The sequence below is a fragment of the Stenotrophomonas geniculata genome, from assembly GCF_034508895.1.
In the GTDB taxonomy this organism is placed as follows: Bacteria; Pseudomonadota; Gammaproteobacteria; order Xanthomonadales; family Xanthomonadaceae; genus Stenotrophomonas; species Stenotrophomonas geniculata.
Genome location: NZ_CP140571.1, coordinates 3,786,758 through 3,901,256, shown reverse-complemented (window position 1 = coordinate 3,901,256; position 114,499 = coordinate 3,786,758). Strand labels below are relative to the sequence as shown.

Annotated in this window: 100 protein-coding genes (2 of these 100 cut by a window edge); 58 read left to right on the top strand and 42 right to left on the bottom strand. The window is 67.1% G+C overall.

Annotated elements, in window-relative coordinates; translation table 11 throughout:
• Positions 1-2,676 carry the 5' portion of an RHS repeat-associated core domain-containing protein gene (locus RI032_RS17990; RefSeq protein ID WP_322548279.1) on the bottom strand. The gene continues 1,947 nt to the left of window position 1, outside the view, so the window shows 2,676 of its 4,623 coding nt (coding positions 1-2,676); it begins with the start codon at positions 2,674-2,676; its stop codon lies off the left edge, out of view.
• Positions 2,677-3,032: 356 nt separating this feature from the next.
• On the opposite strand from RI032_RS17990, the gene RI032_RS17985 reads away from it, so the two are divergent.
• Positions 3,033-3,854, top strand: coding sequence for an alpha/beta fold hydrolase (locus RI032_RS17985; RefSeq protein ID WP_227844704.1), 822 nt, complete (start codon positions 3,033-3,035; stop codon positions 3,852-3,854).
• Positions 3,855-3,889: 35 nt separating this feature from the next.
• On the opposite strand, the gene RI032_RS17980 is transcribed toward RI032_RS17985, so the two are convergent.
• A complete protein-coding gene (locus tag RI032_RS17980) occupies positions 3,890-4,684 on the bottom strand; it encodes an AraC family transcriptional regulator (RefSeq protein ID WP_227844753.1) in 795 nt (264 codons plus the stop codon).
• Positions 4,685-4,763: 79 nt separating this feature from the next.
• Here RI032_RS17980 and RI032_RS17975 point away from each other — a divergent pair, with 79 nt between their 5' ends.
• The 5 genes from RI032_RS17975 to RI032_RS17955 all read left to right on the top strand — a co-directional run bounded on the left by RI032_RS17975 (position 4,764) and on the right by RI032_RS17955 (position 9,739).
• The gene (locus RI032_RS17975; RefSeq protein WP_322547417.1) at positions 4,764-6,725 is read left to right on the top strand and encodes an FUSC family protein; all 1,962 of its coding nucleotides are present in this window, start codon (positions 4,764-4,766) and stop codon (positions 6,723-6,725) included.
• Positions 6,726-6,729: 4 nt separating this feature from the next.
• Positions 6,730-6,939, top strand: a complete 210-nt coding sequence (locus tag RI032_RS17970; protein ID WP_049471367.1) for a DUF1656 domain-containing protein — start codon at positions 6,730-6,732, stop codon at positions 6,937-6,939.
• A gap of 1 nt (position 6,940) precedes the next feature.
• Complete coding sequence (locus RI032_RS17965) at positions 6,941-7,825, top strand: HlyD family secretion protein (protein WP_322547416.1); 885 nt, start codon at positions 6,941-6,943, stop codon at positions 7,823-7,825.
• The gene (locus RI032_RS17960; RefSeq protein ID WP_322547415.1) at positions 7,822-9,258 is read left to right on the top strand and encodes an efflux transporter outer membrane subunit; all 1,437 of its coding nucleotides are present in this window, start codon (positions 7,822-7,824) and stop codon (positions 9,256-9,258) included. The genes RI032_RS17965 and RI032_RS17960 overlap by 4 nt, the downstream gene beginning before the upstream one ends.
• A gap of 133 nt (positions 9,259-9,391) precedes the next feature.
• Positions 9,392-9,739 carry an RcnB family protein gene (locus RI032_RS17955; protein WP_019337825.1) on the top strand — a complete coding sequence of 116 codons (348 nt, stop codon included), beginning with the start codon at positions 9,392-9,394 and terminating at the stop codon, positions 9,737-9,739.
• A gap of 49 nt (positions 9,740-9,788) precedes the next feature.
• On the opposite strand, the gene RI032_RS17950 is transcribed toward RI032_RS17955, so the two are convergent.
• Positions 9,789-10,106: a hypothetical protein gene (locus RI032_RS17950; RefSeq protein ID WP_197656997.1), complete on the bottom strand. Its 318-nt coding sequence runs from the start codon at positions 10,104-10,106 to the stop codon at positions 9,789-9,791.
• 492 nt (positions 10,107-10,598) lie between these two features.
• Here RI032_RS17950 and RI032_RS17945 point away from each other — a divergent pair, with 492 nt between their 5' ends.
• The 7 genes from RI032_RS17945 (at position 10,599) to RI032_RS17915 (ending at position 16,144) form a co-directional block, all read left to right on the top strand.
• Entirely contained in the window at positions 10,599-10,793 is a 195-nt protein-coding gene (locus RI032_RS17945; protein ID WP_057503694.1) for a hypothetical protein, read from the top strand.
• Complete coding sequence (locus RI032_RS17940; protein WP_322547414.1) at positions 10,786-11,232, top strand: YbbD-related protein; 447 nt, start codon at positions 10,786-10,788, stop codon at positions 11,230-11,232. Before RI032_RS17945 ends, RI032_RS17940 begins: the two co-directional genes overlap by 8 nt.
• Positions 11,233-11,267: 35 nt before the next feature.
• The gene (locus RI032_RS17935) at positions 11,268-11,798 is read left to right on the top strand and encodes a Cif family virulence factor (protein WP_322547413.1); all 531 of its coding nucleotides are present in this window, start codon (positions 11,268-11,270) and stop codon (positions 11,796-11,798) included.
• A gap of 111 nt (positions 11,799-11,909) precedes the next feature.
• Positions 11,910-12,584, top strand: coding sequence for a response regulator transcription factor (locus RI032_RS17930; protein ID WP_057503691.1), 675 nt, complete (start codon positions 11,910-11,912; stop codon positions 12,582-12,584).
• The gene (locus tag RI032_RS17925) at positions 12,581-13,813 is read left to right on the top strand and encodes a HAMP domain-containing sensor histidine kinase (protein WP_134958698.1); all 1,233 of its coding nucleotides are present in this window, start codon (positions 12,581-12,583) and stop codon (positions 13,811-13,813) included. The genes RI032_RS17930 and RI032_RS17925 overlap by 4 nt, the downstream gene beginning before the upstream one ends.
• A gap of 59 nt (positions 13,814-13,872) precedes the next feature.
• The gene (locus RI032_RS17920; protein WP_164191750.1) at positions 13,873-14,259 is read left to right on the top strand and encodes a diacylglycerol kinase; all 387 of its coding nucleotides are present in this window, start codon (positions 13,873-13,875) and stop codon (positions 14,257-14,259) included.
• A gap of 73 nt (positions 14,260-14,332) precedes the next feature.
• A complete protein-coding gene (locus RI032_RS17915) occupies positions 14,333-16,144 on the top strand; it encodes a phosphoethanolamine transferase (RefSeq protein ID WP_322547412.1) in 1,812 nt (603 codons plus the stop codon).
• On the opposite strand, the gene RI032_RS17910 is transcribed toward RI032_RS17915, so the two are convergent.
• On the bottom strand, positions 16,048-16,968 hold the full coding sequence (locus RI032_RS17910) for a M14 family metallopeptidase (protein WP_043396360.1): 921 nt from the start codon (positions 16,966-16,968) through the stop codon (positions 16,048-16,050). The two genes, RI032_RS17915 and RI032_RS17910, sit on opposite strands and share 97 nt — an antisense overlap.
• A gap of 146 nt (positions 16,969-17,114) precedes the next feature.
• On the opposite strand from RI032_RS17910, the gene RI032_RS17905 reads away from it, so the two are divergent.
• From RI032_RS17905 to RI032_RS17880, 6 genes are all read left to right on the top strand, one after another.
• Positions 17,115-17,768, top strand: coding sequence for a DUF3348 family protein (locus RI032_RS17905; RefSeq protein ID WP_010485248.1), 654 nt, complete (start codon positions 17,115-17,117; stop codon positions 17,766-17,768).
• Between the two features lie 10 nt (positions 17,769-17,778).
• Complete coding sequence (locus RI032_RS17900; RefSeq protein WP_322547411.1) at positions 17,779-20,043, top strand: DUF802 domain-containing protein; 2,265 nt, start codon at positions 17,779-17,781, stop codon at positions 20,041-20,043.
• On the top strand, positions 20,040-20,678 hold the full coding sequence (locus RI032_RS17895) for an OmpA family protein (RefSeq protein ID WP_005409939.1): 639 nt from the start codon (positions 20,040-20,042) through the stop codon (positions 20,676-20,678). The genes RI032_RS17900 and RI032_RS17895 overlap by 4 nt, the downstream gene beginning before the upstream one ends.
• Positions 20,668-21,045, top strand: a complete 378-nt coding sequence (locus RI032_RS17890; protein WP_019337837.1) for a DUF2894 domain-containing protein — start codon at positions 20,668-20,670, stop codon at positions 21,043-21,045. Before RI032_RS17895 ends, RI032_RS17890 begins: the two co-directional genes overlap by 11 nt.
• 284 nt (positions 21,046-21,329) lie before the next feature.
• Entirely contained in the window at positions 21,330-23,648 is a 2,319-nt protein-coding gene (locus tag RI032_RS17885) for a TonB-dependent receptor (protein WP_322547410.1), read from the top strand.
• Between the two features lie 21 nt (positions 23,649-23,669).
• On the top strand, positions 23,670-25,127 hold the full coding sequence (locus tag RI032_RS17880) for an esterase-like activity of phytase family protein (RefSeq protein ID WP_322547409.1): 1,458 nt from the start codon (positions 23,670-23,672) through the stop codon (positions 25,125-25,127).
• A 138-nt stretch (positions 25,128-25,265) separates the two neighbouring features.
• Here RI032_RS17880 and RI032_RS17875 read toward each other — a convergent pair whose 3' ends face one another.
• The 9 genes from RI032_RS17875 to RI032_RS17835 all read right to left on the bottom strand — a co-directional run bounded on the left by RI032_RS17875 (position 25,266) and on the right by RI032_RS17835 (position 36,353).
• Positions 25,266-26,024, bottom strand: coding sequence for a 2,3-dihydro-2,3-dihydroxybenzoate dehydrogenase (locus RI032_RS17875; RefSeq protein ID WP_043396371.1), 759 nt, complete (start codon positions 26,022-26,024; stop codon positions 25,266-25,268).
• Complete coding sequence (locus RI032_RS17870; RefSeq protein ID WP_322547408.1) at positions 26,015-29,905, bottom strand: enterobactin synthase subunit F; 3,891 nt, start codon at positions 29,903-29,905, stop codon at positions 26,015-26,017. Before RI032_RS17870 ends, RI032_RS17875 begins: the two co-directional genes overlap by 10 nt.
• On the bottom strand, positions 29,902-30,159 hold the full coding sequence (locus tag RI032_RS17865) for a phosphopantetheine-binding protein (protein WP_010485231.1): 258 nt from the start codon (positions 30,157-30,159) through the stop codon (positions 29,902-29,904). The genes RI032_RS17870 and RI032_RS17865 overlap by 4 nt, the downstream gene beginning before the upstream one ends.
• Positions 30,159-30,791 (bottom strand): isochorismatase family protein, encoded by a 633-nt coding sequence (locus RI032_RS17860; RefSeq protein ID WP_019337843.1) that lies wholly within the window; start codon positions 30,789-30,791, stop codon positions 30,159-30,161. The genes RI032_RS17865 and RI032_RS17860 overlap by 1 nt, the downstream gene beginning before the upstream one ends.
• Positions 30,791-32,443, bottom strand: a complete 1,653-nt coding sequence (locus tag RI032_RS17855; RefSeq protein WP_322547407.1) for a (2,3-dihydroxybenzoyl)adenylate synthase — start codon at positions 32,441-32,443, stop codon at positions 30,791-30,793. Before RI032_RS17855 ends, RI032_RS17860 begins: the two co-directional genes overlap by 1 nt.
• The gene (locus RI032_RS17850; protein ID WP_197650729.1) at positions 32,440-33,633 is read right to left on the bottom strand and encodes an isochorismate synthase; all 1,194 of its coding nucleotides are present in this window, start codon (positions 33,631-33,633) and stop codon (positions 32,440-32,442) included. Before RI032_RS17850 ends, RI032_RS17855 begins: the two co-directional genes overlap by 4 nt.
• Entirely contained in the window at positions 33,630-34,826 is a 1,197-nt protein-coding gene (locus tag RI032_RS17845; protein ID WP_043396400.1) for an MFS transporter, read from the bottom strand. Before RI032_RS17845 ends, RI032_RS17850 begins: the two co-directional genes overlap by 4 nt.
• A gap of 154 nt (positions 34,827-34,980) precedes the next feature.
• Entirely contained in the window at positions 34,981-35,292 is a 312-nt protein-coding gene (locus RI032_RS17840; protein ID WP_322548278.1) for a DUF3817 domain-containing protein, read from the bottom strand.
• Positions 35,293-35,417: 125 nt separating this feature from the next.
• The gene (locus RI032_RS17835; protein WP_164191728.1) at positions 35,418-36,353 is read right to left on the bottom strand and encodes a TIGR03571 family LLM class oxidoreductase; all 936 of its coding nucleotides are present in this window, start codon (positions 36,351-36,353) and stop codon (positions 35,418-35,420) included.
• 66 nt (positions 36,354-36,419) lie between these two features.
• On the opposite strand from RI032_RS17835, the gene RI032_RS17830 reads away from it, so the two are divergent.
• From RI032_RS17830 to RI032_RS17810, 5 genes are all read left to right on the top strand, one after another.
• Positions 36,420-36,869, top strand: a complete 450-nt coding sequence (locus tag RI032_RS17830; RefSeq protein ID WP_010485217.1) for a GNAT family N-acetyltransferase — start codon at positions 36,420-36,422, stop codon at positions 36,867-36,869.
• Positions 36,870-36,988: 119 nt separating this feature from the next.
• Complete coding sequence (locus RI032_RS17825; protein WP_164191726.1) at positions 36,989-38,509, top strand: thioredoxin family protein; 1,521 nt, start codon at positions 36,989-36,991, stop codon at positions 38,507-38,509.
• 185 nt (positions 38,510-38,694) lie between these two features.
• Positions 38,695-39,324 carry a superoxide dismutase gene (locus RI032_RS17820; RefSeq protein ID WP_049480884.1) on the top strand — a complete coding sequence of 210 codons (630 nt, stop codon included), beginning with the start codon at positions 38,695-38,697 and terminating at the stop codon, positions 39,322-39,324.
• Positions 39,321-39,899 (top strand): flavin reductase family protein, encoded by a 579-nt coding sequence (locus RI032_RS17815; RefSeq protein ID WP_021204258.1) that lies wholly within the window; start codon positions 39,321-39,323, stop codon positions 39,897-39,899. The genes RI032_RS17820 and RI032_RS17815 overlap by 4 nt, the downstream gene beginning before the upstream one ends.
• A complete protein-coding gene (locus RI032_RS17810; RefSeq protein WP_019659932.1) occupies positions 39,896-40,231 on the top strand; it encodes a tetratricopeptide repeat protein in 336 nt (111 codons plus the stop codon). The genes RI032_RS17815 and RI032_RS17810 overlap by 4 nt, the downstream gene beginning before the upstream one ends.
• A 5-nt stretch (positions 40,232-40,236) precedes the next feature.
• On the opposite strand, the gene RI032_RS17805 is transcribed toward RI032_RS17810, so the two are convergent.
• Entirely contained in the window at positions 40,237-41,385 is a 1,149-nt protein-coding gene (locus tag RI032_RS17805) for a fatty acid desaturase family protein (protein ID WP_010485207.1), read from the bottom strand.
• 11 nt (positions 41,386-41,396) lie between these two features.
• Complete coding sequence (locus tag RI032_RS17800; protein WP_050563255.1) at positions 41,397-42,467, bottom strand: ferredoxin reductase; 1,071 nt, start codon at positions 42,465-42,467, stop codon at positions 41,397-41,399.
• A gap of 92 nt (positions 42,468-42,559) precedes the next feature.
• Here RI032_RS17800 and fabR point away from each other — a divergent pair, with 92 nt between their 5' ends.
• The 3 genes from fabR (at position 42,560) to RI032_RS17785 (ending at position 46,144) form a co-directional block, all read left to right on the top strand.
• Entirely contained in the window at positions 42,560-43,216 is a 657-nt protein-coding gene (gene fabR / locus RI032_RS17795) for an HTH-type transcriptional repressor FabR (protein ID WP_005409961.1), read from the top strand.
• Between the two features lie 230 nt (positions 43,217-43,446).
• On the top strand, positions 43,447-45,606 hold the full coding sequence (locus RI032_RS17790) for a TonB-dependent receptor plug domain-containing protein (protein ID WP_241874024.1): 2,160 nt from the start codon (positions 43,447-43,449) through the stop codon (positions 45,604-45,606).
• The gene (locus RI032_RS17785) at positions 45,596-46,144 is read left to right on the top strand and encodes a thioredoxin-like domain-containing protein (RefSeq protein ID WP_317614425.1); all 549 of its coding nucleotides are present in this window, start codon (positions 45,596-45,598) and stop codon (positions 46,142-46,144) included. The genes RI032_RS17790 and RI032_RS17785 overlap by 11 nt, the downstream gene beginning before the upstream one ends.
• A 114-nt stretch (positions 46,145-46,258) precedes the next feature.
• On the opposite strand, the gene mntR is transcribed toward RI032_RS17785, so the two are convergent.
• Positions 46,259-46,729, bottom strand: a complete 471-nt coding sequence (mntR, locus tag RI032_RS17780; RefSeq protein WP_006372477.1) for a manganese-binding transcriptional regulator MntR — start codon at positions 46,727-46,729, stop codon at positions 46,259-46,261.
• A 117-nt stretch (positions 46,730-46,846) separates the two neighbouring features.
• On the opposite strand from mntR, the gene RI032_RS17775 reads away from it, so the two are divergent.
• Positions 46,847-48,178, top strand: a complete 1,332-nt coding sequence (locus RI032_RS17775) for an Nramp family divalent metal transporter (RefSeq protein WP_010485195.1) — start codon at positions 46,847-46,849, stop codon at positions 48,176-48,178.
• A gap of 118 nt (positions 48,179-48,296) precedes the next feature.
• On the opposite strand, the gene RI032_RS17770 is transcribed toward RI032_RS17775, so the two are convergent.
• From RI032_RS17770 to RI032_RS17755, 4 genes are all read right to left on the bottom strand, one after another.
• Positions 48,297-48,623: a thioredoxin family protein gene (locus RI032_RS17770; protein WP_010485192.1), complete on the bottom strand. Its 327-nt coding sequence runs from the start codon at positions 48,621-48,623 to the stop codon at positions 48,297-48,299.
• Positions 48,595-49,062, bottom strand: coding sequence for a flavodoxin (locus tag RI032_RS17765; RefSeq protein ID WP_082587896.1), 468 nt, complete (start codon positions 49,060-49,062; stop codon positions 48,595-48,597). Before RI032_RS17765 ends, RI032_RS17770 begins: the two co-directional genes overlap by 29 nt.
• Positions 49,063-49,087: 25 nt before the next feature.
• Positions 49,088-50,128 carry a ribonucleotide-diphosphate reductase subunit beta gene (locus tag RI032_RS17760; protein ID WP_322547406.1) on the bottom strand — a complete coding sequence of 347 codons (1,041 nt, stop codon included), beginning with the start codon at positions 50,126-50,128 and terminating at the stop codon, positions 49,088-49,090.
• 110 nt (positions 50,129-50,238) lie between these two features.
• Entirely contained in the window at positions 50,239-52,602 is a 2,364-nt protein-coding gene (locus tag RI032_RS17755; RefSeq protein WP_322547405.1) for a ribonucleoside-diphosphate reductase subunit alpha, read from the bottom strand.
• 431 nt (positions 52,603-53,033) lie between these two features.
• On the opposite strand from RI032_RS17755, the gene RI032_RS17750 reads away from it, so the two are divergent.
• Both RI032_RS17750 and RI032_RS17745 read left to right on the top strand, forming a co-directional pair.
• A complete protein-coding gene (locus tag RI032_RS17750; protein WP_057503803.1) occupies positions 53,034-54,011 on the top strand; it encodes a zinc-binding dehydrogenase in 978 nt (325 codons plus the stop codon).
• A gap of 179 nt (positions 54,012-54,190) precedes the next feature.
• On the top strand, positions 54,191-56,872 hold the full coding sequence (locus RI032_RS17745; protein WP_322547404.1) for a TonB-dependent receptor: 2,682 nt from the start codon (positions 54,191-54,193) through the stop codon (positions 56,870-56,872).
• Between the two features lie 108 nt (positions 56,873-56,980).
• Here the strand turns inward: RI032_RS17745 and betT are convergent, their stop codons facing one another.
• Both betT and RI032_RS17735 read right to left on the bottom strand, forming a co-directional pair.
• A complete protein-coding gene (gene betT, locus RI032_RS17740) occupies positions 56,981-58,960 on the bottom strand; it encodes a choline BCCT transporter BetT (RefSeq protein WP_134958429.1) in 1,980 nt (659 codons plus the stop codon).
• Between the two features lie 193 nt (positions 58,961-59,153).
• The gene (locus RI032_RS17735) at positions 59,154-59,534 is read right to left on the bottom strand and encodes a VOC family protein (RefSeq protein WP_043401464.1); all 381 of its coding nucleotides are present in this window, start codon (positions 59,532-59,534) and stop codon (positions 59,154-59,156) included.
• A 150-nt stretch (positions 59,535-59,684) separates the two neighbouring features.
• Here RI032_RS17735 and RI032_RS17730 point away from each other — a divergent pair, with 150 nt between their 5' ends.
• From RI032_RS17730 to RI032_RS17720, 3 genes are all read left to right on the top strand, one after another.
• Entirely contained in the window at positions 59,685-60,203 is a 519-nt protein-coding gene (locus RI032_RS17730; RefSeq protein ID WP_010485178.1) for a sigma-70 family RNA polymerase sigma factor, read from the top strand.
• Positions 60,200-61,144: a FecR family protein gene (locus RI032_RS17725; RefSeq protein ID WP_322547403.1), complete on the top strand. Its 945-nt coding sequence runs from the start codon at positions 60,200-60,202 to the stop codon at positions 61,142-61,144. Before RI032_RS17730 ends, RI032_RS17725 begins: the two co-directional genes overlap by 4 nt.
• Before the next feature lie 69 nt (positions 61,145-61,213).
• Complete coding sequence (locus RI032_RS17720; protein ID WP_322547402.1) at positions 61,214-64,162, top strand: TonB-dependent receptor; 2,949 nt, start codon at positions 61,214-61,216, stop codon at positions 64,160-64,162.
• Between the two features lie 170 nt (positions 64,163-64,332).
• On the opposite strand, the gene RI032_RS17715 is transcribed toward RI032_RS17720, so the two are convergent.
• Positions 64,333-64,656 (bottom strand): DMT family transporter, encoded by a 324-nt coding sequence (locus RI032_RS17715; protein WP_049437687.1) that lies wholly within the window; start codon positions 64,654-64,656, stop codon positions 64,333-64,335.
• A complete protein-coding gene (locus RI032_RS17710) occupies positions 64,656-65,009 on the bottom strand; it encodes an SMR family transporter (protein WP_019659945.1) in 354 nt (117 codons plus the stop codon). Before RI032_RS17710 ends, RI032_RS17715 begins: the two co-directional genes overlap by 1 nt.
• A gap of 150 nt (positions 65,010-65,159) precedes the next feature.
• Here RI032_RS17710 and RI032_RS17705 point away from each other — a divergent pair, with 150 nt between their 5' ends.
• A complete protein-coding gene (locus tag RI032_RS17705) occupies positions 65,160-66,011 on the top strand; it encodes a LysR family transcriptional regulator (RefSeq protein WP_312250677.1) in 852 nt (283 codons plus the stop codon).
• Positions 66,012-66,084: 73 nt separating this feature from the next.
• On the opposite strand, the gene RI032_RS17700 is transcribed toward RI032_RS17705, so the two are convergent.
• Positions 66,085-67,005, bottom strand: a complete 921-nt coding sequence (locus RI032_RS17700) for a M14 family metallopeptidase (protein ID WP_197579004.1) — start codon at positions 67,003-67,005, stop codon at positions 66,085-66,087.
• A gap of 131 nt (positions 67,006-67,136) precedes the next feature.
• On the opposite strand from RI032_RS17700, the gene RI032_RS17695 reads away from it, so the two are divergent.
• The 3 genes from RI032_RS17695 to RI032_RS17685 all read left to right on the top strand — a co-directional run bounded on the left by RI032_RS17695 (position 67,137) and on the right by RI032_RS17685 (position 71,862).
• Positions 67,137-69,218, top strand: coding sequence for a TonB-dependent receptor family protein (locus tag RI032_RS17695; RefSeq protein WP_322547401.1), 2,082 nt, complete (start codon positions 67,137-67,139; stop codon positions 69,216-69,218).
• Positions 69,219-69,280: 62 nt separating this feature from the next.
• Positions 69,281-71,053 carry a chloride channel protein gene (locus tag RI032_RS17690; protein WP_322547400.1) on the top strand — a complete coding sequence of 591 codons (1,773 nt, stop codon included), beginning with the start codon at positions 69,281-69,283 and terminating at the stop codon, positions 71,051-71,053.
• A gap of 92 nt (positions 71,054-71,145) precedes the next feature.
• On the top strand, positions 71,146-71,862 hold the full coding sequence (locus tag RI032_RS17685) for an MgtC/SapB family protein (RefSeq protein ID WP_024957423.1): 717 nt from the start codon (positions 71,146-71,148) through the stop codon (positions 71,860-71,862).
• A gap of 15 nt (positions 71,863-71,877) precedes the next feature.
• Here the strand turns inward: RI032_RS17685 and RI032_RS17680 are convergent, their stop codons facing one another.
• Positions 71,878-72,285, bottom strand: coding sequence for a MerR family transcriptional regulator (locus RI032_RS17680; RefSeq protein ID WP_019337863.1), 408 nt, complete (start codon positions 72,283-72,285; stop codon positions 71,878-71,880).
• Positions 72,286-72,348: 63 nt separating this feature from the next.
• Between RI032_RS17680 and RI032_RS17675 the strand changes: the two genes are divergently transcribed.
• Positions 72,349-73,176, top strand: a complete 828-nt coding sequence (locus RI032_RS17675; RefSeq protein ID WP_322547399.1) for a class I SAM-dependent methyltransferase — start codon at positions 72,349-72,351, stop codon at positions 73,174-73,176.
• An 85-nt stretch (positions 73,177-73,261) separates the two neighbouring features.
• Here RI032_RS17675 and RI032_RS17670 read toward each other — a convergent pair whose 3' ends face one another.
• The 4 genes from RI032_RS17670 to RI032_RS17655 all read right to left on the bottom strand — a co-directional run bounded on the left by RI032_RS17670 (position 73,262) and on the right by RI032_RS17655 (position 80,983).
• Positions 73,262-73,552: a DUF6959 family protein gene (locus tag RI032_RS17670; protein ID WP_014037513.1), complete on the bottom strand. Its 291-nt coding sequence runs from the start codon at positions 73,550-73,552 to the stop codon at positions 73,262-73,264.
• A gap of 121 nt (positions 73,553-73,673) precedes the next feature.
• On the bottom strand, positions 73,674-74,510 hold the full coding sequence (locus RI032_RS17665) for an OmpA family protein (protein ID WP_010485152.1): 837 nt from the start codon (positions 74,508-74,510) through the stop codon (positions 73,674-73,676).
• A gap of 61 nt (positions 74,511-74,571) precedes the next feature.
• On the bottom strand, positions 74,572-79,767 hold the full coding sequence (locus RI032_RS17660; protein ID WP_322547398.1) for an ESPR-type extended signal peptide-containing protein: 5,196 nt from the start codon (positions 79,765-79,767) through the stop codon (positions 74,572-74,574).
• A gap of 235 nt (positions 79,768-80,002) precedes the next feature.
• The gene (locus tag RI032_RS17655) at positions 80,003-80,983 is read right to left on the bottom strand and encodes an AraC family transcriptional regulator (RefSeq protein WP_010485148.1); all 981 of its coding nucleotides are present in this window, start codon (positions 80,981-80,983) and stop codon (positions 80,003-80,005) included.
• Positions 80,984-81,669: 686 nt separating this feature from the next.
• On the opposite strand from RI032_RS17655, the gene RI032_RS17650 reads away from it, so the two are divergent.
• The 13 genes from RI032_RS17650 (at position 81,670) to RI032_RS17590 (ending at position 94,256) form a co-directional block, all read left to right on the top strand.
• Complete coding sequence (locus RI032_RS17650) at positions 81,670-81,861, top strand: Flp family type IVb pilin (RefSeq protein WP_019337868.1); 192 nt, start codon at positions 81,670-81,672, stop codon at positions 81,859-81,861.
• A gap of 65 nt (positions 81,862-81,926) precedes the next feature.
• Positions 81,927-82,472 carry an A24 family peptidase gene (locus RI032_RS17645; RefSeq protein WP_010485142.1) on the top strand — a complete coding sequence of 182 codons (546 nt, stop codon included), beginning with the start codon at positions 81,927-81,929 and terminating at the stop codon, positions 82,470-82,472.
• Entirely contained in the window at positions 82,469-82,945 is a 477-nt protein-coding gene (locus RI032_RS17640; RefSeq protein WP_010485140.1) for a TadE/TadG family type IV pilus assembly protein, read from the top strand. Before RI032_RS17645 ends, RI032_RS17640 begins: the two co-directional genes overlap by 4 nt.
• A 23-nt stretch (positions 82,946-82,968) precedes the next feature.
• Complete coding sequence (gene cpaB, locus RI032_RS17635; RefSeq protein ID WP_043402488.1) at positions 82,969-84,006, top strand: Flp pilus assembly protein CpaB; 1,038 nt, start codon at positions 82,969-82,971, stop codon at positions 84,004-84,006.
• Between the two features lie 18 nt (positions 84,007-84,024).
• A complete protein-coding gene (locus RI032_RS17630) occupies positions 84,025-85,383 on the top strand; it encodes a type II and III secretion system protein family protein (RefSeq protein ID WP_010485136.1) in 1,359 nt (452 codons plus the stop codon).
• A gap of 27 nt (positions 85,384-85,410) precedes the next feature.
• Positions 85,411-86,667, top strand: a complete 1,257-nt coding sequence (locus RI032_RS17625; protein ID WP_049455076.1) for a CpaE/TadZ family protein — start codon at positions 85,411-85,413, stop codon at positions 86,665-86,667.
• Positions 86,652-88,001 (top strand): TadA family conjugal transfer-associated ATPase, encoded by a 1,350-nt coding sequence (locus tag RI032_RS17620; protein ID WP_010485132.1) that lies wholly within the window; start codon positions 86,652-86,654, stop codon positions 87,999-88,001. Before RI032_RS17625 ends, RI032_RS17620 begins: the two co-directional genes overlap by 16 nt.
• A gap of 2 nt (positions 88,002-88,003) precedes the next feature.
• On the top strand, positions 88,004-88,960 hold the full coding sequence (locus RI032_RS17615) for a type II secretion system F family protein (RefSeq protein WP_049410331.1): 957 nt from the start codon (positions 88,004-88,006) through the stop codon (positions 88,958-88,960).
• Positions 88,961-88,988: 28 nt separating this feature from the next.
• Positions 88,989-89,924, top strand: a complete 936-nt coding sequence (locus RI032_RS17610; protein WP_049410333.1) for a type II secretion system F family protein — start codon at positions 88,989-88,991, stop codon at positions 89,922-89,924.
• Entirely contained in the window at positions 89,924-90,820 is an 897-nt protein-coding gene (locus RI032_RS17605; RefSeq protein WP_010485125.1) for a tetratricopeptide repeat protein, read from the top strand. The genes RI032_RS17610 and RI032_RS17605 overlap by 1 nt, the downstream gene beginning before the upstream one ends.
• On the top strand, positions 90,817-91,275 hold the full coding sequence (locus RI032_RS17600; RefSeq protein ID WP_322547397.1) for a DUF3613 domain-containing protein: 459 nt from the start codon (positions 90,817-90,819) through the stop codon (positions 91,273-91,275). Before RI032_RS17605 ends, RI032_RS17600 begins: the two co-directional genes overlap by 4 nt.
• A gap of 8 nt (positions 91,276-91,283) precedes the next feature.
• Positions 91,284-93,443, top strand: a complete 2,160-nt coding sequence (locus RI032_RS17595) for a TadG family pilus assembly protein (RefSeq protein WP_322547396.1) — start codon at positions 91,284-91,286, stop codon at positions 93,441-93,443.
• 99 nt (positions 93,444-93,542) lie between these two features.
• Positions 93,543-94,256 (top strand): DUF2968 domain-containing protein, encoded by a 714-nt coding sequence (locus tag RI032_RS17590; RefSeq protein ID WP_019337873.1) that lies wholly within the window; start codon positions 93,543-93,545, stop codon positions 94,254-94,256.
• A 69-nt stretch (positions 94,257-94,325) separates the two neighbouring features.
• Here the strand turns inward: RI032_RS17590 and RI032_RS17585 are convergent, their stop codons facing one another.
• Complete coding sequence (locus RI032_RS17585) at positions 94,326-94,712, bottom strand: hypothetical protein (RefSeq protein ID WP_029379992.1); 387 nt, start codon at positions 94,710-94,712, stop codon at positions 94,326-94,328.
• Between the two features lie 186 nt (positions 94,713-94,898).
• Between RI032_RS17585 and RI032_RS17580 the strand changes: the two genes are divergently transcribed.
• Entirely contained in the window at positions 94,899-95,723 is an 825-nt protein-coding gene (locus RI032_RS17580; RefSeq protein WP_322547395.1) for an alpha/beta fold hydrolase, read from the top strand.
• Between the two features lie 122 nt (positions 95,724-95,845).
• Here the strand turns inward: RI032_RS17580 and RI032_RS17575 are convergent, their stop codons facing one another.
• The 7 genes from RI032_RS17575 to RI032_RS17545 all read right to left on the bottom strand — a co-directional run bounded on the left by RI032_RS17575 (position 95,846) and on the right by RI032_RS17545 (position 102,622).
• Positions 95,846-97,492, bottom strand: a complete 1,647-nt coding sequence (locus RI032_RS17575; protein ID WP_134958865.1) for an MFS transporter — start codon at positions 97,490-97,492, stop codon at positions 95,846-95,848.
• Entirely contained in the window at positions 97,486-98,769 is a 1,284-nt protein-coding gene (locus RI032_RS17570) for an alginate export family protein (protein ID WP_322547394.1), read from the bottom strand. The genes RI032_RS17575 and RI032_RS17570 overlap by 7 nt, the downstream gene beginning before the upstream one ends.
• The gene (locus RI032_RS17565) at positions 98,748-100,595 is read right to left on the bottom strand and encodes an amidohydrolase (RefSeq protein ID WP_322548277.1); all 1,848 of its coding nucleotides are present in this window, start codon (positions 100,593-100,595) and stop codon (positions 98,748-98,750) included. The genes RI032_RS17570 and RI032_RS17565 overlap by 22 nt, the downstream gene beginning before the upstream one ends.
• A 119-nt stretch (positions 100,596-100,714) precedes the next feature.
• Positions 100,715-101,140 carry a DoxX family membrane protein gene (locus RI032_RS17560; protein ID WP_019337879.1) on the bottom strand — a complete coding sequence of 142 codons (426 nt, stop codon included), beginning with the start codon at positions 101,138-101,140 and terminating at the stop codon, positions 100,715-100,717.
• A gap of 2 nt (positions 101,141-101,142) precedes the next feature.
• On the bottom strand, positions 101,143-101,799 hold the full coding sequence (locus RI032_RS17555) for a hydrolase (protein WP_322547393.1): 657 nt from the start codon (positions 101,797-101,799) through the stop codon (positions 101,143-101,145).
• The gene (locus tag RI032_RS17550) at positions 101,796-102,239 is read right to left on the bottom strand and encodes a helix-turn-helix transcriptional regulator (protein ID WP_019337880.1); all 444 of its coding nucleotides are present in this window, start codon (positions 102,237-102,239) and stop codon (positions 101,796-101,798) included. The genes RI032_RS17555 and RI032_RS17550 overlap by 4 nt, the downstream gene beginning before the upstream one ends.
• Before the next feature lie 50 nt (positions 102,240-102,289).
• Positions 102,290-102,622, bottom strand: a complete 333-nt coding sequence (locus RI032_RS17545; RefSeq protein ID WP_322547392.1) for a hypothetical protein — start codon at positions 102,620-102,622, stop codon at positions 102,290-102,292.
• 96 nt (positions 102,623-102,718) lie between these two features.
• On the opposite strand from RI032_RS17545, the gene RI032_RS17540 reads away from it, so the two are divergent.
• Positions 102,719-105,748: a sensor histidine kinase gene (locus tag RI032_RS17540; RefSeq protein WP_322547391.1), complete on the top strand. Its 3,030-nt coding sequence runs from the start codon at positions 102,719-102,721 to the stop codon at positions 105,746-105,748.
• Positions 105,741-106,394, top strand: coding sequence for a response regulator transcription factor (locus RI032_RS17535; RefSeq protein ID WP_322547390.1), 654 nt, complete (start codon positions 105,741-105,743; stop codon positions 106,392-106,394). Before RI032_RS17540 ends, RI032_RS17535 begins: the two co-directional genes overlap by 8 nt.
• Before the next feature lie 581 nt (positions 106,395-106,975).
• Here the strand turns inward: RI032_RS17535 and RI032_RS17530 are convergent.
• A complete protein-coding gene (locus RI032_RS17530; RefSeq protein WP_057504433.1) occupies positions 106,976-108,169 on the bottom strand; it encodes an MFS transporter in 1,194 nt (397 codons plus the stop codon).
• Positions 108,170-108,262: 93 nt separating this feature from the next.
• On the opposite strand from RI032_RS17530, the gene RI032_RS17525 reads away from it, so the two are divergent.
• Entirely contained in the window at positions 108,263-109,192 is a 930-nt protein-coding gene (locus RI032_RS17525) for a LysR family transcriptional regulator (protein WP_322547389.1), read from the top strand.
• A 114-nt stretch (positions 109,193-109,306) separates the two neighbouring features.
• On the opposite strand, the gene RI032_RS17520 is transcribed toward RI032_RS17525, so the two are convergent.
• Both RI032_RS17520 and RI032_RS17515 read right to left on the bottom strand, forming a co-directional pair.
• On the bottom strand, positions 109,307-110,764 hold the full coding sequence (locus tag RI032_RS17520; protein ID WP_322547388.1) for an amidohydrolase family protein: 1,458 nt from the start codon (positions 110,762-110,764) through the stop codon (positions 109,307-109,309).
• 51 nt (positions 110,765-110,815) lie between these two features.
• Positions 110,816-111,517, bottom strand: coding sequence for an ankyrin repeat domain-containing protein (locus RI032_RS17515; protein WP_057504431.1), 702 nt, complete (start codon positions 111,515-111,517; stop codon positions 110,816-110,818).
• A gap of 122 nt (positions 111,518-111,639) precedes the next feature.
• On the opposite strand from RI032_RS17515, the gene RI032_RS17510 reads away from it, so the two are divergent.
• Together RI032_RS17510 and RI032_RS17505 are read left to right on the top strand one after the other, a co-directional pair.
• On the top strand, positions 111,640-112,521 hold the full coding sequence (locus RI032_RS17510; protein ID WP_134958859.1) for a LysR substrate-binding domain-containing protein: 882 nt from the start codon (positions 111,640-111,642) through the stop codon (positions 112,519-112,521).
• 131 nt (positions 112,522-112,652) lie between these two features.
• Positions 112,653-113,090 carry a DUF3806 domain-containing protein gene (locus RI032_RS17505; protein WP_019337889.1) on the top strand — a complete coding sequence of 146 codons (438 nt, stop codon included), beginning with the start codon at positions 112,653-112,655 and terminating at the stop codon, positions 113,088-113,090.
• A gap of 49 nt (positions 113,091-113,139) precedes the next feature.
• Here the strand turns inward: RI032_RS17505 and RI032_RS17500 are convergent, their stop codons facing one another.
• Complete coding sequence (locus tag RI032_RS17500; RefSeq protein ID WP_322547387.1) at positions 113,140-114,300, bottom strand: amidohydrolase family protein; 1,161 nt, start codon at positions 114,298-114,300, stop codon at positions 113,140-113,142.
• Positions 114,301-114,483: 183 nt separating this feature from the next.
• Here RI032_RS17500 and RI032_RS17495 point away from each other — a divergent pair, with 183 nt between their 5' ends.
• Positions 114,484-114,499, top strand: partial view of a hypothetical protein gene (locus RI032_RS17495; protein WP_043401982.1) — the start only. It continues 626 nt past the right edge of the window; only the first 16 of its 642 coding nucleotides appear in the window; the start codon lies at positions 114,484-114,486; its stop codon lies off the right edge, out of view.

Below are 114,499 nucleotides of genomic sequence, written 5' to 3'. Positions count from 1 at the left end.
CGCCGCGACGCCGCCGACATCCTGCAGGGTCTGCGCCAGTCGGTTGAGCGGATCATACTGCTGGCTGGTCACGCGCTGCAGGGCGTCGGTCACGGTCTGCGGGTTGCCGTTGGCATCGTAGGCAAAGCCGGTGGCGTGATTGCCCGCGTCCTTCAGTGCGGTCAGCTGGCCGAGCGTGTTGAACGTCCGTGCCAGGGTGCGGCGCAGGGTACCGCCTGCATCGAGCGTGTCTTCCTTGAGGCGATTGCCGGCATTGTCCAGCGTGTAGTGAATCGAGTTGCCCGCGTTGTCCTCGATATCGGTCAAGCGCAGCGCCGCATCGTAGACATAGGAAACGCTGCTGCCGTCGGGCTCGGTGATCTGTTGCACCTGGCCGGTCGGCCAGTAGCTGATCTGGGTAATCCGGTCCTCGGCTGTGGCGGCACCGTGCACGGTGACCGAGGTCGGCCAGCCGCGGGCATGGTAGGTGTAATCGGTGACCACGCCGTTGGCGTCCTTTATCGACAGCGGCCTTCCGAGTGCGTCGTAGGCCAAGGTCTCGACCGTCTGGCCCAGCGCATTGGTCACGCTGCGCAGGTCGCCCTTGCGGAAGCCACATGCACCATTGGTCGCGCACCCTGCGTCATCGGCCGGATAGTAGGCGTAGGTAACAGTATCGACCACATCCGTGCGCGGGCCATCCACGCTTTTCAGCAGCCCTTCCACCGGGCAGCTCCCTGCCGCAGCCACGTCCGCGGCTTCGCAGTACGTGTAGCTGGTGATGCGCGTCTGACCGGATGCGGTGTCGGTCACCGTGTTGGTTGTCGGCTGGCGCCGGCCATTGAAGGACGTTCGGGTTTCACGATTGCCGATGCGGGTGGTCAGTACCGCATTGGTTTCGACGTCGCGCACCGTGGTCACCACACGCTGCTCGGGCAAGCCGACCGCTTCGGTCACGGTATGGATGCTGACGGCACGACCGCTCACCGGATCGGTGCCCTGCGCATAGGTGTGCTTGGTCTGGATACCGCGGCGATCGGTGTAGGTATCCAGGCGCCGGCGGAAGTCGACACTCTGGTCGTAGTAGGTTCGGCTGACGGTCCCCTGCGAATCACTCAGGCCGGTTACCTTGCGCGACGGCGCGGTGTCGCCGCCGGGTGTCAGGGTGTAGTCGGTCTGCCGCCCCAGCGCGTCGGTCACCACCGCACCACCATTGGGGCTGTAGGCGAGTGTCACGCCATCGGCACCGCCGGCATGCTGACTGGAGATCACACGACCGATGGAATCGTAGGTAAAGGTACTGTAGCGGCGACCGTCCTCGGCGGTGATGCCGGTCAGGTGCTGGGGGAAGTCCTGGTTCTCGTAGTGATACGTCCGCACACCACCACCCGCATAGGTCACCGTGGCGACCTGGTTCTGCGGCGTGTAGGTATAGGTGGCGAGCGCAACGCCTTCGACCAGCACCGAACTAATCAGCGCCTCATAGTCGTTGGACTGGTAAACGAACTCCAGTGTGCGGCCACTGCTGTGGGTGACCGCCGCAAGGCGGTCGCTGTCGTCGTAGATGTAGGTCAGCGACGTGCCATCCGGGAAGCGCTTGGCGGCAAGACGCCCGTCCGCGCCGAAGGCAGAGATGGAATCCGCCGAGTACAGTGTCCAGTTGCCGTTCTGGACCAGACGGTCACCACTGTCGTCGTCCGCCTCATAGGCTTGGCCGATCTTCTTGAATGCACGCTGGAAACCGGTGCTTTCAATGATGCCAACGCTGTCAACGCCATCCAGTGCCAGGTGGGCGCCCAGCGAATGGGTCCAGCCATGACCGAAGCCACCGGAGGACGTGGAGATGCCAGAGTGATAGAAGCGCGTCAACGCGATCCAGCCCAGATCGAAATCCTGCGCGATTTCGTATTTCTCGCCGGTTTTGACGTCACACGGATTGCCTACGGTGCCGTCGCAAGGCGCGTTGTTTGCGTCCTCACCTTTTTCTGTCGAGGGACAACTCGGACCCGCGCTGTCCTTGTCGCACTTCTGCGACTTCGAGGTGATGGTTGCAACGAATTCTTCGCTGACGCAGGCGTTGTGCTTGTTGGACCACTGCGTGAACGGGATGGGGCAGTTCAAGCGCCGGGTACGCGCGACCGCCACCGTTCCGGTGTACGGCGTGCAGGGTGACTCAGCCGTATTGTTGCCAGCCATTGAAGTCAGATCGTAGTAGCGTGACTCCATGACACCTTCCAGATCGGGCGAGGCTGCAAACCAATCGCCAGACGGAGTGACCGCCGCCCCTGGGCACACGGGATTGTTGGCTTGTTGGTCCGCAAGAAAATCAGCAACCATCGCCTCTTCGGTCGGGAATATGTCACGCCCAATGTAGGACCAGTCCGGGTCGGAGGGCTGCGACTTTCCCATCCAGTAGGTGATCGACGTGTTGCCGTTCAAGTCCACGACTTTCGACTTGATCTTGTCGACAGACTGCCAACCGAACTGGAACTCCGGCGGGAACGGACTCGGTGCGGGCAGGCTCTTGATCGCCTGCACCGCCTGCTGCTGGGTCTTGTACTGCGTCGAATTGCCGCCGGGCTGCGAAATGCGCCAGGTAATCTTGCTTTCCTGCGCCTGTGCCACTGCAGGGGCGAAGCAGCCGACGGCAACAATCGCCAGCACGGCACACGAAATGGTCTTCAGTCGTTCCAACATCCCTGTTCTCCTTCCTGGATGAACACAGCGCCGGCGGGAACGAGAACGCGGAGGTGTTCCCCGCGTCATGCTTCGGATCGTCCCTGGTCCGGAATGCGGCAGTGCCACATGCCGCCTTTATCGTTGAGGACGCTTGCACATTCAAGTGTGGAGTCGCGTAACCGATCACAGATTCAAGCATCCACAGCCTTTCAGCGGATTGCGCTCTGTTCCCATGACTTTCTGCACAGGGAGTCGGTGTTATACCTCACTACATTACCAGCACGACCTGTCGCGAGGTCGGCAGGCTGCGGCGCTCCGCTGCAGACCTGACCCGTCGGAAGGGCCGGCACGCGTCACGGCCCAGGGGAATGGGAATGAAGAGCAGCCGAGTGACGATGTGGGTGCTGGCCGCGGTGATGGCCGCTGCAGGCACCGTCCACGCCGGGGAAATCCAGGTGGATCGGGGCGCTTACACACTGCAGGCCGAAGAGACGGGGGCAGGCCCGATCACCGTGGTCTTTGAATCCAGTTTCGGGCAGGGCGCGGGCGCCTGGAAAGAGGTGGTTGCAGGTCTGGGGCGCGACTACCACAGCATCACCTACGCCCGTGCAGGACTCGGCAAGTCCGGCAGCGACGGTCACGCCAAGCGCATCGATGCGCATCTGGCCGACCTCACAGCCGTGATCGATACGCTCGCACCCGGTCGCCGCGTGGTGCTGGTGGGTCATTCCTATGGCGGCCTGCTGGCCACGGAGTTTGCACGCCGCCATCCGGAGCGCCTGCAGGGCTTGGTGCTGGTGGACCCGGCCACGATGGGGCAGCGCCATGCGTTCAAGCAGGCCGACAGTGCCCGCGTGCAGGCAGACGATGCCCAACTGCGGGCAATGCTGCCGCCGGCCATGGCCGCCGATTACGCCGTGCTGATCGAACAGCTGGATGCACCCGGTGCACAGACCCCGCGCTCAATGCCGGACGTGCCGGTCGCGCTGCTGACTGCAACCCAGCTCGCTGCCGAACCGCTGTTCTTCGAAGAAACCGCAGCGGGCAAGGCACTCTGGAAGGCGCAGCACGCCCTGCTCTTCTCGGGATTCACGCGCGGCACGCATCGCTACCTGGCGACCGGGCACACCCTGCAGCGCGAGGATCCTGCTGCGGTGGTGGCCGCGATTCAATCAGTCTCCGGCACCTTGAAGTAGCCGTTCCAGGCAACGGCTTCCCCCGTTGTTCCCCGCTACTGCCCGCGCAGCCGCACGGCAAAGTACCGCGCCGGGGAAAGGCCAAGCGCCTTCTTGAACATCGTGATGAAGGCCGTCACCGACTCATAGCCCAGCGTCTCGGAAACGCGTTGTACCGGTGCACCCGCGGCGAGTTCACGAATGGCGATGAGCAGATGCAACTGCTGCCGCCAGCGCCCGAAGGACAGTCCCGTTTCCCGTTCGATGAGGCGGGTCAACGTGCGCTCGCCCAGGGCCAGGCGCACGGCCCACTGGCCGATGGTGCTGCGGTCTGCCGGATCCGCCGACAGCGCCGCAGCCAGCGCACGCACCTTCGGGTGATGGCTGACCGGCAGCGACAGATGCTCGGCCGGCATCCGTACCAGCTCGTCCAGCAACACCCGCGCCAGCCGGTCGGTGTGGCTGCCATGCGGGTAGTCCAGCGGCGCGTCGGCCAGGTGCAGGATCATCTCGCGCAGCATCGGGGAGATCGCCAGCGTCACGCATTGCATGGGCAGATCGACGATGCCGGGCTCGACGAACAGATAGCACAGGCGCGCGTTGGCGGTGGCGCGGTTGCTGTGCGGCATGCCACCCGGAATCCAGACGCCACACTGCGGCGGCACGATCCACAGCGCATTGGCCACTTCGCAGGTCACCGCCCCATGCAGCGCAAGAATGAGCTGACCCTTTCGATGCTCATGCACCGGAATTTCCGCGTCGTGCTCGGCCACCTGCAGGCGGCTGGCAACCGCCGGGCGATCGGTCTCGTCCGGGTCCAGGTCAAAGCCGGGGAGCGAAATGCGAGCCATTCTCACATTGACCGGTTTTAGCGATTGACTGTCATTATAGCGAAATTCGCCAGTGCGGCCGATCACTAGCATGAGCCGCATGCACTCCCCCACCCCGTTCCGCCCCTACATGCGCCAGGCATTTGCCCGGTTGAAAAACCCTGCCCTCAGGACCGATCAGGAAGCGCTGCTGTTCTCGCTCAAATGCCTGCTCGCCGCGTCGCTGGGGCTGTATGTCTCTCTGAGGGTCGGCCTGAATCGCCCGTTCTGGGTGATCGGCACGGTCTATCTGGTGTCACAGCCCTTTTCCGGGGCAACGCTCAGCCGCGGCCTGTTCCGCCTGCTCGGTACCGTGGGCGGGGCCGTCGCCACCGTCGTGCTGGTGCCACGTTTCGCCAATGCCCCCCTGGTGCTGAGCGCCGCACTCGCCACGTGGATGGCGCTGTGCCTGTATCTGGCGATGCTCGACCGCACGCCACGTGCCTATGCGTTCCTGCTGGCCGGCTATACCACCAGCCTGATCGGGTTTCCTGCGGTGATGGTGCCGGGAGACGTGTTCACCATTGCCATCACGCGGGTGCAGGAAATCGCCATCGGCATCCTGGCTGCAACGCTGGTACATGCGCTGGTGCTGCCGCGCCGGGTCTCGATGCGCGTGCACGCGCGGGTTGCTGCCGTGCTGGATGATGCGGAACGATGGACACGGGACATGCGCGCCGGTGCATCGGACACGGTACTGGCGACGGACCGCTCGAAAGTGGCCGCCGACCTGCTCGAGCTGCATGTGCTGTCGATCCACCTGCCCTACGACAGCGCCCACGGCGTGGCGCAGGTGCAGATCCTGCGCGCCCTGCACGACCGGATGCTGGACGTCCTGATGCTGTCCAGCGCGGTGGAAGATTCCATCGACCGGCTGCGTTCACCACAGGCCGGCGCGATGGATGCAACAGGCTGGCGCGATCTGCTGCAGGCCGGCCTCGCCGCGCAACAGGCCGAGCTCGACCTCGCCCACGCCGACTGCCGCGTGCTGCAGGCGCAACTGCACACTGCCCGTCCCGACTGGCGTCGGCATGTGCCTGCCCGCCTTGCGCGACATGTGCAGGGTGCGGTACTTCACCGGGATCATCGGCTTGCCCTGCGCAGCGCGCTGGGCGCGTTCGCCGGCATCCTGCTGAGCTGCGTTCTGTGGATCGTCACCGGCTGGTCGGAGGGCGCCACGGCGGTATCCATCATCGGCACGGCGTGCGTGCTGTTCGGCACGATCGAAGCGCCGGCACCGCATGTCATGCGCTACCTGGTGGGATCCTGCATCGGCGTGGCCGTCGGCCTGCTCTACGGTCTGCTGATCTTCCCCGCGTTGTCCGATATCACCGGCCTGATTGCCGCGCTCGCGCCGGTGCTGCTGCTGTGCGGATCGTTCCTGGCCCGGCCGCCCTTCATCATGGCCGCCCTGGGCGTGGTACTGACCTTCCCGATCATCGCAGGCCTGGGCGCGACCAATTCGGTCAACATCGTCGGCGCACTCAACAACAGCGTTGCGCTGTTCGTGGGTACGACGGTGGCACTGTGCAGCATGCAGCTGTTCCAAACCGCCGACGCGGGCCGCAACCGCGCACGGTTGGAGCATTCGATCCGTCGGGATATCGCACGACACACCGCCGGACGAGGTGATGTGACCCGCGCCTGGCTCAGCCGCATGCAGGATCGCATCGGGCTGCTCGCTCCAAGGTTGCAGGGCCGTTCCAGCGCAGTACACGAGCTGCGGGTATTGTTTGCGGACGTTCGTGCGGCACATGCATCCAGCCAACTCCGCACACTGGACAAGTACCTGGACAACCCGCACGTTCGGGCGCTACACGCGGCGCTGGTCGAACGCGTCGCCGCACATTTCAGGGTTCGCGCCCACGCGCCACGCAGTGTCGATGCCCATCTTCTGAAGTTGTTGGACTGCATGCGCGAGGCCGCAACAGCCATCGCCGAGGCCGATCGAGGGAATCTGCTGCACCTGCTCAGCGGGTTGCGCCGCGACCTGCTGGCCTCACCGCTCACCCATCGGCACTGACCGCATGCTCTCTGATCTTTCCATTGATGGCGTGCTCATTCCCGGCCTGCTCGCCGTGGCCGCTGCCGCCTTGGCGCTGTCGATGCTGACTTCACGCCTGCTCGCCAGCCTCGGTCTGTACCGGCTGTTCGCCGCGCGGCCGCTGGTGGGCCTGTCCCTGTTCGTGATCCTGGCGGAGCTGATGATCCGGCTCTCGCCCCTGCTCGAGAAATGAAATGAAACACCTGCTTGCTGTCATCGGGCGCTGGAGCGCAACGCTGGGCGTGTGTGCGCTTGCCGCCATTGCCGCGTTCTCCCTCTGGAATCGTTACGAAATGCTCCCGTGGACGCGGGATGGGCGGGTGCGCGCCGATGTGGTGCGCGTTGCGTCGGACATGGGGGGGCTGGTCACCCAGGTGCTGGTGCACGACAACCAGCGGGTCAGTGCCGGCCAGCTGCTGCTGGTGCTCGATCAGCCACGCTTCGCCGCCACGCTGGAGAAGGCAGACGCGGCGGTCAGGAGCGCGCATGCCACGCTGGCGCTGGCCCGCCGCGAATCGGCGCGGGACAACGCACTTGGCAACCTGGTCGCTTCGGAAACCCGCGAACGCAATGCCGCCAAGGTCGATACCGAACTGGCCACGCTGGCGCAGGCACGGGCCGAACAGCGCGTTGCCCAGCTCAACGTGCAACGCACCGAGGTGCGCGCAACCACCGATGGCATCATCACCAACCTCGACCTGCATGCGGGCGACTACCTGCAACCCGGTGCGCAGGCACTGGCGCTGATCGACACCGGCAGCCTTCGTATCGAGGGCTACTTCGAGGAAACCAAACTGGCCTGCATCACCGAGGGCGATGCCGCCGTGGCCCGGCTGATGGGCGACAACCACGACATCCGCGGACACGTGGATACCATCGCCGCCGGCATTGCCGACGATCAGCGCTCAAGCACACACAACCTGCTGCCCGCCGTGGCGCCAACTTATACCTGGGTGAGGCTGGCGCAGCGCATCCCGGTACGCATCCGCATCGATGATGCGCCGTCGGATACCCGCCTGATCGTGGGTCGCACTGCGAGTGTGACCATCACACCCTCGGCACCGGGAGCCTGCAAGTGAGCGTGCGAACACTACGCGGTGGGCTGCTTGCCCTGCTGCTGCCCATGACGGCCTGCGTATCCGGCCCCGACTATCACCTGCCTGCGAATGCGGTCGCGGCCTCCCCCCAGGTGGCGCGGGCGTTCGTCTCGGGCCAGGAGGCATCGTTCAGCCAGGACGCGCCACCAGATCGATGGTGGCACCTGTACGGCGACCCCCGGCTTGACGCCTACGTACGCGAAGCACTGGCGGCCAATACCGACCTGCGCGCCGCCGATGCCAACCTTCGGCGCGCCAGCGCAACCGTGCTGGAGTACCGCGCGCGCGGTGCCGTGCAAGCCGACGTGGATGCATCGGGCACGCTCACCCATACAGGTGGCTACGCCCAAGCGTCGGCCGCGCCGCAGTCGTATGCGCTGGGCCTTCACCTCTCCTATCCACTGGATCTTGCAGGCGGCATCCGCCGCGGCATCGAAGCCGCCAACGCGGACGCCGAAGCCGTCGCTGCGGCACGCGACCAGGTCCGCGTGGTCGTCGCTGCTGCCGTCACCCGTGCCTATCTCCAGGTGTGCACCCGCAATCACACGCTCGCCGCAACCCGGCAGGTGGTGGCGATCCAGCACGCCACGCTGGAGGCAACCCGCCGCCTCGCCGCAGGCGGCCGAGGAACGGACTTCGATGTCAGCCGTGCCGGTGCCGCCGTCAACCGCAGCGCGGCGGGGATACCGCACCTGCTGGCCGAACGTCAGGCCGCACTGTTCGAACTGGCCGCATTGATGGGCAGGGTGCCGGCAGACTATCCGAGGGAGGCGGAAGCGTGCCCGCGCCCCCCGGAGCTGGAGCAGGCGCTGCCGGTCGGTGAGGGCTGGCAGCTGCTCCAGCGGCGCCCTGACATACGTGCCGCCGAGCGGAGCCTTGCCGCGGCCACGGCGATGATCGGCGTAGAGACCGCGGAACTTTATCCGCGGGTCACCCTGGGCGCATCCCTGGGCACAGCAGGCACGCGAGGGCAGCTGCTTTCGGCCGACGGTTTCGGGGCGAGCGTCGGGCCGCTGCTCTCATGGCACTGGCCCAACCGCCGCGTGGCCAAGGCCCGCATCGCGGCGGCCGGCGCCAATGTGGATACCGCTCTTGCTTCCTTTGACGGCATCGTGCTGCAGGCACTGCGCCAGACCGAGACCGCGCTTTCTGCCTGCACGCAGGAGCTTGAACGCGAGCGCAGCCTGGCGCAGGCGCGCGGGGACGCGGCGCGCGCAGCCGGACAGGCACAGCAGCTCTACCGCTTCGGCAGGATCGATTTTCTCGACGTGCTTTCGGCCCAGGCCGCGCTGGCAGATGCGGAGTCCGCACTGGCGGCCTCCCGCGCGGAGCGGGTCGACCGTCAGATGGATGTGTTCCTGTCACTGGGTGGCGGTTGGGCTGCAGGGGCCGTCGCCATTGGTGCGGCCCGCTGACGTCGTCTTCGCAGCAGCAGCCGCTACCCGATCTGTTCATGAAAGCCCTGTCCACATCCGTATTCATTCACACGGCCTGCCCTATATTCGCGCTCACAGCGCCGCATATCGCGGCCATGACGGAGGCATCCCGATGACATCCATACGTCTTCTTGCCATTGCCGTGGGCTCGGCCGCAGCACTCGCCGTAGCGCCCGCCTTCGCCGATCCGCCGCACCACGCCCGCGGCAACGGCCCGCCACCGCATGCGGGCGGCCCGCATAACCGTGATGCGCCGCCGCCAGGCTGGCAGAAGAAGGCCTGGCGACGTGGCGAGCGCCTGCCGTGGGCCGAAGTGGACCGCCGCTACTGGGTAGACGATTACGCGCGCTATGACCTGCGCGAGCCGGGCCGCGACCGGCGTTGGGTGCGCCAGTCCGACAACGAGTACCTGTTGGTGGAGATCGCCACCGGGCTGATCATCGACGCCCTGCATCGCTGAAGCGACCTGCAGCGTCCCACATGGAGCGATTTACCCCGGTGCAGACACCCTACGACCGGGGCCGCTCCGGTCGGGGGTGTTTGCGCCCACCGCGCCCCACATGCCTCCGCTGCCGCCCGGCATGCATGCCCTCCCGCAGTGCGATATGCCCGACCATCAGCGCCGCGGCAACGAGCCCCATCGCAACCAGTATTTCGAATCCCCGATCACCAAAGAGCAGGCGGATGGAGATCTCCAGTGAGCACAGCCTGCCGCAGCTCAGGCCGTGCTCGTTGAAGCCATAAATGAGCACCATTACGCCCATCAGCCCGCACAACGCCATCAGGGCCAAGCTTGCGGTGAAGATGAAAGGTCGATGGATACGCATGCGCTCGTCGCGGTCTTCTACGGTGATGTCCAGCGCGACGTTGCGAGCACGCGATCGGAGGCATCCAGCTCTACCGACCAGGCTTGGGTATCCAGGCCCAGCCGGTTCTCATACCACCGTCGCTGCGCACGGCGACCATCGCATCCACTGCTGGCATGCGGGTAAAGGGAGCACCGGCATGCTCCACCACGTCAGGTTGCCCCGGCACCCGCAGTACCTCGGCCCTGCTCGCCCCGACCGGGACCGAGGCAAGCGCGTGGGAATGCCACGCTGAGGTCGCCGAGCAACTGGCAACGTACGCCACGAACAGGCCGGCAAGCCCCTCCATCAGTGCCCTCATTGACAGACCCCCTCCTGCGCCTCGCGCCCGCGCATCATCCGCGCAGACCTTCTTCAACGTCAAACCTCGACAAGCGGGCCTGTTGCAGCGCCCGGCATCCGTGCTAGCGTGCGCCGACCGATGATTCAGGATGAACACAGGGACGCCCGTCGATGGCAGGCAAGCGCCGGAAGGACAGGATCGCGCAGGAGATCGGCCTGTTCATGCAGCAGTACGCGCGCAAGGCGCAGCGCCATACCGGACCCAACGACCGGCCGTACGATCGGAAACTGGAAGCGCGGCTCAAGCGCTTGCCACCGGAAGAACTGGGTAGGCTGCTTTCCGGAGAAGAGGACGACGATGACTAGCCCCGCCGGAATGGCCAGGCGCGCCATCGTCGTGACATTCTGTAGCGCGCTCGGCGCCTGCGGACTGGTGATGGACAGTTCGTTCGACACTCTGTGCGAGGCGCTTGACGCCGACATGGTGAACAAGGGATGGATTCCCGATTGGGTACCCCACGAGGCGACCGACCTGCGCGAGGTACACGACCTCGACTCGAACACCAGCGCGCTGGTCTTCACCAAGCCCCCTGCGATACCACTGCAGCTGCCTGCGGATTGCCAGGCAACCACATTCAACGACAGCGATCCAGTTGCGTTCAATCGACACTGGTGGCCTGGCGACGCGACGCTCAGCGCGTCGTACCGCGTCTTTCGCTGCGCACCTGAATCCGGAAAATCGGTCTTCGTCGCCATCAACAGGACCGAAGACCGCGTGCTCTTCTGGCGAACCTACGCACGGTGATGCGCCCGCACCGCCGCCCCTCTTCTCAGGAACCCATGATGCCCAACGCGCGTGCACGCTTCGCCGCCCTCGCCCTCTCTCTCGCGGCGTGCCTGCCGGCCTACGCCGCGCAGAACGCCCCCGCCGACATCGAAGCGATCGAACAGGTTGTCGAATCCTTCCGGACCTCGCTGATCAACAAGGACAAGCCGACCTACATGGACCTGTTCTTTTCGGACAAGCCGGAAGACATCGGCTGGCAGTATGCTTCCGAGGACGTGCGCCTGCAGGACATCCGCAAGGCCAAGCCCGATGCGATCAAGGCGCGGCAGATTCCCGCCAACAACTTCATCGCGCTGATCGATGGAGCGGTGGCCTCGCCGAAGCCGAAGGAGGAGAAGTTCTCCAACACGAAGATCGAGACAGACGGCGACGTGGCCTCGGTGTCGTTCGACTACAGCTTCCACGACGATGGGGTGAAGACCAACTGGGGCAAGGAAATGTGGCAGCTGATCCGCACCGAACAGGGCTGGAAGATCTTTTCGGTGATCTATTCGATCCGCGACTCACGCAGCCCGGCCGATTGAACGTCGCTTGAGGACGCTGAGCGCCGATTGCCAATTGCGATCCATTCAGCCAGGGCATTGGCATCCGGCAAGAGATCGGGCAGAGTTCGGCCACGCGCAAGGACGCACGCCATGACCCGCCTGCTGATCATCGAAGACAACCCCGAGCTGGTTGCCAATCTGTATGCCTTCTTTGAACCGCTGGGCTACGTCCTGGACGACGCCCGCGACGGCGCCAGCGGACTGCGCCGGGCCACGCAGCACGACTACGACGCCATCCTGCTGGACCTGATGCTGCCCCGGCTGGACGGCATGACGCTGTGCCAGAAGCTGCGCCAGGAGTTCCAGAACCCGGTACCGATCCTGATGCTGACCGCGCGCGATCCGGTCGAAGACCGCGTGCAGGGCCTGGCCCTGGGCGCGGATGACTACCTGGTCAAACCGTTTTCGCTGACGGAACTGGATGCGCGGATCAAGGCCCTGATACGACGCGCCCAGGGCCGCCAGGTCCAGAGCGTGCTGGCGTGGAAGGATCTGCAGGTGGACACGCGCTCGCCGCAGGCCTGGCGGCAAGGCCGCTGCATTGCGCTGACACCCACGTCGCACAAGCTGCTGATGTGCCTGGTGCGCGCGGCGCCCGCCGTGGTGCGCAAGCAGGAGATGGAATACCTGGTCTGGGGCGACGAGCCACCGGACAGCGGCGCGCTGCGAACACACATCCATGAGCTGCGCCTGCAGGTGGACCGCAGCTTCGACGCCGCGCTGATCACCACGGTGCACAGCGTCGGCTGGCGCATGCAGGCGTGAGCCCTGCCTCCCTCTACCGCCGCCTGAGCTTGCGTGCCCGCATCACGATCTCGTTCGTGCTGTTGATGGCCGGTGCCATGGGTTTCATCGTTCTGGCCGAACAGGTCGACTACGACCAGGTCCGGGCTGCTGTCGTCGCGCGGACCCAGCACGGTGAAGTGGAAAGGCTGCAGGCCGCGCTGGCTCGTGGCCAACGCCCCGCCCTGCCACCGGGGACCCAGCTGTTCGATGCCCATGACGCGCCTGTCGTGCTGCGCCAGTACGGCCCGGGCCATCACGGCGAAGAGGCGCCCAACGAGTGGCACCTGAGCGTCTTCAACAACGGCGACCAGCGCTACTACCTGCTGCAGGATGCGGCGCACTATGGCTATCTGGAACACCTGATCAACGCCTTTGCGGCACTGGTCATTTCGATCTGCGTGCTCGGCGCCTTCCTGATCGGCCGCAAGGTAGCGACGCACGTCATCGCACCCATCACGCGATTGGCGGACGCGGTGCAGGACGGCCAGAAGCCTTTTCCCTACCAGGACGCGCGCGATGAGATCGGTGTACTCGCCCGCGCCTTCGCCCGGCACAGTGACGAGCTCGAACGGTTCCTGCATCGCGAACAGTGCTTCAGCGGCGATGCCAGCCACGAGCTGCGCACGCCGCTGGCCATCATCGGCGGCGCTGCGGAGACGCTCGCCTGCCAGCTTCCGGCCGACAGCCACCTGGTTCCCAGCGCGGAGCGCATCCTGCGCACCACCCAGGAGATGCAGCGCCAGCTGACCTGCCTGCTGCTGCTCTCACGCGCCCCCAGTACCGTGCCGCGCAACAAGGTGACCCTGCGCCCGCTGATCGAATCCTGCATGGAGCGCTGCCAGCCGTGGATTTCCGGCAAGCCGGTGATCGTTGCGTTTGATGCCCGGCATGACGCCGTGCTGGACACCAACGCAGATCTGGCGCACAGCGTGATCTGGAACCTGCTGCGCAACGCCTGCCAGTACACCGAAAGGGGCGAAGTGAGGATCACCCTCCACGACACCGCACTCACCTTCGCCGACACCGGACCCGGCCTGCCCTCCAGTATCGACCCACAGCAGTTCCAGCGCTTCGTGCCCGGCAGCCCGCACAGTGGCGAGGGACTGGGGCTGTCCATCGTGCAGCGCATCGTCGAGCACCTGGGTTGGAGGATGACGGTGCGTTCCTCGCAGCAGGGCTGCCGGTTCAGACTGGAGTGGCCCATCTGACGGTTTCCTGACGCGCGCCTGCACATGCTGGGGATTGCTCACTTCACGGCGGAAACGGCATGCAGCACCCCAAGGACAGCGGCAAGTACCCGCACGGCAAGAGCGGCCTGAGCCGCATCTTCCACACCCTCATCCATTCGCGCGATGGTTTCATCGCCACCTTCCGCGGCGAGGCGGCCTTTCGCCAACTGCTGCTTCTGCACGCGCTGTTGATCATTGCAGCGTTCGTGCTGGACATCAGCAAGCTCGAACGGGCGCTGGTGCTGGCGGTCTGCTTCATCAGCCTGCTGGTGGAACTGCTCAACTCGGCGATCGAAGCAGTGGTCGATCGCATCTCACTGGAACGGCATCCACTGTCCAAGAACGCCAAGGACATGGGCAGCGCCGCGCAGACCACCGCACTGTTGATGGTGGGCGCGGTGTGGGGCGTGATCCTGCTGGGCTAGTCCGCCCAACCTGACAACTTCCTGATAAAGCGGTTTCGATACTGCGCGCACTCCCGCTCCACGGAACCTGCTCGTGCGTCAACGCCGCCGTTTTCCACGGCCCCATCCGATCGTTCTGGTCTGGGCCACCGCACTGTTCTTCACCACGATTGGAAACATCGCCCTCTGGAAGACGCTGTGGGGGCTGATCGACCTCAACAGCCTGCGCAGCGTGCTGTTCCTGGCCAGCTTGCCGGTGGTGCTTTTCTGCCTGTTCAACCTGCTGCTGACGCCACTGCTGGCACTGCCGTTCCTGCGCAGGCCGCTGCTGGTGCTGCTCGTTGTCGTCAGCGCCGCCTGCAGCTACTTCATGCTGCACTACAACGTGCTGATCGATCGCAGCATGGTGCAGAACGTGTTCGAGACCAACCAGGCTGAACTGAACGCCTATCTGTCGCTGCCACTGCTGTTGACCCTGCTGGCGCTGGGCGGGCTGCCCGCGACCGGGCTGGTCCTGATGCGCACCGCCAGCGGGGCGGGCTCGATACGTTCGTTCCTGGTGTGGCCAGTCAACGTCCTGGTATCCATGATGGTGCTGCTGGCGATCGGCTTTGCGTTCTACAAGGACTATTCGTCATTGCTTCGCAACAACCGCTACATCCGCGACCAAGTGCTGCCGTTGAACGTGGTGCGGCATACCCACGGTTACCTGAAGAGCCTCTACAGCACCCGCCAGCAACCGCTGCGCGCGATTGGCATGGACGCACGGCGCGCGCCGGGCCCGCGCCCGAAGCTGGTGATCCTGGTCGTCGGCGAGACCGCGCGATCACAGAACTTCCAGCTCAACGGCTACCCACGCGCGACCAATCCCCGGCTCTCGCGCAAGGAAGGCGTCATCAGCTTCAATGATGTCTCCTCATGCGGGACCGCCACGGCCATCTCGGTGCCGTGCATGTTCTCGCAGATGACCCGAGGCCAGTACGACGACGTGCGCGCCGCAACCGAGGAGAACGTGCTCGACATCCTGCAGCGCACCGGCATCAGCGTGCTCTGGCGCAACAACAACAACGGCGGCTGCAAGGGCGTGTGCGAACGCGTATCGACCGAGCACATGCCTGCGCTGAAGGTGGCCGGCCAGTGCGTCAACGCCGACGGCACCTGCTACGACGACGTGCTGCTGCACCAGTTGGGCGCACGCATCGATGCCATCAACGGCGACGCCCTGATCGTGCTGCATCAGCTCGGCAGTCATGGGCCGACCTACTTTGAACGGTATCCCGCAGCGTCGCGGGCTTTCAGCCCGACCTGCGACAGCAACCAGATCCAGCATTGCAGCAATGAGGCGCTGGTCAACACCTACGACAACACTCTGGTCCACACCGACCACCTGCTGGGCAAGGCCATCGACCTGCTGCAGGGCTATGCGGACCAGCGTGATGTCGCACTGATCTATGTGTCCGACCATGGCGAGTCGCTGGGCGAACGCGGGATGTACCTGCACGGCACGCCCTACTTCATCGCCCCGCGCGAGCAGACCCAGGTGCCGATGGTGATGTGGTTCTCACCGGAATTCAGCCGCAACGCAGGCCTGGACCTGGCCTGCCTGCACCAGAATGCCCTGCACCGGGCGCACAGCCACGACAACCTCTTCCACTCGCTGCTGGGCCTGTTCGCGGTCAACAGCGGGGTGTACCAGCACGATCTGGATGTGTTCGCAGGTTGCCGCGCGTCGGCTTCGCCGGCTGTGGCCACCTCACCGGCCAAAGAAAGGCGCCGGCTGATGCCGGTCGCTGCCCGGAACGTGGCGCGCTACTGCGCCGCCAGGGCGAAATCCAGGCCCGCACACACCGCCGCCACCTGGGCGTCGTTGCATTCCTGCGGGTTGGTGCGCGGGCTGTCCGGGTAGACCTCGGTGGTGGTGGCAAAGCGCGCGTCGGTGAAGCCGGCGCAGGCGCCGATCGAACGCGATTCACCCCAGACCACGCCCGGCGACTGCAGCGGCAGGCCGACCAGGTTGCCTTCGGCATCGGCCGGGGCGATATGGGTGACCGGGGCCACGGCGGTGATCAATGCCTTCTGGAACTCGGCCTGCGGATCTTCGCTGTTGCCGATCACGTAGAAGCCATCCGGAATGGTGTCGCGCTCGAACGGCTTGCCGTCGCGGGCACAACGCGCCGGATCGAACTCCTGCAGGTCGCTGTCGGTGGTCTCGTGCAGGTCCAGGTGCACCAGCAGGTTCGGCTTGCGCTCGGCCACCCAGGCCATCAGGGCGGCGGCTTCCACGATCTGGCCGCCGTCACGGAAGCTGCGGTTGGGGTCGATGGCGTCCGGGTTCCAGCGCTGGATGCGCTCGTAGCCCCACGGGCTGACGCACGGCGCCACGATCAGGTTCAGCCGGCCCAGGTAACGCTCCGCCTGCTGCTCCAGGAACTGCAGGGCACCGTGCACGCCGCTGGTCTCGTAGCCATGCACGCCACCGGTGATCAGCGCGGTCGGCAGCGCCGGGTTCCAGTCGTGGTTGACCACGGCGAACAGCGGGTAATGGTCCGGCGCATAGTCCAGCTGGCCGTACTGGATCACATCGAAGCTGTCGTCCAGGCGCTCGAGCGCGGCCACCACGTCGTCGTGGTAGCTGCGCCGGCGCTGCTGGCGGGCCCGCCACTGTGCGCGTTCCGCGTCGCCCCAGGGCTGTCCGGGGGTGCCGATCGGGTAGAACTGCGCAACGGTCATTGGGGAACTCCAGGGGTCGGACGGGATGGGTGCAGCCGGACATTCTAAGCCTTGTCGCGCCTGCGGGCGCCCCCGCCCCGCCCCGCCTTCATCCAGCCGGGGTCATCTGGTTGTAAAATCAATGGTTTTTGGCCCCTCACCCCTTGATGGCGAACGCAGCGCAGCCGGTCCTGGGTGGACCGGAGTTCCTCCGCCTGCTCGCCCGTCTCAGCGACGGCGCGATGCCGGCCACCAGTCCCGCCCTGACCGATCGCCTCGGCCAGTGGGTGGACTGGAGCCGTGCCGTGGCCCTGTCCGGGGCGCTCGGCGGACGCCTGCCCGAGCCCGGTGAAGCCGCCGAAGCGGTCGAGGATGTACTGGCCGACTGCGCCCAGGCGCACGCCAGCCTGCTCGCCTCGATCAGTGAGGATGCCGAGGCCGAGCGCCTGCTGGACCTGGCCGAAGCTGCCGCCGCACCCAACTTCGCCTCGCTGCGCCAGCGCTACCGGGTACTGCAGCAGGCCATCCAGACCGCCACGGGCCGCCTGCGCGGCCGCCTGCGCGACCAGCTGGTACAGGTTTCGCCCGAGCTGGCGCGGCTGGCCGAGGTCGATGCGGTGATGGAACAGACCCTCACCCCGCGCGAGCACAGCCTGCTGGCCACTGCGCCGGCCGTGCTCGGCGCCCGATTTGAACGCGTGCACGGCCAACCCGGCTGGCGCACGGCCTTCCGCCATGACATGCGCACGCTGCTGCTCGCCGAGCTGCAGCTGCGCTTCCACCCGATCGAAGGGCTGCAAGACGCCCTGCGCTCCCACTGACCGGAACACCATGTCCAGAACTGCTTTCCATGTCGTTGTCTTCCTTGTCGGCCTGCTGGCCGTGTGCTGGATCGGCATTGGCTACGTTTCGGTGCATCCGCTGGGTGCAGCGGTGGCGGCGATCATCGCGGCCTGCTACATCTCCGGTGGCGTGGAGCTGTACCGCTACCGCCAGGCCAGCAACGGCCTGCGCGCCGCACTGAACGACCTGTCCAGCGCGAAGGAAAGCCTCGCCCCCTGGCTGGAGCGCGTGCCGGTAGGCCTGCGCAACGCCGTGCGCCTGCGCGTGGAGGGCGAGCGCACCGCCCTGCCCGCACCGGTGCTGACCCCTTACCTGGTCGGCCTGCTGGTGCTGCTGGGCATGCTCGGTACCCTGCTGGGCATGATGGACACGCTGCGTGGCACCGGACTGGCCCTGCAGAGCGCGACCGACATGGCCGCCATCCGCGGCTCGCTGGCCTCGCCGGTGCAGGGCCTGGCGGTGGCATTCGGTACCTCGATCGCCGGTGTGGCCAGCTCGGCCATGCTCGGCCTGCTGGCGGCGCTGCTGCGTCGGGATCGGCTGCAGGCCGTGCAGCAGCTGGACCGGGCCATTGCAGGCGACCTGCATCCCTACTCGCAGGCCTGGCAGCGCGCCGAGTCGCTGCGCCTGCTGCAGGCACAGTCCGCCGCGCTGCCGGCACTGGTCGACCGCCTACAGGCGATGACACAGACCTTTGAACAGCACAGCACGGCCGCCAACGAGCGCCTGCTGGCCGGCCAGGCCGAATTCCTGACCCAGAGCCAGGCGCTGCAGGAGCGTCTGGCGGTCTCGCTGCAGCAGTCGCTGCGTGAAGGCGCCGAAGCCAGTGCCGCCGCCATCGGGGGCGCGCTGCAGCCGATGGCCGAGACCACGTTGGCCGGTCTGGCCCACCATGGCGAGGCACTGCACGCCCGCGTCGAGCGGGCCGTGCAGCAGCAGCTGGCAGGCCTGAGCGACGGTTTCGAGCGCAGCCGCGTTGCGACCGAAGCCAACTGGGCCAAGGTGGTGAGTGAACAGAGCCAGGCACAGCAGGCCCTGGTGAACGATCTCCGCCAGCACCTGCAGGCCTTCAGCGATGGCCAGGGCACGCAGGCCGAAGCACTCGTCGCCCGCATCGGCGAGCGCCTGCAGGCCGATGCCAGCGGCAACGCCGACGCCTGGCGTGCCGCCGTCGAGCAGCAGCAGGCACTGAACAGCGCGCTGGTCGAGCGCCAGCAGCAGGCGCTGCTGGCGGCCGGCCAGCAGCTGGACGAGCATGCGCAGGCATTGCTGCGGGCACTGGAGCAGCGTCACGACGCCAGCCAGTCGTTGCTGCAGGACCACGAACAGCAGCGCTCGCAGCAGTGGCAGGCCGCCCAGGCTGGCGCCGCAGCTGCGCACGCCGAACTGCAGGCCTGCCTGGACACTCGCGAACAGCAGCGCCAGGCGCGCTGGGACGCGGTCAGCGCCGAACTGCAGCAAGCCCACGCCGCGCTGCATGCGCAGCTGCAGGCCGGCGACGAACGGCGCCTGCAACGCTGGAGCGATGCCTTGCAGCACGTTTCCGCCGAGCTGGCCGAGCGCCTGCAGGCCAATGGCGAGCGCCTGGCTGCGCAGCAGCAGCAGGTCTGCGACACGCTGGCGGCGACCGCACAGCAGATCGGCGAGAACGGTCGTGCACAGGCCAGCGCAACGCTGGCCGAAGTCTCCACCCTGCTGCAGACCGCGGCAGCCGCGCCGAAGGCCGCTGCCGACGTCATCAACGAACTGCGCAGCACGCTCTCTGAAAGCCTGGTGCGTGACAACGCAATGCTGGAAGAACGCGGTCGCCTGCTGGCCACCGTGCAGACCCTGCTCGATGCGATCAACCATGCCTCGCACGAACAGCGCACCGCCGTGGACGCGCTGGTTGGCGGATCGGCCGAGCTGCTGGAGCGCGTCGGCAACCGCTTCACCGACCATATCGCCGCCGAGACCGGGAAGCTGGACGGCATCGCCGCAGCGCTCAACGGCAGCGCCGGTGAAGTGGGCCAGTTGGCCAGCACCTTTGGTGAAGCGGTCGCGCAGTTCGGCAGTGCCTCCACCGAGCTTTCCGGCCGCCTGGAACAGATTGGCGGCGCACTGGATGCCTCGCTGGCCCGCAGTGATGAGCAGCTGGCCTACTACGTGGCACAGGCGCGCGAGGTGGTCGACCTCAGCCTGCTGTCGCAGAAGCAGGTGATGGAAGAACTGCAGCAGCTGGCCACGCGCCGCGGCAAGGCCGGCAGCGCATGAGCGACGAGCTGGAGGTCGATGGCGGCTCACACGCCCCGATCTGGGCCGCCTTCGGCGACCTGATGTCGGTGCTGCTGGGTGCGTTCGTGCTGATCCTGGTGGGTGTGGTCGCGGTGCAGCTGGAGCTGTCGCAGCGGTTGGACCAGGAAGTGAAGCAGCGCCAGGCCGAAGCCAAGCGCCTGCAGACGCTCGAACAGGCACTGGCTGGCCCGCTGGCTGCCGGTCGCGTGACGCTGGTTGATGGCCGCATCGGCATCAGCGGCAGCGTGTTGTTCGCGCTCAACTCCGACCAGCTGCAGCCGGAAGGCCAGGAGCTGCTGCGCAGCCTGGCGGCACCGCTGGCCGCCTATCTGGGCAGTCGCGAAGAAATCCTCATGGTCAGCGGCTTCACCGATGATGCGCCGGTGCGCGAAGGCAACCGCCGCTTCGCCGACAACTGGGAGCTGTCCGCGCAACGTTCGCTGACCGTGACCCGTACCCTGATTGCCGATGGCGTACCGGCTGACGCCGTGTTCGCCGCCGCGTTCGGCAGCGAGCAGCCGGTCAGTTCCAATGCCAATGAGGAAGGACGCGCACGCAATCGTCGCGTGGAGATCGCGCCGATTCCCAAGCCCAAGGCCCCGGATGCCAAGTAAGCCGCCCGCACTGGAGGGACTGCGCGCACTGGTGCGCGACCTCGACGCGGGGTCGCGCTCGCTGCCGCATTACCCGCGGGTGCCGATGCTGCAGCAGGTACAGCGCGAGTGGTCGGAACTGCGCAGCGAACTGCAGGTGCGCCGCTCGCTGCGCGCCGAGGCTCCGGCTGACGGCGGCCCGCTGAACTCGGCGGTGCTGGTGCAGCGCATGCTGGACACGATGCAGGCCACCAGCCCAGGTTACCTGCGCCATTTCATCGACTACGTGGACACCCTGTCCTGGCTGCAGGCGCTGCAGGACGGTGCCGTGAGCAGTGGTGACACCGCAAAGCCGAAGCGCACGCGCAAGCCGCGCAACGCGGGTTGATCGCACAGTGACGCCGACCTCGTTCGGCGCCCCCGTAGACGCCAACCTTGGTTGGCGTTCCACCAACGACGTCGCGCATGCCAACCAAGGTTGGCATCTACCAGTGCATGCGTCGGCATGCCACGCGTGTAGCGGTGTCACCAGACAGTCATCTGTCTAGCGCACCATTTTCACGTTGACCCACGGCGCCCGCAGCGCCTGCAGTCGCATCGCTTGTCTCCCCTTTTCAATTCCATGAGCTCCGCGCCAGCGCGGTGGCTCGTGCCTGCCTGAGTGTCTGCAACATGACGAAGACTTTGTTGGCCGCCGCGCTGTCGATCGCGCTTGCTCCCGCGGCCTGGGCGCAGGATGCTGCCCCGACCTCCCATGGCACGCCCGCCACCGACCTCGATGCGGTTTCGGTGATCGGCAGCGGTGAAGCGCGCCAGGTGCAGCGCATCACCCGCGAGAACCTCGACATCCTGCCGCCGGGTACCAGCCTGCAGAAGACCCTGAACCTGCTGCCGGGCGTCAACGCGCAGTCGGCCGATGCGCTCGGCACCAACGAGCAGTCGATGACCCTCAGCCTGCGTGGCTTCAACTCCACCCGCCTCGGCTACACGCTGGATGGCGTGCCGCTGGGCGATGGCGCGTACAACAACTACAACGGCCTGACCATCAACCGTGCGCTGATCAGCGAGAACATGGCCGGCGCCGAACTGGCCGTGGGTATCGGCAGCCTCGGCACGCCATCCACCAGCAACCTCGGCGGCACCATCTCGTACACCTCCGACCGCCCGGCGCAGGAACTCGGCGGCCGCGTGGTGCAGACCTTCGGCAGCGATGCCAACCGCCGCACCTTCGTGCGCGTGGACAGCGGCGAGTACAACGGCTTCTCCGGCTACGTTTCCGGCATGAACGCGGTCTCCGATCTGTGGAACGACCAGACCGCCTACAACAAATCCACCACCAAGCAGTTCAACGCCAAGGGCGTGTGGAACTTCGACCGCGGCCAGATCACCGGTTTCGTCGATACGTCACGTACCACCCAGGCCGACTACTTCTACCTGTCCAAGGACGAGATGTCGCGCGGGCTGGGCTGGGACTGGGGCGGCTATGCGCCGGACTGGAACAAGGCCGTGGCCAAGGCCTACTGCAATACCGCCAGCTTCAACGCGAAGAAGTGCGACAGCAGCGGCCCGGACAAGGATGCCGACGGTGCGTTCACCGCCGGGCAGATCCTGCGCGATGACAACCTGTACTACCTGGCCGGCGATTTCTTCCTGGCCGATGGCTTCAGCCTGCGGGCCCTGGCCTACCACCACGACGACCGCGGCGAAGGCCACAACTGGAACAGCGGCGCGTGGTCGAACAAGGGCACCGCGCAGGAAATCCCGATCATCTTCCGCAACACGATCTATACCATCGACCGCGATGGCGGCACGCTGTCGTTCGATTGGGAACTGGGCGCGCACCGCATCGAGGGCGGCGTCTGGTACGAGCGCAACACCAGCAGCGCCGAGCGCTACCAGACCGCCGTGGACGGCCCGCGCGACCTGAGTGGCATGAACACCCTGCCCTCCGACGTCGGTGTGTTCGCCCAGCGCACGCGCTGGAAGACCCACCAGTTCTTCCTGAAGGACACCTGGCGCCTGCTCGATGATCGCCTGACACTGGAGTTCGGCGCCAAGAGCCCGCATGCCACCTCCGATGCGCAGGCCCTGCCGGGCGACGCGAAGGCACCGATCTCGCCGGCCTCCAACAACCAGTTCGCCACCGGCTCACTGAAGGCCAGCAAGAACTTCCTGCCCAGCATCGGCGCCAACTTCCGCCTGGCCGAGCATCACGAAGTGTTCGCCAGCTACGCCGAGAACATCGCCATGTTCCAGGGCGGCTTCAAGCTGGGCCCGCAGGCAGTCAGCCAGGCCACCTGGAACGCGCAGGGCAACCTGAAGCCGGAAGAATCCCGCTCGCTGGAGGCCGGCTACCGCTTCGTCACCGATACCCTGCAGGCCTCGGTCGCGGCCTACAGCGTGCGCTTCGACAACCGCCTGCTGCAGTACAACCCCTGCGACTCGCGGCAGCCGGTCGGCCCGACCTGCGGCAACCGCTTCTACAACGTGGGCGGCGTCGACAGCCGTGGTGCCGAGCTGACCGTGCTGTGGAGCCCGAACGAGCACTTCAGCTGGTACACCTCGGCCTCGCTGAACCGCTCGACCTATGCGTCGAATTACGTGCAGGCCGGCGTCGAGCAGCAGATCAAGGGCAAGATCCAGACCGATACACCCAAGCAGCTGCTGGCCACCGAGATCACCTGGCGCGACAACGGCTGGTTTGCCAGCCTGCGCGGCAAGTACACCGGCGAACGCTTCTACACTTACACCAACGACCAGAGCTTCGGCGGCTTTACCGTGTTCGATCTGGCCGGTGGCTATGACTTCGGTCAGCTCGGCTTCGCCAAGGGCATGCGCGTGTCGTTCAACGTGACCAACCTGACCAACAAGCGCTATGCCAGCAACCTGGATTCGAGCGTGTTCGCCCCGAGCGACCCGGCCGGCAAACTGTACGTGTTCCATGCCTCGGCACCACGCCAGGTGTTCGGTACGATCGACCTTCGCTTCTGATTGACCGCCCGGAGTCCACCGATGCTCACGACCGCCCTGCTGCTGGCCACTCTCTCTGCCAGCGGATACTCCGCTCCGCATGAGGCGACGGGCACAGCGCCGCGCACCCTGCAGCTGGGCGGTCGCAGCTATGTGGACAAAGGCCTGGTCGCCGCCGGGCGGCTGTCGGCGGGAACGGTGGCCTTCCTGGGCGACACGCTGGGATCGTTCTCGTCGCTGGCGGTGCAGCCCGGCACCTGGAAGCGCACTGCCAACGGCTACGAAGGCGTGTTGTGGACCCTGCCCGACCGCGGCCGCAACGATCCCGGGGCTGGCCTGTTCTACGACTACACCGGCCGCGTCGAGCGCATGCGGCTGCGCATCGACATTTCCCCGGGCAAGTCCGAGCTTGGCACGCTGACGATGGCGCCCGACAAGGGTGTGGTACTGAAGGATTTCAACGGGCAGCCGTTCACCGGTGCCGACCCGGGCGACCACACGGTCACCCAGCGCCAGGTGGTGCTGCCTTCGCCGGCCAGCGGCGCTGGTGCGGGCAAGGTCTCGCTGGATGCTGAGTCACTGCAGTTCACCGCAGATGGCCACTTCTATATCGGCGACGAGTACACCGCCAACGTCTACTACTTCGATGCGCAGGGCCAGGTGCAGGGTGTGATCGTGGCACCACCCGCGATCCGTCCGCAGCGCGACGGCAAGCCGGCGTTCGGTTCGCTGGCGCCACCGCAGACCGGCCGACGCAACAACCAGGGCGTGGAAGGCATGGGCCTGTCACCCGACGGCAGCCGCCTGTTCGTCGCCCTGCAGAGCGCGACGCTGCAGGACAGCGCGCAGGGCAACGCGGCGGGCCGCATCAACACCCGCGTGCTGGTCTACGACGTGACGGCCTCGCCAACGCCACAGCAGCCGATCGGCCATTACGTGATGGCTTTGCCTGCCTACGCGCACGACGGCAAGGGCAAGCTGGACCGAACCGCGGCGCAGAGCGAGCTGCGCGCGCTGGATGGCCATCGCTTTCTGCTGCTGGCCCGCGACGGAAACGGGCTGGGCAAGGACGGCGACGACCCGATCGTCTACAAGTCGGTACTGCTGGTCGATGTGGCCGATGCCATCAACCTGGCCGAAAGTGCCTATGAAACCGGCACGGCCTCGGTTCTGGCCGACCCGACCGACACCGCGCTGAAGCCGGAGATCATGCCAGCACGCAGCGACGAACTGCTGAACCTGCTGGACCGCCCGCAGTTGGCCCGTGCCGGGCTGGACCTGGACACAAAGCGCGGCCCACATGCCGGACTGCTGTCAGAGAAGTGGGAAGCCATGGACGTGCTGCCGGCGCTCGACCCGCAGCACCCGAACGACGTACTGCTGCTGATCGGCAACGACAACGACTTCATCGCCCGCCACTGCCGCATGCAGGGCCAGGCCTGCGACAGCCCGTACGACAACGACAACCGCGTGCTGATGTACCGCCTGACCCTGCCTTGAATCGTCGCCGGTCTTGGCCCACCGCTACCGGATCAACCCGCTGTTTGTTGTAGGGCCGAGCCCATGCTCGGCTGCTTTTCCTTCAGGCATCCGTATCTCTGAAGGAACAGCCGAGCATGGGCTCGGCTCTACAAAAGCTCACCCACGCAGGGTGGCGCCGCCGTCCACATACAGGTCGCTCATCGCCACATGCCCGGCCTGTTCGGAGAGCAGGAACATCACCGAGTGCGCGATGTCCTCCGGGGTGGCCAGCTTGCGCAGCGGAATGCCGGCCTTGTAGGTTTCAAGGGTGCCAGCGATCACCCGCTCGGCACCATGCTCGTCCAGCCACATGCCGGTCTGCATCGGGGTCAGTGTTGAACCCGGGGCAACGATGTTGCAGCGGATGCCCAGCGGCGCCAGTTCCAGCCCGAGGCAGCGGGTAAACATCGTGGCGGCGGCCTTGGAGGCCGCATAGGCCGCCATGCCGTGCCTTGGTACACCGGCCGCATTCGAGCTGACGGTAACCATCGCGCCCTGCCGACGCGGTGACATCACCCGCGCCAACGCCCTTCCGACATGGAACACGCCATCGGCATTGACTGCAAACACCCGGCGCCAGTCGTCGTCGGTGGTCCCGGTGACGCCGCCCACATGCAGTACGCCGGCCACGCTGGCGGCCAGCATGATCGGCCCGATGCTGGACTCGACCTGATCCACCAAGGCGTCCACGGCGGCGCTGTCGGTTACATCGAGTGCGAGCGACTTCACCCGGGTATCGGCCACGCGCGGCGTCTCGCGATCGGTCGCCACCACCGTGCAGCCGGCCTCGGCCAACAGCCGTACCAACGCCTCGCCAATGCCGCCGGATGCACCCGTAACCAACGCCACGCGGCCATCGAAACCGGTCAACTGCATGTTGCGATCTCCTGTTGCTCATCCCAGTGGCGCAGCCGCGCCGACAACCACGGCGCCAGCTGCGCCACCGCATCGCGGCCGGTCAGTTCGGCGTGCAGGAACGGCAGTTCCAGCGCCTGCACCCTGCGCGCGTGGGTCCGCCACAACGTCGATTGCAGCTGTGGCCGCGCCTGATGATCCCGACCAGCACGGACGTGCACCAGCGTGCCGTCGAACGGTTGGTGAATATGTTCGCGGATCAGTCGATTGGTGCCGGTCACCGCGCGCACCACGCCATCGAGCACCACATCCGGCAGGCTGCCGAGTGCACTGCCGCCACGGCGCAGGAACCCCAGAATGCGTTCACGGCTGTCGAGTTCCGGATGCGCATCCGGATCGTGGCCGGCAATCGCCAGCAATGCCCGCAATGCAGCGATGGGATCGGGTTCCGGTTCGGCCCGCCAGCACTCGCTGGGATACGCGTCCAGCAGCACCAGCTCGCCGACGTCGCGGCCGATTTCATGCAGGCGCACCGCCATCGCCTGGGCGAGGATGCCACCTACCGACCACCCCACCAGATGCACTGGCCCCTTCGGCTGTAGTGCGACCACGCGCTGCACGTAGTCGTTGGCCATCGCCTCGATGCTGCTCGGCAGCGGCTGCCGGGCGTCCAGTGCCGGCGACTGCAGGCCGTACACCGGGCGTGCCGGCTGCAGTGCCCGGGCCAGGGTGCGGTAGTTCCAGGCGATCCCCCCGGCCGGATGCAGCACGAACAGCGGCGTGGGCCCGGCGGCGTCGGTTGCGGCCAATGCGATCACCGGCCCCAGTGCGTGATCGGCCAGCGCGGGAGGCTCGGCAATACGAACCGCCAGCGCGGCCACGGTGGGCTGCGCAAACAATGCACCCAGACCCAGATCGCAGCGCCAGCGCTGCTCGATCGCCAGCAGCAGGTGCACCGCCGACAGCGAATCACCGCCGAGACTGAAGAAATCTGCATCCACTGCCACCGGCGCCTCACGCCCAAGCGCCTGGGCGAACAACAACGCCAGCTCCTGTTCCAACGGCGTGCGCGGCGCCAAGCCGGCAACTTCAAGTTGCGGTGGCTTCGGCAACGCGTTGCGGTCGAGCTTGCCGTTGGCGGTCACCGGCCAGTGGTCCACGCCGACAAACGCCGAGGGCACCATATAGTCCGGCACGCGCGTGGCCAGGTGGCTGCGCAGCGTTACGGCATCGGCAAGCGCGGTCGGCAGATACGCCACCAGACGCACTTCGCCGGGAGCATCCTGGCGCAGCAGCACTTCCACCCGCTCCATGCCAGGCAGCTCGCGCAGTGCCGCCTCGATCTCGCCCAGCTCGATGCGCAGGCCGCGCAGTTTCACCTGGTGGTCGCTGCGGCCGAGATACTCGACCGCACCATCGCGGCGCCAGCGTGCTACGTCGCCGGTGCGGTAGATACGCTCGCCCGTCAGGAAGGGATCGGCAAGGAAGCGCTCGGTGGTCAGATCATCGCGACCGAGATAGCCACGCGCCAGCTGGACGCCACCCAGGTACAGGTCACCGGGCACGCCCACCGGCACCGGCTGCATCCGGGCGTCCAGCACGTACAGGCGGGTGTTCCAGACCGGGAACCCGATCGGCACCGGCCGCGAACGATCCTGCGCCGACGCCGGCCAGTAGCTGACGTCCACGGCAGCTTCGGTCGGGCCATACAGGTTGTGCAGCTCGGCGTGCACACGCGCGTGGAAGCGGTCGCGGGACGAAGCATCCAGCGCCTCGCCACTGGTGAACACCCGTCGCAGCTGCAGCCCTTCGGAGGCCGGTGCAGCGAGGAAGGCATCCAACATCGATGGCACGAAATGCGCCGTGGTGATGCCATGCTCGCGGATCAGCCGCGCCAGTTCAGTGGGATCGCGATGCGCGTCCGGCCCGGCGACCACCAGCGTGGCCCCGCACAGCAGCGGCAGGAAGAACTCCCAGACCGAGACGTCGAAGGTGGCCGGGGTCTTCTGCAGCACGCGGTCATCGGCGCGGATGTCGTAGTGCTCGCGCATCCACAGCAGGCGGTTGACGATGGCACGGTGTTCGATGACCACGCCCTTGGGCTCGCCGGTCGAGCCGGAGGTATAGATCACGTAGGCCGCATCGTCAGGTGCCGGATCGGCCCACGGTGCGGCAAAACTCAGCGCAGTCCACTGCTCCGGCGCGAGCACCGGTACGCCGGCCACGCGCGCCGATACGTCCGCCGCAGCCAGTACGCACACCGGCTGTGCCGAGGCGAGAATACGCGCCAGGCGCTCGTCCGGATGAGCAAGGTCCAACGGCAGGTAGGCGGCTCCGGCACGCAGCACCGCCAGCAGCGCGATCACCAGCTCCAGCGAGCGCGGCAATGCCACCGCCACCACGGTGCCCGGGCCGACATCCATTGTCCGCAGCTGTGCCGCCAGCGCGAAGCTGCGCGCTTCCAGCGTTGCGTAGTCCAGCGTAGTGTCGCCGAACACCAGTGCCGGCACGTGCGGGTCCCGATCCATGCCCTGCTGCAGCAGCTCGACCAGGGTCGTCTCCGGCAGCGCGTGCGCGGTGGCATTGAAACCGTGCAGCACCTGCTGCGCCTCCTCGGGCGTCGCCAGAGGTACGGCTGCGATATCGTCAGCCTGCAGTGCCGCCGACACGAAATGCAGCAACCGCGCCGCGTGCGCCTCGACATCCTCGCGACTGTACAGCGCGGGACTGGCCTCGATCTCCAGATCCAGCAGACGCTGGCCATCGCCGCGGAAGCCCAGCGTCAGGTCATCCACCGGCCCGGTGCACAGCACCTCCAGCGTCGCCTGCACGCCCGTCAGCGCCAGCGGCTTGTAGAACGGCTGCACATTTACCATGGGACCGTGCAGGCGCTGCTGCGCGCCCACCAGGCCCAGATCCCGGCGCAGTTGCTCGCCTCGGTAACGGCCGTGCTTGCGCCCTTGGCTGAGCTGCCGGCCCAGGCTGCGGGTAAAGGTTTCGACGCTGCCCTCGCCGGCGGCCACGCGCAGCGGCAACACATTCATCACCATCGCCGGTACCCGTGCCGACGCGTTGCCAAGCCGGCCCATGTAGGGCACGCCCAGCACCACTTCATCGGCCGCGCTCATCCGCCGCAGGTACTCGGCCGACAACGCGGCCAGCACGTCTGGCCAGGGCTGCAACCAACGTACCGATGCCTGCAGCAACTGCTCACGGAATGCCGCATCGAGCGGCTGCACCCAGCGCAGCGCGTCGTCACTGGCCGCGAGCGTACCGGCCAGGCCGACGCCCGCCGGTGCCCCCTGCATGTGCTCGCGCCACCACTGCCCGGCCTGCGTGCGGCGCGGGTCGGCACGATAGGCGGCATCATCGGCCAGCACGCCAGTCAGCCCCGGCAGTGGCTCACCGGTACGACCGGCATACAACGCACACACGCGATCAGTGAACAGCGCCATGCCGTAACCATCGGTGGCCAGATGATGCACACGCAGGTACCAGACCCAGCGCTGCCCGCCCAGCTCAAGCAGCACCTGCTGACTGATCCGGTCGCGGGTGGGATCGACCGGGCTCAGCCGGTCGGCGTGCATCAGGTTGCGGGCCGCAGCGGCGGGATCCGTCTCGGTGGACACATCACGCACCGAAAGCAACGGCACGTGTGCGGGGTCATGCCACTGCAGCGGCTGGCCATCGGCCCCTTCGGCAAAGCGCAGCGCGAAGGCCTCTGCCTCAATTGCAGCTTGGTCTGCCGCTGCGACGAACGTAGCCACATCCAATGGCCCATCGATCCACACCGCGTGCGCGGTATTGAATGACGGGTTGTCCGGTGCCAGCCGCTGTGCGAACCACAGTCCCGCCTGGGCCTCGGTCAATGCCACCGGCGTGGCCAGCGCGACGGCGTTCATGCGCTCTGCGCGGCCTGCAGCGTCTGCACCACGTTCCACCACTGGCGCAGCGTGGTGTGTTCGGCCAGCTGCGAGAACTCCAGCGGCAGGCCGGTGTTGCCCCAGGCCAGGACCAGGCCGAGCATGCGCATCGAATCCAGGTCCAGGTCGATCAGGTTGTCGTCGTCACCGATCTCGGCAGGTGTGCACTCCAGCACGCGCGCCACATCGGCACGCATCCGCTCCAGATCCAGCACCTCACCGGTGGCAGCCATCACAGCACCTCCAGCAGCTGGTCGGTGGTCATCGGCACCCCGCTGGTGCGTGCGATCCAGTGCAGCGCCTGATCATGATCGGCACGCGAGAAGTCCGCCACCGCGTCAGCGGCGATGAAGGCCTCGATGTCACGCTGGAAGGCCTCGACCACGGTCGCGGTGCAGCCGATATGGGCGTACACGCCGGTCACCAGCAGCTGGTCGCGCCCACGTACCCGCATCAGCGTCTCCAGGTTGCTGCGCTGGAAGGCGCTGTAGCGGTGCTTCACCAGCACGTGCTCGCCTGGCTGCGGTGCCAGCGCCTCGATGATCGGTTCGTGGTCGGCGCTGCGGCGCATGCCCGGCCCCCACAGATCGGCCTGCAGGCCACGGTCACGGCGGTCCTGGTCGCCATGCTGGGCGGTGTAGAACACCGGAATGCCGTGCGCGCGGCAATGCGCCAGCAGCCGTGCGATGTTGTCCACGGCCGGCCGTAGCGGTGCATTACCGGCGTCGAAGGCGGCCAGGAAGTAACGCTGCATGTCGTGCACCAACAGCGCGACACGAGCGCGCTGCGGGCGCCACGGGCCACGCGCCTGCGGCAGTTCGGCGGCAGTCGGCAAGGGATAATCGGTGATACGGGGCAGCGCCATCAGCGCGTTCCTCCTGTCTGTTGCAGATGACGCGCACGCAATTGCGCGCGCAGTTCGCGGCGGCTGATCTTGCCGACCGCAGTGGTATCGAAACTGTCGACGAACACGACCTGGTCGGGCACCTTGAACGCCGCCAGGCCGCGCCCGCGCATCCAGGCCTTCAGTGCCGGGGCCTTGAACGGCTCGCCCTGCGCGATCACGAACGCACAGCTGCGCTCGCCCAGATACTCATCGGGAATGGAGACCACGGCGGCGTCGAACACACCCGGGTGCGCCAGCAGGTGGTCCTCGATCTCCTCAGCGGAGATCTTCTCGCCAGCGCGGTTGATGTGGTCACCCGCACGGCCCTGTACCACCAGATAGCCACCGGGCAGCTGCTGCACACGGTCGCCGGTGCGATAGAAGCCGTCGTCGGTGAACGAGCGCGCATTGGCCACCGCATCGTTGTGGTAGCCACGGATGGTGTACGGGCCACGGGTGAGTAGATGCCCCACCTCGCCCTCGGCCACCGGCTGGTCATGGTCATCGACCACGCGCACTTCATCATCCGGACTGATCGGTCGCCCCTGGCAGGCCACGATCAGTTCTTCCGGATCATCCAGGCGGGTGTAGTTCACCAGCCCTTCGGCCATGCCGAATACCTGCTGCAAGGTACAGCCGAGGCCGTCGATCACCCGCCGCGCGGCTTCCGGCACCAGCTTGGCGCCGCCCACCTGCAGTACCTGCAGGCTGGACAGGTCATGCCTGCTGGTGGCGGCGGCCTGCGCCCACAGCAACGCCAGCGGCGGCACCAGGCCACAGCAGGTCACCCGCTCCCGTGCGATCAGCGGGAAGGCCGCATCCGGTCCGGGGCCGGGGCTGAGCACCACGCGGGCACCGGCGTACAGCGCGCCGAAGAAGCCGGGCGAGCTCATCGGGAAGTTGTGCGCAGCCGGCAGCGCGACCAGGTAGACGCTGTCGCGGTCTATGCCGCAGAGGTCATTGCTGGCGCGGAACGAGTAGATGTAGTCGTCGTGGGTACGCGGAATCAGCTTGGACAGCCCGGTGCTGCCTCCGGAAATCTGCAGGAACGCCACCGATTGCGGGTCCGGATCGACCGGCAGCTGGCTGCGATCGCCCTGCAGCGCCTCCAGCGCGACGAACTCCGCCGCTTCGCCGTCGATCACCACATGGCGAACCGCCGGGACCTCGGCCTGCAGCGCCCGCGCCAGCCCGCGGTGATCGAAGCCGTCGTGCAGTGCCGTGGTGATGTAGGCACTGGCTTCGGCCTTGCTGGCGAAGTGCACCAGCTCGGTGATGCGGTGCGCCGGCAACGCGTACACCGGCACCAGCCCGGCACGGAACAGGCCACAGACCGTGGTGATGAAGCCTGCCGTGTTGCCCAGCTGCACCAGCACCCGCCCCCCTGGCTGCAGGCCCAGCGCCAACAGGCCGGCGCCGATCCGCCCGGCCTCGTGCCACAGCTGTGCATAGCTCAGGCGGACGTCGCCGGCGACCACCGCGATGTCATCGGCATAGCGTTCTGCACGGTCGCGCAGGAACGCCGGGAAGGTCTCGCCACGCCAGTGACCGGCCTCGCGATAGCGCGCCACCAGCGCGTCGGGCCACACCTGCTGCAGTGGCAGGCGGGAGGATTCAACGGAAGCATTCATGCGGCAGGCTCGATGGCGGGCGCGGATTCATGGACACCCAGCGCGTTCAACAGGGCAGCAAACTTCGCTGCGGTTTCAGCCACCTCGGCCTCGGGGTGCGACTCGGCGACGATGCCGGCACCGGCATACAGGCGCAGTTGCGTGCCCTGCAGGCGCGCGCAGCGGATCGCCACGTACCAGTCGCCGTCACCCTGCGCGTCCAACCAACCCACGGCGCCGGCATAGAAGCCACGCGGTACAGGTTCCAGCTCGCGGATGCGCTGCAGCGCCGCCAACCGCGGCGTACCGCAGACCGCCGGCGTGGGATGCAGCTGTGCCAACAGCTCGGCCGCCGATGTCTGCGGATCCTTCAGGGTGGCGTGGATGCGGGTGCCGAGGTGCCACATGCTGGCGGTGGCATGCAGCACCGGGCGCGGCTGTGCATCGATGTGGCTGCAGTACGGTGCCAGGCCCTCGACGATGGCTTCGACCACGTGGCGGTGCTCGTCGTGGTCCTTGGTCGAGGCCAGCAGCGCCTGCGCCGCACGCTCGTCCTCGGCGGCATCGGCACTGCGCCGCGCGGAACCCGCCAACGGATGCGACAACAGTTCGGCGCCGCGCTTGCGCAGCAGCAGCTCCGGCGTCGCACCGACCAGCCAGGCCGGTGCCTGGCCCAGCTCCACCGGAAGCGGCACCGCGTAGGTCGCCACCGACGGATCCGCGCCCAGACGTGCCAGCAGCACGTCCGGAGAAAGCACCTGGCGGGTGCGTGCCAGCAGGCTGCGCGCCAGCACCACCTTATGCAGGTTCTGCTCGGGCGCACGCAAGGCCTGCACTGCCGCAGCGACTGCAGCGGCATAGTCCTGCGGCACAGGTTCGGCCCGCAGGGCGCCGTCAAGCGGCGGTGCGGCCTGCGGCTGCAGTGCCAGCGCCGGCAGCAGGCGCTCGGGCTGGTACAGCGCATCGTCGGCACGCGGCTCGAACGGCACCGCGCCAACCAGCAGGCCCGGGCCGCCACGCTGCTGGGCAAAGAACTCCGAAACGCGTTCTGCCAACGTCGCCAGTGCACCGGCTGGCAACGTGGCGCGGCAACCGCGGGCGTGCACGTGCTGGCCGGCATGCCGCAGCAGGAACAGCGACGCGTCGTCGGTGCTCTCCTGTGGTGCTGGCGCAGCCTCCGGCCACGCGCCCTGCATCAGGGAATCGTTCATGGGGTCTCCTTCATCCGATGCGCTGCGGCCAGCGCGCACAGCAACAGCAGCAGCGCGCCCACCAGCAGGTAAGGCAGGCTTGGCCCGCCGCGATACAACAGCGTGCCGAGCATCGGCCCGGCCACCATGCCCAGCCCTTGCGCGGCCGCCACGGTGCCTGCGGCGGCGCCCTGCTCGTGCGCCTCTACCGCATCGGCGGCCAGCGCCTGGAACGAGGGGAATACGAAGCCCATGCCGAACGCAGCCAGCGCATACGCCGCAGGCAATTGCCAGGCCTGCTGCACGCCCGCCACCGAAGTGAAGCCGATGCCGGAAATGAGAGCGCCGAGGACGATCCAGCGACGTGGATGCACCTCCAGCTTCATCACCAGCGCCTGCGCCAGGATCAGGCCGACGCCAACGGCGGTGAGTGCAATGCCGGCCATGCGCGCGCCGGTCGCCGCATCCAGACCCAGGCGATCAATTGCGAAGAAGCCGACCGTGACCTGCGCGATAGTCACCGAGACCATGGCGATGAACGCTGCCAGCTGCGGCAGGCACAGGCGCGCGTCGAGGCGGCTCATCGGCGTGCGGCGCTGTGCGGACGCGCCCACCACGGGCGGTGTAGCCGGCAGCCGCCAAGCCAGCAATGCCAGTGCCAGCAACGGCAGCAGCGCGGCCACGTACAGCGCCAGCGACAGGTTCGTATAGGCCAGCCAGCCCGCGGCGGCCGGGCCGAGCACCATGCCCAGCGCGTTGGCACTGCCCAGGCGGGCGAGGAATTTTGCACGCTGTCCGGTGGGTGCCTTGTCGGCGATCAGCGCGGCTGCGGTAGGAGGCACAGCCGCGTAGAACAGGCCGATCAGGCCACGCGCACCGACCAGCACCAGCACTGACACCAGCACCGGCGGCACTGCCTGCAGGGCGACATCGATGAACACCGCCAGCGCGATATAGACGACGGTGTAGGCGCTCATCGCCAGCATCAGCACGCGTTTGCGGCCGATGCGGTCGCTGAGCTGGCCCCAGGGGCGCGCGGCCAGCATCCACAGCACGCCTGCGGCGGTGACCGACAGGCCGGCATGCCACTCGGACAGGCCGAGCATGCGGACCACCGGGCCGATCACAGCGACGAAGGACATCATCGCCATGGTGCCGATCAGGGCAGCCAACACCAGCGCCGGCAAGCCGGGAACGACGGGACGTGCGTGCATGAAACACCAGCCGTAACAGGAAAGGATTGGCCGGGCGCGTCTGCACGCCCCGCCCGGCACCCGCCCCACTCAGGACCGGATGCCACCCTTAAATGATAACGGCTCGTATTTGCATTTGATACCCATTCTCTTGAATGGGCATGCAACAGTGGGTTCAGCGCATTGCACGCAGGCACAGCAGGCCACGGCGCTTGAACCACCACTCCAGCGGCAGCGTCACCAACGGCGGGATGGCCGCCAGCAGGGCCAGGGCACTGGCCCACCACGGCCAGCGCAGGCGCACCGCCGCAAACAGCGTGACCGCCACGTACACCAGGAAGGCCACGCCGTGCAGGGGCCCGAACAGCTTCACCAGCGCCACGTTGGTCATGGGGCCGTACTTCATCCACATGCCGATGAGCAGGCCGGCCCAGGTCACGGCCTCGATGAAAGCGACCGCGGCGAACAGGCGTCCGGTCGAGTGCATGGGGGAACGTTGGGTCACGCGGGGCTCCGGCATCGGGATATCAAATGCGAATGATACGCAGATGCGAACGCCATGTAGAGTCGAGCCGTGCTCGACTGCTGGAGCGTGTCCACCAAGGTGGACACCTACCGGAGCGTGTATGGCAGAACGTGCTCCCCGATCTCACGCAGCACCGCGTCCATCGGCCTCCCGTTGTCGACCAGGTTGAACATCACGTGCCCCACGCCCTGCGCATGCACGCGCAGCAGGTAGTCACGCAAGCCGTCGCGGCCGACCTTCAGGCCCAGTGGCAGCGGCTCGGGCGGTGCCTGCGGATCGGCCTGCAGATCCAGCAGCATCGACTGCACGAACGGCTTGCCTGGCCCAGCGCCTTGCGCCTGCGCCTGTTGCCACAGGCCGATGCGCCCTTCCTGCGCGGCCTCTTCGCGGTGATAGGTGGCCCAGCCTTCGGCTTCGCGTGCGATCCACTGCAGGCTCTGCCGCGCAGTGCCCACCACCAGCATCGGAATGCGCGTGGCCGGGGCCGGCAGCACGTCGAAGCCACCGGTAGCTTGCACTACCGCGACCCTTTCTTCGGATTCCGGTGACAACGCCGCGCGCAACAAGGTCCAGCGTTCGCGGAACGTCGCCGCCCTGCCCTGCAGATCCTCGCCGAATGCGGCGAACTCTTCCGGCCGATCGCCAGACCCGAGGCCCAGCACGAAGCGGCCGTCGCTGATCCGGTCCAGGCTCAAGGCCGACTTCGCCACCTGCAGCGGATGGCGCAATGGCAGCACGATGGCCGCGCTGCCGACCACGATGCGCTCGGTCGCCGCAGCCAGCATGCCCAGCCACAGGAACGGGTCGTCCAACGCGCTCGTTGTCGCGTCCGGACCCTGCGGCACCATCAGCGGCACGTCGCGCGTCCACAACGCGGCAAAGCCCAGGTCATCGGCCAGTCGCGCGATACGTCGCGCCTCACGTGGATCGGCCAACCCATGCGACGCCACGGGCGTCATCAGGCCCAGGCTCAGACCCTGCTGCGGAAACAAGGCAGCGTACGCGGGATTGAAATCACTCATGCCGCCAGCTTAGCGTGAAGGCTTGCGGCAACAATGACGCGCCGCCCACCACCGGAAGCACACTGCATGCCGACGATCCGCCCCGCCCACGTCGATGACCTGCCCGCGATCAGCACGGTGTGCCTGGCTGCCTTCACTGCGGCGGTCGCACCTTCGCTCAGCGCGGCCGGCATCGCCACCTTCGGCAGCGTCGCCGCGGCCGAAGCGTTCGGCGCGCGCCTGCACGGCGACAACCACATCCTGGTGGCCGAGCAGGACGGCCGCGTCGTCGGCGTGATCGAACTGAAGGAAGGCCGGCACCTGGCGATGCTGTTCGTCGATCCCGGCTACCAGGGCCAGGGCATCGGCCATGCTTTGTTCGACGCGGTGCTCCCGCAGGTGCGCGAGCCGGTCCTGACCGTGCGCGCCTCACTCAATGCAGTGCCAACCTACCTGCGCTATGGCTTCGTGCTGGACGGCGACGTCGGCGAGTTCAATGGGCTGGTGTATCAGCAGATGGTGCGGGCAGCGGCCTGAAGGCATCCGCCGGCCAATGCCCGGCGGGCGTCATGCCCTGCGGCACGCCCGTCATAAGCAAACTGAATCAGCAGGCTCCCCGGCCGTTCCTACAATGGCCTGTCACCCTGGCCTTCGAGATGCTGCCGATGCGCGTCGCGCTTTCTATGTTGCTGCTGGCTTCGGCGCTGAGCGCCTGCACCCCGGCCCCGGTTTCCATCGCCAACTCCGCCGAGGTGCCCGCGCCGGCCAAGGCAATCGCCTGGCGCCAGGGCGATGTCGATGATGCCTTCGCCGAGGCCGCCGACAGCGGCAAGCCGGTGCTGCTGTACTGGGGCGCCGTCTGGTGCCCACCGTGCAACCAGCTCAAGGCGGGCCTGTTCAAGGACCCGGCCTTCATCGCGCTGACCAGCAAATTCGTTCCCGTCTACCTGGATGGCGACGAGGAAGGTGCGCAAGCCTGGGGTGAGCGCTTCGGCGTACGCGGCTATCCGACCCTGATCGTGCTGGACCCAAAGCGCAACGAAATCACCCGCGTGGCCGGCGGCAATGATGCCACCGAACTGACCCGGGCACTGACCGTCGCCGCAGGCCGCCGCAGTGCTGTTGCCGCCACCTTGGCCACCGCGTTGGCAACGCCGGACCGACTGGCCGCAGAAGACTGGCAGGTGCTGGGCGACTACGGCTGGGAAGTGGACGCCAACCGCCTGGCCGGCGAGCGCAGCAGCGAGGATGTGCTGCGCCAGTTGTCCAAGGCCGCACCCGACGCTGCCCTGCAGCGCCGCTTCGCCCTGCTGGCCTTGGCAACGGCCGAAAAGCCCGATGCCTCGCCCACCGAAGTACGCGAGCTGCTGCAGGCCGTGCTGGCGCAGCCCGCCGAAGTCCGCCGCAACCGTGAGTTGCTGGGCTATGCGGGCGTACAGCTGGTCAAGCAGGCCAGTGCCGGGCCGGCCACCAGCAACACGCTGGGACAGCAGCTGCTGGTGGCATTGGAGCGGGCAGACGCCGAGCGCGGCGACCGCGCCGACGACGCATTGTCGCGTGCGTTGACCGAAGTGTCGCTGGCCCGCCAGCAGCAGCCGAAGGGCGCATTGCCCGCGGCCCTGGTTGATCGGGTCAAGCAGCGCGTGGCTGCTGCCGACGCTGCCGCCACCGATGCGCATGCGCGCCAGGCCACGATCAGCAGCGCGGTCTACGCACTACGCCAGGTCGACGACGACGCAGGCGCCGAGTCGCTGTTGCTGGCGGAACTGAAGCGCAGCGAACAGCCGTACTACTACATGCCCGAGCTGGCCGAACTGGCCGAGCAGCGCGGCGACACCGCCGGTGCGCTGGAGTGGTTGAAGCGTGCCTACGACGGCGCGCAGGGCCCGGCCACCCGCGTGCAGTGGGGCGTGCTGTACGTGGAGGGCCTGCTGAAGCTGGCGCCGGACGACGCACCACGCATCGAGCAGGCCACCGCCTCGCTGATCGCCGAACTGGAAGCGCAGCCTTCCGGTTACCACCAGCGTACCCGCCAGCGTTTCGAACGCCTGGCAGGGCAGTTGAAGACGTGGAGCGGCAAGCACCAGGGCGCGGAGACGCTGGCGCGGCTGCAGCAGAGGATGCAGCAGGCGTGCGGCGATCAGGTAGATGGCGCGTGCAAGGATTGGTTGAGTTGAGTTGATGAAAACGCTGGCGGCGGGTTCGCCTGCCGGCGCTTTTGTTGATATCGGTTGTGGCGGGGGAATCAAAGCGGCGAACGCGCGCGCATCCCAATCCCGCCCCTTGACCTCAACCAATGTTGAGGTGCGATAACAGTCTCCCCACGGCCAGCCCTCTGGCCTTCCCCACGGAGATTGCTTCGATGTCGTACTCGCTTCCCCCGCTTCCCTACGCCTACGATGCCCTTGAGCCGCATTTCGATGCGCGCACGATGGAGATCCACCACAGCAAGCACCACCAGGCCTACGTCAACAACCTCAACGCCGCCATCGAGCAGGCCGGCATCGCCGAGCAGCCGGTCGAGGCGCTGATCGCCAACCTCGATGCCGTGCCCGAAGCGCAGCGCGGCGCCATCCGCAACAACGGCGGTGGCCACGCCAACCACAGCCTGTTCTGGACCGTGCTCAGCACCAACGGTGGTGCACCCGATGACGAACTGGCCGCCGCCATCGACCGTGACCTCGGCGGTTTCGATGCTTTCAAGGAGGCCTTCACCAAGGCGGCGCAGACCCGCTTCGGCAGCGGCTGGGCCTGGCTGACCAGCGATCGCGATGGTCGCCTGCAGGTGGAAAGCAGCGCCAACCAGGACAGCCCGCTGATGGGTGCGGCCGTGGGCCTGTCCGGCAACACCCCGATCCTCGCACTGGATGTCTGGGAACACGCCTACTACCTGCACTACCAGAACCGTCGCCCGGACTACATCGGTGCGTTCTTCAACATCATCAACTGGGCCGAGGTCGGCCGGCGCTACCGCCAGGCCAGGGCCTCATGAGCGGCGAAACGCTGCCGTACGCCGGGCCGTGGGCGGGGGTTTTCCCCGCCCCGGCCCCGGTGCCGTCGGTCGAGATGCCGCCGCGGGCCCTGCGGCGGCTGCTCGGCCACTTTCCTACCGGCGTGGCCATCGTCTGCACGCGCGATGCGCAGGGCAAACCCATCGGCCTGACCATCAATTCGTTCGTGCCGGTGTCATTGCAGCCGCCACTGGTGCTGTGGAACCTGGCGTTGCATGCGCAGAGCCTATCCACCTTCCAGCGCGCCACCCGCTTTGCGATCAGCGTGCTGGCGGCCGACCAGGAAGCGCTGGCCCGGCGCTTTGCCGATCCGCAGGTCCGCAACCGCTTCGACGGCCTGGCATTGCTGGATGATGACGAGGATGCTCCACCACGCATCGCCGGTGCGGTCGCCCACCTCACCTGTACCCGCCACGCACAGTGGCCGGTGGGTGATCATCTGCTGCTGGCTGGCCGCATCATCGAAGTGCACGAGAACGGCGGCGCGCCGCTGCTGTTCCATCGTGGCCGCTTCCAGCCCGGCCCCACCGAACTGCTGGTGGAGGTGCGCGGATGAACATCGAAGCCCTGGAATGCATGCTTGCCAACGGCAAGGACGGCGCGCTGCTGCGCTTCGGCCTGGGCAAGGGTTGGCTGGATGCGGGCAACCCGGTGCGCGCGGCCACCCATCTGGGCCGGTGCGTGGTGCTTGATCCGCAGTATTCCGCGGCGTGGAAGCTGCTGGGCAAAGCCTGGCTGGCCAGTGGCCAGCCGCAGGCGGCGCGCGAAGCATGGCAGCGCGGCTTGAGCGTGGCCGGCAGCAAGGGCGACCAGCAGGCACGCAAGGAAATGCAGGTGTTCCTGCGTCGCCTGGACCGCGAACAGGCGGCCCTGGCGAAGGCGGGCTGAGTTGATCAGCCCGCGTTGGCCGATGCCGGTGCGGACATGATGTCCGGCATCGGCAGGCGGCGCGGCTTGCTGGGGAACGCGTGACGCAGGATGCGCCAGACCACCTGGCCGAACTGGCGCGGCAGCGAGCCGTTGTTGTAGTGCTGGCCGTAACGGCGGCAGATGTCCTTCACTTCCTTGGCAATGGCCGCATAGCGGTTGGCCGGCAGGTCCGGGTAGAAGTGGTGCTCGATCTGGTGGCTGAGGTTGCCCGACAGCACATTGATCAGGAAGCCGCCGCTGATGTTGGACGAACCGCGCAGCTGGCGCAGGTACCAGTGACCGCGCGATTCATTGCGCAGGCATTCCTTCGGGAAGGTTTCCGACTCGGCGGTGAAGTGGCCGCAGAAGATGATCACGTAGGTCCAGATGTTGCGCAGGCCGTTGGCCACCATGTTGCCCAGCATCACGGTGAGGAAGAACGGGCCGGCCAGCAGCGGGAAGAACACGTAGTCCTTCAGCACCTGGCGGGCCATTTTCCGCGCCACCGGGCGGGTCTGCATCCACATCGCACGGCCACTGATGCGGCCCTTCAGCCAACGGCCCAGGCGCAGGTCCTGCGCGGCCACGCCCCATTGGAACAGCAGCGCGAAGATCGGCGCGATGATCGGCTGCAGCAGGTAGAACGGCTTCCAGCGCTGTTCCGGGAAGATGCGCAGCAGGCCGTAGCCGATGTCATCGTCCATGCCACGCACGTTGGTATAGGTGTGGTGGCGGAAATTGTGGGTCTTGCGCCAGTTGTCGGCGGTGGCAACGATATCCCACTCGTAGGTGTTGCCATTGAGCTTGGGGTCGCCGGTCCAGTCGAACTGGCCGTGCATGACGTTGTGGCCCAGCTCCATGTTCTCCAGGATCTTCGACAACGCCAGCAGCAGCGTGCCAGTGATCGCGGCCGGCCACAGCAGCGGCATCCAGAACAGCGGCGAGAATGCTGCCAGGAACAGCAGGCCACGGCCACCCACGCCGAACCATCGCACGGCGGCAGCCACACGGCGGATGTAGCGGGTATCGGAGGCGCCGAGGCTGCCGATCACACGGTCGCGGATCGCATCGAGTTCCTCACCGAAGGCATGCATCTCGGCGGTGCTCAGGGCACGGTCGGTAGCGCGGGTCATGGCAGGCGTCCTCAGAGATCCAGAGTCAGGTCGGTGGTCGGTGCGCTCACGCAGATCCGCACCGGCTGTGCCGATTCGGACTGCAGGTCGCCGGTGCGAAGGTGGCGGGTGGCGCCACTGACGCGATCACAGGTGCAGGTGTTGCAGATGCCCATGCGGCAACCGTGCTTGGGCTTGATGCCATGCGCTTCCAGGCTTTCCAGCAGCGAGCGGCCTCGCGGCACGCTCAGCTGGCGGCCACTGCGCGCAAGCGTCAGCGACACCTCGCCTTCGCTGCTGGCATCGCGCAGCGGCGCCGGCGGGGTGAAGGCTTCGGCCTGGAAGCCAGCCACCTGGTGCGCCAGGCGTTCACGCGCAGCGGCAACGAAGCCATCCGGACCGCAGGCCAACACATGGCGCTGCGCCAGCGGCGTGTCATCGCCGGCCACCTGCAGATCATGGGTATCGATGCGCGCGGCCGGCGCCTCACCCTCGCGGGTGGTCAGCAGATGCACGCGCAGGTTCGGATGTGCCGCGGCCAGCGCCTGCAGTTCATCACGGAACTGCAGATGGGCGGCGGTGCGCTCCCAATAGAACAGGTCCACCGGTGCTGCCAGCGGGCGCTGGCAGGCGTCGCGCAACAGGCTGCGCATCGGCGTGATGCCACTGCCGGCAGCCAGCAGCAGCACCGGCGCCGCGGCCGGCATATGGAACTCGCCGAAGGCGGCATCGAGGCGGAACAGTTCGCCCGGCTGTGCATGGTTGACCAGATGCTGGCTGACCCGGCCGCCATCGATCGCCTTGACGGTGATCGCCAGCTCGCGCCGACCCAGTGCGGTAGGGCTGTAGCTGCGCTGCCACAGGCGCCCCTCAATCTCGACGCCCAGGGTGACGTGCTGGCCGGCGCGCATGCCGGCCCAGTGCCGGTTGGTGCGCAGGACCAGGGTCGCCGCGCCCTCGCCGGCCGGCTCGCGCCGGACCAGTCGGGCCACCGGCTCGCGCAGGGTCCACAGGGGATTGAGCTGGCCCGCCCAGAAATCGAACAGCGACGGCGAGACCCAGCGGTACGGAGAGAACAGGGACGGACGGACGACAGCGCTCATGGGCGCACTATACGGGCGCACATACACCTGTGTATACATGTGTATATTGAACCGGATTGGGTATGATTCAGCCTCGCCCCACCGGAACCCCCATGGCCGCCGCCACCGCCTTGTCGACGCCTGAAGATGCCAACAGCCCGGCCCGCCGTACGGTGAGCCGCGAGGATCTGCTGGCCGCCGCCCTGAAGCTGATCGGGCCGCACCGCAGCCTGTCCACGCTCAGCCTGCGCGAAGTGGCACGTGAGGCCGGCATTGCGCCGAACAGCTTCTACCGGCAGTTCCGCGACATGGACGAACTGGCCGTGGCGCTGATCGACGCGGCCGGCCGCTCGCTGCGCACCATCATCGGCGAGGCCCGCCAGCGCGCCACGTCTACCGCCACCAGCGTGGTGCGCGTTTCCGTGGAGACCTTCATGGAACAGCTGCGCGCCGACGACAAGCTGCTGCACGTGCTGCTGCGCGAAGGCGCGGTCGGCTCGGACGACTTCAAGCATGCGGTCGAACGCGAACTGCACTATTTCGAAGAAGAGCTGCAGCACGACCTGGTGCGCCTGGCTGCACTGGACGGCGCCGTGCTGCATGCCCCCGAACTGGTGGCCAAGGCCATCACCCGGCTGGTGTTCGCGATGGGTGCCACCGCCATGGACCTGCCGCCGGAGAAGGATCCGGAACTGGTCGAACAGATCTCCACGATGATCCGCATGATCATCGTTGGCGCCCGGACCCCCGCCGCATTCCGCCGCGGCTGACGATCCGACCGCGCCTACACGGCAACTCCATCCTATGGACATGACCACCGGCAGGGGTGTGGTCGCATTATGTAATGTTATAACACTCGCATGATCTGACTCGACTGGTGCCCCGCGCGCAATGGCCTCGGCTTCGTTATATAGCACTTGCTATATTAATAAGCCGCTGCTTTCATATGCGTCAGCCAGGTCGCCCTCGCCGCCTTTCTTCTCCCAAGGACGACGCCCTCATGCCCGTTGCCACGCCCCTCTTCCATCGGCTGCCCCTGGCCGCCGCCATTGCCCTGACCCTGCCGCTGCCTGCACTGGCCGCCACCTCGAAGCCGACCGAGCTGGACCGCGTGCAGGTCAAGGTCAGCACCGCCACCCGCAGCGAACGCCTGCTATCCGATGTCCCGATCCGCACCGAAGTGCTGCGCAAGGAAGACATCGCGCTGCGCGCGGCCACCGACTTCTCGCGCGCCGCCGAGCTGATCAACGGCCTGCGCGTGGAAAGCAACTGCCAGAACTGCAACACCAGCGAAGTGCAGCTGCTGGGCCTGCCCGGTGCCTACAACCAGCTGTTGTTCGATGGCATCCCGCTGTTGTCCACGCTGGGCAGCGTGTACGGCTTGGAACAGATCCCGGCCGGGTTCGTCGACCGCATCGAAGTGGTCAAGGGCGGCGGCTCGGCGCTGTACGGCCCGGGTGCGGTGGCCGGTGTGATCAACCTGATTCCGCCGCTGCCGGCGCGCAGCGGTGGCCATGTGCAGGCCGGCGTGGATGTCCTGAAGGGCACACCGCAGAAGAATGCCGACGTGCGCCTGGACCTGGTGGCGAAAGATGCCGACGCCGGGCTTTCAGTGATTGCCCAGCGCAACTGGAACAGCGGCATCGACTACAACGGTGACGGCTACACCGAGATCACCCGCAAGAACCTCAAGGTCGGCGGGCTGCAGGCCTGGTACGCGCCCACGCCGGGCACGCGGCTGCGCCTGGACCTGCAGGTGACCGATGAAACCCGGCGTGGCGGCAATCGACTGGATCAGCCCGAATACCTGGCCAACATCGCCGAATCGCTGGATACGAAATACCGGCGCGGCAGCGTGTCGTGGGATCAGGAAATCAATGCCGACGCCGATTTCCGCCTGGCCTACGCATTCGCCGACATCGACCGCGACAGTTTCTACGGCGGTCTTGGCGACGTGGTTACCGATCCGTCTGCCCCCGGCCATGACCCGTCGCAGCTGGATCCCAACGTGGCCGGCAGCGCGGCCTCGCGTTCGTGGCGCCAATACGGCCGCACCCACAACCCGCTGCACTACATCGACAGCCAGTTGAACTGGCGGCTGGGCGCGCACGCGCTGGCCTTCGGCGTGCAGTACAAGCACGAGGCGCTGCGCGACGACAACCGCACCGGTGACGGGCAGCGCCTGGCGGTGCTGGAAGATGCAACCTTCCACAACCTGGGCGCCTTCATCCAGGACGAATGGAGCCTGCGTGACAACGTCGACCTGGTACTGGGCGCACGCGTGGACAAGAGCTCGGAGCTGGACAGCGCGGTGTTCTCGCCGCGCATCGCCCTGGCCTGGCAGGCCACCCCGAACCTGAAGTGGCGCGCCGGCGTCGCCACCGGCTTCCGTGCACCGGAGATCTTCGTCGAGGACGTGCACGTCGATACGCTGGGTGGCGAGCAGGTGCGCGTGCGCAACACCGATGGCCTGAAGGAAGAGCGCGCGTTGACCACCCTGTTCGGCTTCGACTGGCGCTCGGACCCGGCCAATCCAGTGTGGAGCTGGGATGCTACCGCCTCCTATGCACGCATCCGCGACACCTTCGCGCTGGGCGAGATCCAGCGCGGCGATGACGGACAACTGAGCCAGCTGCGCTACAACGCCTCCGGCTCCAACGTGCTGGGGGCGGAAACCAACCTCGGCTGGCAGCCGTCGCCGCAGTGGCGCCTGACCGCCGGTGCCTCGTGGTACCGCTCGCGCTTCCGCGAACCGCAGCGCATCTTCGACGACACCGGCGACGGTGGCGACACCATCATCGAAAGCCGCGACTACCTGAAGACCCCGCGCTGGACCGGCCTGGCGCAGCTCAGCTGGATGCCCGCCGAGCCGTGGGAAACCTTCGTCGCGCTGCGCCATACCGGGCCGATGTCGGTGCTGAACAACCGGTTGGGCGAGCTGCACCGTACGCGTTCCTTCCTGGTCACCGATCTTGGTGCTCGCTGGCACCGCCATCTGGGCGCGCAGGCGCAGCAGGAAGTGTCGGTGGCCGCGGGCGTCAAGAACGTGTTCGATCAGCGCCAGAAAGATCTGGAAGTGGGCGCGCTGCGCGACAGCGACTATGTCTACGGGCCGCGCTTCGCGCGTTCGTGGTACGTCAACCTGCGCTATGCGTTCTGAAGCTCTGCGAGCGTTGTTGCTGGCCTGTGCCGTGCTGCTGGCCGCACCGGCGATGGCTGCGGACCTGCACGCGCAGGTCTCGGCCTCGCTGATGCGGCCGGAACAGCGCTCGCTGCGACCGATGCAATGGACACAGGCGCCGAAACTGGTGGCGCTGTACTTCGGTGCCGACTGGTGTGCACCGTGCCATGCCTTCGTACCCACGCTGCGCAGCGTGCGTGATGCCCTGCGCCAAGCCGGCGCCGATACCGAAGTGGTGTACGTCAGCCAGGATGAGAGCGAGAGCGCGCTGCGCCGCTACATGCACGCGCAGGACATGCCGTGGCCGGTGCTTGACCCGCGCCGCGCTGCGCGCATGCCGGCCCTGCAGGCATTGGCCGGGCTGGCACCGCCGAATCTGGTACTGATCGATGCCGACGGCACGGTGCTGGCCAATGGCTGGCAAGGCCGGCGTTACCAAGGCCTGCAGCCGGTGTTGAAGGAATGGACGAAACGGGCGTGCGCGCAGGAACAGGCCCGCTGCCCGCCTGTCCTGTAGCGTCGAGCCATGCTCGACGCATTCCATCACCGTGCAAACGGCAGCCGAGCATGGCTCGGCTCTACAAAAACCGGGATCGCGCGAACGGCCGCCGGGCATGGCCCGGCGCTACCGTTACGGCGCCTCGCCCTCGGCCTTGCGCACGAACGCCTCGAACAGCGCCAGCGTCTGCTCGCTCACATGGTGCTCGATACCCTCCGCATCACGCCGTGCCGTATCAGGGTCCACGCCCAGCGCCAGCAGGAAACGCTCCACGGTCTGGTGCCGCTGGCGGCTGGCATGGGCCAGCGCCTCGCCTTCCGGGGTCAGGAACACGCCGCGGTACGGCCGCTGCACCACCCAGCCATCGCGGGCCAGGCGCCGCAGCATCTTCGCCACGGTGGGCTGGGCCACGCCCAGGCGGGTGGCGATGTCGACCTGGCGGGCCTCGCCGCCGTCGGCCAGCAGGTCCGAGATCAGCTCGACATAGTCCTCCACCAGCTCCATCCGGTGCGCTTCGCGCACTTGCCGGAAGCTCTCGACCTGGCGCTCAGCCTCGATCAAGGGGGTGCTTTTCAGCGATGTCGAATCGTCGGTCTTGCCCACGCCTGCGCCTGTCCTTCCGGTCTACTCCGGGTTTGAAACTGAATTCTGGACCAGTAACGCGATAAAGACGATTGTTTCACATTGCTAATGACTATAGCAGGAGCTATATTCGGACCCATGAACACCCTGGCGCCCCACGACCCTTCGGCCTCCACCCCGGCCAGCCTGGGCGCGCTCAACGCCTCGGTCGCCGTTCCCGACAAGGGCCATTGGTGGTTCCGCCTGCTGGCCTTCCTCGGCCCGGGCTACATGATCTCGGTCGGCTACATGGACCCAGGCAACTGGGCCACCGACCTCGCCGGCGGTTCGCGCTTCGGCTACCTGCTGCTGTCGGTCATCCTCATCTCCAACCTGATGGCGGTGATCCTGCAGGCGCTGTCGGCACGGCTGGGCATCGCCACCGGCATGGACCTGGCGCAAGCCTGCCGCGCGCGGTACCCGAAGCCGGTGAACCTGGCGCTGTGGGCGCTGTGCGAGGCAGCGATCATCGCCTGCGACCTGGCCGAGGTGATCGGCACCGCGATCGCATTGAAGCTGCTGTTCGACCTGCCGCTGCTGTGGGGCGCGGTGATCACCGCGCTGGATACGCTGCTGGTCCTGCTGCTGATGAACCGCGGCTTCCGTGCGCTGGAAGCCTTCGTGATCGCGCTGCTGATGGTGATCTTCGGCTGCTTCATGGTGCAGATCGCGCTGGCCGCACCGCCGGTGATGGACGTGCTGGGCGGATTCATTCCGCGCGCGCAGGTAGTGACTGATCCGCACGCGCTGTACATCGCCATCGGCATCATCGGCGCCACGGTGATGCCGCATAACCTGTACCTGCATTCTTCCATCGTGCAGACCCGCGCCTATCCGCGCACCGACGAGGGCCGTCGCAGCGCGCTGCGCTGGGCGGTGACCGACAGCACCCTCGCGCTGACGCTGGCACTGTTCATCAACGCCAGCATCCTGATCCTGGCGGCGGCAGTGTTCCATGCCAATGGCCGTTTCGATGTGGAAGACATCGAGCAGGCGCACCAGCTGCTGGCGCCGATGCTGGGCGTGGGCGCGGCGGCGACACTGTTTGCGATTGCCCTGCTGGCCTCGGGCCTGAATTCGACAGTGACCGCCACGCTGGCCGGCCAGATCGTGATGGAAGGCTTCCTGCACCTGCGCCTGCCGCCGTGGCTGCGTCGGCTGATCACGCGCGCACTGGCGATCATTCCGGTGGTGGTGGTGATCATGCTGTTCGGCGACCAGGGCGCGGTGAAGCTGCTGGTGCTGAGCCAGGTGGTGCTGTCGATGCAGCTGCCGTTCGCGATCATTCCCCTGGTGCGGATCGTGACCGACAAAGTGACGATGGGCGCGCTGGTGGCGCCACGCTGGCTGGGCGCGATTGCCTGGGTGATCGCGCTGGTGATCGTGGTGTTGAACGTGAAGCTGCTGGTGGATACCTTCAGCGGAGCCTGACGCCGAACCACGGACCCTGCCCCGGTAGATCCACGCCACGCGTGGATGCCCTTGTAGAGTCGGGCCATGCTCGACTCATCGCTCACCGCGCGAACGGCAGCCGAGCATGGGCTCGGCTCTACAAATGCAACGCGATCGCGGCCTCGATCTGCTGCGGTGACTGGAACCCTGCCAGGCGCGTGCGCTCATCACCGTCACGAAACAGGGACAACGTCGGGGTCTGCCGCAGTCCCAGCTCCCTGAAGAACGCTTCACCCAGCACCTCCAGCTGCACGCGCAGCAGGGTCGTGCCCTGCCCCGCCACGCTGTTGGCCACCCGGTGCAACGACACCTCCAGCATCCGGCAGCCCGGGCACTGGTCCTTGTGGAAATCCACCAGCACCCGCGGATGTTCGGCCAGAAGCTGCTGGAACTGCTCAGGCGTGGTGGCGTCGATGATCTGCATCGGTGTTGCTCCAGTAATGGGCCAGGACCGCATCGGTCCAGGCATCGATGGTCCCGGCATGGCGTTGGCCATGCGGCATCTGTTCGATCTCCAGCGGCGGGTAGTCGCTGCGGAAATAGCGGATCAGCCGGTGCACGGCGCCGCAGTAGTACTCCTGCCCCCACTGCGTTTCACCGGTGCCGAACACCGCCAGCTGCCGTGGCCGCTCGCCGCGCTCGGCGATGCCGGCCACCCATGCCTTCATCTCCGCCGGCGTGCGGCCGGCGTTGTCGGTCCAGCAGCCCAGCAGCACCAGGTCGGCCTCATCGGTCGCCAGCGGCGGTGCCTGGCGCAGGTCGTCGGCCTCCTGCCAGTGCACCGCATGACCGGCAGCGCGGCAGCGTTCGGCAATCTGCCGGCCGAGTTCGCGGGTGTTGCCGCTCAAGGAGGCGACCACCATCAGGATGCGCAGCGCGGCGACAGGCTCAGAGATCGTCGAAGCCGTTGTCGACGTTGGTCTTCTTGTAACTTGCATTGCGCATCTCGAAGAAGTCGGTCTTGGTCTCGGTGAAGTTGTCGGCGTAGGCCTTGATCCACGGCATCACGTTGTCAGTGGTGTCGCTGTACAGGCGCTCGATGCCGAGCATGCCGGCCATCTTGTTGGCGCGGTACTTCACGTAGCGCACCATCTCGTCCACGTCGATGCCATCGATGCCATCCAGCACCTCCGACGACCACTGCGTCTCAAGCTCGATGGCATGTTCGAATGACTGGTGCACATAGGCGGTCAACTCATTGGTCTGCAGCTCGGGGTTTTCACCGATGATGGCGCGGATCAGCTCGCTGATGAACTTGGTATGGGCCAGCTCGTCGCGATTGATGAAGCTGATGATCTTGCCGGTGCCGTTCATGCGGTTCTGCCGCACCATGTTGTAGAAGTAGGCGAAACCGGAATAGAAGTTGATGCCTTCCAGGATCGAGGACTGGATCAGCGACTTGAGCAGGGTCTCGGCGGTCTTCTCGCGCATGAAGTCGTCATACGCGCTCATGATCGGGGCATTGCGCTTGATGATGGTCGGGTGGGTGCGGGCGATCTCGAAGATGCGGTTCTGGTTCGGCAGGTCGGTGATCGAGGCCAGTACGTAGCTGTAGCTCTCGTTATGGATCACTTCCTGCTGGCCGACGATCGCCGCATTGGCATGCGCGGCCGGGTCGGTGATGTACTCGGCGACGTTGTAGATGAAACGGGTCTGCGGTGAGTCGAGCGTGGCCAGCAGGCCGATGATCGAATCGTAGGCGTTCTTTTCGCGTGCGTTGAGCTCGCCGTACTGGCGGGCATCGAGCTTCATGTCGACCTCGTCGGGAATCCAGAAGTTGGTCGACAGCTCCTTGTAGGCCCGATAGAAGGACGGATACGGGATATCGTTCCAGTTGAGGATGCCGCTGGTACGGCCGTTGATGATGCCGGTGCTGCGGTTGGGATGGCGCGGTTCGAGGATCTTGATGCGGTCGAGGGGGGTTGCCATGGTCGTTTACCTTCGTATTACGTGCGTTGCGGATGCAGCGCCGAGCCCATGCTCGGCTGCTCTTCGCGTCTGAGCCGAGCGTGGGCTCGGCGCTACAGGGGGCGCAGCGATCAGCTGGAGCACCATTCGCATTCGCTGATGTCGATGTCGTTGGAGCGCACGTAGTAGGTGGTCTTCAGGCCTTCGCGCCAGGCGCTCAGGTGCAGCTCCAGCAGGGTGCTCGCGCGGATCGTGCTCGGCACATACAGGTTGAAGCTGATCGACTGGTCGACATGGCGCTGGCGGCGCGCGTTCTGGCGCACGCTGGCGAACTGGTCGACCTTGTACGCCCCCTTCTCGTAGTACGGCCAGGTTTCCAGCGACAGGCCCGGCGCCGCCACCGGCCGCCGGAAGTCCTTCTTTTCCTCGTAGTAGAACGCGCTGTAGATCGGGTCGATCGATGCGGTGGAACCTGCAATCTGCGCGGTACTCATGTTCGGCGCCACGGCCAGCAGCCAGCCGTTACGCAGGCCGTGCGTGGCGACCTCGTGGGCCAGGCTGTCCCATGCGGCGCCGCTGTAGTCGCGGTCAAGGAAGTAACGCCCGTTGTGCCAGTCGCTGCCAGCGAACATCGGGTAGCTGCCCTTCTCCTTCGCCAGCTGCGCGCTGGCCTGGATGGTCAGGAAGTTGATGCGTTCGTAGAGACGGTCGGCCAATTCTTCGGCATCCGGTGATTCCCACTGGATCGCCTGCTGCGCCAGCAGGTGGTGCCAACCGAACGTGCCCAGGCCGATGGCGCGGTACTTGCGGTTGGTGATGGTGGCCTGCGGCACCGGCAGCGCGTTGAGGTCAATCACGTTGTCGAGCATGCGCACCTGGATCGGGATCAGGCGCTCCAGCACGTCGGTGGCCAGCAGGTCATCCGGCGCACTGATTGCCCGGCCGAGATTGATCGAGGACAGGTTGCAGACCACGAAGTCACCGGCGCGGCGCGTGGTGACGATCTGGTCGCCGCTGACGATCTCCTGGATCATCCGCGTCGGGCTCATGTTCTGCAGGATCTCGGTGCACAGGTTGCTGGAATAGATCATGCCCGCGTGCTTGTTCGGGTTCCGGCGGTTGACCTCGTCGCGGTAGAACAGGAACGGATTTCCGGTCTCCAACTGGCTGAGCATGATCCGCTTGAACAGATCGATCGCCTTCACCGTGCGGCGGCTGATGCGCTCGTCGGCCACCAGTTCGGCATAGCGGTCGCGGAAGCTGCCCGCACCGCGCGTCTCATCGTAGAAGTCCTGCAGGTACCAGCCCTTGGCCTGCTTCACCTCGTGCGGGTCGAACAGGTACCAGTCGGCGCGGCGCTCGACCGCTTCCATGAACAGGTCGGGCACGCACACCGAAGTGAACACATCGTGCGCGCGCAGGCGCTGGTCGCCGTTGTTGAGGCGCAGGTCCATGAACGCTTCGATGTCGCGGTGCCAGATGTCCAGGTACACCGCCACCGCGCCCTTGCGCTGGCCAAGCTGGTCAACCGACACCGCGGTGTTGTTGAGCTGCTTGATCCACGGCACCACGCCGCCGGAGGAATTGGCCACGCCCCGGATCGGCGCGCCGCTGCTGCGCACATAGCCCAGGTAGGCGCCGACGCCGCCACCGTGCTTGGACACGCGGGCGATATCGGTGTTGGAGTCATAGATGCCCTGCAGGCTGTCGTCCACCGTGTCGATGAAGCAGCTGGACAGCTGCCCACCCACCTTGCCGGCATTGGCCAGGGTCGGTGTGGCGACGGTCATGTACAGGTTGGACAGCGCCCAGTACGCCTCGCCGACCAGCTGCATGCGCCGCTCGCGCGGCTTTTCTTCCTGCATGAGGTACAGCGCGATGGTCAGCCAGCGCTCCTGCGGCAGTTCGTAGACCTCGCGGCTGCGGTCGCTGGCCAGATAGCGCGTGGCCAGCAGGTACAGGCCGTTGTAGGCGAACAGGCGGTCGCGCTCCGGGTCGATCATCTCGCCGGCCTGCTGCAGCTCTTCCTTCGAATAGCAGCGCAGGATGTCGTTGCTGTAGATGCCGCGGTCAGCCAGGCTTTCCTGCAGGCCAACGTAGGAGCCGTACTTCAGGCCGACATCGTAGAAGCGGTTGCGGCTGGCACGCTTGTACAGGCGGCGCAGGTAGATGCGCGCGGCAAACTGTTCCCACTCGGGTGCAACCAGGTCCACCCGCGATTCGGCCTCACGGATCAGCAGATCGACCAGGTCGTCGGCGCTGATGCTCGGTTTGCGCTCGACCATCGCCTGCACCACGCGGCGATAGTCGCTCACGTCCAGCTGCGGGAACTCGGCATGCACGGCGTCGATGCTGCGCTGCAGGCGCTCGGCCTCGAACGGCAGGCGGCGGTTGCCGGCCTCCTTGGTGATCCAGGTCGGCACGCGCTCGCCACCGGCGCGCAAGGCGTCGCCAGCGCCGGCCAGATCGGCCACGCGGAAGGTACTGTCGGTCATGGTGGTGAAACTCCAGGCTCGCACGCGCTTTGGCGGTCGATGCCATGGCGGCCCTGAACGCGATACCGGCGCACGGGGCGAACGGGTGGATTGCCAGGGCACGGGAACGTAGGTCGTCGGCATCTGCCTGCGCCTGCGGCCGGTATCCGGGCCGTGGGGGCGACCTGCGTCCGCACGATGGCGGCCGCGTCGACACGGCAAGCCTTCAGGGGCGGGCCGCGGGACGTTTGCTGCATGTCCGGCGGCGGCGGCTGACCGGGAGTGACGGCCACAACATAGTGGGGATATCCCTAACCGTCAACACAAGATGCGGTAATCAGCACATGTCGCGACGATCAGTCGCAGGATGCCGTGTTGCAGCTGCGGCGCCTTGTCGACAGCCCCTGCGGCCCCAGTTCGGTACAACATCCACTTTCCCCGGAACACCACCCATGCGCGCTGCCCAGTACCCCTCCTTCGGCAACCCGGCCGACGTCCTTGCCATTGCCGATGCGCCGCTGCCCGAGCCCGGCCCCGGCGAGGTGCGCATCCGCACCGTGCTGGCCTCGATCCACAACCACGATCTGCTGACCGTGCGCGGCCTCTACGGCTACAAGCCGACCCTGCCGGCGATCGGTGGCAGTGAAGCGCTGGGCGTGGTCGATGCACTCGGCGATGGTGTCGACGGCCTGCAGATCGGCCAGCGCGTCGCCGCGGCCTCGGTACACGGTACCTGGGCCGAGGCCTTCATCGCGCCGGCACGCATGGTGATTCCGATGCCGGAGGCGATCCCCGACGAAATGGCCGCGCAGCTGATCGCCATGCCGCTGAGCGCGCTGATGCTGCTGGAGTTCCTGCACGTCGAGGCGGGCCAGTGGATCGTGCAGAACACCGCCAACGGCGCGGTGGGCAAGTCGCTGGCGATGCTGGCGCGGGCGCGTGGCGTGCATGTAGCCAACCTGGTGCGCAATGCGGATGCCGTCGCACAGTTGCAGGCGCTGGGTATCGATCATGTGTTCGACACCTCGGTGGACGGCTGGAAGGATCGCGTTCGTGAAGCGACCGGCGAAGCACAGGCGGCGGCCGCCGTGGATTCCATCGGCGGCGACGCCAGTGGCGATCTGGTCGACCTGCTCGGCCACCACGGCACGCTGGTGTCGTTCGGCGTGATGAGCGGCGAACCGATGCGCATCCCGGCCGGCGGCCTGATCTACAAGGAAGCGACGGTGAAGGGCTTCTGGGGCAGCAAGGTCAGCCAGGCGATGGCGGTGGAGGACAAGCGCCGGCTGGTTGGCGAACTACTGAAGCGTGCGGCTGGCGGCGAGCTGACGCTGCCGGTGGAGCAGATCTTCGCACTGGACGATATCGCCCAGGCAGCGAAGGCCGGTGTGGGTTCGGGTCGTAACGGCAAAGTGCTGCTGCGGCCGTGATCGTCTGACATTGCGTTCTGTAGAGCCGAGCCATGCTCGGCTGCTTTCCGGCCAGTGTGTGGAGCCGAGCGTAGGCTCGGCTCTACAGGGGCGTGCGGACCAACGGTCCGCACCCACCGAGCCGGTTCGTTAAGAACCTGTGATGTATAACTGAATGCGCTTTCGTCATTGGAAGGTGCATGTACCTGCATGCGGTACTGACGGCTCCTCCCCCGTTCGGCGTTGTCGCTTCCATGTACCGCACCACCCTGAACCTGCTTGCTGGCGCCATTGCGCTGGGCCTCACCGCCGGCGCTGCCGGCGCCGCTGAATCCGCCGACACCGGCAAGGACAGCACCACCCTCGGCACCGTGCTGGTGACCGGTTCCAACATCAAGCGCAGCGATACCGCCGGGCCCAACCCGGTGCAGATCGTCAGCCGCGAACAGATCGAGCAGACCGGCCGCTCCACCCTCACCGACGTGCTGCGCAACCTGTCGGCCAATGCCGGCAACAGCTTCGACGAGCAGTACACCGGCAGCTTCGCCGCCGGCTCGGCCTCGATCGGCCTGCGTGGCCTGTCGCCGAAGAACACACTGGTGCTGGTCAACGGCTACCGCGTGTCCAACTTCGGCTTCGCGCTCAATACCCAGGACACCTTCGTCGACCTCAACGCGCTGCCGATCAGCGCGGTGGAACGCATCGAAGTGCTGAAGGACGGCGCCTCGGCGGTGTATGGCTCCGACGCCATCGCCGGTGTCATCAACATCATCCTGCGCAAGAACTTCCAGGGCGTGGAAGTGGGCGGCGGCTTCGGTACCGCCACCCAGGGCGGCCTGGACGAACGCAAGGCCAACCTGCTGGCCGGCTTCGGCGACCTGGAGCAGCAGGGCTGGAACGTGCTGTTCGGGCTGGACCTGCTCAAGCGTGATCGCCTCGACGCCGACCAGCGCGCCTATACCCGCAGCGGCGATTTCCGCGACAAGCCCGGCGGACGCCTGGCCGGCTGGTCCACCGCCGGTGGCAATTGGCTGTCCAACCCGCGCGCGCCGCAACCGTTCGCCAACTGCCCGGATGGCAGTCAGCTGCGTCCCTACAGCGATTTCGGCAGCACCCTGCCCGGCCAGGCCTGCGCCTTCAACGCGCAGCCGTTCAAGACCCTGCAGCCCGGCGCCGAGCGCCTGCAGGCGTCGTTGAGCGCGACCTACCGCTTCAATGACAGTGTCGAAGCGTTCGCCGACGTGCTGTACAGCCACAACAAAGCCGACCAGATCTTCAGTGCGCCGCTGACCGTTGGCCCTGGCCTGCGTGCCTACAACCCGGCTACCGGCACGCTCATCGACGTGCCGGCGGTGCTGCCGGTCGGCCATCCCAACAACCCGGGCAGCACGCCACTGCCGTTCGAGTACACCTTCTTCGACCTCGGCCCGCGCCTGAAGGACAACACGCAGGTGTTCTACCGTGCCCTGGCGGGCGTGCGCGGCAGCGGCGAACGCTGGGACTGGGAAGTGGCAGCGCTGACCTCGCAGAGTGCACAGCGCGAGTACGTCGACAACTTCGTCAATCGCTATGCGTTCGAGCAGATCCTGCGCGAGGGCAGCTACAACTTCCTCAACCCGTCCAGCACGCCGGGCGCGCTGGATGCACTGCGCCTGCAGACCAAGCGTCCGGGCTGGTACAAGCTGCACGCGTTGAACGTGAAGGCCTCGACCTCGCTGTGGGAGATGCCCGCCGGTACGGTCGGCTTTGCCTGGGGTGCGGAGTTCCGCAAGGAATCGCTGGACGCGCGCACCAGTGCGCAGGTGCTGTCGGGCACCGAACTGCGCCCGGCCATCAACGTGGTCAATGGCGAGCGCCAGGTCAGCGCCGCCTATGCCGAACTGAGCGTGCCGCTGCACCGCACGTTGGAGCTGCAGGTGGCCGGTCGCGGCGATCACTACGATGACTTCGGCAAAGCGTTCTCGCCGAAGGTGGCGCTGCGCTGGCAGCCGCTGGACAGCCTGCTGCTGCGCGGCTCGTTCTCGCGCGGCTTCCGGGCACCCTCGCTGCCGGAGATCGCGCCGGGCCAGACCGTCAGCTACGGCTCGGTGATCGATCCGCTGGATCCGCTGCAACCGGGCGGCAGCCGTGGCGTGACCAACATCCGCACCGGCAACCCGGATCTGAAGGCGGAGCGCTCGCGCAACTTCAACGTGGGTGCAGTGTGGTCGCCGGATGGTGATACCAGCATCGGCCTGGACTGGTACCGCATCGAGCAGGACAACCTGGTCAAGCCAGACAGCGCGCAGTTCATCGTCGACAACCCGACGCTGTTCCCCGGTCGCGTGCAACGTGATGCGCAGGGACGCATCCAGTTCATCACCAACCAGTACGCCAACCAGGGCGAACTGACCACCTCGGGCCTGGACCTGGACGCCAACCGCACCTTCCGCACCGTGGGCTGGGGCACCTTCACCGTGGCCGGCAGCTGGACCCACCTGCTCAGCTTCAAGCAGCCGCTGGTGGCTGGGCAGGCACCGTATGACGGCGCCGGCAACAACCGCCACGGCGCGCTGCCGCGTACCCGCGGCACCACCTCGTTGAACTGGGCGGTGGGCGACTGGAGCAGTACGCTGAGCCTGCAGTACGTGAGTGGCTACGACCAGCGTGTGGCGACGGCAACCAGCAACCCGGGCCTGCGCGACCGCATCAAGCCGTATCACCAGCTGGACCTGTACGTAGCGTACGAAGGTATTCCCAACACCACGCTGTCGCTGTCGGTGCTGAACCTGACCGACAAGGACCCGCCGTTCGACCCCGCCGGTGGCTCCAACGGTTTCGACATCAGCCAGTACAACCTGCGCGGACAGTTCGTCTCGCTGGGCGCTCGTTACAGGTTCTGATTGCCACTGTAGAGCCGAGCCATGCTCGGCTGCTCTTCCGACACCGAGGAGCCGAGCGCGGGCTCGGCTCTACAGGGGGGTGCGGACCAACGGTCCGCACCCACCGCATCACCGGCTCAGGTGCAGGAACTGCAGGTGCCGTTCGTACTGGCTGATGATGTCGTTGATGATCTGCTTGCGGCTGTAGCCCACCAGGTCGTAGTCCTGGCTGCCTTCGAACAGGTGCACCTCGGCGCGGTAGTAGCGCTGGTTGCGCAGCTGCTGTGCGGCGAACGACGGGGTCAGGTAACCGCTCAGGATCACCCGGTACAGGAAGTCCTGCTGCTCGCCATGGTTGACCGTCAACTCCATGTCGCCCGCCTCGAAGCGCGTGGCCACGTCCCAGCCCTGCCCGCGCAGCTGCTCGGCCACCGCTTCCATCGCCGGCTTCACCGTGTCATCCATGAAGCGGTAGACCTGGTCGCGCACCGGGAAATGCATCGCCTGGCTCAGGCGCTGGCGCCAGCCCTGGTGGTGGCGATCGTCGCCGATCAGCGGCGATGGCCGGTACTGCAGCGCGCGCTTGCGGTGCGATTCGTCACTGAAGGCGCGGGTCAGCCCCCACATCATCAACAACAGGATCGCCGAGAACGGCAACGACGCCAGCACCACCGCCGATTTCAGTGCGTCGATACTGCCGGCCAGCAACAGGCCCGCGGTCAGCACCGCGATCACCGTGCCCCAGAACACCCGCAGCCAACGCGGACCATCATCCTCGGGTGCGCCGCCATGCGAGGACAGCGTGGACAACACCACCGCCCCCGAGTCGGCCGAGGTCACGAAGAAGATGAAGCTGACCAGCACTGTCACCGTGATCACCGCGCGGCTCCAGGGGTAGCCGTCCAGCAGCGCATACAGCACGGTCGGTGGATCATCCACCGCCAGCTGCGCCAACTGTTGCTGGCCGTGGTGCAGCACCTGGTCCAGCGCGCTGTTGCCGAAGATCGACAGCCAGGCCAGGGTGAAGCCCAGCGGAATCAGCAACACGCCGAACACGAATTCGCGGATGGTGCGGCCGCGCGAGATGCGCGCGATGAACAGCCCGACAAAGGGCGCCCAGCCGATCCACCAGGCCCAGTAGAACACCGTCCAGCCGCCCAGCCATTCCGGTCGGCCGCCGTAGGCATACACATCGAAACTCTTGCCGACCACGCTGCCGAGGTAGTCGCCCAGGTTCTGCATCAAGGTGCTGAACAGGTACTGCGTCGGCCCGGCAAACAGCATGAACAGCACCAGCGCGATCGCCAGCAGCATGTTGATGTTGGCCATCCAGCGCACGCCTTTCTCCACGCCGGAGACGGCCACGGCCACCGCCGCGCCCATCATCGCCACCACCAGGATGATCTGCACCAGGTTGGAATGCGGGATGTTGAACAGGTGCGCCAGCCCGGCATTGAGGTGCAGCACGCCGAAGCCCATGTCGGCGCCGATGCCGAACACGGTGGCGACGATGCCCAGCGCGTCCACGGTGTAACCGATCGGGCCGTTGATGCGCTTGCCGATCAGCGGGTACAGCGCTGAGCGCAGTGCCAGCGGCAGGTTGTGGCGGTAGGCGAAGTAGGCCATCGCCATCGCCGCCAGCGCGAACACACCCCAGCCATGCAGTCCCCAATGCAGGAACAGCAGCTGCATGGCCTGGCGCGCGCCGGCCTCGCCCGCCGCCGGATCGCCCTGCGGCGGCTGCAGGTAGTGGGTCAGCGGCTCGGAAACGCAGAAGAAGAACAGGGTGATGCTGATGCCTGCAGCGAACAGCATGCCGGCCCAGGAGAGGTAACTGAACTCCGGTTCGTCATGGTCGGCACCGAGCTTGATGCCACCGTACTTGGACAGCGCCACGCCGACCACGAACACCAGGTACAGGGTCATGGCCAGCAGGTAGTACCAGCCGACGTTGAGTGCGGCCCAGTCCTGCGCCTTCAGCAGCAGGCGGCCTGCGCCCAGCGGGAACAGGCTGACGAACAGCGCGAACGCCACGACAACGATCGCCGCGAAGGCGAACACAGGCCGAAGGGTGCGCACCGGGGATTGTTGCGGCTCCAGTACATCCATGGGGCGGCGTTCTCCGGTAGATCAAAGGGTTAGCCGACCGATTGTGGCTGAACCGCAGTGGACAGAGCATGAAGTTGTGGCCAGCGGTCACAGGCCCGATCCACCATTACGTGTTATCACGCGCGCGCCGGCAGACGCCTGCGAGCACAGCCGCGCGCACTGCCTGCGACGCGGCCACGCGCGTACTGTCCAATTACGACATCACATGCACCGCGCACAGCTTGTTGCCATCCGGGTCGCGCAGGTAGGCCAGGAACAGCTGGCGCCCGGCCATGCTGCGGATGCCGGCCGGGTCTTCGATGGCGGTGCCGCCATGGGCCACGCCGACGTCCTGCCAGCCACGCACGGCCTCAGCACTGTCGAGGGTGAAGCCGATGGTGCCGCCGTTGGCGTGGCATGCCGGCTGACCGTCGATCGGCGCGGTGACGATGAACATACGGCCATCCTTGAAATACACCAGACGGCCCTTGTCATCGAAGACGCCCGGACGTGCGCCCAACGCACCGAACAGTGCATCGTAGAAGCGATGCGCGGCGTCCATGTCGTTCGTTCCAACGGTGATGTGGCTGAACATGCGGGCACTCCCTGTGGAAAACCGCAGTGTCGGCGAGCACGTCGGGCATCGCAAATCCGGCGACCTCCCCCGCTGCGCCCCGCGCAACGTTTGTCGCGCGCCGCTCGATCACCCTATAATGGGAATCATTCTCATTAATGATCAATGCCGATGGCCGTGCCCGCCGCCTCCAGCACTGCGCTGGCGGGGTTCTACCGCGAACACCATGGCTGGCTGCTCGGCTGGTTGCGCCGCCGCACGCACAACGCCGACTGCGCCGCCGACCTGACCCAGGACACCTTCCTGCGCCTGCTCAGCCGTCGTGTCGATCCATCAGAACTGCGCTTGCCGCGCGCCTATCTCAGCACCATCGCGCACGCCCTGCTGGTCAACCACTGGCAGCGCGCGGACCTGGAACGCGCCTACCTGACCGCGCTGGCCGCCCAACCGGAGCCGGTGCATCCCTCGGCAGAGGAGCGCACCCAGGCATTGCAGTTGCTGCATGCCATCGCCGACATGCTGTCCGGCCTCGCCGAGCGGCCACGGCGCGCGTTCCTGCTGGCGCGGCTGTCCGGCCTGGGCTATGCAGAGATCGGCGTGCAGCTGGGCGTGTCCGAGCGCATGGTCAAGAAGTACATGGCGCAGGCGATGCTGCATTGCCTGCGCCTGTCCGGCGACGCGGCGGCATGAGCGCGGCATTGGCCGGCCCGGCGCTGGAACAGGCTGCCGAATGGTTCGCGCTGCGCCAACAGGGCTGGAGCGACGGCGACCAGCAACGCTGGCACGCCTGGCTGCAGGCCGATGCTGGTCACGCCGACGCCTGGCGACGGGTCGAGGCGGTCTGGCAATCGTTCGCCCCGCTGTCGGCTCCGGCAGCCGCAACGGCATTTGATGCTGCGCGCCTTCGCCGGCGGCGGGCGCTGCGCGGCATCGGTGGCGCCCTCGGCATCGGCGCGGTCTCCCTGCTCGGCCTGCATGGGCTTCAGGCGCAGCGCCGCCTGCAGACGCAGCGCACCGCTGCCGGGCGTACCGGTCATTGGACGTTGGCCGATGGCAGCCAGTTGTGGCTCAACGCCGGCAGCGAAGTGACCGTCGACATCGGCAACGGCCACCGCGCCCTGCATCTGCTGCGCGGCGAACTGCTGCTGCAGACCGGCCACCACCCTGCATTCGTCGGCCTGCCCCTGACCGTGCATGTGCCCGGGGCGCGCCTGCAGCCGATCGGCACCCGCTTCGCGGTCGGCCGCGAAGCGCAGGACGGCCGGTTGGACGTGTTCGAGGGTGTGGTGCGGTGCCTGCCGATGTTCGGTGCGGCGCTGGATGTTCCTGCGGGAAGTGCGCTGCAGATCGGACCGATGGGGGGACTCACAACGGTCGCTGCCGATCCTCTGCGCGGCGACTGGCAGGACGGACGCCTGCAGGTGCAGGACACGCCGTTGATCCGGGTGATCGACGAACTGGCCCGTCACCATCAGGGCTATCTGGGCTGTGATCCGGCACTGTCCGCATTGAATGTCACCGCGGCATTGCCGCGCCTGGACAGCCTGCAGGCCCTGAAACTGCTGGCGCGCGCCCTGCCGATCCACATCGAGCAGCGTTGGCCGTGGTGGACCGTTGTGCGTCCGCGTTGAAATCGCGGTTCCCTTTCTGCGCGCTCGGCGGGCCCTACAAGGGAACCCCTTGCGGATGTTGCCGCCCCCATGAAACGACCCTGCCCTTCCCCTCGCCCGCTTGCCATCGCGCTGTGCCTGGCCCTGCTCACGCCGTGCCTGTTGCCGGCGGCCGCCCACGCACAGGATGCAGCCGCTGCCGTTCGCTGGCAGATCCCGGCCGGACCGCTCGACCAGGCCTTGACCACGTTCGGCCAGCAGTCCGGCCTGTCCATCGCCGCCGATGCGCGCCTGACCCGCGGCCGCCACAGCAGCGGCGTGCAGGCCTCGCTCAACACCGAGGCCGCGCTGGCGCAGCTGCTGGCCGGCACCGGCCTGTCGTTCCAGCGTGATGCCAGCGGCGTGGTGCTGCAGGCCGCCCCCGCCACCGATGCTGGTGTGCGCCAGATCGGCACCCTGCGCGTAGCCGGCCAGGCCAGCGAAGGTGCCTCGCCGTGGGGCTTGGCCGATGCCGATGCCGTATACCGCGACAGCGGCTCGCGCGTGCATCTGGACCACCAGCAGCTGGAACGCTTCCGCGGCCAGTCGATCGGCGATGTGCTGGCCGGCGCAGTCGGCGTGCACACCGGAGACGTACGCAATGGTGGTGCGCTGGACGTGAACATCCGCGGCCTGCAGGGCCAGAACCGGGTGCCGGTGATCATCGACGGCGGCCAGCAGGCCATCGACGTGTACCGCGGCTATGCCGGTGTGCAGCAGCGCAGCTACCTCGACCCGGACCTGATCAGCGCGATCAGCATCGAGAAGGGGCCGAGCCTGGCCGCCAACGCCGCCAGCGCGATCGGCGGCGTGGTCTACATGGAGACGCTGAACGTCGATGACATCCTCGACGAGGGCGAGGCCTGGGGACTGCGCGTGCGCGGTGGCGTGGCCGACAACAGCATCGACCGCACCCGTACCTTCAAGCAGATCGCGCGCGGCAGCGACAACCGCAACAGCCTGCGTGACCCGCGCGACTGGAACGGCAGCGTGGCCTTCGCCCAGCGCGGCGAGGACTGGCAGCTGGTGGCCGCTTACGCGCGTCGCCGCCAGGGCAACTACTTCGCCGGCAGCAACGGCGCGCACCGCTACGACGACCAGCACCTGTCCAGCGGCGGTACCGGCATGTCCAGCCAGGCGGTCTCGGACATGTACCACTCGGGTGATGAAGTGCTGAACACGCACACCGACAACGAATCGGCGCTGCTGAAATTCACCTGGACGCCCAACCCCGACCAGCGGCTTGAGCTGAGCCACCGCTACTTCAACTCCAGCTTCGGCGAGATCATGCCCTCGGCGATCGGCCGTGTCGGTGAGTCCAACGAATGGGTGACCTACGTGGACAAGGCCAACACCATGTTCCAGTTCGAGCCCGGGAAAATGCGGCTCAACGCCACCTCGCTGCGCCACCGCTACCGGCCCGAGGCAAACCCGTGGCTGGACCTGAGCAGCACGCTGTGGTTCACCACCGCCACCAGCCGCATGTTCAACAGCAACATCGCCAACACGCCGCTGTTCAAGGACGTGCCCAACGACCAGATGCCGGACACGCTGGGGGAAACCTATGGCCCGGGCCTGCAGTCGGACGTGAAGACCCGGCGCTGGGGCGTGGACAGCAGCAACACCACCCGCTTCAGCAACAGCCTGGGCGACTGGACGCTGCGCTACGGCGCTGCGTTCCAGCATGAGGACACCGCACCGAACTCGCCGGTGCTGCCTGTGGACTACAACAACAACCGCTACCTGCGCTCCGGCACGCGGCGCGAAGCCAGCGTTGTCGCCTCGCTGCAATGGCAGCCGTGGGACTGGCTGTCGCTGACCGCAGGCGGCCGCTTCATCGACTACCGCACCCGCGACCGCAACCGCGTGGCCTTCGTCAGCGAATCGCGCGACCTGCGCTATACCTTCGCGCGCCTGAGCAAGGGGGGCCAGCTGCTGCCGGGCTGGTACAAGGAGTGGTACCCGGATGCACAGGGCAACTACACGTATGACTCGCTGCGCGCTACGCCCTACGGCGGCAGCACGCTGGGCCAGAGCTACGACTTCGATGGCTTCATTCCCGACCCGCGCGGCGCCAACGGTTTCTACACCAAGCAGATTCCCACCGCATGGGGCTACAAGCCGGCGATCCGCCGTTCCGACCACGGCTTCGCGCCGTACGCAGAGGCCCGCTTCAACCTCGATCAGGACATGTTCTTCTACGTGAAGTACGCGCAGGGCTGGAAGATGCCCAGTCTGTTCGAATCGACGCTGGGCAACAGCACCTCGGCACCGGTGGCCGACCTGAAGCCGGAGAAGAACCGTTCCTGGGACATCGGCTTCAGCCTGCTCAAGCAGGACCTGTGGCGCGATGGCGACCGCCTGGCGTTCAAGGTGGCCTGGTTCAAGAACGATATCGACAACGCGATCACCCGTCGCTTCGACTCCAGCAACTGGGCGTTCTATGTCGACAACGTGGACAACTACACGGTATCCGGCTACGAGCTGCAGTCCGGCTATGACGCCGGCATCGCCTACCTGGACCTGTCGGCCAGCTACTACCAGCGCGCGCGCACCTGCGACGCGGCCACCGCCAAGCGCCTGCGTGAAGACCCCTATGCGAAGTGGAGCAAGCTGGACACCACGCCGGATTGCGTGGATGGCGGCTTCGGTACCTCGTTTGTCAACGCACAGAATCCGCCGAAGTACTCGATCCACAGCACGCTGGGCTTCCGCCTGTTCGGCAAGCGGCTGGATACCGGCATCCGCCGCACCTACAACAGCGGCCCCACCCATGAACTGGACAAGCCCTGGAATACCACCGGCTCGACCGGGTTGCAGAACATCTACCTGCCCACCGCGATCTACGACTTCTATGCGCGCTGGCAGTTCACCCCGAAGGCCGAAGTGGAACTGGTGGTCAGCAACCTGCGCAACACCTACTACATGGACACGCTGGCGATGAGCCTGATGCCCGGCCCGGGCCGTACCACGCGATTGAACTTCACCGCACGCTTCTGACCGCTGCAGAAACCGCAACGCCCCGGGGAGATCATCCCCGGGGCGTCTGCATGCGGCGGCTCTCGCTCTGACAGGTACCAACCCGGGTTGGCACAGCAACTCAGCACGGGTAGGTGCCAACCAGCAACTCAGCACGCGTAGGTGCCAACCTTGGTTGGCACAACAACGCGTTACTTCGCGGTGCTGAGCAGCAGCACCGCAACAGTGACCAGCGCGATGCCGATCCAGCCGATCGGGCGCAGGCGGTTGCCGAACAGCAGGCGGCCGCAAGTGGCGGTACCGATCACGCCGATTGCACCCCACATCGCATAGGCGGTGGCCAGGTCCATGTAGCGCACCGCCTGGCCCAGCAGGGCGAAGGCGATCCAGACCATGACGACCGCGCCGACGCCCCAGCGCCAGCGGCGGAAGCCCTCCGACTTGGCGACCATCATGTTGGCGGCAACGTCGATCAGCGCAGAACAGATCACGAAAAACAGGGCCAGGGTATTCATCAGTGCGCCTCCCCGAGGGTGACACAGACGATGCCGACCACCGCCAGCACGAGGCCGGCCAGCTGCTGCAGCGACAGGCTCTCGCCAAACACGGTGAGGCCGACCACGGTCAGCAGGGTCAGGCCCAGGCCTTCCCACACCGCATAGGCGACACCGACCGCGATGCGGCGGACCGACAGGGCCAGGAAGTAATAGGACAACGCCAACGCGCCGGCCATGATCAGGTAGCCGGTCCAGCCGCCGTCGCGGGCGGCATGGGCCATGAACGAGGTGCCGACCACTTCGGCAACGATCGCCACGGTCAGGCAGGCCCAGGCGACCAGCGCGCCACGGGCGGGAACAGTACGGGACATGTGAAACTCCTTGCGGGACGCGGACAGCACCCCGCCCTCAGTAGATCCACGCCATGCGTGGATGCCCCGCAGACAGGGGCGACGGCGGACAGTATCATCGCCTTTTACGGTCGATTCAAAATTGATACCATCGACAGGAGCGATGGATCAATGCCCTATTCCCCTGAATCCCTGCAGGCGTTCGTCGAAGCGGCCGCGCTCGGATCGTTCTCGGCGGCGGCGCGTCGCCTGGGCAAGACCCAATCGACGGTCAGCACCGCCATCGCCCACCTGGAGGCGGACCTGGGCGTCAGCCTGTTCGACCGCAGTGGACGCTACCCGCAGCTGACCGAAGCCGGGCGCCAGGTGCTCGGCCATGCCCAGGAAATCCTCGCCGCCGATACCCGCCTGCAGCAGTTGAGCGTGCGGCTGGCCGCCCCGGTCGAAGCGCGGCTGACCGTGGTGTTCTCCGACGTGTATCAGCTCGATCCGGAGCAGCGCGTGTTGCAGCGCTTTGCCGAAGCGTTCCCCGAGATCGAACTGGAATGGCTGGATGCCGAAGGCGAAGACGTGCTGGAACTGGTCGGCAGTGGTCGCGCCGCGCTGGGCCTGCTGCCGCGCCAGGAAAGCTACCCGGATGGTCTGGTGGCACGGCCGTTGGCCCATCACAGCGAGCTGTCGGTGTATGTGGCGCGCGACCATGCGCTGGCCGACTCCGGCCGCCATGCGGCTTCCCAGTTGGCACGGCACCGGCAGGTGCGGTTGAGCGCGGAGGTCGACCATGCGCGGGCGGTTACCGGGCTGGCGTGGACCGCCACCGACTACCTGATGGTGATGGAGATGGCCGAGGACGGCATCGGCTGGGCCGAGCTGCCACGCGCGCTGGTACAGCGCTACGACCGCGGGCAGCTGGTGGAACTGACTCTGCCCGGCTGGCCACGACGCATCCACAGCGACCTGCTGTGGCGCCGCGACACGCCGCCGGGGCCAGCGGCGCTGTGGTGGGCCGACGCGTTGGGGTAAACCGAAAAAGGGGACGGAGGGGATCAAGTCGTTTGTGCCGCAAACGACTTGATCCCCTCCGTCCCCTTTTCCATCAACGATGGGCGAGCACGTAATCCAGCGACGCGCACACCGCTGCCACCTGGGCGTCGTTGCACTGCTGCGGGGTCGCCCGCGGGCTGTCCGGGTAGACCTCGGTGGTGGTGGTGTAGGTCGCACCGGTGATGCCGGCACACAGGCCCAGCTTCACCAGCGGGTACTCGATCACGCCGTGAGCGACCACCGGCGAACCGATGATCTCGCCCTTGTCGTCGGCCGGCGCGATGTGGGTGACCTTCTCCACCTCGGCAATCACCGCCTGCTGGAAGGCCGGTTGTGGGTTCTCGCTGTCGTCCACCAGATAGAAGCCATCCGGAATCAGGCCCGGCTCGAACGGCTTGCCGTCACGCGCGGCCAACGCCGGGCGGAACTCACTCTCGTCGCTGTCGGTAGTCTCGTGCAGGTCGATGTGCAGCACGAACTGGTCCTTGATCGGTGCGATCAGCTCGATCAGCGCGGTCGACTCGCGGGCCGGGCCATCGGCGCGGAAATTGCGGTTCGGGTCGATCGCATCGAAGTTCCAGCGGTTGATGCGCTCGAAGCCCCACGGATTCACGCACGGTGCCACCAGCAGATTGGCCTTGCCGGCGTAGTCGGCGGCGTGCCTTTCGAGGAATTCCAGCGCGCCCATCACGCCGCTGGTCTCATAACCGTGCACGCCACCGGTAACCAGGGCAGCCGGCAGCGCCGGGTTCCAGTCGCGGCTGCGCAGGGCGAACAGAGTGTAGGTCTCGCCAGCGTAGTCGAGCTGGCCATAGGCCACCTTGTCGAAGCGCGAAGCCAGCGCCTCGATGCGGGGCAGCACCTCCTCGTCATAGCGACGCAGGCGCTGCTGGCGGCCACGCCACACCTCCCGTTCCGCCGCTCCCCACGGCTGGCCAGGGGTTCCGACGGGGTAGAAAGCGGCTTGGGACATGGCAGATCTCAGCGAGTCAGGAAGCAATCGCCCACTCTACCACCGGGGGAATAGCGTGAACCGGCGGCGCATTCCATTGGCGAATGGAATCAGCAATAATTCTCATTTACCGCCTTCCACAGCTCGCACCGATGCCCATCCCTGCCCTGCAACCGGCCCGCCTGCCGCTGGCCGCCGCCCTTGCCCTGTGCCTGCTCCCGGCCACCCGTGCCTTCGCCCAGGACGGCGCCACCACGCTGGACAGCATCCAGGTCTCCGGCAGCTGGCTGGGTACCGGCCTGCATGACAGCGTCAAGCGCTTTGCCGGCGCGCGCACCGTGGTCGACCGCCAGCGCATCGAGGCCAGCGGCGCGGCCAGCCTCGGCGATGCCATGCGCCGTATTCCGGGTGTGCAGGTCACCGACAACTCCGGCACCGCTGGCAGTTCGGTGTCGCTGAACATCGGCGTGCGCGGCCTCACCGGGCGCTACTCGCCGCGCTCGACCGTCCTGTTGGACGGCGTGCCGCTGGCGGTGGCGCCGTATGGCCAGCCACAGCTGTCGTTCGCGCCGACCAGCCTGTCCAACATCGAGTCGATCGACGTGGTGCGCGGCGGCGGCGCGGTGCGCTACGGGCCGCAGAACGTCGGTGGCATCATCAACTTCAGCACCCGCGGCATTCCCACCGAGGCCGGCCTGCACGGCGAAGCCGGCGTGCGCTACACCGCCTACGACCATGGCGGCGGCGACAGCGCCCAGTACAACGCCTTCCTCGGCGGCACCGGCGACAACGGCTTGGGCGCCGCCCTGCTGTACTCCGGCCAGGATGGTCGCGGCTGGCGCCAGGGCAGCGATGACCGCTTCAACGACCTCGCGCTGAAGTTCGCCTACGCCATCGACGAACAGCAGGAGCTGCGTGCCAAGCTGTCCTACTACGACGTACGCTCGCTGACGCCGGGCGGCCTGACCCGTGCGCAGTACGAGGCCGATCCGTTCCAGAACACCCGGCCGACCGATTTCTGGAAGGGCCACCGCACCGGCATCGACCTGGGCTACACCAACACGCTGTCGGCCAACAGCGAGTTCGAGGTGCTGGCCTATTACAACGAGAGCACCCGTGCCAGCTCGCTGATCAACGCCGCCAACACCCAGCTGACCGTGCAGCCGCGCGACTACCGCGTGCTCGGCATCGAGCCGCGCTATACCCAGCGCCTGCACTGGGGCAGCGCGGTGCATGACATCACCGCCGGCTACCGCTTCCTGCGCGAGCGCGGCAACGACCGCAGCTACACCATCGCTCGCCGCACCGGCGCGGCCAGTGCCACCACCCGCTTCGACAACGCCACCGACGCGCACGCCTTCTACATCGACGACCGCATTGCGATCGGCCAGTGGCGGATCACGCCCGGCGTGCGCATGGAATGGATCGACATGGACCGCCGCCAGGCCGGAGGCACGGCGACCTTCAGCAGCCGCAACGACAAGGCCCTGCCCTCGATCAACATCGCCTACCTGCTGACGCCGCAGCTGACCGTGTTCGGCAACTACACCACCTCGTTCGGACCGGTACAGAACATCCAGCTCAATTCGCAGACCGCCAGCAATCCGCTGAACCCGGAAGTGGCCAGGACCACCGAGCTGGGCGCACGCTGGCAGGATGGGGCACTGCGCGCGGAAGTGACCGTGTTCAAGATGCGCTTCGACAACCAGATCCTGCAGGTGCCGGGCATCACCCCGCCCACCTTCCAGAACATTGGTGCCACCGACCACAAGGGTGTGGAGAGCGCACTGGAGTACCACTTCGCCGAGGACGGCGCGCTGGCCGGGCTGGAGCTGTACGCCAACTACACCTGGACCAAGGCGATCCAGCAGTCCGGCGACAACCGTGGCCTGGACGTGCCGTTCTACTCGCGCGACACCGACAGCATCGGCGCCCGCTACGCGCTGGCCGGCTGGACCTTCAACGTCTCCAGCACCCACCAGAGCGGCCAGTTCTCCGACGCCGCCAACACCTGGGCCGAGAGCGCTGACGCGCGCGTGGGACGCGTGCCGGGCGTACGCCTGTGGAATGCCCAGGTGGCCTGGCAGGTGCCGGGGCTGGGTGACAGCGAGATCGCACTGGGCGTGAACAACCTGGCCGACAAGCGCTGGTACACCCGCAACGTCGATGGCAACGCAGGCCGCATGGTGGCCGCGCCGCGCACCTTCTACGTGCAGGGCCGCTACCGCTTCTGAAGCGGTAACCACCCGATGCAGTGACGGTGGCGATCACGGTGGGGGCGTATCATGCCGCCACCATGTCACTGCCTGTTTCGCCATCGCGCCTGCATCTGGCCTTCCAGGGCCTGCGCCTGCGGCTGCGTGGCAGCGACCTGTGGTTCATCGCGCTGGCGCTGCTGGTTGGCCTGATCGCCGGCTACCTGACCCTGCTGCAGTCCGGCATCGCGCGCTGGCTGCAGGGCACGTTGTATGGGCTGGACGACGGTATACGGCTGAGCTCCCTGCCCTCGCTGACCTGGACCGCGCTACTGGTGCTGCCACTGGGCGGGCTGCTGGTCGGCCTGGTCAGCCTGGCGGCGACGCGACTGAAACGGCCACTGCTCGATGCGGTGGAAGCCAATGCGCTGCACGGCGGCCGCATGTCGATGCGCGACAACCTGATCGTGCTGACCCAGACCCTGCTGTCCAACGGCTGCGGCGCGTCGGTCGGCCTTGAGGCTTCGTATACGCAGATGGGCGCGGGCAGCGGCTCGCAACTGGGCAGGGTGATGCGCCTGCGTCGCAACGACGTGCGCATCCTGGTCGGTGCCGGTGCCGCCGGTGCCATCGCCGCTGCGTTTGGTGCGCCGCTGGCCGGTGCGTTCTACGCCTTCGAGATCGTCATCGGCGCCTACACCCCCGCTGCGCTGGCACCGGTGGCCGTCGCAGCGCTGGCCGGCGCGTTCGTGGCCGACCAGGCCGGCATCGAAGCCTATCTACTGCCAGCGGCCTCGACCATCGACGTGCGCGCCGCCGACTACGCGATCTACGGCCTGCTCGGCTGCTGCTGCGCGATGGTCGGCATCGCCATCATGCGGCTGATCGCCTCGATCGAAGGCACGGTCAAGCGCAGCCCCCTGCCCGCGTGGGGACGGCCGGTGGTGGGTGGACTGCTGCTGATTCCACTGGCACTGGCCAGCCCGCAGGTACTGTCGTCCGGCCACGGCGCCCTGCATCTGGACCTGACCACGCACCTGCCGCTGATCTGGATCGGCGGCCTGTTGACCCTGAAGTGCCTGGCCTCGGGCATCTCGCTCGGCTTCGGCTTCCGTGGCGGCCTGTTCTTCGCCTCGCTGTTCATGGGCACCCTGGTCGGCGCGCTGTTCGCTGGACTGCTGGGCATGGCCACCGGCGTTCCGGTGATCGACGCCACCTCGGCCGCGCTGGCCGGCATGGCCGCACTGGCCGTCGCCGTCGTTGGCGCGCCGATGACCATGGCCATGCTGGTGCTGGAAGGCACGCACGATTTCCTGCTGACCAGCGTGGTGATGAGCGCGGTACTGGTGTCCAGCACGCTGGTGCGGCAGTGGTTCGGCTACTCGTTCTCGACCTGGCGCATGCACCTGCGCGGCGAGACCATCAAGAGCGCCCGCGACGTGGGCTGGGTGCAGAACCTCAACGCCGGCCGGCTGATGCGCAAGGGCGTGGCGACCGCCCCGGCCGATCTCGATGCCGCCGCGTTCCGCCAGCGCTTCCCGCTGGGCTCGGGCACCCGGGTGATCCTGATCGACAGCGAGGGCCACTATGCCGGCATCGTGCAGATTCCACGGGTCTACGGCGATGGCGTGAAGCCGGAAACCCTGATCGGCGAACTGGCCGAGAACCGTGACGTCTCGCTGGCACCGTCCTCCGACGTGGTCAGCGTGATGCAGCGCTTCGACCAGACCCAGGCCGACGAGCTGGCGGTGGTGGCTGCCGACGGCCAGGTATTGGGCGTCGTCTCCGAAGCCTTCGTGCGCAAGCGCTACGCCGAAGAACTGGACAAGCGCCAGCGCGAGCTGATGGGCGAGCGCGTCGACGATACCGACTGATCCCGAAAAAGGGGATTAAGTCCTTTGTGGCCCATCCGGGTATCCACGCATGGCATGGATCTACCGTCACACGACCGGGGTAGACTCCGGCCATGCGCTTTATTGAGACCTTCCAGGCCGGTCCCTTCGCCGACACCGTGGTCAGCCTGCTGGCCGCTTTCGTACTGGGCACGCTGATCGGCGCCGAACGCCAGTACCGGCAGCGCACCGCCGGCCTGCGCACCAACGTGCTGGTGGCCGTCGGCGCCGCTGCCTTCGTCGACCTGGGCATGCGCATCGCCGGCAGCGCCGAGGCGGTGCGGGTGATCTCCTACGTGGTCTCCGGCGTCGGCTTCCTCGGCGCCGGCGTGATCATGAAGGAAGGCATGAACGTGCGCGGCCTGAACACCGCCGCCACCCTGTGGTGCTCTGCGGCGGTGGGCAGCTGCACCGGCGCGGACATGTTGGCCGAAGGCGTGCTGCTGACCGTGCTGATCATCGCCGGAAATACCCTGCTGCGGCCGCTGGTGAATGCGATCAACCGCATTCCGATCAATGAGACCGCCACCGAGGCGACCTACGAAGTGCGCCTGAGCGTGGATGCCGAAGCCGTGCCGCGCGTGCGCGAGCGGTTGGTCGATGCGCTGGAAGCAGCGCAGTATCCGGTCGGTGATGTGCAGGTGGTCGAGCATGCCGATGCACCCACCGATGTGATCGCGGTGCTGGTCAGTACCGCCGTGAGTGCCGATGAGCTGGACGTGGTGCTGGCGCGGATGGAGCACGTGCCGGGCGTCCTGCATGCCACCTGGGAAGTCAGTACCCGCGATTGAGCCGGTTCCGGCAACTCACCCACCCGCCATGCGCTGCTGTGCCCGCAGCAGCTTGCGGAATGAACCGCACTGCCGCGCATCCTGCGCTTCCGGGCAGGCCGCCGCGCGCTGCAGGTGCCGGCGCACCCGCTGCAGCTGGGTGATCTGCCTCTGCAGCACATCAGCCTGCGCCAGCAGCGCCTCACGATCCAGGGAGATACATCCACGCTGCGGCGGCAGCGATGCCCCGATCTGCTGCAGTGACATCCCGGCCGCCTGGCCGAGACCGATCAGCGCCAGCCGTTCCAGCACCTGCTCGTCATACTGCCGGCGCAGGCCGCGACGCCCAAGTGCCTGCAGCAGCCCCAGCTGTTCGTAGTAGCGCAGGGTCGAGGCCGGCACGCCACTGCGCTTGACCACCTCGCCGATATCCAGTTCACGCATGGGCTTGACCTCAAGTCGTCTTCAAGCAGCAACCTATGGGCCACTTCCCGACAAGGCAAGACCATGGCCAGCCCATCCCCCGTTGATCAGAACACCCTCTGGAACGGCCCCGGCGGCCAGATCTGGGTCGCCCAGCAGGCCATCCTCGATGGCCTGTTCCAGCCGATGGCCGACCTGCTGGTCGCCGAGTTGCCAGAAACCGTCACGCAACTGCTCGACATCGGATGCGGCACGGGCGCAAGCCTGCTTGCCGCCGGTGCGGCACGCCCGGCCGCCCGCTGCACCGGCCTGGACATCTCGGCACCGATGCTGGCAATGGCCCGTCAGCGCGCAGAGGCGGCAGGACTGGACGCAGACTTCATCGTCGCCGACGCGCAGCAGCATCCGCTTTCCTCCACGCACTTCGACTGGATCCAGTCGCGGCTGGGCGTGATGTTCTTCGAAGATACCGGTGCGGCCTTCGCCAACCTGCACCGCGCCACGCGGCCCGGTGCCGGCCTGCGTTTCATTGCCTGGCGCAGCGCTGACGAGAATCCATTCATGACCACGGCCGAGCGCGCGGTCGGCGATGCGCTTGAGCTTCCGCCGCGCGTACCCGGTGCCCCGGGACAGTTCGCCTTCGCAGATGGCCAACGCGTGCAGCGCCTGTTGCAGGCTGCCGGCTGGAAGGATGTGGAGGTGGTTGCGGTGGACCTTCCGTGTTCGATCGCACGCGATGAGCTGCCGACCTACGTCGGCCAGCTGGGCCCGGTGGGCCAGGCGCTGCGGACGCTGCCCGAAGCGGAGGCCGCCGGGCTGCGCGACCAGGCGCTGGCAGCATTCACACCATTCATCGACGGCGATCGGGTCCGCGTGGATGCTGCCTGCTGGTTGATCCGCGCACGCGCATGACACAGAAAAGGGGACGGAGGGGATTAAGTCGTCCATGTCCCTGCCGTGCCGGGAACGACTTAATCCCCTCCGTCCCCTTTTTCTTCTACAGTGCCTCGCCGGCGTCGGCCAGGCGCGATTCGATCAGCGCATACCACTGCTGCAACACGTCGATGAGCATGTCCAGTTCGGCGTCGGTGCGCTGTGCGCGACCACTGCGCAGGCAGGCCTGGGCTTCCTGCAGCTGGGCAAGGAAGCCGGCCACGGTGTCTGCCTGCAGGATCAAGCCCGGCAGGCGCCGCCCGGGAATGCGCACCACCGCATGGTTGCCGAGCTGGCCGTACACACTCAATGTGGCTTCCGTCTTCATGGAAAGAGGCAGGAATTGGGCGTTCATCGCGTGCACCATGGAAAACCTGAGCCGCCGGCAGGCATGGTCAACGGGGGAGACGTAACCACGTCCTGCCGACGGTCAGGGGGGACTCGGGATACCGGGGCATGACCCCGGTGTTGGACTCTCAGCGCGGCTGGGCCATTCCAGCAATCTGCACACGCCGGTTCGGCGCCAGGCAGGCGATCAGCTCGCGACGGTTGCGCTGCTCGCACTGCACGATCGGCTCGGCTGCGCCCCGCCCTTCGGCGCTGATGCTGGCCGCAGGCACCCCGCCCTGCACCAGCGCGCTGCGCACGGCCTCGGCACGTCGCTGCGACAGGGTCTGGTTGTAGCTGGCACTGCCGATACGGTCGGTGTACCCGGTCACCCGGATCGACTGCACCTGACTGGCCTCGCGCACCTGCGCCAGCACGCCCTGTACGGCCTGCTGGCCTTCGGCACTGAGCACCGCGCTGTCGAACCCGAACAGCGCATCCGCCGACAACCGCAGCGGCTGCTCCGGCAACGGTGCCGGTGCTGGCGGCGCTGGCGGCCGCGGCGGTTCCAGCACCGCCGCGCACGATTCCGGCTTCCAGTAGCCCCCTTGGGCGATGCCCTTGCTGTCGAAGCGCACCTGGAACTGGCAGGTGAAATACTCCGCGCCCTGCGCAGTGCGGAAGTTGAACAGGTAGTTCCACTCGCGCACGCCCCACATGCCTTCGTTGAAGTGCGGCGTGCCCAGCAAGGTATACAGCTGGCGCTTGCTCATGCCCGGCGCGAAGCGGCGCAGGTCGGCGACGTCGGGATAGATGCCTTCCTTCAACGAGGCCTTCGAAGCCTCCGGGAACTGCACGGCGGTGGTTTCGGCAGGACCCTCGGCGGCCGGCGCATGGCTGCGACAGGCGGCCAGCAGGCCCATTCCCAGGACCAGGCCCAGCACTGCGGCCATCTGGCCGGTGCGGGCGATGCGATGCTGTTTCATGTCATTCCCCCTATGGACGTTTCCGCGATGCCGGGCCGCGCGTGCGGCCCGGCGGCGGGGATCACCACTGGATGCCGGCACCGACGGCCACACCGGCCTCGCCACGGCTGTTGGTGGAGCCGCTGAACTTGTAGATCCAGCGCCCTCCCTCGGAGACACCGGAGATACCGACCGCCACGCCCGACTCGCCGTTGTAGCTGCCGGCAGCGACCGAGGCCATGCTGCGGCCCGCTTCGCTGGGCTGCGGCAGGGCTGCGGTGGCCATCGCCGAAGCGATACCGGCCGAGGCGCGGTTGTCGGTCTTGCGCAGGTCGCGCTCGAAGCCCCCCATGCGCTCGTCGGTGTAGGCCTTCGACCAGTCCAGGGTCTGCGCCATGCCCGACTTCAGCTGGTCCACGTTGACTGCGTCGGTACCGGCGGTGCCGGCGGCGACGTTGCGCACCGTGGTCGGGCCGCTGTTGGTGCTGCCCAGCGTGACACTGTTGTAGTTGGTCGCACCGTTCACCGTGGTGTCGTAGCGGATCGTGCCCTGCTGCGAGGCCTGCAGCTGGCGCACGTTGACCGCATCGGTGGCCTGCGAACCGTCAGCCACGTTGACGACCTGGCGTTCGGCGCCGCTGGCACCGACCGAGACCGTGTTGGCCCGGTTCGCCACCGAACCCGCCCCCAGCGCCACCGAGTTGTCGGCCTGCGCCTGCGAACCATTGCCCAGCGCGGTCGAGTTGGCACCGGCGGCGGTGGAGCCTGCACCACCGGCGGCCGAGTTGGCACCGCTGGCGGACGGATCGGCCAGGTTGTTGGTGTTGTTGGCGCGGAAGCTGCCGGCCACGTTGGTGATGTTCTGGATCTTCTGGTCGGTGTACTTCTTCGACTCATCGATGGCGTAGTTCACACCATTCTTCAGCTGGCCGACATTGGTTGCGTCGTAGGTGTCGGAGCCATCGGCAACGTGGGTGATCTTGCGCTCGCTGCCGGTGCTGCCGACCGAGACCTCACCGGCCGAGTTGCTGGCGCCGGTCTGGCCGTAGGCACCGGTGTAGCCGCTCTGCGCACCAACGCTGGCCACCGAACCGGCACCCAGGGCGACGCTGTTGCCTGCACTGGCGCTGGCACCGTTGCCGACCGCCACGCTGTTGGCACCGGCCGCACTGGCCTGCGGGCCGACAGCCACCGCTTCCGCGCCGGCAGCCGTTGCAGCCGCTGCGGTCGAGTTCACCGCCAGGTAGGCGCTGCCACCGCCGCCGTTGGTGATGCGCTGGTTGAGGACCTTCAGCGAGCCGTCCACCGCAGTGAAGGCGGCGGTGACGTTGTTGTAGTCGCCGCTGGTAAACGTGCCGTCGGTGGCGATGCTGGAGATGCTGAACTTCGGCGCGGTCCACACATTGGTGGTGCCGTTGTACGCGGTGGTGCCACCGAAGTAGTTGGCGATGGTGCTGTTGGTGTTGAACAGCTGGTCGCCGGTGATTGCATCGCTGCTGCCGGCCAGGATGCTGCCGGCGGCGACGTTGGTGATCTTCACCGCGCCGGTGCCGGTGCCCGTCAGCGTCACGCTGTTGAGCACGTTGCCGCTGCCGTCGACGTCGTACTTCACGGCCAGCTTGTCGATCTCGCCGGTCTGGTCGGCGACGTTGGCCAGCGAGTTGCTGACGGCATCGAAGGCGGTACCGACGTCGTTGTAGCTGCCCTTGGTGACGGTGCCGTTGGCGGCGACGTTGTTGATCGCGTAGGTCGGTGCGGTCAGCACACCGCTGGCATTGACCGCTGCACCACCTCCGAGGTGGGTGGCCACGGCCTGGTTGGCGGCAAACAGCTGGGCACCGTTGATGGCCTCGCTGCTGGTGGCACTGACCTGGCCCGGGCCGAGGTTGCGCAGCGTGGTGGCGGTGCCAGCCTGGCCCAGCGTGGCGCTGGCATAGTTGACGCTGCCGTCGCCGTTGAGGTCATAGCGCAGGGCGCCCTGCTCCGAGGCCTGCAGCTGGCCCAGGTTGACTGCATCGGTCGCTGCGGTACCGGCCGCCATGTTGGTGACCTGACGCTCGGCACCGGCGGCACCGATGGACACGCTGTTGGCACGATCGGCCAGGCTGCCGGCACCGACCGCGATGCTGTTGGCGGCGGTTGCGCGGGCGTTGGTGCCGACTGCGATCGAGTCGGCACCGCTGGCCAGGGCCTCGGTACCGGTCGAGTTCACCCGCAGGTACTTGGTGCCACCGTTACGGATGTCGGTGATCTGCGTGTTGAGGTTGACCAGCGAGCCATCGACCGCGGCGAAGGCATCGGTAGCGTTCTCATACAGGCCCTTGGCGATGGCGCCGCCGGTGGAGATGGTGCTGATCTCGAACAGGGGCGCAGTGAACGCGCCACTGGCAGGATCGAAGGCTGCGCGGCCGCCGAAGAAGCTGGCGATGGCAGCATTGGTCGCCGCCAGCTGGCCACCATTGACCGCTTCCAGGCTGCCGGCCGTGACCGCACCGCCAGCCAGGTTACCGATGGTGGTGGTGCCGGTGCCCGCGCCGAGCGTGACACGGCGATAGTTCGGGTTGCCGGCACCGTCCAGGTCATAGGTCACCGCAGCGGCCGCCACATCATCGATCAGGCTGATGGCCCCCTTCAGCTGGGCCACGTTGACCGCATCGGTATTGACACTACCCGCCGCGACGTTGGTGATCTGGCGCTCACCGCCACCGGCGGTACCCACCGACACTTCGCCGGCAGAGACCTGCGGCGCAGTGAGGCCATAGGCGCTGTAGCTGGCCTGGGCACCGCGCAGCGCGGCCGAGCGGTAGCCCAGTGCGACCGAATTGGCCTGGTTCGAGGTGGCCTCGGCACCGAGCAGGGTCTGCCCGTTGGCAGTACCCACCGCGCTGTCACCGACGATCACCGAGTGGCCCATGCGCGCGGCGTAGTCCGCGGTCGGCACGCCGGTCGGGTTGCTCGGGTCATTGGTGCCTGCACCCGGGAAGGCCACGTTGGCATCGACCTTCGGCAGTTCGTGCCGCGCATTCGCACCGATCACCACTTCCTTCGAGCCGTTGGCGAAGGCGCCGTCGCCCATCAGCACCTGGTAGTCCTGCGCGGCGTTGACGGCCCAGCAGGAGATGTCGGCCAGGGCGATGTCCAGGCACTTGGCGGCCCAGGCCGGTGAATCCTTCGGCAGCAACAGGCCCAGCAGGCCACCCGGATTGCCGTTGTTGATGTTGTAGATGTAGCTGTCGGAGGTGACGCCACCGATCAGGGTCAGGTGCGAGCTGCCGCCGGTGACGGCGCCGCCGAGGCCATTGAGGGTGCTGCCGACCGGCGACAGGTTGACCACCGGCAGTCCCAGCACATTGACCGTCGAGTAGGTCTGCATCACGTTGGCGTTGCTGAGCTTGAGGTTGCCGTTGCTCAGGTAGCCGTTGCCGCCGAACAGGCTGGTGGTGGTCGGGCCGATCAGCTGCCCGACATTACCGACCAGGCCGCCGGTGCCGATGATCAGGCCAGCGTTCGGGTCGGCCGGAGCCGGCGCCTTCGGGCTGGTCGGCGGGATCGCCGAGGGCTTGGTCAGGCCGAGGCCGCCGAGCGTGCCACCGACCAGGCCGCCTACGGCACTGCCGAGATTGCCGATGGTGCCGTTGAGGTTGCCATTGAGCAGGTTACCGACGGCGCCGCCGACATTGCCGAGTGTATCGCCCAGCAGGCCACCCAGGCCGCCGGTGCTGCCACCTGTTGCGCCGTTGAGTACACCGCTGACGGTGCTGCCTACTGCACCCACCGTATTGTTGAGCGTGCCGCCCACGGCACCGCCAACCGAACCGACCGTGCCGTTGAGTGCACCACCCACGGTGCCGCCGACTGCGCCAACCGTGCCAACCGCACCGTTGAGCGCGCCGCCGACGGTGCTGCCGACCGAAGCGACCGTCCCGTTGAGTGCACTACCCACGGTGCCGCCAACTGCACCGACCGTGCCAACCGCACCGTTGAGCGCACCACCGACGGTGCTGCCGACCGAACCGACCGTCCCGTTGAGTGCACCACCCACGGTGCCGCCAACTGCACCGACCGTGCCAACCGCACCGTTGAGCGCACCACCCACCGCACTACCGACAGTTCCAACGGTGCCGTTGAGCGCACCGCCTACGGCTCCGCCAACCGTGCCAACGGCACCATTGAGCGTGCTGCCCAATGCGCCGCCTACCGTTCCAACCGTGCCGTGCAAGGCGCCGCCGACCGCATCAACCGTGTTGCCTACGGTGCCATCAAGCACGCCGCCCACGGCGCCACCTGCTGCGCCGACAACGCCGCCCACCAGGCCACCGACGCCCAGCGCGCTGTTCTGCGCTGCCACGGTGGCTTGGCCGGCCAGCTTCAGATTGCGGTCGGCCACGACCTCCTGGCCATCCGGCGCCTGCACGCGCACTTTGCCGGCAACACCGGTATCGAAGGCCGCGGTGATCGCACGATCATGAGTCTCGCCCGGCAGCTCCTCCTTGGCCGGCAGCGTGACCGCCGCCGTCGCCTTGACCTGCCCCTGGCCGTCGATCTGGTGGCCCGCCAGCTTCAGCTGCGAATCCACCTTGCCGTCAACGGACGCCTTGAGGCCGGACAGCGAGCCAGCCGGTGCGCCAGCAACAGCGGCGGCCGCCTTGGCACCGGTATCGATCGAGGCCACCTGGGTACCGGCGATGCCAACGCCGGCCTTCGCCTGGGCATCCGCAGCCACACCGAGCGGCGCATGCGCGGACGGCGCAACGTTGGCCGCCAGCGATGCATCAATCTTCGCCACATGGGACGCTGCATGACCCAGCCCGACATTGGCGCGGACATCGGCAGCCAGCGCAGGAACCGCGACCTGCTTCGGCGCGGCGTTCGCCGCCAGCTTCACCTGCACGGTGGCCGGCAGCACGTCGCGTACGATCGGCAGCGAGTTCGTACTCAGCTGCAGGCCGACACGCGCGTCAGCGCTGATCGCCGGACTGCTCTGCGCCTGGCGCGATGCGGCGGCCAGCGCCACTTCCGCGTCGACCTTGACCGGCATCGGCTGCGCGTACTTCGCGGCCAGTGCCTGCAGGTCACGTAGAGACTGATTGGATTCGGACGCGCCTGCATGCCCGCTGGCCAGCGCACACAGCAGGGCCAGGGCCAGTGCGGTCGGTATCAGCAGTGCACTGCGCGGATCGCGGGCGGCGCTGCCGCCGCTGTCGCCGGTGGCCAGTTCCGAGGCCACAACCAGAGCATTGAGCTGGCGGTTCCATACACGCCGGTAGATGCGGTTCATGAGCATTTCCCCCGTAGGCGAACAACTGGAATGTCAGTGGACTTGCCGTTAGGCAGGTGACTGACATTTCAGCGTTTGCAACGGCGGCTGCGCACTTCATTCCGGCACGGCAATCGCGCATTCCGGCAAATCCACGGTCGGAATCGGCAGCCGGTTATGCAGAAGCGGCAACCATATCGGCAAGCGGATATGCAATTCCGGCAGGAACTGCCGGGAAACCCTTACGGGGCTTGAATCAAGCTGGCTGGCCGATCTGCGCGGGAGCGCGCATCAGCGTGTCACGCGGCAGTTCACCGAAGACCTTGCGGTAGTTGTCGGCGAAGCGCGACAGGTCCCACAGGCCACAGCTGAGGGCGATGGCCTTGACCGAACGGCGGCTGGAATCAGCCATCGACAGGCTGCGGCAGGCCGCGCACAGGCGCAGCATCGACAGGTAACGATTGGGCGACGTGCCGAACAGGTCCTCGAACGCGTAGCGCAGCCCACGCTCGCTGACACCGGCAGCATCGCAGATCTCGTTCATGTAGATATTGCGGCGCAGGTTGAGGCGCATGAAGTTTTCCGCCCGCTGTGCGATCAGATAATGTGTGCGCCGCGCACGGCTGCAACCCGGGCGATCGGCGGAACCCGCGCCCAGCAGTGCCTGCACGTGTTCGTGCAGCAGCCGCTCGGTTTCTTCAGGCTGCAGCCCCGTGCCCTGGCCCAGCTGCAGGTGCAGCTGCTGGTAGTGCTGTGCCAGCGGGGCGGCCTCGCTGGCGAGATTGAACAGCGAAAGTGCCTGTCCGGCCGGCGGTGTACTGCGCAGGCTCAGTTCGGTCAGCTTGCGCTGCACCCGTGCCACCGGCACCAGCATCAGGGTCATGTGCGTGCCCGGGCTCAGGGTGAACTCGCTGATACCCTCCGGCATCACGGTCAACGCCATTCCAGGTACGAGCGGTACACCGTGGCACCAGCTCAGTGTTTCATCGGTCGCGTGCAGATACCCCAGCATCGCCCAGTCCGGCGGCAGCATGAATCGTCCACGGCAATGGAATCCACAGCTGATGCTGCAGAACAACGCCTCCTCGTGCACGCGTGAAGCGAAGGCCGCCCGCGGCCCATTGCCATCGAGCAGTAGCAGTTCGACATCACATACACGAAGCACGCCGCTCAGCGTCGCCAGGTCGATCGACCGCAGGCCGCTGTCGTCGCTGTCTCCTACCCCACCATCGACCATGACAGTGTCGTCCCCCGATTATCCGTCGTGCGATACGGCCCCCACTGCCTGACAGGGCGCGCACCTCTCATGGAATCTCTTCCATCACCGGGATGCGCGCCAGCAAAGTGCGCACCCCAAAAGAAACGCGAGTACTTGAATACGAGTATGCCCGATAATTCAACGGGGTAAACATCTGCACCGCATTGAATAAGATGGATACAGACGTGAAAACAAGGTCGTGGTGTTTGGCACAGTTTTCGCATGCAACTGAAAAACCCGCCTCACATTATCTGCACGTCGATGAATCGTTTTGCGAACGAACGGATTTCCGTCACAGAACCCGCGTGAAAAATTAAGGGCCGAAGGGATTCTGCCGAATTTGCATATAGGTTCCGGTTGCAGCCGGCCGCCATTCAGGCAAAGTCGATAACACGGTGATCCGGTCTTTGATAATGACCGCACCCAGGGGGACAGCATGACCATGCACGTATCGCTCGACACTTCGACCAACGGCTCCGCGCCGTGCGGTCGCGGTTGCGCGAACGGCGTCCCGCCTGGAATCGATCACCCTGCTTGAGCATGGCGGGTCCATCCCGCCGTGCCTCCTCCGCCAGGACGTGCGGAGGTCCACGGACGATCCCGGCGGAGCCGGGCCACCGCCCAACAGGTGTCCTGTAGCAGACAGGTAGAGGGAGACAAACGTCATGAACGCATCGATCCGCAAGTTCCTGAAGGAAGAAGATGGCGTTACCGCACTCGAGTACGGCCTGCTGGCGGCTGTGATTGCGGGTGTCCTGATCGCACTGGGCAGCACGCAGATCAAGGATTTCTTCGAAACGCTCTTTGAGAATCTCACCAAGCTTGCCGACAAGGCGTCAGGCAACACACCGGCCTGAGCCACTCCCAGGCTGATCAGGGACAGCAGCTGCTGACCGTCCACTGACGGACAAAGGAGGGTGCGATGACACTGCTGGGATTGCTGGCCATCGGTGTGTGCCTGCGGATCGCGATCAGCGATCTGTACGCCCGTCGGGTGCCCAACGCCTGGCTGCTGTCCGCATGCGCGATCACCGTTGTCGTGCTCATCGCCGGACAGTTCAACGCGCCGCGCCTGCCGTGGGCTTCCCACATTGCCGGCGCGGCGCTCGGCCTGGTCGCATTGCTGCCTTTCCATGCAGTGCGCTGGATGGGCGCCGGCGATGTCAAATTCTTTTCGGTACTGGGATTGATGCTGGGCTGGCAGGCACTGCTGCCGATCTGGATCGCGGCCAGCCTGGCGGCGGGCGCACATGCCGCACTGGTGCTGGTATCACGCCGGTTGGGTCCAGTACTGCCCATCGGCCTTCAAGCCCATATGCATCGGGCAAGTTCGCAATGGCATTCGCACCCGGCGCTACGCGGAATGCAGAGCGCCCGCCAGGGACGCCAAGGCATTCCCTATGCCGCCTACCTGGCGGTATCCGCCATCGCCTGGATCCTCATCAGCACGTACGGAGGTGTGGCATGAACATCCAGAACCCACGCCGGCAACGCGGCGTGGCCAGCATCGAGTTCGCACTGATGCTGATGCTGGGCCTGCTGCCACTGCTGTTGTTCACGTTCTCCGGCGTGATGATCATGGCGGCCCAGCAGACCCTGGCAACCGCCTCGGCCGAGGGTGCGCGCGCATCACTGCGCTATGGCAGCGCCAACGAACGCCGTACTGCAGCCTGTGTTGCGGCGCGCAGTTCGATGCAGTGGCTGCTGAACTTCTCGGGTCAGCCGGTCGACTGCAGCAATGGCGGAAGCAACGCCATTCTGGTTTCGGCGCAGGCCCCCTGCGCCGGACTGGCCAGCGCCCAGTGCATGACCGTGACAGTCAGCTACGACTACGCAAGCCACCCCTTCCTGCCCGGCACCGCCACGCTCTACAAGTGGGTGATGCGGGCTCCCATCCGCAGCGTCGCGGTCGCTCAGCTCGACCTCGGCAGCGGCAACTGACGTTCGGTACAGGAGACGGTTCCATGCTCAAGTTGACCCGCATTGCTGCCGTCGCCCTGATCGGGCTGGCCGTGCTGCTGGCGGTGATCGCCTTGATGATCGGGCGCAAGCAGGCCGCGCCGGCCACGGTTGCCCCGGTCGCGCGGAGCGATGCCCAGGCGATCACCGTGGTGGAGGCGGTGGCACGCCTGCCGGCCGGCGAACCGATCTCTGCCAACGGATTGCGTCTGGCACAGCGCAGCGCCCCGGTTGCCGGTGCCGCCACCAGCATTTCCGCCGTGGTGGGAAAGGTACCGGTGCAGGACATCGCCGAAGGCACGGCGATCAGCAGCAATGCACTCGCGCAGGGATTCTCGCTGCAGCTGCGCCCCGGGGAACGCGCACTCGCGGTCCCGGTGGACGAGCTGGTGGGTGCCGGCAACCGCATCCTTCCGGGTGATTTCGTCGACGTGTTCCTCAACCTGCGCACTGCCCAATCCAGCGCCAGCGGCCCGGCCGATGCAGCACAGACGCGCCTGCTGTTGTCACGCCTGCGCGTGCTCAGCTATGGCCAGCAGGACATCGCCCCGGCCAACCATGACGCTGTTGCCAGCACTGAAGCCGATGCCCGCAACGATCCGCGCGCCGCTGACATCACCGGAAGCAGCAGCACCCAGAGCACGGGCAGCGAGACTGCCCAGCCCGCACGCAGCGCGGTACTGGCGGTACCGGTGGCCGACGCCAACCGGCTGCTGCTGGGTGCACAGCAGGGCAAGCTGTTCCTGGCCCTGCGCAACCCTGCCGATTCCGGCCAGCCCGATCTGGCGCTGTTCCCGCAGGCACGCGGGGTGATCGATCCGCTGCGGGGGCTTGATGCGGAGCAGCAGCTTGCGCTGCAACGGCCAGAGAATCACGCCTTCGCCGGCATCGACGGCGATGCGTTGGCCGGGCGCAGCAACACACCGGCGCGCAGCGCCCAGGATGCCCCGGCACGCGCACCCGCACCGCGGCGCAGTGCCCCGCGCGCATCGGGTATCGAAATCATCCGAGGCGACAGCTCCGCCCCCCGTGGTTCCCTTTGACCTGCATCGAGCGCATCCATGACCGAACGTCGCCGCAGTCCACGCCCTTCCCCCCGCCAGCGCTGGCTGGCCCTGCTGCTGGTGCTGCTGGCACCGGCGACGAGCGTGGCCGCCGACGACCTGGTGCTGCAGGCGCGTGAGCAGCGTCCCTGGACCCTGCCGGGCGATCTGGAGCGGGTCGCCATTGCCGATCCGGGCGTGGCCGATATCGTGATGCTGCGCGGCCAGCGCCAGGCATTGCTGGTCGGCAAGGCGCCTGGCACTACCACGCTCCTGCTCTGGCACCGAAAGCAGGCCGAACCACAGCGCCTGCAGGTGCGGGTACAAAGCGCGGTGCAGGGTGCGGCCGACACCGGCGCGAACGGGCTGGTATTCACCCAGCAGGACAATCAGGGCCTGCTGCAGGGAAGCACCGACAGCGTGCTCTCGCACATGCAGGAACAGAAGACCGCCGCCATGGCGCTGGGCAAGGAGGGGCTGCTTGCCGATGCGTCGACGGTCAGCAGCGGCGGCGTGGTCCAGGTCGAGGTCAAGGTGGTCGAGTTCAACAAGACCGCACTGAAGCAGATCGGCATCAGCTTCCAGAACCGCAATGGCAACTTCGCCTACGGCTTCGCCCGCCCGGGCGGCCAGTTGCCGGGCAACACCGGCATCCTGCCCGGCATGAAGGAAGGCAACTCCGGCAACGAAGCCGAATCGCCCATTTCTTCGGCCTTCCGCCTGGTGTTCGGCTCGACCAAGGGCCTGTGGAATGCCGACGTCGACCTGCTGCAGAGCAATGGCATGGCGCGCGTGCTGGCCGAGCCGACACTGGTCGCGCTGTCCGGGCAGAGCGCCAGTTTCCTGGCCGGCGGCGAGCTGCCGATCCTGGAACCGCAGGGGCTGGGCACCACGACGATCACCTACAAGCCCTTCGGCATCGGCCTGACCGTGACACCGACGGTACTGGCGCCGAACCGCATCGCCCTGAAAGTCGCACCGGAAGCCAGCGACCTGGACTACAGCAACGCCATCGCGCTCAACGGCGTGCAGATTCCCTCGATCACCACCCGCCGTGCCGACACCACGGTCGAGCTGGGCGATGGCGAGAGCTTCGTGATCGGTGGCCTGGTCAGTTCCAACGTGGTGTCCAGCGTCGGCAAGATCCCGCTGCTGGGTGACCTGCCGATCATCGGCTCGTTCTTCCGCAACTTCGACTACAAGCGCCAGGACAAGGAACTGGTGATCATCGTCACGCCACGCCTGGTGAAGCCGCTGGCACGCAACACCGACCTGCCACTGCCCGGCGACCGCGAAGCCAAGCCGCACATGCCCGAATGGGGCGCCTGGCTGCTGGGTCCGATCAGCCAGGACCCGGTGCCCGGCTTCTCACGCTGATTCCATGATGCCTGCGATACCACGCCCATGCCCTATGCCACTGCCCAGCCGCTGCATCCGCAAGGACCGCCGATGAACCTGGTCCTGTATGGAATGGATCGCGAACTGCTGCCCCGGCTGGCGGCCAAACTGCCGCCGACCACTACCCTGCACTGGCAGGACAGCAGTACGCCGACCTCCGCCCAGGATCTGCAACGTGGGCCGCAGAGCCTTGTGCTGCTCGATTTCCGCCCCGAACATGCGGCCGCCTCCAGCGTGCTGGCGCAGCAACTGCAACAGACAGAGCCGGATCTGGCATTGGTTGCCGTCGGTGCCACCAGCGCCGGCCAGGTGGAAGGCGTCGTCATCGCATTGCGGGCGGGCCTGCGTGATGTGCTGGATCTGGACAGCGACAACGTCGGCATCGAGGCCGCGCTGCGCCGCGCCCTGTCGCCACGACCGGCTGCCGCCGCGCAGCACGCGCACAAGGCGCGCCTGATCGTGCTGCTGGGCGTGCGCGCCGGGGTCGGCACCAGTACGCTGGCCGCACATCTCTCGGTGCTGGCACAGCAGACCCGTGCGCTGGCACAGGGCGAGGCACTGCATCAGGACGGCCTGCTGATGGAGCTGGCCCAGCCTTCGGGTGACCTCGCGCTGTACCTCAACCTGGACAGCCGCTTCCATTACGAAGACGCGCTGCGCAACGCCAGCCGCATCGATGCCACCCTCGCCCGCACGGCCATGGCCCGTCACGATTCCGGGCTGGTGCTGCTGGACCGCGCCAGCGGCAGCGATGCGGTACCGCCGTCCGATCCGGGTGCGTTGCTGCAGCGCCTGCGCACCGTGTTCGCCAGCGTGCTGTGTGATGCCGGTGGCTGCCCGCTGCGTCAGCTGCCGCCGCTGCTGCTGGACCAGGCCGACGAGATCTGGCTGGTCACCGATGCCTCCATCGCCACACTGGTGTCGCTCGACCAGGCACTGAAGCATCTTGCCGGGCAGCGCGAACGCGAGAAGCGCCTGCAGCTGGTGATCAACCGCCACGATGACAGCAGCGGCATGAGCCCGGAGCAGATCGCGCGCCGCTTCGAGGTGCCCCTGCTGGCGACGCTTCCCGAACGACCGCGCGTGCGCCTGGCTGCCAGCCAGGGCCACCTGCTGCTGCAGGATGCACCGCGCGACCCCTACCTGCGTGCCCTCGCTCCGCTGGTTTCGCGCCTGGATCCGGCTGCTTGCCCGGTCCAGGCGCAGGGCCTGCGGGAAAGACTCTCCCTTGCCCTGGGTGGATCGCAATGGAAGACAAGGTAACCCCGTTCCCGCATGCCGTTGCCCGGCCGGTGCTGCCCGAAAGCTCGCCGGGCCACCAGCCGTTCGCGCAGACCGAGCAGTACCAGAAGGTGCTCTCGGCCGCGCATGAGCACCTGCTCAACAGCATCGAGGACGAGCGCATCGACATCGATTCCTGGGCCCCCGACACCATCGCCCGTTGGGTGCAGGTGCAGACGGTGGGCTTCATCCAGGAGTGGCGCATCCCGATCAACGAAGAGGAAATGCAGGTGGTGGCCAACGGCCTGGTCAAGGAGCTGACCGGCTTTGGCCCGCTGGACGACCTGCTGCACGACGCGTCCATCGAAGACATCCTGATCAACGGTTTCAAGGATGTGCACGTGTCCCAGGGCGGCCAGCTCAAGCGGGCCACCCAGCGCTTCACCGACGATACGCATCTGCTGCGCATCCTGCGCCGCATCCTCGCCCCGCTTGGGCGCCGGCTGGATGACTCCAATCCGATGGTCGATGCGCGCCTGCCCAACGGCGGCCGTCTCAACGCGATCATCTCGCCACTGGCGGTGGATGGACCGATGGTGTCCATCCGCAAGTTCCGCAAGGACCCGTTCACCCCCGATGAACTGCTGGCCAAGGGCACCTTCGATGCGCCGATGCAGGCCTTGCTGAAGGCGATGGTGCTGGGCCGCTGCAACATCCTGGTATCCGGCGGCACCAGCTCCGGCAAGACCTCGCTGCTGAACGCCCTGGCCAGCTACGTCCCCGCGAACGAGCGAGTGATCACCGTCGAGGACACCGCCGAGCTCTCGCTCAACCACCCGCATGTGGTCCGCCTGGAAAGCCGTATCGGTGGCGCCGAAGGCCACGGTGCGGTCAGCATCCGCGATCTGGTCCGCAACAGCCTGCGCATGCGCCCCGATCGCATCGTGGTGGGCGAGGTGCGCGGCGCCGAGGTCCTGGAAATGCTGCAGGCAATGAACACGGGCCACGACGGCTCGATGGCCACCATCCACGCCAACTCACCGCGCGACTGCCTGTACCGGATCGAGATGCTGGCCGGCTTTGCCGGCTTCCAGGGCAGCGAGGACAGCCTGCGCCGGCAGATCGCCAGTGCCATCGACTTCATCGTGCAGATCTCGCGCCTGGGCAGCGGGCGCCGCGTGCTGGTATCGATCACCGAGATCACCGGTGTCAGCGACAACCTGATCACCACCCAGGAAATGTTCCGCCACGAGCTGCAGATCGACGGCAACGGCAAAGAGATCGATCGCTGGGTCGGGCTGGGCTTCCATCCGCACTCACACAAGCTGGAGCCGTTCCGCCAACAACTGCGTGAATCGCTCTACGGAGACTTCTGAGCATGGGAACCGGCGCGCTGCTGGGCATGTTGAGCATCATCGCGGTGCTGCTGGCGCTGGCAGCCTGGCTGTGGGGCACGGCCAGCAGCCGTGAACAACGCCAGGTTTCAATGCGGCACGCCGAGCAGCAGCTTTCGCGCGGAAGCGCCACGGGCGGAGCACCCGCCGGGCCGTCCGTCACCGCTGCCAACGATCCGGCGCGGCCCGCCAGTACCGGGCGCCGCGTGCTGCCGCTGGATGGCCTGCTGCAGCGCGCAGGGCTGCAGACCGGCTGGAAAATTCCCATCATGCTGCTGGTACCGGGGCTGGTACTGTCGGTGGTGGCGATGCTGCGGCTGGGCACCGCATGGATGTTTCCGCTGACCCTGCTGCTGTACCTGCTTGGCTGCTGGCTGTGGGTGATGCGGCGGACCACGAAGCTGCGTGCGCAACTGCTGCATCAGCTGCCGGACTTCCTCGACAACCTGGTGCGGCTGACGGCACTGGGCAACAGCCTGCAGGCCGCGTTCCAGGTTGCTTCGATGCAGACCAGCGCGCCGTTGCGCGGGCTGCTGGACACTACGGTGCGCTTTGCGCGCAGTGGCATGGAGCTGGACCGTGCACTCGCACAGGCCTCGCATCCCTATCGCATGGATGTGTTGAAGGTGTTGTCGGTGGTGATCGGTGTCAGCGTGCGCATCGGCGGGCGCTCCGACCAGATCCTGCAGCGCATGGGCGATTTCATGCGCGATCTGGAACAGGCCCAGCAGGAGCTTGCGGCAACGACCTCGGAGACGCGCATGTCAGCCTGGGTGCTGGGCCTGCTGCCACCGGCCTGCGCGGTGCTGATGGCGATCGCCAGCCCGGACTTCTTCCAGCCGGTGCTGCACGATCCGCTTGGCCACAAGATCCTGCTGCTTGCACTGGGCATGGAGCTTGTCGGTGGCTTCCTGCTGTATCGCCTGGCCAAATCGCTATGAACCACCCCCGCCCCGCCGGAGACGACCGATGAGCGCCAGCGCCTGGTTCGCCCTCTCCCTGCTCGTACTGGCTGCAGGTATCGCCCTGCTGGGTATCGGCGGCTGGGTACGCAGCCATCGTGAGCAGCGTACAACGGCCACGTTGAAGACCGCCCTGCAGCCGCGCGAGGCGTCCCGTGACCCCGAACCTGCACGGCACGATTCGCTGGGCTGGCTCGAACGCTTCGGCCGTGCCCTCAGCGGCGGCCGCCTGGAAGCGGCATTGCTGGCCAATGAAGACCGGCTGCTGTTGGATCTGGCCGGGTGGAACACCCGCCGCGGTACGGCCATCTACCTCGGCCTGCGCCTGCTGCTGGCCGTGCTGGTGCTGGTACTGGTGCTGACATTCAGCAGCGTCACCGGGCTGGCCAGGATCATGGTGATCATCGGCGCATTGGCCGCTGGCCTGCTGCTGCCCAAGTTCATTCTCTCCTCCTGGGTGAAGCGGCGCCGGCGCGCGGTCGACAACGAGCTGCCGCTGCTGATCGACCTGCTACGCCTGCTGCAGGGCGTGGGCTTCAGCATGGACCAGAGCCTGCAGACGCTCGGCGACAAGCTGCGCGATGCATTGCCGGTCCTCGGCGGCGAGCTGCAGGAGGCCAACGTCGCCTATACCCATGGCCGCACGCGCGCACAGTCGCTGCGCCGGCTGAGCGAGGTCTATGCAGACGATGACCTGACCAGCCTGATGCAGCTGATCCTGCAGGTGCACGCCCATGGCGGCGCGGTGCAGGAGCCACTGCGGCAGTTCAGCATCCGCCTGCGCGAACAGCGTCGCAACACGCTGAAGGAAAAGGTCGGCAAGCTCTCGGTGAAGATGACCGTGGTGATGATGCTGACCCTGCTGCCAGCGCTGATGCTGGTCCTTGCCGGCCCGGCGCTGGTCGCGCTGGCCACTACCATGTCCAAGATGGGGTCTCCCTGATGCCTGCCCTGCGCACTTCCTGCCTGATTGTTGCCCTGGCCGCCGTTGCCGGCGCCAGCGGCTGTGCATCGACCACACCGAAGTACCTGCGCGCGCCCAGCCTGGCCGCGCCCGAACCGGCGCCGCAGGACAGCCGCAATGCCTACCTGGAGCTGATCGAACGCATGCAGCAGCAAGGCGCATGGTATGCCTCGCTCGCCCACGTCGACGCCTTCCGTCAGCGCTACGGCGATCCGCCGGCATTGCGTCTGCTGCAGGCCGACGCGCTGCGCGAGACCGGCCAGGCCGATGCTGCGATCGCCCTGTACCGCGATCTTTCCAGTGGTCCCCAGGCCGCCGCGGCCGCACATGGCCTGGGCCTGATTGCCGCGCGCCGCGACGACGACGCCGGCAGTGAGCAGGCACTGGCGCGGGCGACCGAACTGCAGCCATTGAATACAAGCTATCTCGGCGACCTCGGCTATGCGCGGCTGCGCGCCGGGCAGTTCGAGCGCGCGCGCGAACCCCTGGCCAAGGCGCTGGAGCTGTCGCCGGGCAATGCCAAGGCCACTGCCAACCTCGCGCTGTGGGCGGTGCTGCGTGGCGATACCACCACCGCCGAACGCCTCGCCCAGCAGGCCAACCTCAACGACGAGACCCGGCTCAGCATCCAGCAGCAGGCGGCGCAGATCCGTGCCCGCCTGCAGCAACGCCAGGCCGCATCGGCCGCTGCCGCAGCCGTGCCGGCCACTGCGCGTGCTCTCGCCAGAGATGCCGTCGGCAACCCGCCCGCCGCCACGCGACTGGCGGCGGAACCACGCCGCGACAGCCGCGACGAACGCGATCCGCAGCGCCTGCCGCCCTCGATGCTGGAACGCTTCAGCACCTCCGACCACCCGAACGGGAACACACCATGACCGCGACGCCCCTGACCCGACGCCTGCTGCCCGTTCTGATCTGCCTGTTACCGGCCACTGCCGTGCAGGCGCAGCAACAGCCGCTGACCGGTCAGATGCTTGGCGGCAGCATGCCGGCTGTGCCGACGTCGCAGCCGCTGCAGTCCGAGTCACTGGCCACCGTGGACCTGATGGCCCCGCCAGCACCGGTGCCGCAGGCGGCGCCCGCAGCAGTGGCCATCACCGATGGCAATGCTGCAGCCGCGCGACCCGGCCGCAGCCAGATCGGCGATACCACGCGCAACCTGTTCCGCCTGCAGGCATCGGGGCAACAGGCCGGGCAGCACCTGCCGATCCTCGGCGACCAGGCGACGCTGAGCTACGCCCGCTACATGAAGAGCTTCGAACACGAGATCCCGGACTTCTTTGAAACCGATGTCGCCAAGTCCAAGGGATCATCCTCATCCGGACGCTGAGGTAGGCCATGAAACGCCCACGCCAGTTCAGTTTCAGCCGCCCACGGGGCGGCATGTCGATCACCATGATGCTGGTCATGCTGGCGTTGCTGGCGATGCTGGGCCTGATCGAGATCGGTTACCTGTTCTGGGCCAAGCGCGATGCGCAGAAAGTCGCTGATCTGGCCGCACTGGCTGGAGCGCAACGGCTGGAGCTGTGCACCTCGGACAACAGCGACAACAGTGCTGCGCGGCAGAGCGCACTCACCCAGAACAGGTTCGCTGGGAGCCTGGAAATCCGTTGCGGAAACTGGAACGTGACCCGGGCCACCGAGGGGCACTTCAGCCCGGCCGTCGATGCTGCGAATCAACGCAACGCCGTTCGTGTCATCACCCGCCGCGCGGTGCTTCCCTTCTTCGGGCAGAACAGCAGCCTGCCGACCGTGACCGCCCAGGCCGTGGCGCGCCGTGCAGAGCCCACGGCGGTTTTCAGTGTCGGCTCGCAACTGCTCCGCATCAACGGCAACACACCACTGGGAAATGTCCTGAAACTGGTGGGTGCCGACCTCGACAAGACCACCCTGCTCGGCTACGACGGCCTTGCACAGGCGCATATCACCCCGAACGGACTGCTGCGGGCACTGGGCATTCCGATCGACGTCAACATGGGCGTGGCCGAGTTCAACAATCTGCTGGCGGGCCGCAAGGTCAAGCTGGGCAAGATCCTTCAGGCGACCGTTGACCTGCTCACCCAGCAGGGCGTTGCCCACGTGGACCTGAGTGCGCTGGAGAATGCCCTGGTCGTGCAGGGCATCGACCTCAAGCAGCTGGAGGTGAAACTCGGCTCCGATGACAGCGGCGGCGGCTTGTTCGCACGCGTGGTCGCGCCGGATGGAACGATTTCCAGCGCGCTGCAGGCCGATGTCAATGTGCTGGACCTCATAGGGACCAGCATCAGCATAGCCAATGGCGGCCGCGCGGTCTCGGTCAATGACCTCAACCTGTTGGGCCTGGTCAATGCGAAAGCCGCCGTGGTGGAGCCGCCGTCGATCGCCATCGGAGGCATTGGCTCGCGCGCCTACAACGCGCAGATCCGCGTCTTCCTCGACATCGACACCAACAACATCCCCGTTGCAGGCGGCGTACTTTCACTGCTGGGCATCCGCCTGAAGCTGCCGGTCCATGCAGACGTGACCAATGCAATGGCGACCCTGACCAGCCTGCAATGTGGCAGCACGCCTCCCACGGCGACGATCAAGGTCGAGTCCTCCGTGCTGCGCGCCTGCGTCGGCAAGGTGGCCGACAGCGAGCGGTTTTCCAAGCAGAATGTCTGTGGCGACACCCTGCAGAAGGAACAGATGCTGACACTGCTCGGCGCCCCGTTGATAAATGACAGCATCAAGGTCAATACGCTGACCGACACGCAAAGCCTCACCCTCCCCGCCGGCGCGACCGGTTCAACCCAGGTCAACTCCCTGGAGGTGGGCACCGCCGTGTCCGAGCTGGTCAGCGAACTGCTGCGCGTACTGTCCGGGGTGCTCGATCCGCGCGACGATGGCATGAGCCAGGGCTCGACCGCAGCGCAGTTGGCCGATCGCTACCTGAAAGCAGCCAACGTTGGTCGCAAGCGATACGATGTCGACGCAACCATCAAGCTGCTGGAATTCGGAGACAGTACGCAGGGATTGAAACCACTGGGAAACTGGGACATCACCAAGGGGGTACCGACCAGCTGTGTGCTGGTGACCTGCATGGTCGACGGCAAGGTCTGGCAAGGATTCCGCAACGCAGTGACCGGGGTTGGCTCGGGGCTCCTCGATGGCGTCCTGGGAGCGCTTGTGGGTGGGCTGCTGGTCAAGCAGTGCAACAGCCTGATCGGCGCCCTGGATGACACCACCTACAACAATTGCATGAAGTACAACCTGACTTCCTACCTGCAGACCGCCGATGCCGGCTTCCTGGACCAGTTCGCCGGCGACGGCGTCACCGCCCCCGGCAATGGCCCGGTCAGTTGTTCGGGCCTGCTGTGCTTCCTGCTGAAGCCCGCCCTGGACGTCCTGAAGCCGCTGCTCAACAGTGTCGGCTCGCTGCTGCGCTCGCTGCTGGCCCAGGTACTGGGCCTGGAACTGGGCCGTACGGATGTGCATGTCCAGTCCATCCAGTGCACGCCCGCACAACTGGTCTACTGACCCGTGACGGGCGCCCTTGGCGGCGCCCGCGCACATGCTAGACTCCCGGCGGGGAACCACCTTCATCTCAACCCACACTCATCCGTGGATGGTCTAGACATGCGAGAAACTTCAGGGGGCGCGGTCTTCGCCCGGCACGCGCGCGGCGCGGCACTGCTGGCCGTGGCCATGATGCTGGTGGCACCGGCGGCGATGGCTGCCCGTAGCGACCGCGAAGCAGCCGCAGAGCCGGCCGCACGTACCGCACCGGTGGTGCGCAATACCGTTGACGAGCTCAAGCAGCTGATGGATGCCCGCCAGCTGACCGAGCTGCGCACCACCTACAACGGCAATTACGGCGCCAGCCTGCTGTTCAATGCCAACACCCTGACCTACTACGTCGCCCTGTTCCAGGAGAAGAATTTCTGGCGGGTGATCAAGACCGATGCCGTCGACAACGCCGAGCGTGTCTACCGCACCTTCGCGCAGCAGTCCGAGCAGCTGGCCCAGGTCTACATCGACACCACCCGCCTGGAGGCCGGCAAGCGCTATACCGAGCGCCTGGTGGCCTACAACGAGGAACGCCTGCGCACCCTGCAGCAGGAAATGGAACAGCAGCAGGCACAGTCGGCCCAGGTCAGCGCCGCCCTTCAGCAGGCCCAGCAGCAGGCGGTCAGCCTGAGCAGCGACGTGCAGAGCACCAACAGCCAGTTGGATTCCCTGCAGCGCCGCATCCAGATCCTGCAGGCCGAACAGGGCAACCCGGAGCTGAGCCTGCCCAAGCCGGACAGCGTGCCCTCGCCGGCACCGGCGGCTGCCAGCGACGGTCGCTGAGGTCCAGCACCTCGCATCCTGTCCAACGGCGCCTGCGGGCGCCGTTGTCGTTTCCGGCACCATTTCGTTTCAGCGGCACGCCTCATGCACGGCATCGTCCAGTTGCCGGCGCTGCACGAAGTCCATGCGCTTGCCATTGGCCAGCACCTTTGCGCGTTGCTGCCGCGCGCGCTCACAGGCGGCAGGATCCGCGCTGATCGATATCAGTGCAGCCCGCGCACGCGCCTGCCGTACCACACGCGGACGGCTTGAGGCTGGGCTCGCCGCCTTGGCCATGGTTGCACCCGTTGAGGCCGGCTCCGCCGGCACCTCCCAGCGCCATTCCGCATGCCCCTGGCACGGCGTCTGCTGGTAGACCGGATGCGGCCCGTCCACGCATTTGTAGACGTTGGTCTGAGCGTGCGCGCCCGCGGCCAGCAGCAGGCACAACAGCGGACTCCAACACGCATTCAACATCGCAGGCTCCTCAGCAGGGCTACCGCCATCCTCAATGCCGGAACGGCTTCGTGCCAGAGCGATATGCGTCACATCCGGTGTAATCCAGCACAGCCGTGCAAGTCGCCGGCCTGGCGCTGCGCTGTACTGCCGGAGGCACCGGCACAACTGCCAGTGCCTTCCCTCCCTTCCGCCAAGGAAACCGCAATGAGCAACTTCGTCACCGTCGCCGACGGCGCCCGCATCTTCTACAAGGATTGGGGTACCGGCCAGCCGATCGTGTTCGCCCACGGCTGGCCGCTGTCGTCCGATGCCTGGGACCCGCAGATGCTGTTCATGGGCCAGAACGGCTTCCGCGTGATCGCTCACGACCGTCGCAGCCACGGCCGCTCCAGCCAGACCTGGGACGGCAACGACATGGACACCTACGCCGATGACCTGGCCGCAGTGATCGAAGCACTGGACCTGAAGGATGCGATCCTGGTCGGCCATTCCACCGGTGGCGGCGAAGTGGCCCACTACATCGGCCGCCACGGCAGCAAGCGCGTGGCCAAGGTGGTGCTGGTCGGCGCGGTGCCGCCGCTGATGCTGAAGACCGAAGCCAACCCGGCCGGCACCCCGTTGGACGTCTTCGACGGCATCCGCAAAGGCACCGGCGGTGACCGCTCGCAGTTCTTCAAGGACCTGACCACGCCGTTCTTCGGCGCCAACCGCGACGGCAACACCGTTACCCAGGGCATGCGTGATGCGTTCTGGCTGCAGGGCATGCTCGGTGGCGTCAAGGGTCAGTACGACTGCGTGCACGAGTTCTCGGAAGTGGACTACACCGAGGACCTGAAAAAGATCGATGTGCCGGCGCTGGTCGTGCACGGTGATGACGACCAGATCGTGCCGTTCGATGCCTCGGCCAAGCTGTCCTCGCAGATCATCAAGGACGCCGAGTTGAAGGTGTACCCCGGTGCACCGCACGGCCTGACCGTTACCCACGCCGACCAGTTCAACGCCGACCTGCTGACGTTCGCACGCAAATGATGTCCCGCGGTGGCGCCCCAGGGCGCCGCCGCTCCTTCGGTAGTGCCGGCCGCTGGCCGGCAACCCGATCATCCATCGTGATCACGCGCAGCCGGCCAGCGGCCGGCTCTACCACCTGCGGGTCAGATGTCGGTGTGGTGATGCGGCACGGCGGCAGGCAGCGGGTCATGCCCACCCACGAAGTGGCGTACCACCGGTGCGCGCTCACCGCGATGCAGTTCCCGCAGCACTTCCTGGATCGCCTTGTCGTCGGCGGTGATGCGCTCGTGCTGGCGCAGGTGCTCCAGCCACGACGGGGTCACGAAATACTCCAGGTGGATGCCCGGGCTGGCCACATCCTCGACCACGCCCCAGACCACGGCCCCATCGCGGCGGCGGATCGTGCCCAGCGCGCGCATCTGCGCCTGGAACGCGGCACGATCAGCATCGTCGATACGGTACTCGATGGTGACCAGCACCGGGCCGCGATCGTTCGACACCGGCACCGACAGCTCTGGTGCCGGCCAGTGCCCGGCCGGACGCAGGTTCAGGTCTTCGGTACCGGCGATGCGCACACGCCACACCAGCAATCCGCCGATCACCGCACCTGCGGCAGCCACCAGCAACGCCAGCTCCGGCGAGGTACGCTGAGCCAGCGCACCCCAGCTCAGGCCACCGGCCGCCATGCCGGCGGAGAACACCATGATGTACAGCGCCAGTGCACGCGCGCGTACCCACGCTGGTACCGCGGTCTGGGCGGCAATCTGCAGTGACGACAGCACGGTGATCCAGGCAAAACCGTTGATCAGCATCACCAATGGCAGCACGTACCAGCTGCGGGTCAGCGCCAGCCCGACCAGGCTCAGCGCAAGTGAGAGCGTGGCCAGCAGCACCAGCAGGTCGCGATCCATCTGCGCGCGCAGCTTCGGCAGCAGCAAGGCACCGCCCACTGCACCGATACCGATGCAGCCCAGCAGCATGCCGTACTGCCCGGCCCCACCGTGCATCTGCCCACGCACCACCACCGGCAGCAACGCGTTCATCGCCGCGGCAAAGAAAAAGAAGCCGACCGACTTGATCAGCACGGCCTGCAGGCGTCCGGCACGGCTGGCATAACGCAGGCCCGCCTTCAGTCCTGCACCAAAACCTTCCGGCGGAAGGCTCGACTGTTTCGGGTCGCGTTTCCAGCCCCACACCACGAACAGCATCGCGGCGAAGGTGATGGCGTTGAAGCCGAACGCCCAGACCGCACCCAGCTGCGCCACGATCACACCGCCGATAGCCGGGCCGATCGAGCGGGCGATGTTGATGCCGATCGAGTTCAGCGCCACTGCCGAAGCCAACATCGGCTGCGGCACCAGTTCGGACACGATCGCGGCCTGCGCCGGCATCGCCATCGCTGCACCGCACCCCATGCAGAAGGTCAGCAGCACCAGCAGCTGCGGGGTCAGCATGTCCATCGCAGTCAGCGCCGCCATCGCTGCCGCGACCAGCAGCATCCAGCCCTGGGTCGCCAGCAGGTACCTGCGGCGATCGACGATGTCGGCAAGCGTTCCGGCGGCCAGCGCCAGCAGCACGATCGGCACGGTGGTGGCCGACTGCACCAGGGCAACCATCAACGGCGAGCCGGTACGCTCGGCCATCACCCAGGCGGCGGCCACGTCGTTGACCCAGGTGCCGATGTTGCTGGCCAGGATCGCCAGCCAGATCGAGCGGAACATCCTGATCTTCAGCGGGGACCAGGCACCTGCGGCCTGTGCGGGGGGTTGCGACGCGGTTGCGTTCACCATTGCCATGCTCCAACGATCGAGGCGAACAGCGTGTCCTGGCCACCGGCCTGCTTCAGCGCAGGACCCGCATCGATCCAGGCCAGCTGCAGCTGCCATTGCCAGTGTTCGCTGGCCTGCCAGCGGGTTTCGGATTTGTATTGGGTGCCTATCCGGCGTGCACCTCCGGCCGTGCCGGGCAAGGCCACCAGGGGTGCCGGCGTGGTGTACACCGCATCGGCACGACGATGCTTCCAGGCCATCTGTACGCCCAGCTCCGTCGTCACCGCGTCGTGCAGGCGGAGGGTCAGGGTCGGCTGGACGTCCATCAGGTTGGCCGGGGCCAGAAGGCTGGCCTCGCTGAAGTAGGCCGATTTCGGGAACAGTGCATTGAAGGTTCCCAGGCGGCCGTCATGCAGATTGCCATCGCCACTGGCGATGTCCGCCTTCAGTCCCAACCGCGGTTGCAGCGGCAGGTCCGTCCAGCGCCAGCCGGTGTCGGTGGCCAGCGTCCAGGCGCGGATGTCGAGCGTAGCTGCCGATGTGCGCAGTTCACCGCCCTGCGCCACCAGTTCACTGTTCCAGTCCAGTGAACCGGACTGGCCGAACCAGCGCGCACCCACGGTCTGCCGCCGTTCGATGCCGAAACCCGCCGAGAAGCGTGCTCCTTCCCGGCGGTAGTCCAGCAGGTACAGATCCCACTGTCCTGCGCCCTGCCCGCGTGCCGTGGTGGCATAGGCACCCCACAGGTGGGCACCGTGTTCGCCATGATCATCGAAGGCTCCCGGCCGGTTCTGCACCGGCCGCAGCGCCATCAGGTCAAGCGTACCGAGGCGGCCCTTCCAACCCAGGCGCGCACCGTCGAAGGCCAGGCGGATATTCGGCCCATCGCGCACCGACAGCAGCCGCGAGCTGCCATAGCCGGCTTCCTGCCGGCCCAGTTGCAGGTGGAAGCTGCCACGCTGCCAGCGCCAGTACGCCTGCTGCACGTCCAGCGCGCTGCGGTCGGTGCGGCCAGGGCCGCCTGCCTTGCCATTCTCGGCATGCACGCCCAGCTGCAGCTTCGCCTGCCAGCTGTCCTCCGCATAGGTGGCCGAGGCCAGCGCGCGCAGCAGGCCGTAGCCATCTTCACTGCCACCGATGCCGAACCGGGTCGGGTCGTAGTACAGGCCACGCAGGCGCAGCGAGGCGTCCCACCGCAATTGGCCGCCGCCGGCGCCAGTGCAATGGCCACCCTCGCAGGCCAGCGCCAGCGATGGCACGGCCAGCAGCGCCAGGCTCAGAACGCGAAGCACGAACATCCCATCGCGCCCCAGAACACGGTCAGGTCATCGGTGGGCGCCGCATGCTGCGCGGCATGCCCGTGCACGCCGTGGGTACTGCAGGCCGCGCCGTGATGGTGGCGATGGGCAGTGGACAATCCGGTGGCGGCGCCCCCGACATGGTAGCCACCGAAACGGTTGACCGGCGACCAGTCCGGCATCGCCGGCGGCAGCTGCGGCGCAAGCCCCGCATAGTCGCCGTCGGCATGCACGATGCGCCCACCGACCACGGTCAGCACGCTGGTGATGTCGGCGATCTGCGCATCGTCGACGCGGAAGAAGTCGGCCGAGAGCAGGATGAAGTCGGCCAGCTGGCCGGCTTTCAGCGTGCCCTTCACGGCCTCGTCGCCGGAGAACCAGGCGCTACCCTGGGTCCACAGGCGCAGCGCCTGTTCGCGCTCCAGCAGATTCTCGTCGCCATACAGGGCCAGGCCACCGACGGTACGCCCGGTCACCAGCCACGACAGCGCCACCCATGGGTTGTAGCTGGCCACGCGGGTGGCGTCGGTACCGGCACCGACCGGCACGCCTTCGGCCAGCATGCGCCTGACCGGCGGCGTATGCCGCGCGGCCTGCACGCCATAGCGCTCGACGAAGGCTTCGCCCTGGTAGGCCATGCGGTGCTGCACGGCGATGCCGCCCCCCAGCGCGCGGATGCGTTCGATGTTGCGCGGGGTGATGGTCTCGGCGTGGTCGATGAACCAGTGCAGGCCATCGAACGGCACCTCACGGTTGACCTGTTCGTAGACATCGAGAATGCGGCTGATGCTCTCGTCGTAGGTGGCGTGGATGCGGAACGGCCAACGCTTCTCGACCAGCAGCTTCACCACGTCGTGCAGTTCCGGCTCCAGTTCTGCTGGCAGCTCCGGTCGCGGTTCGTTGAACAGCTCGAAGTCGGCCGCGGAGAACACCAGCATCTCGCCGGCACCGTTGTGGCGCAGCAGGTCATCGCCCTGGCGCGGCTGCAGGATCTCGCTCCAGCCACGGAAGTCATCCACTTCCCTGCCCTTGTTCTGGGTGAACAGGTTGTAGGCGATGCGCACTGTCAGCTGGTCATCGCGGTGCAGCTGCTCGATGACCTGGTAGTCCTCGGGATAGTTCTGGAAGCCGCCGCCGGCGTCGATCACCGAGGTGATGCCGAGCCGGTTCAGTTCGCGCATGAAGTGGCGCGTCGAGTTCGCCTGGTATTCGATCGGCAGGCGCGGGCCCTTGGCCAGCGTGGCGTACAGGATCAACGCATTGGGTTTGGCCAGCAGCAGCCCGGTCGGGTTGCCCAGCGAATCACGTACGATCTGCCCGCCCGGCGGATCCGGCGTGTCCTTGCTGTAGCCGCACGCGCGCAGCGCGGCACGGTTGAGCAACGCGCGGTCGTACAGGTGCAGCAGGAACACCGGCGTATCCGGCGCGATGTCATTGATCTCCTGCAGCGTCGGCAGGCGCTTCTCGTTGAACTGCGCGGCAGTGAAGCCACCGACCACGCGTACCCACTGCGGTGCGGGCGTGCGGTCGACCTGGGCCTTCAGCATGTCCAGGGCGTCGCCCAGCGAGCGCAGGCCGTCCCAGCGCAGTTCCAGGTTGTAGTTCAGGCCACCGCGGATCAGGTGGGTGTGGCTGTCGTTGAGGCCGGGCAGCAGGCGCCGGCCCTGTGCGTCGATCAGGGTCGCTTCATTGCCCCAGCCGCGCATGATCTCCTCATCGCTGCCGACGGCGACGATGCGTCCTTGCTGCACAGCCAGCGCCTGCGCATGCGGCTGCTGCGGGTCGAGGGTGGTGATGCGGGCATTGCGGATGACCAGCGTGCTCATGCGACGCTCCTTGGAAGTGGAATCGAGTGCGGCAGCGGCGCGGCCGGCCAGGCCGAGCGCTACAGCAGCGCCGCTGGCCAACACCACGTTGCGGCGGCCGTGATCGAGGGGATCGTGACTCATGCGAGGTCTCCCGGAAGGCGATGGACGTCCAGTGCCCAGGTGCCCGGCCCGGCCAGCGCGATGGCCAGCAGTACCGTGGTCCACATCACCGGGTACTCACTGCCGCCGCGCATCCAGAACCAGCCCCTGGGCAGGGCCAACAGGACGGTGAAACCGATGAAGGCGGCCGCCGCAAGCGCAGCGATACGGGTCTGCCATCCCAGCAGCACGGCCAGCCCGGACAGCACCTGCAACAGGGCCAGCAACAGTGGCAAAGGTGCCACCGCTGGCAGCCCGAAGCCGCGCAGCTCGGTGGCGAAACCAGAGAGCCCCGGACCGCCGAACCAGCCGAACAGCTTGCCCAGCGCGTGCGGCAGCAGGAAGCCTCCAGCCGCCACGCGCAGCATCAGCAGGGCCAGGTCGAGGCCATGGCCAGCCAGCATGCTCAGTGCCCGCCTTCCTGCGCGCCGAACATGCGCTTGGCGTACTGGATGCCGATGCCATAGCCACCCGCGTGATCGCGCGCGATGCAGGTGGTCAGGTCGTAGGTTTCCCCGCGTGCCCAGTCGCGCTGCAGTTCGAGCAGGTACTGCACGCTGGTCATCGGCACCGCGCCGGCCTGCACCATGCGGGTGATCGCACGCTCGTGCGCTTCTTCGCTGACATCACCACAGGCATCGGTGATCACATATACCTCGAAGCCCTGCGCCAGTGCCGACAGCGCCGGGCCGACGATGCAGACGCTGGTCCACAGGCCGGCCATCACCAGCCGGCGCTTGCCGATACGGTTGATCTCGTCGATCACCGGCTGGTCTTCCCAGGTATTCATCGAGGTGCGGTCGAACACCGTCTGGCCCGGGAAGATCTGCGGCAGTTCGGGGAACATCGGGCCGGAGAACGAGGCTTCCGCCACCGTGGTCAGCAGCACCGGCACGTGGAAGCCCTTGGCACCCTTGCTGATCAGCGACACGTTGTTGCGCAGCGCGGAGATGTCGATGGTGTGCGTGGCAAACGCCATCTGCGACTGGAAGTCGATCAGCACCAGGGCGTGGTCGGTCGGCGACAGCAGCGCCGGGGCGGGAGTGGCGGTGGCAAGGCTCATGGATGGACTCCGTTGGAAACACGATCAAGGGGAAGCAACAGGGCGGCATCGCCGGCGACGTACTGGCCTGGGCTGCAGCCGGTCTCCGCGCGGAAGCTGCGGACGAAATGGCTCTGGTCGAAGAAGCCCAGCTGCTGGGCCAGGCAGGCCATCGGCAACTGCGCACCCGGCAGCAGCTGGCGCGCACGCTCGATGCGGCGGCGACGCACATAGCGCAGCGGGCTGGCACCGGTACCGGTACGGAACAGGCGCACCAGATGGAAGCGGCTGACGCAGGCGGCCGCCGCCAGTTCGGTCACCCGCAGCGGCTGCGACAGGTGTTCATCGACATAGCGCAATGCACGCTGCAATGCTGCGACCTGCTGTGGTGCCAGCGACGCAGCGGGGAATTCCTGTGGAGTAACGGTGGCCATCGAGGTCGCCGCGAGGGGGTGGCCCATGGTGCGGGGCGCCTGCACGATGCCCTACCCCCGTCGGTCGAGGCCAGCACCTACCCGAATGGGGGAGGCCGGCGGCCGATCACGCGGCGACCGAACAGCCGTGCGTCCAGCGAATAGGCGCCCGGCCCCAGCACCAGCAGGGCCAGAGGCAGCAGCGCCAGTGGCCAAGGCCCGGGCAGCGTGGACAGACCCACGGCCGCCATCACTGCCGCCAGTGGTGTCAGCACACCAAGTGCGAGCATCGCTACGGCCAGCAGGTACAAGGCCGACCACCAGCCGCCTGGCATATCGGGCCCGCAAAGAGCGGCCGCAATGCACAGCCGCAGCCACAGCAGGCCGAGGCCCGGGCCACGGTCGGGAAACATCACGAACAGGCGCTGCATGACCGGGCTCCACGGGGCATGCCGGCGTGATATCGGAACGGACCGCGTGCCGCCTACCCCGTTCGGGTCACCCTGGCCTGCCCCGCACCTGCCAGAATGCGCACCATGCGTGGCCGCCCCTTCCCGTTCCTGCGTCGCTTACCGGCGCTGCTGACGTGCCTGCTGTTGATGACCGCCCTGCCCGCGCTCGCCGTGCAGCGCCCCGCCCTGAGCAGCGGACTGCCCGGCTACGAGCACACCGCATGGCGGGTCGGCCAGGGTGCGCCTGGCGATATATGGGACATTGCGCAGGACCGTGATGGACTGCTGTGGCTGGCGACCGGTTCTGGCCTGTACCGCTTCGACGGCCGCCGTTTTGAACGCCAGGCGCCACCACCGGGCAGCAGCTTCCCGTCCACCAACATGGTCACCCTGGCAGTCGGGCGCGACGACGCAACGTGGATCGGCTACTTCCAGGCCGGCATCAGCCAACTCGCACGCGGCCAACTGCACAACTACGGTCGGCAACAGGGCGTACCGGTCGGCGTGGTGCCGCACTTCAGCCAGGACCGCGAGGGCCGCCTCTGGGCAGCGATCAATGGTGGGCTGCGCTGGTTCGATGGCCGGCGCTGGCAACCCCCGCCGGCCTCCGCCGGGCTGCCGGAACACCGCGTGCAATGGGTGTTGCATGACAGCCGTGGCACGTTCTGGGTACTGGCGGATCTGAAGATATGGATGCGCGGACCCCACCAGGCGGCCTTCATTGATACCGGCATCGCCGTCTCGCAGATGGCAACACTGGTGGAGAACCCGCAGGGTGAGGTGTGGCTGGCCGACCGCGTCCGTGGCGCCTCGCCACTGGCAAACGCACATGGTCTGCTGACCGGGCCCGAACGTGAGGCGAGGCGCCTGCCCGACCTGGTCGCTGCCCGCATGCAGTTCACCACCGACGGCGCGCTGTGGGCGACGATGAGCCCGCATGGAGGCGTCGCCCGGGTCACGTTCGACGGCACCCGAGCCGTGCGCATGGAGCGCTTCGATTCACCGCATGGCCTGACGGCCACCTCGGCGGTGCCGATCATCGCCGACCGCGAGGGCAACCTCTGGGTAGGTACCAATCTTGGCCTCAACCGCTTCCGCGCGCGCAGCGTGCACACCCTGGCGGTCGGCCCCAGTGATCCCTACCGCTCGCTGGTGCGCACCACTGACGGACGGGTCTACGGCTACGGTGAAGACCTCAAGCCCTACGACCTGCGGCGGTCCCTGCTGGAAGGCAGCGCCGCACAGCTGCAGGCCGCAGCGCGGCAGGCACCTGCGCCGATCTGGCAGTTCGATTGGGTCAATCTGGCGCGCACTGTCGAAGGCCGTACCACGCTGATTCCGCTGCCCGCGCCGTTCACCGGGCAGCCGCTGCACGCCCTGCTGTTTCCCGACGAGACGCAGGCCTGGGTATGCACGGGCGAACGCGGTGTGCTGCATTACCGGGACGAGCAATGGCAGCGGGCGAGTCGCCTGCCCGAGCAGGCCTGCTCCTCCCTGGCGCTGGACGCCCATGGCCAGCTGCTGCTCGGCTACGCCGATGGTCGCGTGCGCCGGATGGGCACCACGACCATCGATGCCTTCGGCGCAGCGCAGGGCCTTTCGGTAGGGCCGGTGACCGCCCTGCTGCAGCATCAGGACCTGCTGCTGGTAGCCGGCGAAGCCGGACTCGCCGCACGCATCGGCGAGGGGCCCTTCGTTGCAGTGCGCACCGACATGGCCGGCGTCCTCGAAGGCATCACCGGCATGGTCGCCGATGCGGGCGGGCATCTGTGGCTCAATGGCAGCCGTGGCCTGGTGCGTCTTGAGAGCAGCCTGTTGCGCCGAGCAATGCAGGCAGGGCAGCAGGTGACGCCCCGCCTGTTCGATGCGGTGGATGGCATGCCCGGCATTGCCCTGCAGAGCGGGCCGATCGCCACCGCCACCCTGGCCGACGACGGTCTTCTGTGGCTGGCGACCAACCAGGGCCTGGCCTGGCTGGACACCAAGCGTTCGCACGTCAACACACTGGCACCCAGCGTTCGCATCGGCGACGTGCTGTATGGCAGCGAACAGCAACCACTGCGGGACGGCCTGCGCCTGCCGGCCGGCACCAGCCAGCTGCAGATCGACTACGTGGCGCTTTCACTGGCCCGCCCGGAGCGCAACCGCTATCGCTATCGACTCTCCGGCGTCGATGACGGCTGGCAGGACGCAGGCAGCAGCACCCGCGCCTATTACACCAACCTGGCGCCGGGAAGCTATCGCTTCGACGTGGAAGCCGCCAATGAGGACGGCATCTGGAGCACGGTCCCGGCCAGCCGCAGCTTCCGCATCGCGCCCACCTTCATCCAGACCGTGTGGTTCAAGCTGCTGTGCGTGGCCGCCGTGCTGGCGCTGCTCGTACTGGCCGTGCGCATCCGAAGTGGCCAGCTCGCCGCGCTGTTCCGCGCGCGCCTGCAGGAACGCAACGGCGAGCGCGAGCGCATCGCGCGCGACCTGCACGACACCTTGCTGCAGGGCAGCCAGGGCCTGATCCTGCGCCTGCATGCAATCAGCCAGTCCACGCAGACGCCAGAAGCAGTGCGCGGCCAGCTGGAGTCGGCGATGCAGCTGGCCGAGCGCAATCTGGCCGAGGGCCGCGAACGCGTCAACGCATTGCGCGACGGCCCTTTCGCCGGCCGCGACCTGGCTTCGGCATTGGCCGATGTGCATGCCGAGTACGCGGGGCATGGCACCAATCCTCTGCGCCTGACCGTTGAGGGCGCGACGCCATCACTACAGGCCGATGCCGCGGAGGAAGTGTTCCTGATTGGTCGCGAGGCCATCCGCAACGCGTTGCGCCACGCCAACGCCAGCGCCATCGAAGTGGAGCTGTCGTACGGCACGCGTTGCTTCCTGCTGCACGTGCGCGACGATGGCGTCGGCATCGCCGACGAGAACGCCGGCCATGGTCATTGGGGCCTGCAGGGCATGCGCGAACGTGCACAGCGCCTCGGTGCGGAACTGCAGCTGTGGACCCGCGCCGGGCTGGGGACCGAAGTCGCGCTGGCGGTTCCCGCCCGGCGCCTGTATCACCGCCGCCCATCGCGTTGGCGATGGCCCTGGAGTAAAGCAAACCATGACTGAGTCCCCTGCCCCGATCGGCGTGCTGGTGGTCGACGACCACCCGTTGCTGCGTGACGGCCTGGCGGCGCTGCTGGGCGCCCATTCCGACCTGCGCCTGCTGGGCGAAGCCGCCGATGGCGAGGAAGCCATCGCACGCTACCAGCAGCTGCAGCCCGACGTGGTGCTGATGGACCTGCAGATGCCACGCCTGGATGGCGTCGAAGCGATCGTACGGATCCGCGCGATGGACCCGCGTGCGCGCATCATCGTGCTGACCACCTACCGCGGCGATGTACGCGCGGTGCGGGCCCTGCAGGCGGGTGCCAGCGCTTATCTGCTGAAGGACATGCTGCGCCACGAACTGGTCGACACCATCCGCACGGTGGCCGGTGGCCGCCGTGCGCCGATTCCTCCAGCGGTGGCCGCCAGCATCGCCGCGCATGTGATCGAAGACCGCCTGTCACCGCGCGAGACCGAGGTACTGCGGCACGTGGCCGGTGGCCTGTCGAACAAGCGCGTCGGCGAGCGCATGCAGATTTCCGAGCAGACGGTGAAGGCCCACATGAAGAGCCTGATGGACAAGCTGGGCGTGGGTGATCGCACGCATGCGGTAACCCAGGCGCTGCGCCGCGGCATCATCAGCCTGGACGACAGCGGTCACGATTAGGGGGTTGTTCGGCAGGGCTTGCAGCCCTGCACCCGCGGCAGTGCCGGCCGGTGGCCGGCAACCTCAACAGCAAAAGCGGGCTTTCCGTGGGATGGCGGAGCGGTGCCGGAGTGCGGGGACGCGGCAAGTACGTCCCTGTAAGCTTGGCAGCCGCATCCGTGCGGCTGACACCCCGCACTCCGACACCGCCCCACCTCTGACAGATTCCGATGGCGGTTGGTAGGTGTCGACCTTGGTCGACACTTCTGTCAGATATCGAAATCAATCTGACCCCAAGAGCCGTTCCAACACACCGCAGGAAACTGTCGAAGGCGGGGTGGGTCCGGTTGCGGGGGCGTGAGCGCCATGGGCCCGAGGCATGCCTCGGGCGGGTTGGGCAGGACGCCCAACCCCGGTCTTGCCGTGTGCGCAGGACAGCGCACACGAGCAAGGCGCGACCGAGCCTCCATGGACGGATTCACGGCGTCCCCCGCAACCGGACCCACCCCGCCTACCTACAGGAACCCCGCCGTTGCTGTTGCCGTTGCTGTTGCCGTTGCCTCCAGCAGGTGCAGGGCTGCAAGCCCTGCCGAACACCACCCCTACTTCAAACGCAGCAGCAAGCTGCCGCCCGCACATACCACCGCCAACCAGGCCACGCCGTGCCACCCCCACTGCGCCAGCGCCAGGCTGCCCAGCGCACCACCGGCAGCCATGCCGATGAACATGCCGGTGAACAGCAACGCATTGAGCCGGCTACGTGCCGGCGGCACCAGGCCATAGACCAGCGTCTGGTGCGCCACCAGCGCCGACTGGAAGCCGAAGTCGAACAGCAGCGCACTCACCACCAGCAGCGGCAGCAGCGCGGCGGCCGGCAGCCAGGACTCAGCCAGCAGCAGGCCGAAGCCCAGCAACGCCACCGCGATCGCCAGCCGCGCCACTGCATGGCAACCCAAGCGATCGGCGAATCGACCCGCAAATGGTGCGGCCAGTGCACCGGCCGCACCCGCAATACCGAACGCACCCGCCGCCGCACTGCCCAGGCCCAGACGAGCATGCAGCATCAGCGCCAGGGTCGACCAGAATGCACTGAAACCCACCGCCAGAAGCGACTGGCTGGCCACCGCACGGCGCAGCTGCGGCTGCTCGCGCCACAACGCCAGCAATGAGCCCAGCAACGCCGGATAGCGCAGCGTGCTGGTCGGTGCAAAACGCGGCAGCGCACGCGCCATCACCGCGCCCATCGCCGCCACCGATACCGCAGCCAGTACGAACTGCGTGCGCCAACCCCACGCTTCAGCCACCACGCCACTGACCACGCGCGACAACAGGATGCCCAGCAACAAGCCGGTCATCACCCGGCCGACGATCTGCCCGCGCTGCGCATCCGGTGCCAGCACCGCAGCGGCCGGCACGATGTCCTGCGCCAGCGTGGCCATCAGCCCGACCAGCAGGCTGGCCATCAGCAGGCCCGGCAGGTGCCCGGCCATCGCTGCAGCACCCAATGCCAGTGCCAGCAATGCAGATTTCAACAGGATCAGCTTGCGGCGGTCGAACCGGTCACCCAGCGGCGCCAGCAGCAGGATGCCCATTGCATAGCCAAGCTGGGTCAGGGTCGGTACCAGGCCAGCGGCGCGCTCACCCGCGCCGAGGTCCTGGGCGATCAGGCCCAGCATCGGCTGGCTGTAATAGAGCGAGGCGACCGAGAAGCCGGCGCCGGCCGCCATTGCCAGCACCAGCGGGGTGGAGGGTGCAGTCGCGGGTGCGGCGGCGACGGACAGCGAAGGGGTAGACATGGGGGAGTCCGGTGGAAGAAGTGGACGTATCCTGCCCGCATTCGCCCAACGTCTGTAGTAGGCTGAAATACATATCATTCATACGCCCTACGCATGACCGAGCTCACCGCTGGCGCCGATCGCCTGGATCTGCTGCGCACCTTCCTGCGCATCGTCGATGCCGGCAGCCTGTCTGCCGCAGCCGTGCAGCTGGGCACCACCCAGCCAACGGTCAGCCGACGCCTGCAGGCATTGGAGCGGCAGATCGGCCTGCGCCTGCTGCTGCGCTCCACCCATGGCCTGCAACTGACCGAGGATGGCCTGCGCTGCCAGCGCCATGCGCAACGCGTGGTCGACGAATGGGAGTCGCTGCAGGCCGAACTCCACGGCGAGCCGGAAACACTGCGCGGCCGTCTGCGGGTGATGGTGCCGCATGCCTTCGGCCAGGCGCAGCTGCTGCCGACCATGCTCGCATTCCTCGCCCGGCATCCGCAGCTGAGCCTGGAGTGGATCCTTGAAGATCGGCGTCCGGATTTCATTGCAGAAGGCATCGACTGCGCGGTGCGGGTGGGTCCGGTCGACGAACCGCGCATGGTCGCGCTGCCGCTGGCCGAAGTACCGCGCATCGTCGTGGCGGCGCCCTCGCTGGTGGACGCCACGGCAGTCAGCACGCCGGAACAGGCGCAGTCACTGCCGTGGATCTCGCTGGTCACCTACTACCGCGAACGACTGCTGCTGCATGACGCGCAGGGGCACGCGCATACCCTTTCGATCAGCCCGCGCCTGCTCAGCGACAACCTGTTCGTGGTGCAGCAGGCCGCATGTGCCGGGCTGGGAGCGGCCGTGGTCTCGGCCTGGCTGGTGGCCGACGACCTCGCACAAGGGCGGCTGGTGCAGCTGCTGCCGGACTGGCAGGCACCGCCACTGCCGGTACACGTGGTATTTCCCGCAGCGCGCCAGCAGCCGCCGCGGCTGCGCGCCTTCATCGATGCGATGAAGGCCGCACTACCGCAGCTGCACGGCATGCGGCCGGCGCCGCGCTAGGTCACCGGCCGCATCATCCACGCATGGCGTGGATCTACTGCTGATCGCGGGTATGGATGCCCGGACGGTAACCGGTAGATCCACGCCATGCGTGGATTCCGCCCCGCCGCACCATCAATTGGCCTTCGTCGCCTCGGCATTCCACGCCGCGACCTTGGCCTTGGTGTCGGCCAGCATCCTGTCCAGCGCGGCGCGGTCATACACGTTGCCGCGCAGGATCACGCTGTCGATCTTCTCGGTGGCAGCGATGTCCTGCAGCGGGTTGGCGGTCAGCAGCACCAGATCGGCGGCCTTGCCCTGCGCGACACCACCGTAACGGTCCATCTGGCCGAACCAGGCCGGGCCGGAACGGGTTGCGGCCGACAGTGCCTGCGGTGCGCTCAGGCCTTCCTTCACGAACAGCTGCAGTTCCTGGTGCAGGGCGATGCCCGGGAAGTTGAACGAGTTGAGGAAGCCCGCATCAGTACCGGCAATGATCGTCACACCCGCTTCCTGCAGCAGCGGCAGCACGGCGGCCACCTGGTGGTACTGCGCGTGGCGCGCTTCGATCTGCGCCGGCGTCGCCTTCGCCGCGCGGTCCACGCGCCACTGGTAGGTCGCGCGCAGGCCCGGGCCGATGTAGGCCAGGTACGGGTCGTTGGCGTGGTCATCCTGGTCGAGGAAGTCGAGGATGCGGCCGCCGTTGAGGGTCGGGGTCACGAATACGCCGCGCTTGGCGAAATCACGGTAGGCCCGCATTGCGGTGTCACGGTCGAAGCTGGCGTCGAGGCGGCGGTTGGCTTCGGCACGGTCGATGCGGCCAGCTCCGAAGTCGGCGGCAATCTGCGCCTCGTCCTTGCTGCCGGCCTTGAACGCGTAGTCCAGGTGCTCGATCGAGGCCAGGCCGGCATCGACCGCCTGCTCCACGGTCAGCGCCATCGGGATGTGGCCCGACGCCTTGAATCCGGCCTTGCGCGCGGCACTGGCCGAGTACAGGAACAGTTCCGGCTTCAGCGTGCTGTCGGTGATCTTCACGAAATCGACCTTGTCGTGCTGCAGGCGGGCGATTGCCTTGTCGGCGTCGGCCTCGCTGCCCACTTCGATCGTGCCCTTCCAGACCGGCTTGATGCCTTCGATCTTCGCGCCGGAACTCAGCAGGCGCGGGCCGAACAGGGTGCCCTTGGCGATCTCGCCACGCCACTGCAGCACCTGCTCGGGCAGATCGCCGGAACAGTCACGCACCGTGGTGATGCCATGCGCGATGTACAGCGGCAGCAGTGCCTTGTTCTCTTCGATCAGCGCCGGGCCACCACCGAAGTGCACGTGCATGTCCCACAGCCCCGGGATCAGGTATTTGCCCTTGGCATCGATCTGGCGGGTCGCGCTCCACTGGCTGCGCAGCTGCGCGTCCGGGCCGACAGCGACGATGTCCTCGCCGCGGATCACCACGCTCTGACCAGCCAGGGTACTGGCGTGCTCGACATCGACCACGGTGGCGTTGCGGATCAGCAGGTCGGCGCGCTCGGCAGCAGACGCCGACAGCGGTGCCACCGCAAGAAGGATGGCGAAGGACAACGGACGGGAACGGAACATGGACAGCATCCTGGTGGGCACGCCCAGCGTGCGGGTGGAAGGGGTTTGCATTCAGCGCACCGCGCCGTGCTGGCGCAGCAGGGTTTCAATTCCGGAATAGCCGCGCTGGCGCGCGTGCGCCAGCGGCGTCACACCGTCGCCGTCAGCCAGCTCCGGGTCGGCACCGGCCTCCAGCAGCAGCTGCACGATCTGCACGTGGCGCGCGCCGCCATCGCCGAGCAGGATCGCTTCCAGCAGCGCAGTCCAGTGCAGGCGGTTGACATGGTCCACCGCCACGCCGGCCCGCAGCAGCGTGCGCACAGTGGCGACATGGCCGCGCTCTGCCGCCGGAATCAGCGCGGTGCCGCCATAGCGGTTGGTGCTGCGAAGATCGGCACCATGCGCCAGGGTCATCGCCAGGATCTCATCAAGGCCACGCGCGCCTGCGTACAGGTAGGCGCTGTCCTGCAACGCATCCTTGGCGTTGACGTCGGCACCGGCCTCGATCAGCTCGCGCGCGGCATCCACGTTGTTGCCATGCGTGGCCAGCAGCAGCGCGGTGCGGCCCTGTCCATCGCGCGCCTCCAGCGTGGCGCCCTCCTCGATCGCCTGTCGCACCGCAGCAGCGTCACCGCGGCTGGCAGCATCACGCAGGCGGCCATCGACGTCGGCTTTGGACGTTGCGGTGCAGGCCGGGGTGACCATGGCCAGCAGGCACAACAGCAGCACGCGCGCGAACGGCGCACGCCAGCCAGGGGAACGATGGACGCGCATGACAGTGACTCCTCATGTCCGTCGCCACGGAGCACCGGGCGACGGTAGCAACAGCCGGGCATTGCCGGCCCCTGCCCTGCATGGTAGAAGTCGGCTTGGGTATCCAGAAGTGAAATGTTCAAATGCAAGACAGTGCCAAATCGAATAGAACCCTGTTCGAACTGGACCTGCTGCGGGCGCTGGTGATGGTGGCCGACTGCGGCAGCTTCACCACGGCGGCCACGCGCCTGCATTCGACACAATCCACGGTCAGCCAGAAGGTACGCCGGCTGGAGGAACTGGCCGGGCATCGCCTGCTCGAACGCGGCCACCGCGACGTTCACCCCACCGACGCCGGCCACACCCTGCTCGGCTACGCGCGGCGCATGCTCGACCTGAACGAGGAAATGGCACAGGCGCTGGCCGGCGCGATGGTGGAGACCGCCGTCCGCATCGGCGTGCCGGAGGACTTCGTCAACCCGCAGACCACCCGCATGCTGGCCGCCTTCAGCCGCCGCCACCCGCAGGTGAAACTGGAGATCAGCAGCGGCCTGAGCCGTGACCTGGCGCAGGGCTTCGACCACGGCGAGCTGGACCTGGTGCTGGTCAAGCAGCGCCGCAACAGCCGCCAGGCGGTGCATTGCCGGCGCGAGCCGATGCACTGGATCGACAGCCTGCGCAGCAGTTGCCTGCAGCAGGACCCGCTGCCGCTGGTCACCTTCCCGCCGCGAGGGCTGTATCGCGACGAGATGATCCACGCCGTGGAAGCGCTGGGCCTGCGCTGGCGCATCGCCTTCACCAGTTCGTCGCTCAGTGGCATCCAGGGCGCCGTGGCCGATGGCATCGGCATCAGCCTGCTGCCGCGCCGCGCGGTCAGCCGCGAGCACCGCATCATCGATGGCGAGCGTGAGCTGCCGGTGATCGACAACTACGAAATCGGCCTGCTGCACCGTGCCGATGCCGACGATGCCGTGCGCGCACTGGCCAGCGAGCTGTGGCGGCAGGTGCAACGCGAACCGGACTGACCACAGTAGATCCACGCCATGCGTGGATGAACTTCGCGCATCACGCATCGAAACATGGTCAATCCGGCCGCACGGCCGGCAACATCGGCTCGTAGAGTGCCTGATGTTTCCGTGCCCCACGGCGCCTTGCCATGTCCGACGAAATCCCCACCCGTTTCGATCCCCTGCCCGCTGCCCTGCAGACGCATCTGCAGCACCAGCGTTCGCTGATCGCCGCGCGCGTGGCCGCCGGCTTTCCGACGTTGCCGGTGCAGTGGCCGCTGGCGGCCACCACCCTGCAGCGCGTGGTCGATGCCGAGCTGATCGATCGTGACGACGGCGATGGCTGGGAAGCGCTGGGCGTGGCCTTCGGTGACACCCTGGCCCAGCGCGTGCCGGGCCTGGCCTGGATGCAGGTGACCGATGCCTGGGGCATCGACGCGGTGCTGCGCTATGCCGACAGCAGCCTGCAGATCGGCGCCAGCACGCTGCTGCTCAAGCGCGTCGAGCAGGGCGAGATCATCGACATCGCCCATCTGCTGGCGTGGCTTGAGGAATTCATCGCCACCCGCGCCGACGATTACGCCTGAAAGGTCGCCGAGCATGGCTCGGCACTACAGGGGGTTGCGCGGCGTGGATCTAGAGCCAGCGGCCGTCGACCACCACGCGGCGCTCCAGCGGCACCGCAGCCACGGCCGCCGGGCCGTGGTCGGCACGCACGGCCACGAAGGTCGCCGGCCGGCCTTCGGCAATACCATGCTGCGGCAGGCCGATCACCTGCGCGGCATGGGTGGTGACCATGTCCAGCGCCAGCATCAGGTCGGCATCGGTGTAGAAGCCGGACCGGTAGCCCAGCAGCATCGCCCGCTGCAGCAGGTCGCCATTGCCATACGGCCACCAGCAGTCACGGATGTTGTCGTTGCCTGCGAACACGCGCACACCGGCATCATGCAGCGCGCGCAGCGGCGGGAACGGATGATCCCCCGGCGCGTTGCTCATGATCGCCACACCCGCGGTGGCCAATGCTTCGCCCACCTGCAGCGCGCGCGCCAGCGGCACGTCGCCCAGCGAATAGGCATGGCTGACCGCAACACGCCCCTGCAGGCCGGCAGCCCGTGTCCGCGCGGCGATGCGCAGCAGCTGGGCCAGGCCGGTTTCGCCCGGCTCGTGCAGATGGATGTCCAGCTGCACGCCGTAGTGCTCGGCCAGGCCGAACAGCAGCGCCAATTGGCCTTCGGCATCACCATCGAGCGTGGTCGGGTCGATGCCGCCGAGCACTTCCACGCCCGCGGCAAGCGCCTGCTCCAGCACCGCGGCGGTACCCGGACAGGACATCACCCCGGCCTGCGGGAACGCCACCAGCTGGATGCGCATGATGTCCGCACAGCGCAACGCCGCCTCGCGTACGGCTTCGAGATGGCCAAGCCCGGTGCTGGCATCGATATCGACATGACAGCGCATCGCCACGGTACCGAAAGCACTGCACTGGCGGATCAGCGCCTCGGCACGGTCCACCATCGGTGCTGCACCCGCCACCGCCGCCTTCTCTACCGCCAGCCGCTCACGCAGGCTGTTCACCGGCTGGTGCGGGTGCCAACGGTCGCCGACAAAGCTCTTGTCGAGGTGGATGTGGCCGTCCACCAGCCCGGGCAGCACCGCGAAGCCCTGCAGGTTGACGCATTCCGCCCCGTCAGCCGGCGCGGCCTCGCCATTGAGGCCGCTGATGCGGCCATCACGGATATGGAAATGCAGTGGCGCACCGTCGCGGTCGACACCGCCATGGACGAACTGGAGGGTCATCGGGAACTCCCGGAAAGCCAAGACTGGCGCCATCGTGCGCCTCGACACAGCCATCGGCCAACGAAATATCTGGATGGCACACATTCACCAGAAAAATGATCAGCCCTGCGACAACCGGTCGCAGCCACGCCGTGCACACCCCTGAACGGGTAACATGGGCGCCTGTTTCCGTTGTGATGCCGCATGGGCCCGTCCGACC

Excerpts from the sequence above, each read along its gene's own strand:
- RI032_RS17985 (WP_227844704.1), top strand. The coding sequence starts at position 3,033 with ATGAAGAGCAGCCGAGTGACGATGTGGGTGCTGGCCGCGGTGATGGCC.
- RI032_RS17980 (WP_227844753.1), bottom strand. The coding sequence starts at position 4,684 with ATGGCTCGCATTTCGCTCCCCGGCTTTGACCTGGACCCGGACGAGACC.
- RI032_RS17975 (WP_322547417.1), top strand. The coding sequence starts at position 4,764 with ATGCACTCCCCCACCCCGTTCCGCCCCTACATGCGCCAGGCATTTGCC.
- RI032_RS17970 (WP_049471367.1), top strand. The coding sequence starts at position 6,730 with ATGCTCTCTGATCTTTCCATTGATGGCGTGCTCATTCCCGGCCTGCTC.
- RI032_RS17965 (WP_322547416.1), top strand. The coding sequence starts at position 6,941 with ATGAAACACCTGCTTGCTGTCATCGGGCGCTGGAGCGCAACGCTGGGC.
- RI032_RS17955 (WP_019337825.1), top strand. The coding sequence starts at position 9,392 with ATGACATCCATACGTCTTCTTGCCATTGCCGTGGGCTCGGCCGCAGCA.
- RI032_RS17950 (WP_197656997.1), bottom strand. The coding sequence starts at position 10,106 with ATGCGTATCCATCGACCTTTCATCTTCACCGCAAGCTTGGCCCTGATG.
- RI032_RS17945 (WP_057503694.1), top strand. The coding sequence starts at position 10,599 with ATGGCAGGCAAGCGCCGGAAGGACAGGATCGCGCAGGAGATCGGCCTG.
- RI032_RS17940 (WP_322547414.1), top strand. The coding sequence starts at position 10,786 with ATGACTAGCCCCGCCGGAATGGCCAGGCGCGCCATCGTCGTGACATTC.
- RI032_RS17935 (WP_322547413.1), top strand. The coding sequence starts at position 11,268 with ATGATGCCCAACGCGCGTGCACGCTTCGCCGCCCTCGCCCTCTCTCTC.
- RI032_RS17930 (WP_057503691.1), top strand. The coding sequence starts at position 11,910 with ATGACCCGCCTGCTGATCATCGAAGACAACCCCGAGCTGGTTGCCAAT.
- RI032_RS17920 (WP_164191750.1), top strand. The coding sequence starts at position 13,873 with ATGCAGCACCCCAAGGACAGCGGCAAGTACCCGCACGGCAAGAGCGGC.
- RI032_RS17910 (WP_043396360.1), bottom strand. The coding sequence starts at position 16,968 with ATGACCGTTGCGCAGTTCTACCCGATCGGCACCCCCGGACAGCCCTGG.
- RI032_RS17905 (WP_010485248.1), top strand. The coding sequence starts at position 17,115 with ATGGCGAACGCAGCGCAGCCGGTCCTGGGTGGACCGGAGTTCCTCCGC.
- RI032_RS17900 (WP_322547411.1), top strand. The coding sequence starts at position 17,779 with ATGTCCAGAACTGCTTTCCATGTCGTTGTCTTCCTTGTCGGCCTGCTG.
- RI032_RS17895 (WP_005409939.1), top strand. The coding sequence starts at position 20,040 with ATGAGCGACGAGCTGGAGGTCGATGGCGGCTCACACGCCCCGATCTGG.
- RI032_RS17890 (WP_019337837.1), top strand. The coding sequence starts at position 20,668 with ATGCCAAGTAAGCCGCCCGCACTGGAGGGACTGCGCGCACTGGTGCGC.
- RI032_RS17885 (WP_322547410.1), top strand. The coding sequence starts at position 21,330 with ATGACGAAGACTTTGTTGGCCGCCGCGCTGTCGATCGCGCTTGCTCCC.
- RI032_RS17880 (WP_322547409.1), top strand. The coding sequence starts at position 23,670 with ATGCTCACGACCGCCCTGCTGCTGGCCACTCTCTCTGCCAGCGGATAC.
- RI032_RS17875 (WP_043396371.1), bottom strand. The coding sequence starts at position 26,024 with ATGCAGTTGACCGGTTTCGATGGCCGCGTGGCGTTGGTTACGGGTGCA.
- RI032_RS17870 (WP_322547408.1), bottom strand. The coding sequence starts at position 29,905 with ATGAACGCCGTCGCGCTGGCCACGCCGGTGGCATTGACCGAGGCCCAG.
- RI032_RS17865 (WP_010485231.1), bottom strand. The coding sequence starts at position 30,159 with ATGGCTGCCACCGGTGAGGTGCTGGATCTGGAGCGGATGCGTGCCGAT.
- RI032_RS17860 (WP_019337843.1), bottom strand. The coding sequence starts at position 30,791 with ATGGCGCTGCCCCGTATCACCGATTATCCCTTGCCGACTGCCGCCGAA.
- RI032_RS17855 (WP_322547407.1), bottom strand. The coding sequence starts at position 32,443 with ATGAATGCTTCCGTTGAATCCTCCCGCCTGCCACTGCAGCAGGTGTGG.
- RI032_RS17850 (WP_197650729.1), bottom strand. The coding sequence starts at position 33,633 with ATGAACGATTCCCTGATGCAGGGCGCGTGGCCGGAGGCTGCGCCAGCA.
- RI032_RS17845 (WP_043396400.1), bottom strand. The coding sequence starts at position 34,826 with ATGCACGCACGTCCCGTCGTTCCCGGCTTGCCGGCGCTGGTGTTGGCT.
- RI032_RS17840 (WP_322548278.1), bottom strand. The coding sequence starts at position 35,292 with ATGCACTCGACCGGACGCCTGTTCGCCGCGGTCGCTTTCATCGAGGCC.
- RI032_RS17835 (WP_164191728.1), bottom strand. The coding sequence starts at position 36,353 with ATGAGTGATTTCAATCCCGCGTACGCTGCCTTGTTTCCGCAGCAGGGT.
- RI032_RS17830 (WP_010485217.1), top strand. The coding sequence starts at position 36,420 with ATGCCGACGATCCGCCCCGCCCACGTCGATGACCTGCCCGCGATCAGC.
- RI032_RS17825 (WP_164191726.1), top strand. The coding sequence starts at position 36,989 with ATGCTGCCGATGCGCGTCGCGCTTTCTATGTTGCTGCTGGCTTCGGCG.
- RI032_RS17820 (WP_049480884.1), top strand. The coding sequence starts at position 38,695 with ATGTCGTACTCGCTTCCCCCGCTTCCCTACGCCTACGATGCCCTTGAG.
- RI032_RS17815 (WP_021204258.1), top strand. The coding sequence starts at position 39,321 with ATGAGCGGCGAAACGCTGCCGTACGCCGGGCCGTGGGCGGGGGTTTTC.
- RI032_RS17810 (WP_019659932.1), top strand. The coding sequence starts at position 39,896 with ATGAACATCGAAGCCCTGGAATGCATGCTTGCCAACGGCAAGGACGGC.
- RI032_RS17805 (WP_010485207.1), bottom strand. The coding sequence starts at position 41,385 with ATGACCCGCGCTACCGACCGTGCCCTGAGCACCGCCGAGATGCATGCC.
- RI032_RS17800 (WP_050563255.1), bottom strand. The coding sequence starts at position 42,467 with ATGAGCGCTGTCGTCCGTCCGTCCCTGTTCTCTCCGTACCGCTGGGTC.
- fabR (WP_005409961.1), top strand. The coding sequence starts at position 42,560 with ATGGCCGCCGCCACCGCCTTGTCGACGCCTGAAGATGCCAACAGCCCG.
- RI032_RS17790 (WP_241874024.1), top strand. The coding sequence starts at position 43,447 with ATGCCCGTTGCCACGCCCCTCTTCCATCGGCTGCCCCTGGCCGCCGCC.
- RI032_RS17785 (WP_317614425.1), top strand. The coding sequence starts at position 45,596 with ATGCGTTCTGAAGCTCTGCGAGCGTTGTTGCTGGCCTGTGCCGTGCTG.
- RI032_RS17775 (WP_010485195.1), top strand. The coding sequence starts at position 46,847 with ATGAACACCCTGGCGCCCCACGACCCTTCGGCCTCCACCCCGGCCAGC.
- RI032_RS17770 (WP_010485192.1), bottom strand. The coding sequence starts at position 48,623 with ATGCAGATCATCGACGCCACCACGCCTGAGCAGTTCCAGCAGCTTCTG.
- RI032_RS17765 (WP_082587896.1), bottom strand. The coding sequence starts at position 49,062 with ATGGTGGTCGCCTCCTTGAGCGGCAACACCCGCGAACTCGGCCGGCAG.
- RI032_RS17760 (WP_322547406.1), bottom strand. The coding sequence starts at position 50,128 with ATGGCAACCCCCCTCGACCGCATCAAGATCCTCGAACCGCGCCATCCC.
- RI032_RS17755 (WP_322547405.1), bottom strand. The coding sequence starts at position 52,602 with ATGACCGACAGTACCTTCCGCGTGGCCGATCTGGCCGGCGCTGGCGAC.
- RI032_RS17750 (WP_057503803.1), top strand. The coding sequence starts at position 53,034 with ATGCGCGCTGCCCAGTACCCCTCCTTCGGCAACCCGGCCGACGTCCTT.
- RI032_RS17745 (WP_322547404.1), top strand. The coding sequence starts at position 54,191 with ATGTACCTGCATGCGGTACTGACGGCTCCTCCCCCGTTCGGCGTTGTC.
- betT (WP_134958429.1), bottom strand. The coding sequence starts at position 58,960 with ATGGATGTACTGGAGCCGCAACAATCCCCGGTGCGCACCCTTCGGCCT.
- RI032_RS17735 (WP_043401464.1), bottom strand. The coding sequence starts at position 59,534 with ATGTTCAGCCACATCACCGTTGGAACGAACGACATGGACGCCGCGCAT.
- RI032_RS17730 (WP_010485178.1), top strand. The coding sequence starts at position 59,685 with ATGGCCGTGCCCGCCGCCTCCAGCACTGCGCTGGCGGGGTTCTACCGC.
- RI032_RS17725 (WP_322547403.1), top strand. The coding sequence starts at position 60,200 with ATGAGCGCGGCATTGGCCGGCCCGGCGCTGGAACAGGCTGCCGAATGG.
- RI032_RS17720 (WP_322547402.1), top strand. The coding sequence starts at position 61,214 with ATGAAACGACCCTGCCCTTCCCCTCGCCCGCTTGCCATCGCGCTGTGC.
- RI032_RS17715 (WP_049437687.1), bottom strand. The coding sequence starts at position 64,656 with ATGAATACCCTGGCCCTGTTTTTCGTGATCTGTTCTGCGCTGATCGAC.
- RI032_RS17710 (WP_019659945.1), bottom strand. The coding sequence starts at position 65,009 with ATGTCCCGTACTGTTCCCGCCCGTGGCGCGCTGGTCGCCTGGGCCTGC.
- RI032_RS17705 (WP_312250677.1), top strand. The coding sequence starts at position 65,160 with ATGCCCTATTCCCCTGAATCCCTGCAGGCGTTCGTCGAAGCGGCCGCG.
- RI032_RS17700 (WP_197579004.1), bottom strand. The coding sequence starts at position 67,005 with ATGTCCCAAGCCGCTTTCTACCCCGTCGGAACCCCTGGCCAGCCGTGG.
- RI032_RS17695 (WP_322547401.1), top strand. The coding sequence starts at position 67,137 with ATGCCCATCCCTGCCCTGCAACCGGCCCGCCTGCCGCTGGCCGCCGCC.
- RI032_RS17690 (WP_322547400.1), top strand. The coding sequence starts at position 69,281 with ATGTCACTGCCTGTTTCGCCATCGCGCCTGCATCTGGCCTTCCAGGGC.
- RI032_RS17685 (WP_024957423.1), top strand. The coding sequence starts at position 71,146 with ATGCGCTTTATTGAGACCTTCCAGGCCGGTCCCTTCGCCGACACCGTG.
- RI032_RS17680 (WP_019337863.1), bottom strand. The coding sequence starts at position 72,285 with ATGCGTGAACTGGATATCGGCGAGGTGGTCAAGCGCAGTGGCGTGCCG.
- RI032_RS17675 (WP_322547399.1), top strand. The coding sequence starts at position 72,349 with ATGGCCAGCCCATCCCCCGTTGATCAGAACACCCTCTGGAACGGCCCC.
- RI032_RS17670 (WP_014037513.1), bottom strand. The coding sequence starts at position 73,552 with ATGAACGCCCAATTCCTGCCTCTTTCCATGAAGACGGAAGCCACATTG.
- RI032_RS17665 (WP_010485152.1), bottom strand. The coding sequence starts at position 74,510 with ATGAAACAGCATCGCATCGCCCGCACCGGCCAGATGGCCGCAGTGCTG.
- RI032_RS17660 (WP_322547398.1), bottom strand. The coding sequence starts at position 79,767 with ATGAACCGCATCTACCGGCGTGTATGGAACCGCCAGCTCAATGCTCTG.
- RI032_RS17655 (WP_010485148.1), bottom strand. The coding sequence starts at position 80,983 with ATGGTCGATGGTGGGGTAGGAGACAGCGACGACAGCGGCCTGCGGTCG.
- RI032_RS17650 (WP_019337868.1), top strand. The coding sequence starts at position 81,670 with ATGAACGCATCGATCCGCAAGTTCCTGAAGGAAGAAGATGGCGTTACC.
- RI032_RS17645 (WP_010485142.1), top strand. The coding sequence starts at position 81,927 with ATGACACTGCTGGGATTGCTGGCCATCGGTGTGTGCCTGCGGATCGCG.
- RI032_RS17640 (WP_010485140.1), top strand. The coding sequence starts at position 82,469 with ATGAACATCCAGAACCCACGCCGGCAACGCGGCGTGGCCAGCATCGAG.
- cpaB (WP_043402488.1), top strand. The coding sequence starts at position 82,969 with ATGCTCAAGTTGACCCGCATTGCTGCCGTCGCCCTGATCGGGCTGGCC.
- RI032_RS17630 (WP_010485136.1), top strand. The coding sequence starts at position 84,025 with ATGACCGAACGTCGCCGCAGTCCACGCCCTTCCCCCCGCCAGCGCTGG.
- RI032_RS17625 (WP_049455076.1), top strand. The coding sequence starts at position 85,411 with ATGCCCTATGCCACTGCCCAGCCGCTGCATCCGCAAGGACCGCCGATG.
- RI032_RS17620 (WP_010485132.1), top strand. The coding sequence starts at position 86,652 with ATGGAAGACAAGGTAACCCCGTTCCCGCATGCCGTTGCCCGGCCGGTG.
- RI032_RS17615 (WP_049410331.1), top strand. The coding sequence starts at position 88,004 with ATGGGAACCGGCGCGCTGCTGGGCATGTTGAGCATCATCGCGGTGCTG.
- RI032_RS17610 (WP_049410333.1), top strand. The coding sequence starts at position 88,989 with ATGAGCGCCAGCGCCTGGTTCGCCCTCTCCCTGCTCGTACTGGCTGCA.
- RI032_RS17605 (WP_010485125.1), top strand. The coding sequence starts at position 89,924 with ATGCCTGCCCTGCGCACTTCCTGCCTGATTGTTGCCCTGGCCGCCGTT.
- RI032_RS17600 (WP_322547397.1), top strand. The coding sequence starts at position 90,817 with ATGACCGCGACGCCCCTGACCCGACGCCTGCTGCCCGTTCTGATCTGC.
- RI032_RS17595 (WP_322547396.1), top strand. The coding sequence starts at position 91,284 with ATGAAACGCCCACGCCAGTTCAGTTTCAGCCGCCCACGGGGCGGCATG.
- RI032_RS17590 (WP_019337873.1), top strand. The coding sequence starts at position 93,543 with ATGCGAGAAACTTCAGGGGGCGCGGTCTTCGCCCGGCACGCGCGCGGC.
- RI032_RS17585 (WP_029379992.1), bottom strand. The coding sequence starts at position 94,712 with ATGTTGAATGCGTGTTGGAGTCCGCTGTTGTGCCTGCTGCTGGCCGCG.
- RI032_RS17580 (WP_322547395.1), top strand. The coding sequence starts at position 94,899 with ATGAGCAACTTCGTCACCGTCGCCGACGGCGCCCGCATCTTCTACAAG.
- RI032_RS17575 (WP_134958865.1), bottom strand. The coding sequence starts at position 97,492 with ATGGTGAACGCAACCGCGTCGCAACCCCCCGCACAGGCCGCAGGTGCC.
- RI032_RS17570 (WP_322547394.1), bottom strand. The coding sequence starts at position 98,769 with ATGTTCGTGCTTCGCGTTCTGAGCCTGGCGCTGCTGGCCGTGCCATCG.
- RI032_RS17565 (WP_322548277.1), bottom strand. The coding sequence starts at position 100,595 with ATGAGCACGCTGGTCATCCGCAATGCCCGCATCACCACCCTCGACCCG.
- RI032_RS17560 (WP_019337879.1), bottom strand. The coding sequence starts at position 101,140 with ATGCTGGCTGGCCATGGCCTCGACCTGGCCCTGCTGATGCTGCGCGTG.
- RI032_RS17555 (WP_322547393.1), bottom strand. The coding sequence starts at position 101,799 with ATGAGCCTTGCCACCGCCACTCCCGCCCCGGCGCTGCTGTCGCCGACC.
- RI032_RS17550 (WP_019337880.1), bottom strand. The coding sequence starts at position 102,239 with ATGGGCCACCCCCTCGCGGCGACCTCGATGGCCACCGTTACTCCACAG.
- RI032_RS17545 (WP_322547392.1), bottom strand. The coding sequence starts at position 102,622 with ATGCAGCGCCTGTTCGTGATGTTTCCCGACCGTGGCCCGGGCCTCGGC.
- RI032_RS17540 (WP_322547391.1), top strand. The coding sequence starts at position 102,719 with ATGCGCACCATGCGTGGCCGCCCCTTCCCGTTCCTGCGTCGCTTACCG.
- RI032_RS17535 (WP_322547390.1), top strand. The coding sequence starts at position 105,741 with ATGACTGAGTCCCCTGCCCCGATCGGCGTGCTGGTGGTCGACGACCAC.
- RI032_RS17530 (WP_057504433.1), bottom strand. The coding sequence starts at position 108,169 with ATGTCTACCCCTTCGCTGTCCGTCGCCGCCGCACCCGCGACTGCACCC.
- RI032_RS17525 (WP_322547389.1), top strand. The coding sequence starts at position 108,263 with ATGACCGAGCTCACCGCTGGCGCCGATCGCCTGGATCTGCTGCGCACC.
- RI032_RS17520 (WP_322547388.1), bottom strand. The coding sequence starts at position 110,764 with ATGTTCCGTTCCCGTCCGTTGTCCTTCGCCATCCTTCTTGCGGTGGCA.
- RI032_RS17515 (WP_057504431.1), bottom strand. The coding sequence starts at position 111,517 with ATGCGCGTCCATCGTTCCCCTGGCTGGCGTGCGCCGTTCGCGCGCGTG.
- RI032_RS17510 (WP_134958859.1), top strand. The coding sequence starts at position 111,640 with ATGCAAGACAGTGCCAAATCGAATAGAACCCTGTTCGAACTGGACCTG.
- RI032_RS17505 (WP_019337889.1), top strand. The coding sequence starts at position 112,653 with ATGTCCGACGAAATCCCCACCCGTTTCGATCCCCTGCCCGCTGCCCTG.
- RI032_RS17500 (WP_322547387.1), bottom strand. The coding sequence starts at position 114,300 with ATGACCCTCCAGTTCGTCCATGGCGGTGTCGACCGCGACGGTGCGCCA.